Source organism: Pseudomonas sp. UBA6753, assembly GCF_002453565.1.
GTDB lineage: Bacteria > Pseudomonadota > Gammaproteobacteria > Pseudomonadales > Pseudomonadaceae > Aquipseudomonas > Aquipseudomonas putida_Z.
The window spans coordinates 284,844-398,890 of the sequence record NZ_DKHD01000032.1; the positions used below are offsets into that span (position 1 = coordinate 284,844).

Annotated in this window: 107 protein-coding genes and 1 other RNA gene (2 of these 108 cut by a window edge); 40 read left to right on the plus strand and 68 right to left on the minus strand. The window is 63.5% G+C overall.

The window, feature by feature from the left end; genetic code table 11:
- Positions 1-247, plus strand: the 3' portion of a protein-coding gene (locus tag B2790_RS12985) for a cob(I)yrinic acid a,c-diamide adenosyltransferase (RefSeq protein ID WP_286918958.1). 320 nt of this gene lie to the left of the window's left edge; 247 of the gene's 567 nt are visible here — the last part of the coding sequence; the start codon falls outside the window, past its left edge; its stop codon occupies positions 245-247.
- Between the two features lie 146 nt (positions 248-393).
- Here B2790_RS12985 and B2790_RS12990 read toward each other — a convergent pair whose 3' ends face one another.
- From B2790_RS12990 to secA, 4 genes are all read right to left on the minus strand, one after another.
- Positions 394-1,338, minus strand: coding sequence for a Nudix family hydrolase (locus B2790_RS12990; RefSeq protein ID WP_286918959.1), 945 nt, complete (start codon positions 1,336-1,338; stop codon positions 394-396).
- The gene (locus B2790_RS12995; protein WP_025340541.1) at positions 1,335-1,967 is read right to left on the minus strand and encodes a glutathione S-transferase family protein; all 633 of its coding nucleotides are present in this window, start codon (positions 1,965-1,967) and stop codon (positions 1,335-1,337) included. The genes B2790_RS12990 and B2790_RS12995 overlap by 4 nt, the downstream gene beginning before the upstream one ends.
- Positions 1,968-2,110: 143 nt before the next feature.
- The gene (argJ, locus tag B2790_RS13000; protein WP_023662147.1) at positions 2,111-3,328 is read right to left on the minus strand and encodes a bifunctional glutamate N-acetyltransferase/amino-acid acetyltransferase ArgJ; all 1,218 of its coding nucleotides are present in this window, start codon (positions 3,326-3,328) and stop codon (positions 2,111-2,113) included.
- Between the two features lie 173 nt (positions 3,329-3,501).
- Positions 3,502-6,237 (minus strand): preprotein translocase subunit SecA, encoded by a 2,736-nt coding sequence (gene secA, locus B2790_RS13005; RefSeq protein ID WP_075046258.1) that lies wholly within the window; start codon positions 6,235-6,237, stop codon positions 3,502-3,504.
- A gap of 392 nt (positions 6,238-6,629) precedes the next feature.
- On the opposite strand from secA, the gene B2790_RS13010 reads away from it, so the two are divergent.
- Positions 6,630-7,085 (plus strand): DUF721 domain-containing protein, encoded by a 456-nt coding sequence (locus tag B2790_RS13010; protein ID WP_085614293.1) that lies wholly within the window; start codon positions 6,630-6,632, stop codon positions 7,083-7,085.
- A gap of 190 nt (positions 7,086-7,275) precedes the next feature.
- Here B2790_RS13010 and lpxC read toward each other — a convergent pair whose 3' ends face one another.
- From lpxC to rsmI, 18 genes are all read right to left on the minus strand, one after another.
- The gene (lpxC, locus tag B2790_RS13015) at positions 7,276-8,187 is read right to left on the minus strand and encodes a UDP-3-O-acyl-N-acetylglucosamine deacetylase (protein WP_003260771.1); all 912 of its coding nucleotides are present in this window, start codon (positions 8,185-8,187) and stop codon (positions 7,276-7,278) included.
- A gap of 112 nt (positions 8,188-8,299) precedes the next feature.
- On the minus strand, positions 8,300-9,496 hold the full coding sequence (gene ftsZ / locus B2790_RS13020) for a cell division protein FtsZ (RefSeq protein WP_003260772.1): 1,197 nt from the start codon (positions 9,494-9,496) through the stop codon (positions 8,300-8,302).
- 55 nt (positions 9,497-9,551) lie between these two features.
- Entirely contained in the window at positions 9,552-10,808 is a 1,257-nt protein-coding gene (gene ftsA, locus B2790_RS13025; protein ID WP_051098537.1) for a cell division protein FtsA, read from the minus strand.
- Between the two features lie 14 nt (positions 10,809-10,822).
- Positions 10,823-11,692 (minus strand): cell division protein FtsQ/DivIB, encoded by an 870-nt coding sequence (locus tag B2790_RS13030; protein WP_025340544.1) that lies wholly within the window; start codon positions 11,690-11,692, stop codon positions 10,823-10,825.
- 5 nt (positions 11,693-11,697) lie between these two features.
- On the minus strand, positions 11,698-12,654 hold the full coding sequence (locus B2790_RS13035) for a D-alanine--D-alanine ligase (RefSeq protein WP_015271707.1): 957 nt from the start codon (positions 12,652-12,654) through the stop codon (positions 11,698-11,700).
- Complete coding sequence (murC, locus tag B2790_RS13040; protein ID WP_013974110.1) at positions 12,651-14,099, minus strand: UDP-N-acetylmuramate--L-alanine ligase; 1,449 nt, start codon at positions 14,097-14,099, stop codon at positions 12,651-12,653. The genes B2790_RS13035 and murC overlap by 4 nt, the downstream gene beginning before the upstream one ends.
- Positions 14,092-15,171, minus strand: a complete 1,080-nt coding sequence (gene murG, locus B2790_RS13045; RefSeq protein ID WP_286918960.1) for an undecaprenyldiphospho-muramoylpentapeptide beta-N-acetylglucosaminyltransferase — start codon at positions 15,169-15,171, stop codon at positions 14,092-14,094. The genes murC and murG overlap by 8 nt, the downstream gene beginning before the upstream one ends.
- A complete protein-coding gene (gene ftsW / locus B2790_RS13050) occupies positions 15,161-16,375 on the minus strand; it encodes a putative lipid II flippase FtsW (RefSeq protein WP_414708587.1) in 1,215 nt (404 codons plus the stop codon). Before ftsW ends, murG begins: the two co-directional genes overlap by 11 nt.
- Complete coding sequence (gene murD, locus B2790_RS13055; protein WP_039613069.1) at positions 16,372-17,718, minus strand: UDP-N-acetylmuramoyl-L-alanine--D-glutamate ligase; 1,347 nt, start codon at positions 17,716-17,718, stop codon at positions 16,372-16,374. Before murD ends, ftsW begins: the two co-directional genes overlap by 4 nt.
- A 6-nt stretch (positions 17,719-17,724) precedes the next feature.
- A complete protein-coding gene (gene mraY / locus B2790_RS13060) occupies positions 17,725-18,807 on the minus strand; it encodes a phospho-N-acetylmuramoyl-pentapeptide-transferase (protein ID WP_025340548.1) in 1,083 nt (360 codons plus the stop codon).
- On the minus strand, positions 18,807-20,174 hold the full coding sequence (locus B2790_RS13065) for a UDP-N-acetylmuramoyl-tripeptide--D-alanyl-D-alanine ligase (protein WP_075046265.1): 1,368 nt from the start codon (positions 20,172-20,174) through the stop codon (positions 18,807-18,809). The genes mraY and B2790_RS13065 overlap by 1 nt, the downstream gene beginning before the upstream one ends.
- Positions 20,167-21,657 (minus strand): UDP-N-acetylmuramoyl-L-alanyl-D-glutamate--2,6-diaminopimelate ligase, encoded by a 1,491-nt coding sequence (locus B2790_RS13070; RefSeq protein ID WP_286918961.1) that lies wholly within the window; start codon positions 21,655-21,657, stop codon positions 20,167-20,169. The genes B2790_RS13065 and B2790_RS13070 overlap by 8 nt, the downstream gene beginning before the upstream one ends.
- Complete coding sequence (locus tag B2790_RS13075) at positions 21,654-23,396, minus strand: peptidoglycan D,D-transpeptidase FtsI family protein (protein ID WP_162276789.1); 1,743 nt, start codon at positions 23,394-23,396, stop codon at positions 21,654-21,656. Before B2790_RS13075 ends, B2790_RS13070 begins: the two co-directional genes overlap by 4 nt.
- Positions 23,396-23,689, minus strand: a complete 294-nt coding sequence (gene ftsL / locus B2790_RS13080) for a cell division protein FtsL (protein WP_025340552.1) — start codon at positions 23,687-23,689, stop codon at positions 23,396-23,398. Before ftsL ends, B2790_RS13075 begins: the two co-directional genes overlap by 1 nt.
- Complete coding sequence (rsmH, locus tag B2790_RS13085) at positions 23,686-24,633, minus strand: 16S rRNA (cytosine(1402)-N(4))-methyltransferase RsmH (protein ID WP_025340553.1); 948 nt, start codon at positions 24,631-24,633, stop codon at positions 23,686-23,688. Before rsmH ends, ftsL begins: the two co-directional genes overlap by 4 nt.
- Positions 24,630-25,085: a division/cell wall cluster transcriptional repressor MraZ gene (gene mraZ / locus B2790_RS13090; protein WP_004575120.1), complete on the minus strand. Its 456-nt coding sequence runs from the start codon at positions 25,083-25,085 to the stop codon at positions 24,630-24,632. Before mraZ ends, rsmH begins: the two co-directional genes overlap by 4 nt.
- 308 nt (positions 25,086-25,393) lie before the next feature.
- An RNA gene (rnpB, locus tag B2790_RS13095) (RNase P RNA component class A) lies at positions 25,394-25,753 on the minus strand.
- A gap of 67 nt (positions 25,754-25,820) precedes the next feature.
- Positions 25,821-26,696, minus strand: a complete 876-nt coding sequence (rsmI, locus tag B2790_RS13100) for a 16S rRNA (cytidine(1402)-2'-O)-methyltransferase (RefSeq protein ID WP_043935900.1) — start codon at positions 26,694-26,696, stop codon at positions 25,821-25,823.
- A gap of 186 nt (positions 26,697-26,882) precedes the next feature.
- Between rsmI and B2790_RS13105 the strand changes: the two genes are divergently transcribed.
- From B2790_RS13105 to B2790_RS13125, 5 genes are all read left to right on the plus strand, one after another.
- On the plus strand, positions 26,883-28,700 hold the full coding sequence (locus B2790_RS13105; RefSeq protein ID WP_025340555.1) for a penicillin-binding protein activator: 1,818 nt from the start codon (positions 26,883-26,885) through the stop codon (positions 28,698-28,700).
- Entirely contained in the window at positions 28,700-29,071 is a 372-nt protein-coding gene (locus B2790_RS13110; protein WP_085664411.1) for a YraN family protein, read from the plus strand. Before B2790_RS13105 ends, B2790_RS13110 begins: the two co-directional genes overlap by 1 nt.
- 86 nt (positions 29,072-29,157) lie before the next feature.
- Complete coding sequence (locus B2790_RS13115) at positions 29,158-29,751, plus strand: phosphoheptose isomerase (RefSeq protein WP_012274070.1); 594 nt, start codon at positions 29,158-29,160, stop codon at positions 29,749-29,751.
- Positions 29,748-30,326 (plus strand): BON domain-containing protein, encoded by a 579-nt coding sequence (locus B2790_RS13120; RefSeq protein ID WP_015271720.1) that lies wholly within the window; start codon positions 29,748-29,750, stop codon positions 30,324-30,326. Before B2790_RS13115 ends, B2790_RS13120 begins: the two co-directional genes overlap by 4 nt.
- Positions 30,327-30,468: 142 nt before the next feature.
- Positions 30,469-30,687, plus strand: a complete 219-nt coding sequence (locus B2790_RS13125; RefSeq protein WP_025340556.1) for a YgdI/YgdR family lipoprotein — start codon at positions 30,469-30,471, stop codon at positions 30,685-30,687.
- A 48-nt stretch (positions 30,688-30,735) separates the two neighbouring features.
- Here B2790_RS13125 and B2790_RS13130 read toward each other — a convergent pair whose 3' ends face one another.
- The 7 genes from B2790_RS13130 to rplM form a co-directional block, all read right to left on the minus strand.
- Positions 30,736-31,167, minus strand: coding sequence for a ClpXP protease specificity-enhancing factor (locus tag B2790_RS13130; protein ID WP_084785265.1), 432 nt, complete (start codon positions 31,165-31,167; stop codon positions 30,736-30,738).
- Between the two features lie 10 nt (positions 31,168-31,177).
- Positions 31,178-31,801, minus strand: coding sequence for a glutathione S-transferase N-terminal domain-containing protein (locus B2790_RS13135; RefSeq protein ID WP_137162367.1), 624 nt, complete (start codon positions 31,799-31,801; stop codon positions 31,178-31,180).
- A 117-nt stretch (positions 31,802-31,918) separates the two neighbouring features.
- Entirely contained in the window at positions 31,919-32,698 is a 780-nt protein-coding gene (locus tag B2790_RS13140; protein WP_137162368.1) for a cytochrome c1, read from the minus strand.
- Complete coding sequence (locus B2790_RS13145) at positions 32,698-33,909, minus strand: cytochrome b (protein WP_025340560.1); 1,212 nt, start codon at positions 33,907-33,909, stop codon at positions 32,698-32,700. Before B2790_RS13145 ends, B2790_RS13140 begins: the two co-directional genes overlap by 1 nt.
- Positions 33,909-34,502: a ubiquinol-cytochrome c reductase iron-sulfur subunit gene (petA, locus tag B2790_RS13150; RefSeq protein ID WP_015271723.1), complete on the minus strand. Its 594-nt coding sequence runs from the start codon at positions 34,500-34,502 to the stop codon at positions 33,909-33,911. Before petA ends, B2790_RS13145 begins: the two co-directional genes overlap by 1 nt.
- A gap of 263 nt (positions 34,503-34,765) precedes the next feature.
- The gene (gene rpsI / locus B2790_RS13155) at positions 34,766-35,158 is read right to left on the minus strand and encodes a 30S ribosomal protein S9 (RefSeq protein ID WP_003260797.1); all 393 of its coding nucleotides are present in this window, start codon (positions 35,156-35,158) and stop codon (positions 34,766-34,768) included.
- Between the two features lie 14 nt (positions 35,159-35,172).
- The gene (gene rplM / locus B2790_RS13160; protein ID WP_003260798.1) at positions 35,173-35,601 is read right to left on the minus strand and encodes a 50S ribosomal protein L13; all 429 of its coding nucleotides are present in this window, start codon (positions 35,599-35,601) and stop codon (positions 35,173-35,175) included.
- Positions 35,602-35,858: 257 nt separating this feature from the next.
- On the opposite strand from rplM, the gene B2790_RS13165 reads away from it, so the two are divergent.
- On the plus strand, positions 35,859-36,899 hold the full coding sequence (locus tag B2790_RS13165; protein WP_286918962.1) for an NADP(H)-dependent aldo-keto reductase: 1,041 nt from the start codon (positions 35,859-35,861) through the stop codon (positions 36,897-36,899).
- A gap of 274 nt (positions 36,900-37,173) precedes the next feature.
- On the plus strand, positions 37,174-38,094 hold the full coding sequence (locus tag B2790_RS13170) for a GlxA family transcriptional regulator (protein WP_075047039.1): 921 nt from the start codon (positions 37,174-37,176) through the stop codon (positions 38,092-38,094).
- Positions 38,095-38,226: 132 nt separating this feature from the next.
- Here the strand turns inward: B2790_RS13170 and zapE are convergent, their stop codons facing one another.
- The 3 genes from zapE to B2790_RS13185 form a co-directional block, all read right to left on the minus strand.
- Positions 38,227-39,321, minus strand: coding sequence for a cell division protein ZapE (gene zapE, locus B2790_RS13175; protein WP_025340562.1), 1,095 nt, complete (start codon positions 39,319-39,321; stop codon positions 38,227-38,229).
- Between the two features lie 166 nt (positions 39,322-39,487).
- Complete coding sequence (locus tag B2790_RS13180; protein ID WP_025340563.1) at positions 39,488-40,837, minus strand: tryptophan--tRNA ligase; 1,350 nt, start codon at positions 40,835-40,837, stop codon at positions 39,488-39,490.
- Positions 40,838-40,862: 25 nt separating this feature from the next.
- On the minus strand, positions 40,863-41,498 hold the full coding sequence (locus tag B2790_RS13185; protein WP_286918963.1) for an alpha/beta hydrolase: 636 nt from the start codon (positions 41,496-41,498) through the stop codon (positions 40,863-40,865).
- A 135-nt stretch (positions 41,499-41,633) separates the two neighbouring features.
- Between B2790_RS13185 and B2790_RS13190 the strand changes: the two genes are divergently transcribed.
- On the plus strand, positions 41,634-42,071 hold the full coding sequence (locus tag B2790_RS13190; protein ID WP_025340565.1) for a YhcB family protein: 438 nt from the start codon (positions 41,634-41,636) through the stop codon (positions 42,069-42,071).
- A 162-nt stretch (positions 42,072-42,233) separates the two neighbouring features.
- Here B2790_RS13190 and B2790_RS13195 read toward each other — a convergent pair whose 3' ends face one another.
- On the minus strand, positions 42,234-43,430 hold the full coding sequence (locus tag B2790_RS13195; protein ID WP_286918964.1) for a methionine gamma-lyase: 1,197 nt from the start codon (positions 43,428-43,430) through the stop codon (positions 42,234-42,236).
- A gap of 127 nt (positions 43,431-43,557) precedes the next feature.
- Here B2790_RS13195 and B2790_RS13200 point away from each other — a divergent pair, with 127 nt between their 5' ends.
- Positions 43,558-44,037 (plus strand): Lrp/AsnC family transcriptional regulator, encoded by a 480-nt coding sequence (locus B2790_RS13200; RefSeq protein ID WP_016498026.1) that lies wholly within the window; start codon positions 43,558-43,560, stop codon positions 44,035-44,037.
- Between the two features lie 256 nt (positions 44,038-44,293).
- Here B2790_RS13200 and cysN read toward each other — a convergent pair whose 3' ends face one another.
- The 3 genes from cysN to B2790_RS13215 all read right to left on the minus strand — a co-directional run bounded on the left by cysN (position 44,294) and on the right by B2790_RS13215 (position 48,112).
- On the minus strand, positions 44,294-46,195 hold the full coding sequence (cysN, locus tag B2790_RS13205; protein WP_025340568.1) for a sulfate adenylyltransferase subunit CysN: 1,902 nt from the start codon (positions 46,193-46,195) through the stop codon (positions 44,294-44,296).
- 15 nt (positions 46,196-46,210) lie between these two features.
- Entirely contained in the window at positions 46,211-47,128 is a 918-nt protein-coding gene (gene cysD, locus B2790_RS13210; RefSeq protein WP_013974136.1) for a sulfate adenylyltransferase subunit CysD, read from the minus strand.
- 225 nt (positions 47,129-47,353) lie between these two features.
- Positions 47,354-48,112, minus strand: a complete 759-nt coding sequence (locus B2790_RS13215) for a Nif3-like dinuclear metal center hexameric protein (protein ID WP_137162375.1) — start codon at positions 48,110-48,112, stop codon at positions 47,354-47,356.
- A gap of 168 nt (positions 48,113-48,280) precedes the next feature.
- On the opposite strand from B2790_RS13215, the gene algW reads away from it, so the two are divergent.
- The gene (gene algW, locus B2790_RS13220) at positions 48,281-49,441 is read left to right on the plus strand and encodes a Do family serine endopeptidase AlgW (RefSeq protein WP_286918965.1); all 1,161 of its coding nucleotides are present in this window, start codon (positions 48,281-48,283) and stop codon (positions 49,439-49,441) included.
- A 120-nt stretch (positions 49,442-49,561) separates the two neighbouring features.
- Here the strand turns inward: algW and B2790_RS13225 are convergent, their stop codons facing one another.
- From B2790_RS13225 to B2790_RS13240, 4 genes are all read right to left on the minus strand, one after another.
- Complete coding sequence (locus tag B2790_RS13225; RefSeq protein ID WP_003251792.1) at positions 49,562-50,326, minus strand: amino acid ABC transporter ATP-binding protein; 765 nt, start codon at positions 50,324-50,326, stop codon at positions 49,562-49,564.
- Between the two features lie 10 nt (positions 50,327-50,336).
- Positions 50,337-51,434 (minus strand): amino acid ABC transporter permease, encoded by a 1,098-nt coding sequence (locus B2790_RS13230; protein ID WP_025340571.1) that lies wholly within the window; start codon positions 51,432-51,434, stop codon positions 50,337-50,339.
- 10 nt (positions 51,435-51,444) lie between these two features.
- The gene (locus tag B2790_RS13235; protein ID WP_085692186.1) at positions 51,445-52,623 is read right to left on the minus strand and encodes an amino acid ABC transporter permease; all 1,179 of its coding nucleotides are present in this window, start codon (positions 52,621-52,623) and stop codon (positions 51,445-51,447) included.
- A 67-nt stretch (positions 52,624-52,690) separates the two neighbouring features.
- Complete coding sequence (locus B2790_RS13240; protein WP_085614304.1) at positions 52,691-53,719, minus strand: amino acid ABC transporter substrate-binding protein; 1,029 nt, start codon at positions 53,717-53,719, stop codon at positions 52,691-52,693.
- Between the two features lie 331 nt (positions 53,720-54,050).
- Between B2790_RS13240 and B2790_RS13245 the strand changes: the two genes are divergently transcribed.
- On the plus strand, positions 54,051-54,707 hold the full coding sequence (locus tag B2790_RS13245; RefSeq protein ID WP_046616497.1) for an alpha/beta hydrolase: 657 nt from the start codon (positions 54,051-54,053) through the stop codon (positions 54,705-54,707).
- Positions 54,708-54,808: 101 nt separating this feature from the next.
- Positions 54,809-56,272 carry an ATP-dependent RNA helicase RhlB gene (rhlB, locus tag B2790_RS13250; RefSeq protein WP_025340574.1) on the plus strand — a complete coding sequence of 488 codons (1,464 nt, stop codon included), beginning with the start codon at positions 54,809-54,811 and terminating at the stop codon, positions 56,270-56,272.
- A gap of 128 nt (positions 56,273-56,400) precedes the next feature.
- Here rhlB and moaE read toward each other — a convergent pair whose 3' ends face one another.
- From moaE to B2790_RS13275, 5 genes are all read right to left on the minus strand, one after another.
- A complete protein-coding gene (gene moaE, locus B2790_RS13255; RefSeq protein WP_013974144.1) occupies positions 56,401-56,847 on the minus strand; it encodes a molybdopterin synthase catalytic subunit MoaE in 447 nt (148 codons plus the stop codon).
- Between the two features lie 2 nt (positions 56,848-56,849).
- Positions 56,850-57,095 carry a molybdopterin converting factor subunit 1 gene (gene moaD / locus B2790_RS13260; protein ID WP_025340576.1) on the minus strand — a complete coding sequence of 82 codons (246 nt, stop codon included), beginning with the start codon at positions 57,093-57,095 and terminating at the stop codon, positions 56,850-56,852.
- Positions 57,095-57,565 carry a cyclic pyranopterin monophosphate synthase MoaC gene (gene moaC / locus B2790_RS13265; RefSeq protein WP_286918966.1) on the minus strand — a complete coding sequence of 157 codons (471 nt, stop codon included), beginning with the start codon at positions 57,563-57,565 and terminating at the stop codon, positions 57,095-57,097. Before moaC ends, moaD begins: the two co-directional genes overlap by 1 nt.
- A 116-nt stretch (positions 57,566-57,681) precedes the next feature.
- Positions 57,682-59,076, minus strand: coding sequence for a PhoH family protein (locus B2790_RS13270; protein ID WP_013974146.1), 1,395 nt, complete (start codon positions 59,074-59,076; stop codon positions 57,682-57,684).
- Between the two features lie 308 nt (positions 59,077-59,384).
- Positions 59,385-60,512: a polysaccharide deacetylase family protein gene (locus B2790_RS13275; protein WP_274120361.1), complete on the minus strand. Its 1,128-nt coding sequence runs from the start codon at positions 60,510-60,512 to the stop codon at positions 59,385-59,387.
- Between the two features lie 137 nt (positions 60,513-60,649).
- Here B2790_RS13275 and yaaA point away from each other — a divergent pair, with 137 nt between their 5' ends.
- The 13 genes from yaaA (at position 60,650) to B2790_RS13340 (ending at position 78,525) form a co-directional block, all read left to right on the plus strand.
- Entirely contained in the window at positions 60,650-61,429 is a 780-nt protein-coding gene (gene yaaA, locus B2790_RS13280) for a peroxide stress protein YaaA (RefSeq protein WP_274120360.1), read from the plus strand.
- 865 nt (positions 61,430-62,294) lie between these two features.
- Positions 62,295-63,611 (plus strand): nucleotide sugar dehydrogenase, encoded by a 1,317-nt coding sequence (locus B2790_RS13285; protein ID WP_085592165.1) that lies wholly within the window; start codon positions 62,295-62,297, stop codon positions 63,609-63,611.
- 73 nt (positions 63,612-63,684) lie between these two features.
- Complete coding sequence (locus tag B2790_RS13290; protein ID WP_084785351.1) at positions 63,685-65,166, plus strand: glycosyltransferase family 2 protein; 1,482 nt, start codon at positions 63,685-63,687, stop codon at positions 65,164-65,166.
- Between the two features lie 36 nt (positions 65,167-65,202).
- Complete coding sequence (locus B2790_RS13295; protein ID WP_025340581.1) at positions 65,203-66,369, plus strand: alginate biosynthesis protein Alg44; 1,167 nt, start codon at positions 65,203-65,205, stop codon at positions 66,367-66,369.
- Between the two features lie 165 nt (positions 66,370-66,534).
- The gene (gene algK / locus B2790_RS13300; protein ID WP_286919003.1) at positions 66,535-67,914 is read left to right on the plus strand and encodes an alginate biosynthesis TPR repeat lipoprotein AlgK; all 1,380 of its coding nucleotides are present in this window, start codon (positions 66,535-66,537) and stop codon (positions 67,912-67,914) included.
- Positions 67,911-69,389, plus strand: coding sequence for an alginate export family protein (locus tag B2790_RS13305; RefSeq protein ID WP_274078288.1), 1,479 nt, complete (start codon positions 67,911-67,913; stop codon positions 69,387-69,389). The genes algK and B2790_RS13305 overlap by 4 nt, the downstream gene beginning before the upstream one ends.
- A gap of 22 nt (positions 69,390-69,411) precedes the next feature.
- Positions 69,412-70,971 (plus strand): mannuronan 5-epimerase AlgG, encoded by a 1,560-nt coding sequence (gene algG, locus B2790_RS13310; protein WP_075046287.1) that lies wholly within the window; start codon positions 69,412-69,414, stop codon positions 70,969-70,971.
- Positions 70,972-70,984: 13 nt separating this feature from the next.
- A complete protein-coding gene (locus B2790_RS13315; RefSeq protein WP_025340584.1) occupies positions 70,985-72,427 on the plus strand; it encodes an alginate O-acetyltransferase in 1,443 nt (480 codons plus the stop codon).
- Between the two features lie 7 nt (positions 72,428-72,434).
- Positions 72,435-73,538 (plus strand): mannuronate-specific alginate lyase, encoded by a 1,104-nt coding sequence (locus B2790_RS13320; RefSeq protein WP_025340585.1) that lies wholly within the window; start codon positions 72,435-72,437, stop codon positions 73,536-73,538.
- A 207-nt stretch (positions 73,539-73,745) separates the two neighbouring features.
- Positions 73,746-75,203: an MBOAT family O-acyltransferase gene (locus tag B2790_RS13325; protein WP_286918967.1), complete on the plus strand. Its 1,458-nt coding sequence runs from the start codon at positions 73,746-73,748 to the stop codon at positions 75,201-75,203.
- 10 nt (positions 75,204-75,213) lie between these two features.
- Positions 75,214-76,371, plus strand: a complete 1,158-nt coding sequence (locus tag B2790_RS13330; protein WP_025340586.1) for an alginate O-acetyltransferase — start codon at positions 75,214-75,216, stop codon at positions 76,369-76,371.
- A gap of 16 nt (positions 76,372-76,387) precedes the next feature.
- Complete coding sequence (locus tag B2790_RS13335; RefSeq protein WP_046617046.1) at positions 76,388-77,035, plus strand: alginate O-acetyltransferase AlgF; 648 nt, start codon at positions 76,388-76,390, stop codon at positions 77,033-77,035.
- A gap of 35 nt (positions 77,036-77,070) precedes the next feature.
- On the plus strand, positions 77,071-78,525 hold the full coding sequence (locus B2790_RS13340; protein ID WP_075046291.1) for a mannose-1-phosphate guanylyltransferase/mannose-6-phosphate isomerase: 1,455 nt from the start codon (positions 77,071-77,073) through the stop codon (positions 78,523-78,525).
- 81 nt (positions 78,526-78,606) lie between these two features.
- Here the strand turns inward: B2790_RS13340 and B2790_RS13345 are convergent, their stop codons facing one another.
- Positions 78,607-79,764, minus strand: coding sequence for a hypothetical protein (locus B2790_RS13345; RefSeq protein ID WP_286918968.1), 1,158 nt, complete (start codon positions 79,762-79,764; stop codon positions 78,607-78,609).
- A gap of 227 nt (positions 79,765-79,991) precedes the next feature.
- On the opposite strand from B2790_RS13345, the gene B2790_RS13350 reads away from it, so the two are divergent.
- Both B2790_RS13350 and B2790_RS13355 read left to right on the plus strand, forming a co-directional pair.
- On the plus strand, positions 79,992-80,456 hold the full coding sequence (locus B2790_RS13350) for a hypothetical protein (RefSeq protein ID WP_015271749.1): 465 nt from the start codon (positions 79,992-79,994) through the stop codon (positions 80,454-80,456).
- Between the two features lie 151 nt (positions 80,457-80,607).
- Positions 80,608-81,420, plus strand: a complete 813-nt coding sequence (locus B2790_RS13355; protein WP_286918969.1) for an SDR family oxidoreductase — start codon at positions 80,608-80,610, stop codon at positions 81,418-81,420.
- A 129-nt stretch (positions 81,421-81,549) separates the two neighbouring features.
- Here the strand turns inward: B2790_RS13355 and B2790_RS13360 are convergent, their stop codons facing one another.
- The 5 genes from B2790_RS13360 to B2790_RS13380 all read right to left on the minus strand — a co-directional run bounded on the left by B2790_RS13360 (position 81,550) and on the right by B2790_RS13380 (position 87,696).
- Entirely contained in the window at positions 81,550-82,344 is a 795-nt protein-coding gene (locus B2790_RS13360) for an SDR family NAD(P)-dependent oxidoreductase (RefSeq protein WP_031692690.1), read from the minus strand.
- A gap of 123 nt (positions 82,345-82,467) precedes the next feature.
- Complete coding sequence (locus tag B2790_RS13365) at positions 82,468-83,919, minus strand: efflux transporter outer membrane subunit (RefSeq protein ID WP_286918970.1); 1,452 nt, start codon at positions 83,917-83,919, stop codon at positions 82,468-82,470.
- Positions 83,916-84,977, minus strand: coding sequence for an HlyD family secretion protein (locus tag B2790_RS13370; RefSeq protein WP_137162380.1), 1,062 nt, complete (start codon positions 84,975-84,977; stop codon positions 83,916-83,918). The genes B2790_RS13365 and B2790_RS13370 overlap by 4 nt, the downstream gene beginning before the upstream one ends.
- 27 nt (positions 84,978-85,004) lie before the next feature.
- Positions 85,005-86,546 (minus strand): MFS transporter, encoded by a 1,542-nt coding sequence (locus B2790_RS13375; RefSeq protein WP_286918971.1) that lies wholly within the window; start codon positions 86,544-86,546, stop codon positions 85,005-85,007.
- Positions 86,547-86,787: 241 nt separating this feature from the next.
- Positions 86,788-87,696, minus strand: coding sequence for a LysR family transcriptional regulator (locus B2790_RS13380; protein ID WP_015271755.1), 909 nt, complete (start codon positions 87,694-87,696; stop codon positions 86,788-86,790).
- Positions 87,697-87,968: 272 nt separating this feature from the next.
- On the opposite strand from B2790_RS13380, the gene B2790_RS13385 reads away from it, so the two are divergent.
- The gene (locus tag B2790_RS13385; protein ID WP_286918972.1) at positions 87,969-88,418 is read left to right on the plus strand and encodes a universal stress protein; all 450 of its coding nucleotides are present in this window, start codon (positions 87,969-87,971) and stop codon (positions 88,416-88,418) included.
- On the opposite strand, the gene B2790_RS13390 is transcribed toward B2790_RS13385, so the two are convergent.
- From B2790_RS13390 to B2790_RS13410, 5 genes are all read right to left on the minus strand, one after another.
- Positions 88,415-89,074: an Abi family protein gene (locus tag B2790_RS13390; protein ID WP_286918973.1), complete on the minus strand. Its 660-nt coding sequence runs from the start codon at positions 89,072-89,074 to the stop codon at positions 88,415-88,417. The two genes, B2790_RS13385 and B2790_RS13390, sit on opposite strands and share 4 nt — an antisense overlap.
- 269 nt (positions 89,075-89,343) lie before the next feature.
- Complete coding sequence (locus B2790_RS13395; protein WP_013974168.1) at positions 89,344-90,204, minus strand: HlyD family secretion protein; 861 nt, start codon at positions 90,202-90,204, stop codon at positions 89,344-89,346.
- A 10-nt stretch (positions 90,205-90,214) separates the two neighbouring features.
- Entirely contained in the window at positions 90,215-90,415 is a 201-nt protein-coding gene (locus B2790_RS13400) for a DUF1656 domain-containing protein (protein ID WP_008097766.1), read from the minus strand.
- Between the two features lie 4 nt (positions 90,416-90,419).
- Positions 90,420-92,597, minus strand: coding sequence for an FUSC family protein (locus B2790_RS13405; protein ID WP_025340597.1), 2,178 nt, complete (start codon positions 92,595-92,597; stop codon positions 90,420-90,422).
- Entirely contained in the window at positions 92,594-94,123 is a 1,530-nt protein-coding gene (locus tag B2790_RS13410) for an efflux transporter outer membrane subunit (RefSeq protein WP_286918974.1), read from the minus strand. The genes B2790_RS13405 and B2790_RS13410 overlap by 4 nt, the downstream gene beginning before the upstream one ends.
- Positions 94,124-94,314: 191 nt before the next feature.
- Between B2790_RS13410 and B2790_RS13415 the strand changes: the two genes are divergently transcribed.
- Positions 94,315-95,262: a LysR family transcriptional regulator gene (locus B2790_RS13415; protein ID WP_013974172.1), complete on the plus strand. Its 948-nt coding sequence runs from the start codon at positions 94,315-94,317 to the stop codon at positions 95,260-95,262.
- A 177-nt stretch (positions 95,263-95,439) separates the two neighbouring features.
- Positions 95,440-96,414, plus strand: coding sequence for a 2-hydroxyacid dehydrogenase (locus B2790_RS13420; protein WP_085664426.1), 975 nt, complete (start codon positions 95,440-95,442; stop codon positions 96,412-96,414).
- Positions 96,415-96,548: 134 nt separating this feature from the next.
- Here the strand turns inward: B2790_RS13420 and B2790_RS13425 are convergent, their stop codons facing one another.
- Entirely contained in the window at positions 96,549-97,451 is a 903-nt protein-coding gene (locus tag B2790_RS13425) for a DMT family transporter (RefSeq protein WP_286918975.1), read from the minus strand.
- Positions 97,452-97,724: 273 nt separating this feature from the next.
- Here B2790_RS13425 and B2790_RS13430 point away from each other — a divergent pair, with 273 nt between their 5' ends.
- The gene (locus tag B2790_RS13430; RefSeq protein ID WP_085614320.1) at positions 97,725-98,600 is read left to right on the plus strand and encodes a helix-turn-helix domain-containing protein; all 876 of its coding nucleotides are present in this window, start codon (positions 97,725-97,727) and stop codon (positions 98,598-98,600) included.
- A 117-nt stretch (positions 98,601-98,717) separates the two neighbouring features.
- On the opposite strand, the gene B2790_RS13435 is transcribed toward B2790_RS13430, so the two are convergent.
- From B2790_RS13435 to B2790_RS13460, 6 genes are all read right to left on the minus strand, one after another.
- Positions 98,718-101,108: a TonB-dependent siderophore receptor gene (locus B2790_RS13435; protein ID WP_286918976.1), complete on the minus strand. Its 2,391-nt coding sequence runs from the start codon at positions 101,106-101,108 to the stop codon at positions 98,718-98,720.
- A gap of 218 nt (positions 101,109-101,326) precedes the next feature.
- A complete protein-coding gene (locus B2790_RS13440) occupies positions 101,327-102,310 on the minus strand; it encodes a FecR family protein (protein WP_286918977.1) in 984 nt (327 codons plus the stop codon).
- Positions 102,307-102,882 carry an RNA polymerase sigma factor gene (locus B2790_RS13445; protein WP_274079116.1) on the minus strand — a complete coding sequence of 192 codons (576 nt, stop codon included), beginning with the start codon at positions 102,880-102,882 and terminating at the stop codon, positions 102,307-102,309. The genes B2790_RS13440 and B2790_RS13445 overlap by 4 nt, the downstream gene beginning before the upstream one ends.
- A gap of 4 nt (positions 102,883-102,886) precedes the next feature.
- Complete coding sequence (locus B2790_RS13450; RefSeq protein WP_075046307.1) at positions 102,887-103,213, minus strand: DUF3325 domain-containing protein; 327 nt, start codon at positions 103,211-103,213, stop codon at positions 102,887-102,889.
- Positions 103,213-104,790 (minus strand): PepSY-associated TM helix domain-containing protein, encoded by a 1,578-nt coding sequence (locus tag B2790_RS13455; RefSeq protein WP_274079115.1) that lies wholly within the window; start codon positions 104,788-104,790, stop codon positions 103,213-103,215. Before B2790_RS13455 ends, B2790_RS13450 begins: the two co-directional genes overlap by 1 nt.
- Positions 104,787-105,092 carry a DUF3649 domain-containing protein gene (locus B2790_RS13460; RefSeq protein WP_274079114.1) on the minus strand — a complete coding sequence of 102 codons (306 nt, stop codon included), beginning with the start codon at positions 105,090-105,092 and terminating at the stop codon, positions 104,787-104,789. The genes B2790_RS13455 and B2790_RS13460 overlap by 4 nt, the downstream gene beginning before the upstream one ends.
- A 232-nt stretch (positions 105,093-105,324) precedes the next feature.
- Between B2790_RS13460 and B2790_RS13465 the strand changes: the two genes are divergently transcribed.
- Positions 105,325-105,672, plus strand: a complete 348-nt coding sequence (locus tag B2790_RS13465; protein ID WP_170032556.1) for an HPF/RaiA family ribosome-associated protein — start codon at positions 105,325-105,327, stop codon at positions 105,670-105,672.
- 120 nt (positions 105,673-105,792) lie between these two features.
- On the plus strand, positions 105,793-106,083 hold the full coding sequence (locus tag B2790_RS13470) for a DUF3509 domain-containing protein (RefSeq protein ID WP_025340607.1): 291 nt from the start codon (positions 105,793-105,795) through the stop codon (positions 106,081-106,083).
- Between the two features lie 3 nt (positions 106,084-106,086).
- Here B2790_RS13470 and B2790_RS13475 read toward each other — a convergent pair whose 3' ends face one another.
- A complete protein-coding gene (locus B2790_RS13475; RefSeq protein WP_025340608.1) occupies positions 106,087-106,557 on the minus strand; it encodes a phosphate-starvation-inducible protein PsiE in 471 nt (156 codons plus the stop codon).
- Positions 106,558-107,006: 449 nt separating this feature from the next.
- Here B2790_RS13475 and B2790_RS13480 point away from each other — a divergent pair, with 449 nt between their 5' ends.
- The 3 genes from B2790_RS13480 (at position 107,007) to B2790_RS13490 (ending at position 108,043) form a co-directional block, all read left to right on the plus strand.
- The gene (locus B2790_RS13480; protein WP_274079113.1) at positions 107,007-107,249 is read left to right on the plus strand and encodes a hypothetical protein; all 243 of its coding nucleotides are present in this window, start codon (positions 107,007-107,009) and stop codon (positions 107,247-107,249) included.
- Between the two features lie 156 nt (positions 107,250-107,405).
- Entirely contained in the window at positions 107,406-107,669 is a 264-nt protein-coding gene (locus B2790_RS13485; protein ID WP_019473937.1) for a DUF3077 domain-containing protein, read from the plus strand.
- A gap of 110 nt (positions 107,670-107,779) precedes the next feature.
- Complete coding sequence (locus B2790_RS13490) at positions 107,780-108,043, plus strand: YebG family protein (protein ID WP_003260692.1); 264 nt, start codon at positions 107,780-107,782, stop codon at positions 108,041-108,043.
- 194 nt (positions 108,044-108,237) lie between these two features.
- On the opposite strand, the gene B2790_RS13495 is transcribed toward B2790_RS13490, so the two are convergent.
- Positions 108,238-109,257: a Leu/Phe/Val dehydrogenase gene (locus B2790_RS13495; protein ID WP_274079112.1), complete on the minus strand. Its 1,020-nt coding sequence runs from the start codon at positions 109,255-109,257 to the stop codon at positions 108,238-108,240.
- A gap of 124 nt (positions 109,258-109,381) precedes the next feature.
- On the opposite strand from B2790_RS13495, the gene B2790_RS13500 reads away from it, so the two are divergent.
- Positions 109,382-110,188: a SirB1 family protein gene (locus B2790_RS13500; RefSeq protein WP_075046348.1), complete on the plus strand. Its 807-nt coding sequence runs from the start codon at positions 109,382-109,384 to the stop codon at positions 110,186-110,188.
- Here B2790_RS13500 and maiA read toward each other — a convergent pair.
- From maiA to hmgA, 3 genes are read right to left on the minus strand one after another with little or no spacing between them, the layout of a single operon-like run.
- A complete protein-coding gene (gene maiA / locus B2790_RS13505; protein ID WP_286918978.1) occupies positions 110,182-110,814 on the minus strand; it encodes a maleylacetoacetate isomerase in 633 nt (210 codons plus the stop codon). The two genes, B2790_RS13500 and maiA, sit on opposite strands and share 7 nt — an antisense overlap.
- A gap of 12 nt (positions 110,815-110,826) precedes the next feature.
- Positions 110,827-112,119, minus strand: a complete 1,293-nt coding sequence (fahA, locus tag B2790_RS13510) for a fumarylacetoacetase (protein WP_286918979.1) — start codon at positions 112,117-112,119, stop codon at positions 110,827-110,829.
- Positions 112,120-112,122: 3 nt separating this feature from the next.
- A complete protein-coding gene (hmgA, locus tag B2790_RS13515; RefSeq protein ID WP_075046350.1) occupies positions 112,123-113,424 on the minus strand; it encodes a homogentisate 1,2-dioxygenase in 1,302 nt (433 codons plus the stop codon).
- 174 nt (positions 113,425-113,598) lie between these two features.
- Here hmgA and B2790_RS13520 point away from each other — a divergent pair, with 174 nt between their 5' ends.
- Positions 113,599-114,047: the 5' portion of an IclR family transcriptional regulator gene (locus B2790_RS13520; RefSeq protein ID WP_063913376.1), read on the plus strand. The gene runs 334 nt beyond the window's last position; the window shows 449 of its 783 coding nt (coding positions 1-449); its start codon is at positions 113,599-113,601; its stop codon lies off the right edge, out of view.

Consider the following 114,047-nt stretch of genomic DNA (forward strand, 5'->3'; position numbering starts at 1 on the left):
GCCGTTGAAGAACTTCATCTTGCCCAGTGGCTCGGCGCTGGTGGCGCAGGCGCATGTGTGCCGGAGCCTGGCGCGCAGTGCGGAGCGGCGGTGCCAGCAGCTGAATGCGCTGGAGCCGTTGGCGGGGGTTGGGTTGGCGTATATCAACCGGCTTTCGGATCTGCTGTTCGTGGCGGCGCGGATCATTGGGCGGCGGCAGGGGGTGGCTGAGGTTTTGTGGCAGCCAGCACCAAAGCCGGAGGTTTGAGATTGCCGGGGCTGCTGCGCAGCCCTTCGCGGGCTTGCCCNNTGCCCGCTCCCACAGGTACGGTACAGGTTTCAGGGTTTGGGAGTTCCCTGTGGGAGCGGGCAAGCCCGCGAATGGGCCGCAAAGCGGCCCCAATTACAGGCGACTCAGACCTCGGGCCAGAACGCCCGGATCCCGGCCACACCCTGTGCCCCCGCTTCCCAGGCCTGCTCACGCTCACCCGGCCCTACCCCACCCAGCAGGTAGACCGGCTTGTTGAACCCGGCAATCAACCGCTGTGCCTCGTCCCACCCCAGCGGCACCGCCTCAGGGTGAGTCCGGGTCGCCTGCACCGGCGACAAGGTGACGAAGTCCACGCCCATCTGCTCCGCCAGCGCCAGCTCTTCGGCACTGTGGCAGGACGCCGCCAGCCAGCGCTCCTTGGGGAACGGCCGGCCGTTGGCGGCATACTTGCGCAGTTGTGCAGCCGTCAGGTGCCAACCCGCGGCTGGGAAGTCACCCAGCCACTCCAGCGGCCCCTTGAGCATCAGCTGCGCCTTGCCCGCGCACAGGCCGACCGCATCCACCGCCACATCGCGGTACTTGGGGTCGTACATGTCCGGGGCACGCAACTGGATCAGGCGAATGCCGCTGGCCACCGCCTTCTGGATGCCCTTGAGCATCTGCGGCACTTCCAGGCCATCGGGGGTGATCAGGTACTGGTCCGGCAGGCGCGCGGCTGCAACGATCGGTTTATTGGCCTCGGGGAATTCGTACTGGGGCAAATCACGTGGGGCAACCCATTCCAGCGGCTGACCCTCGGCGCCATGCGGCTCGCCGGTGAACGCCTCGACTTCGCGCACATCCAGCAGCACCTGCTTGTCCGGGTAGTCGTGGCTGACCTTGATCAGCGCGCGCGAACGGCTTACCTCGATGCCCAGCTCCTCGCGCAGCTCGCGGGTCAGCGCCGCCTCGACGCCCTCACCCTCTTCCACCTTGCCGCCCGGGAATTCCCACAGGCCGCCCTGGTGCTGGGTATCGGCACGCCGTGCGATCAGAATGCGGCCGTCAGTACCACGAATGACAGCGGCTACAACATGAATCCGTTTCACCCTTCACGCTCCGCCAGGCCAGCCTGCTGCCAGGCCTGGAAGGCCGGCCAATGGTAAATGGTTTCGATATAGGCCGCCGCCTCCGCAGGCACTTCCACGCGGTAGGTGCGCAGGCGTACGGCCACCGGGGCAAAGAAGGCATCGGCCAGGCTTGGCTTGCCGAACAGGAACGGGCCGCTGTCCTTGGCCACCAGGCGGCATTCGGACCACAGTGCAACGATACGGTCGATATCGATTTGAACCTCCAGCGGCACGCTGTCCAGCGCCTGGTCGCGCGACAGGTCGAACGGCATGGCACCGCGCAGTGCGAAGAAGCCGCTGTGCATCTGCGCACAGGCCGAACGGGCCTGGGCCCGGGCCGCCACGTCGGCAGGCCACAGCTGGGCGTCGGGGTGGCGTTCGTTGAGGTATTCGGCAATGGCCAGCGAATCGGCGATCACACCGTGCTCGGTCTTGAGCAGCGGTACCTTGCCGGTAGCAGAGAAGGCGAGGATGCGCTGACGGGTGTCAGGCTGGTTGAGTTTGATCAGTGTTTCTTCGTAAGGCACGCCAGCCAGCTCGAGGGCCAGGGCGCCACGCAGCGACCAGGAGGAATACAGCTTGTCGCCGATGATCAGGTGATAGCTCATGGTTCGGCTCCATCGTTTGGGAATTTTGGGGCTGCTCTGCAGCCCTTTCGCGACACAAGGCCGCTCCCACATGGGGCGATGTACGCAGGTCCTTGTGGGAGCGGCCTTGTGTCGCGATGGGCCGCAACGCGGCCCCAATTACATCAGGTACGGTACTCGGCGTTGATCTTCACGTACTCGTGGGACAGGTCGGTGGTCCAGATGGTTTCGCTGCACTGGCCACGGCCCAGCTCGATACGGATGGTGATCTCTTCCTGGGCCATTACCTTGGCGCCCTGGTCTTCGGTGTAGCTCGGGCTGCGGCCGCCTTTGCTGGCAATGCACACGCTGTCCAGGTACACATCGATCAGGCTCACATCCAGCTCCGGTACACCGGCACGGCCAACGGCGGCGAGGATACGGCCCCAGTTGGGGTCGGAAGCGAACAGCGCAGTCTTGATCAGCGGCGAGTGGGCCACGGCGTAGCCGACGTCCAGGCACTCCTGGTGGTTGCCACCGCCGTTGACCTGCACGGTAACGAACTTGGTGGCGCCTTCGCCGTCACGGACGATGGCCTGAGCCACTTCCATGCACACTTCGAACACCGCCTTCTTCAGCGCTTCGAACAATGCGCCGCTGGCTTCGGTGACTTCCGGCAGGTTGGCCTTGCCGGTGGCGATCAGCATGCAGCAGTCGTTGGTCGAGGTGTCGCCATCGATGGTGATGCGGTTGAACGACTTGTTGGCACCGTCCAGCATCAGGTCCTTGAGTACCGCCGGGGCAACCTTGGCGTCGGTGGCGATGTAGCCGAGCATGGTAGCCATGTTCGGGCGAATCATGCCTGCACCCTTGCTGATGCCGGTGACGGTAACGGTCACGCCATCGTGCTGGAACTGGCGGCTGGCACCCTTGGGCAGGGTGTCGGTGGTCATGATGCCGGTGGCGGCTTCGGCCCAGTGGTTTTCCGACAGGTTGTCGAGGGCGGCCTGCAGCGCGCCTTCGATCTTCTCGACCGGCAGCGGCTCGCCGATTACGCCGGTGGAGAACGGCAGTACCGACTCGGCCGGTACGCCGGCCAGCTCGGCCAGCTTGGCGCAGGTGCGTTCGGCGGCGGCCAGGCCTGGCGCGCCGGTGCCGGCGTTGGCGTTACCGGTGTTGGTCAGCAGGTAGCGCACGGTGCCCTGCACACGCTGCTTGGACAGGATCACCGGCGCTGCGCAGAAGGCGTTGAGGGTGAACACGCCAGCCACGCTGGAGCCTTCGGCGCAGCGCATGACCACCACATCCTTGCGCCCCGGGCGCTTGATGCCGGCAGAAGCGATGCCGAGTTCAAAACCCGGAACCGGGTGCAGGGTGGGCAAAGGACCAAGACCAACAGCCATTAGAGCGCTCCTAGAAAATACGGTTGATATCGAAAAACGGGGCCGCTTCGCGCCCCATCGCGACACAAGGCCGCTCCCACATAGGACGGCGCAGCGTTGCGGCTGTGCGCTATCCCTGTGGGAGCGGCCTTGTGTCGCGATAGGGCCGCACCGCGGCCCCAATTCAGGTCAGATCACTCGATCTGCCCGTGGCAATGCTTGAACTTCTTGCCCGAACCACACCAGCACGGCTCGTTGCGGCCCAGCTTCTGCTCGTTGCGCACCGGTGCCGAGGCAACGGCCACTTCGGCGCCCTCCTCGTTCAGTTGCTCGCTTTCCAAGCCCGGGGCAGCGGCATGCTGGAACTGCATGCGGCTGGCCAGTTCCTCGGCCTCGCGGCGCAGGCGGGCCTCCTCTTCGACCGGGTCTTCGCGGCGTACCTGAACGTGCGACAGCACACGGATGGTGTCGCGCTTGATCGACTCGAGCAGCTCCTGGAACAGGCTGAAGGATTCGCGCTTGTACTCCTGCTTCGGGTTCTTCTGCGCATAACCACGCAGGTGGATACCGTGACGCAGGTGGTCCATGGTCGACAGGTGGTCTTTCCACAGGTCATCCAGCACGCGCAGCAGGATCTGCTTCTCGAAGGTACGCAGGGCTTCGATACCGGCCTGGTCTTCCTTCTCGGTGTACGCGGTGGTGATTTCGTTCAGCAGCTTCTCGCGCAGGGTCTCTTCGTAGAGGTGATCGTCCTCGTCGAGCCACTGCTGGATCGGCAGCTTCATGGCGAAATCGCTTGCAAGCGAAGCTTCCAGACCGGCCACGTCCCACTGCTCTGGCAGCGACTGCGGCGGAATGTGCTGGCTGATGGTAGCGTCCAGTACTTCCTTGCGGAATTCGACGATGGTGTCGCCAATGTTCTCGGCGGCCAGCAGGCTGTTGCGCATGTGGTAGATCACCTTGCGCTGCTCGTTGGCCACGTCGTCGTATTCCAGCAACTGCTTGCGGATGTCGAAGTTGCGGCCTTCGACCTTGCGCTGGGCCTTCTCGATGGCGTTGGTGACCATGCGGTGCTCGATGGCCTCGCCGGACTGCATGCCCAGCGCCTTCATGAAGTTCTTCACCCGGTCAGAGGCGAAGATACGCATCAGGCTGTCTTCCAGCGACAGGTAGAAGCGGCTGGAGCCCGGGTCGCCCTGACGGCCGGAACGGCCACGCAGCTGGTTGTCGATACGGCGCGATTCGTGGCGCTCGGAAGCGATCACGTGCAGGCCACCCGTCTCGATCACCTGCTGGTGACGCTTCTGCCAGTCGGCCTTGATCTGGGCGATCTGCTCGGCGGTCGGGTTTTCCAGGGCAGCCACTTCGGCTTCCCAGTTACCGCCCAGCAGGATGTCGGTACCACGGCCGGCCATGTTGGTGGCGATGGTCAGGGCACCTGGCGCACCGGCTTGCGCGATGATCTCGGCTTCCTTCTCGTGGTACTTGGCGTTGAGCACCTTGTGGTCGATACCTTCCTTCTTCAGGAGGTTGGACATGTGCTCGGAGGTTTCGATGGTCGCAGTACCCACCAGCACCGGGCGGCCCTGCTTCATGCTTTCCTTGATGTCGGCGATGATCGCGGCGTATTTCTCGTCGGCGGTCAGGTACACCAGGTCGTTGAAGTCTTTACGCGCCAACGGCTTGTTCGGCGGAATGACCATCACGTTGAGCCCGTAGATCGACTGGAACTCGAACGCTTCGGTGTCGGCGGTACCGGTCATGCCGGACAGCTTGGTGTACAGGCGGAAGTAGTTCTGGAAGGTGGTCGAAGCCAGGGTCTGGCTCTCGGCCTGAATGTTCAGGTTCTCTTTGGCTTCGATGGCCTGGTGCAGGCCTTCGGACAGACGACGGCCCGGCATGGTACGGCCGGTGTGCTCGTCGATCAGCAGGACCTGGCCGTCCTGGACGATGTATTCGATGTTGCGGTGGAACAGCTTGTGCGCGCGCAGGCCGGCGTAGACGTGGGTCAGCAGGCTCAGGTTATGCGCCGAGTACAGGCTCTCGCCCTCGGCCAGCAGGCCGGACTGGGTGAGCATCTCTTCGATGAATTGGTGACCGGCTTCGTTCAGCTCGACCTGACGGCTCTTCTCGTCGATGGTGAAGTGGCCTTCCTGGGTGACCTGGCCTTCGACCTCTTCGATGTGCTGGGTAAGGCGCGGGATCAGACGGTTGATCTCGATGTACAGCTTGGAGCTGTCCTCGGCCTGACCGGAGATGATCAGCGGGGTACGCGCTTCGTCGATGAGGATGGAGTCGACTTCGTCGATCACGGCGAAGTTCAGTTCACGCTGGAACTTCTCGTCCTGGCTGAACGCCATGTTGTCGCGCAGGTAGTCGAAACCGAATTCGTTGTTGGTGCCGTAGGTGATGTCGGACGCGTAGGCGGCGCGCTTTTCTTCCGGCGGCTGGAAGGCCGAGACGATGCCGACCGACAGGCCGAGGAACTCGTAAAGCGGGCGCATCCAGTTGGCGTCGCGGCGGGCCAGGTAGTCGTTGACGGTAACCACGTGCACGCCCTTGCCGGACAATGCGTTGAGGTACACGGCCAGGGTACCGACCAAGGTCTTGCCTTCACCGGTACGCATTTCTGCGATCATGCCCTCGTGCAGGGTCATGCCACCGATCAGCTGCACGTCGAAGTGGCGCATGCCCATCACGCGCTTGCCGGCCTCACGGGCCACGGCGAAGGCTTCAGGCAGCAACTGGTCCAGTGTCTCGCCTTTGGCCAGGCGCTCCTTGAACTCTGCGGTCTTGCCCCGCAGTTGCTCGTCGGAGAGGGCCACCATCTTCTCTTCGAGAGCATTGACGATGTTCACCGTCTTGAGCATGCGTTTGACTTCACGCTCGTTCTTGCTTCCAAAAAGTTTCTTTAACAAAGGCGCAAACATATCGGCAGGATCTTCCACACGTAGGGATGGAGGGCGGCCCCATGAGTCGCCCGTGCAGCCCTGAGGCCGCATGCGAACGAGCATTCTACCCGGAAACGATGGTGAGGAAAGTGGTGGATTTCCACGATGCTTGTACAGCGTTTTGGCGGGGGCTTGTTTTAGATAGGGGCATTTTCCCTGAGTTCAAGGTTCGGGAAGATGAAACGTATCGAGAATGAGTCTTGTCTTTGGTTGCCTGCACGGGCCTCTTCGCGGGCTTGCCCGCTCCCACAGGATCACCACAGGTCTCAAGTGTTGCGAAATACCTGTGGGAGCGGGCAAGCCCGCGAAGAGGCCGGTGCAGGCTACAAGAGGTGTTAAACTGCCGATCTTGTAACCTCATGCACATACCCATGGCCTACAAACCCTCCCCCGCCCAGCCGCCCTCGGCCCTGCTCCGCCAGGTCCGCCCGCTGCGCCTGCTGCTGAACCAGGCCGAACGCCTGGAGCACCTGCAGCGCCTGCTGGAAAGCCAGCTGCAACCAGCCGCCCGCGAGCACTGCCATGTGGCGTCGTGGCGCGATGGCACATTGTTGCTGGTGGTAACCGACGGCCACTGGGCAACCCGCCTGCGCTATCAGCAGAAACGCCTGATGTCGGCATTACAGGCCATGGAGGCATTCGCCAATCTCAGGCGCATCCTGTACAAGGTCCAGCCCCCGCTGGTGCCAGCCAAGCGTGGTGGCCATGCTGCGGAACTGTCCAATAACGCAGCCGAGAGCCTGCGCGATACCGCCGAGGGCATCACTGACCCCAAGCTGCGCGCAGCGCTGGAAAGGCTGGCAGCTCACGCCCAGGACAAGCGCTGACACCTTCAGGACTGCTGCGCAGTCCATTCGCGGGCACGCCCGCTCCCACAGGGTGCCCACTGCCTCTGGAGCGGCGCAGGACCTGTGGGAGCGGGCGTGCCCGCGAATGGCCGGACCTGCCCGGCAACATGCGTCAGCCATAAAAAAGGCCACCCGAAGGTGGCCTTAATGAACTAGAGAGTGTTCGAACTTACACGGCCGCAACAGGGCGCATGTACGAGATCGGTGCCGTGCTGGCATCTTCGAAGGTGACCACTTCCCAGGCATCGGTTTCGGCAATCAGCTTGCGCAACAGCTGGTTGTTCAGCGCGTGGCCGGACTTGTAGCCCTTGAACTCGCCGATCAGGCTGTTGCCCAGCAGGTAAAGGTCGCCAATGGCGTCGAGGATCTTGTGCTTGACGAATTCGTCATCGGAACGAAGGCCGTCTTCGTTGAGCACACCGGTCTCGTCGACCACGATGGCGTTCTCGACACTGCCACCCAGCGCAAGGTTGTGCTTGCGCAGGTACTCGATGTCACGCATGAAACCGAAGGTACGGGCGCGGCTGACTTCCTTCACGAACGAGGTGCTGGAGAAGTCGACGACCGCACTCTGGGTCTGGCCCTTGAGGACCGGATGATCGAAGTCGATCTCGAAGCTCACCTTGAAACCGTCGAAAGGCAGGAAAGTGGCGCGCTTGTCGCCCTCTTCCACGGTTACCTCACGCAGGATGCGGATGAACTTCTTGGCTGCGTCCTGTTCTTCCAGGCCGGCAGACTGAATCAGAAATACAAAGGGTCCGGCGCTGCCATCCATGATCGGCACTTCCGAGGCGGAGAGCTCGACGTAGGCGTTATCGATGCCCAGGCCCGCCATGGCGGAGAGCAGGTGCTCGACCGTATCGACCTTGACGTCACCGTTGACCAGCGTCGTCGACATGGTTGTCTCGCCGACGTTGGCCGCGCGCGCCGGGATTTCGACCACAGGGTCGAGGTCGGCGCGGCGGAAGACGATGCCGGTGTCAACAGGTGCAGGCTTGAGGGTCAGGTAAACCTTCTCCCCGGAGTGCAGACCGACACCTGTGGCACGGATGGTATTCTTCAGGGTGCGTTGTTTAATCATGGCATTGGCCGCTTCAGCGCAAATTGCGAACAGGTATCAACAAAGGCTGGGGATGATAACAGACCCAACCTTTGATGAATACCAATCACCTTTATACCCCTGATAAATTCCATTAATCAGCCTGACGACGCAGGAATGCCGGGATATCGAGGTAGTCCAGGTCATCCTGAGGGTTCAGTTTAGCGGCTGCAGCAGCACCTGCATGGGCCTGGTTGCGCATTACGGTCGGGCGCTCCAGGTCACGGTAGTTGACCGCAGGCTGCTCCTGGCGAACCGGCGCCGGGTTGGAAGCCTCGTACACCTGCTGGGCAGTCTGCAGGGTATTGTCGACCACCTTCACAGGCTTCTCGATGCGCGCGCCCAGGCCGGTGGCCACTACGGTCACGTGCAGCTCGTCACGCATGTCCGGGTCGATCACGGTACCGACCTTGACCATGGCGTGGTCGGAGGCGAAGGCTTCGATGATGCTACCCACGTCGGAGTACTCACCCAGCGACAGGTCAGGGCCTGCGGTGATGTTCACCAGGATGCCGCGGGCGCCCTGCAGGTTGACGTCTTCCAGCAGCGGGTTGCGGATCGCTGCCTCGGTGGCTTCACGCGCACGGTTCGGGCCGCTGGCGCAGCCAGTACCCATCATGGCCATGCCCATTTCACCCATCACGGTACGCACGTCGGCGAAGTCGACGTTGATCATGCCCGGGCGCTTGATGATATCGGAGATACCGCGCACGGCACCGGCCAGTACGTCGTCGGCCTTGGCGAAGGCGGACAGCAGGCTGGCATCCTTGCCCAGGATGGTCAGCAGCTTCTCGTTGGGGATGGTGATCAACGAGTCGACGCTTTCGGCCAGCATGCGGATGCCTTCATCGGCGATCTGCATGCGCTTGCGGCCTTCGAACGGGAACGGACGGGTCACCACGGCAACGGTGAGAATGCCCATTTCCTTGGCCACTTCGGCGATGATCGGCGCTGCACCGGTACCGGTACCGCCGCCCATGCCAGTGGTGATGAACACCATGTTGGTGCCCTGCAGCACTTCAGCGATGCGCTCACGGTCTTCCAGCGCGGCCTGGCGGCCGACTTCCGGATTGGCACCGGCACCCAGGCCCTTGGTCACGCCAGTGCCCAATTGCAGGATGGTGCGCGCGCCGATGTTCTTCAGCGCCTGGGCATCGGTGTTGGCGCAGATGAATTCCACGCCTTCGATGCTGCTCTTGACCATGTGGTTGACGGCGTTGCCGCCACCACCGCCAACACCGATCACTTTGATGACCGGGCTTTGCGGGACGTTGTCTACGAGCTCGAACATTTTCCCTCTCCTTACAGTTCTCTAGTTGTCGCGCCTACCACTACTGCTTTGAAACTTAGAAATTGCCCTGGACCCAGCGCTTGAAGCGTTCAAGCACTGGAGCCTTCGGTTCATCGCCATAGCTGTTGCTGCTGCTGTTACCGGTCAGGGGCAGGTCTTCGGTCTGCTTCTGCAGGCCGTAGGTGAGCAAGCCCACGCCGGTGGAATAGATCGGGTTGCGAACCACGTCGCTGAGCCCCCGAACGCTGTGCGGCACGCCCAGGCGTACCGGCATGTGGAAGATTTCCTCGGCCAGTTCCACGGCGCCTTCCATCTTGGCGGTGCCGCCGGTGAGGACGATGCCGGCCGGCACCAGGTCCTCGTAGCCGCTGCGGCGCAGTTCGGCCTGGATCAGGGTGAAGAGCTCGTCGTAACGTGGCTCCACCACCTCGGCCAGGGCCTGGCGCGACAGTTCGCGCGGTGGGCGATCACCCACGCTTGGCACCTTGATGGTCTCGCCAGCGCCAGCCAGTTTGGCCAGGGCGCAGGCGTAGCGGATCTTGATTTCTTCGGCGTACTGGGTCGGGGTACGCAGGGCCATGGCGATGTCGTTGGTCACCTGGTCGCCGGCAATCGGGATCACCGCGGTGTGACGGATCGCGCCCTCGGTGAAAATGGCGATGTCGGTGGTGCCACCACCGATGTCCACCAGGCACACGCCCAGCTCTTTTTCATCGTCGGTCAGCACCGAGTAGGCCGAGGCCAGCTGCTCGAGGATGATGTCGTCGATTTCCAGGCCGCAGCGGCGTACGCATTTTTCGATGTTCTGCGCCGCGTTGACCGCGCAGGTGACCACGTGGACCTTGGCTTCCAGACGTACGCCAGACATGCCCAGCGGCTCGCGCACGCCCTCCTGGTTGTCGATCACGTAGTCCTGCGGCAGGGTGTGCAGCACGCGCTGGTCAGCCGGGATGGCAACGGCCTGGGCGGCGTCGAGTACGCGCTCCAGGTCGGCCAGGCTGACCTCGCGGTCGCGGATGGCGACGATGCCGTGGGAGTTCAGGCTGCGGATGTGGTTGCCGGCTACGCCGACGAAGGCCGAGTGGATGCGGCAGCCGGCCATCAGCTGCGCTTCTTCCACCGCGCGCTGGATCGACTGCACGGTGGACTCGATGTTCACCACCACGCCTTTTTTCAGGCCGCGGGACGGATGGGTACCGATCCCGACGATTTCCAGGGTGCCGTCCTCGCCCACTTCACCCACCAGCGCCACCACCTTGGAGGTGCCGATGTCCAGCCCGACGATCATTTTGCCGCTATGCGCGTTTGCCATGGTCCTGCCTCTCTCTAATTCTTCGCAACGGCGGGTTGGGCCGTCGTCGGTGCAATCGGTTCCCGCCAACCAACGGCAAGTCCGTTGGAGTAACGCAGATCAATGCGGGCGATAGTGCTGATCTGGTCTTTGAGTGTCTTGTCGTAAATGGCAATGAAACGGCGCATCTTCTCCACCAGATGGTCGCGCCCCAGCAGCAGCTCGATGCCTGGCCCGGCGCTGCTCGCGCCCGTGGTCAGGAACCAGCTGCCTCGCTCGCGCAGCTCCAGGCGAGCGATGGAAAAGCCCAGGGGGCGCAGCATCTGGCTCAATACCTGATACTGCTGCATCACTTGTTGCTGAGCACGCTGCGGCCCGGCCAGCTGCGGCAGGTGCTCGTAGTTGGCCAGTTCGCGCGGGGTGAAAGCCTGGCCCTGGTTGTTGAGCAAGGCTTCGTCACCCCAGCGCGCCACCGGCAACTGTTCTTCCAGGCGGATCACCACCTCGTCGGGCCACACCCGGCGCACTTCGGCGTGGGCGATCCACGGCATCTGCTCGAGCTCTGCGCGCATCGCCGGCAGGTCGACACTGAAGAAGCTCGCTGCCACGTAGGGCGCGATACGCTGCTGCACCGACTGCTGGCTGATGTAGCTGAGGTCGCCCTGCACGTCGATCTTGGTGATCGGCCGGTCGGCGTAGGGCATCAGGCGAATGGCGCCCTCGTAGGCGCCAAACCCGGCCGCCACCAGCAGCACCGGCCACAGCAGGCGCTTGAGACCACCCAGGCTTGGCCGCGGCAGGCGCGCCGATACGGGCTCGTCGGCCACCAGCCGGCTGGCACCACGCGGCACCGGCTTGCTACGGCCGGTAACGGGTTGCTGCTGACGTATCATCGCGCCTTGCATGGTTGTTAACCTCGCGTCGCCACGCTTTCGGCCAGGATCGCCAGCACCAGTTGCTGGAAGTCCAGGCCGGCCGCGCGGGCCGCCATGGGCACCAGGCTATGGTCGGTCATGCCGGGTGCGGTGTTGACTTCGAGCAGCCAGAACCGGCCCTGCTCGTCCTGCATCACGTCCAGCCGCCCCCAGCCTTCGATGCCGATGGCATCGCAGGCGCGCGCGGTCAGGTCGATCAGTTCTTGTTCCTTGACGCTGTCCAGGCCGCACGGAATGCGGTACTGGGTATCGTTGGCGATGTACTTGGCGTCGTAGTCGTAGAACACGTGCGGCGTACCCAGGGCGATCGGCGGCAGCACCTGGCCGCGCAATACCGCAACGGTGAACTCCGGCCCGTGGATCCACTGCTCCACCAGTACCTGGGAATCGTATCGGGCGGCATCCTGCCAGGCGGCGACCAGTTCCTGGGCGCTGTTCACCTTGGCCATGCCGATGCTGGAACCTTCATGGGCGGGTTTGACGATAAGCGGGAAGCCCAGTTCCGTACTGGCCTGCAAACAATCGCTTTCGCTCGCCAGCACCGCGTGGCGCGGGGTAGGAATACCCAGGCTCTGCCACACCTGCTTGGTGCGCAGCTTGTCCATGGCCAGTGCCGAGGCAAGGATGCCACTACCGGTGTAGGGGATGCCCAGGCACTCGAGCAGGCCTTGCATGCTGCCGTCTTCACCGCCACGGCCGTGGAGGATGATGAAAGCGCGGTCGATCTTCTCGCTTTGCAGGCGGTCGAGCAGGTCGTCACCCACGTCGATGGCGACCACGTCGACACCGGCGGTGGTCAGCGCGTCGATCACTGCGGCACCGGACTTGAGCGACACTTCGCGCTCGGCGCTCTTGCCGCCGTACAGCACCGCGACGCGGCCGAACGCCTTGACGTCCAGGGTCGAGTGCAGTTTGTCGTAGGCGCTGGTCATTTCGACTTCTCCTGCTTGGCGCCAGCGAACAGCGGGCTTTTCATCAATTGAGGGGCCAGGCCGCCGACATCACCGGCACCCTGGCAGATCAGGATGTCGCCAGCGCGCAGCAGTGGCTTGACCAGCGGCGCCAGGTCGACGCCACGCTCGATGTAGATCGGGTCCAGCTTGCCGCGCTGGCGGATGCTGTGGCACAGCTGGCGGCTGTCGGCGCCGGGGATCGGCTCTTCGCCGGCCGGGTAGACCTCCATCAGCAGCAGCACGTTGGCATCGCCCAGCACCTGGACGAAATCGTCGTACAGGTCGCGGGTACGGCTGTAGCGGTGCGGCTGGTAGACGATCACCAGGCGACGGCTTGGCCAACCGCCGCGCACGGCCTGGATCACCGCAGCCACTTCGGTCGGGTGGTGGCCGTAGTCGTCGACCAGCATCACGCTGCCGCCTTCGACCGGCAGTTCGCCGTACACCTGGAAGCGGCGGCCGACGCCCTGGAAGCCGGACAGGCCCTGGACGATGGCTTCGTCAGTGATGCCTTCGTCGGTAGCGATGGCGATGGTGGCCAAGGCGTTGAGCACGTTGTGGTTGCCGGGCATGTTCACCGACACCTCCAGCGGCTCGCGGTCGCGACGCAGCACGGTGAAGTGGGTCTGCATGCCCATCTGGCGCACGTTGATGGCGCGGATGTCGGCCTCGTCGCTGAAGCCATAGGTCACGGTCGGGCGCTTGACCTGTGGCAGGATCTCGCGCACTACCGGGTCGTCCAGGCACATCACGGCCAGGCCGTAGAACGGCAGGTTGTGCAGGAACTCGACGAAGGTTTTCTTCAGTTTGTTGAAGTCACCTTCGTAGGTCGCCATGTGGTCGGCGTCGATGTTGGTGACCACGGCAACCATTGGCTGCAAGTGCAGGAAGCTGGCATCGCTCTCGTCCGCTTCGGCGATCAGGTAGCGGCTGGTACCGAGTTGGGCATTGGTACCGGCAGCGGTCAGGCGGCCACCGATGACGAAGGTCGGGTCCAGGCCGCCAGCGGCGAACACCGAGGCCAGCAGGCTGGTGGTGGTGGTCTTGCCGTGGGTGCCGGCAACGGCCACGCCATGGCGATAGCGCATCAGCTCGGCGAGCATCTCGGCACGCGGCACCACCGGAATGCGCCGCTCGAGGGCGGTGGCGACTTCCGGGTTGGCCGGGTTGATGGCGCTGGACACCACCAGCACATCGGCGGTGGCGGCGTTCTCGGCGCGGTGGCCGACGAAGATCTCGGCGCCGAACGATTCCAGGCGTTCGGTAACCGGCGAGGCCTTCAGGTCGGAACCGGACACTTCATAGCCCAGGTTCAGCAACACTTCGGCAATGCCGCACATGCCCACGCCGCCGATACCGACGAAGTGGATACGGCGGATACGGCCCATCTTCGGCTGGGGCATGGCTTTCTGGCTCTCAACCATGGGCCACCTCCAGGCAGATATCGACCACGGTGCTGGTTGCGGCAGGTTTGGCCAGGCGCCGTGCGGTGCCTGCCATGACGTTGAGTTTCTCGGGTTGCATCAGCACCTCGTTCAGGCGTTCAGCGAGCTGCGCTGCGCCAGTTGTCGCTTGTGGCATCAGGAAGGCTGCGCCTTCCCGGGCCAGATATTGGGCGTTGTGGGTCTGGTGGTCGTCGATCGCGTGGGGCAATGGCACCAGCATCGAAGGCAGGCCCGCTGCCGCCAGCTCGCTGACGGTCAGGGCGCCGGCCCGGCACACCACAATGTCGGCCCAGCCATAGGCTTGGGCCATGTCCTTGATGAAGGGCTCTACCTGAGCCTCGACGCCCGCCTCGTGATAACGCTCGGCGGTGATCGGCGCGTGTTGCTTGCCGGCCTGGTGGAATACCTCTGGCCGAAGCGCAGGGGGTACTTCGGACAGGGCCTTAGGCAACAATTTGTTCAATGGTTCCGAACCCAGGCTGCCGCCCATCACCAGCAGGCGCGCACGGCGCTCGGCCAGGGGCGCGCGCAGGGCGTCCATGAACAGTTCCGGGCGCACCGGGTTGCCGGTGGTGCGCAGTTTGTCGCTGGCGGCGAAGGTGGCCGGGAAGGCTTCGCAAACACGCGCAGCCAGCGGCAGCAGCAGGCGGTTGGTGGTACCGGCGCGGGCATTCTGCTCGTGGATCACCAGCGGTACGCCGCACAGGCGTGCGGCCACGCCGCCGGGGCCGGTCACATAACCACCGAAGCCGACCACGCATACCGGCTTGAGCTCACGCACAATACGCCGCGCCTGCAGCACGGCCTTGACCAGGGTGAACGGCGCCTTGAGCAACGACAGCTTGCTCTTGCCGCGCAGGCCACTGACCTGGATCAGGTGCAGCGGCAGGCCGGCCTGGGGCACCAGTTCGTTCTCGATGCCACGCGGGGTGCCCAGCCAGTGCACGCTGTAGCCGCGCGCCTGGAATTCACGGGCGCAGGCCAGGGCCGGGAACACGTGGCCCCCGGTGCCGCCCGCCATGATCAGTACGTTCTTGCCGTCAGCGGCCATGATTGGTCTCCTCGGCAAAATCGCTTTCGCTGAATTCGTGCTCCTCACTGCCCAGGTGCGTGCGGCTTTCCCACTCGATACGCAGCAACAGGCCCACACAGGCACAGCAGATCACCAGCGAACTGCCCCCGTAGCTGAGGAACGGCAGGGTCAGGCCCTTGGTCGGCAGCAGGCCGACGTTCACACCGATGTTGATCAGGAACTGGCCGATCCACAGGAAGGCCAGGCCGAAGGCAACATAAGCGGCAAAGAACTGCTTGGCTTTTTCCGCCCACAGACCGATATACAGGGCACGTACAGTCACGAATACGAACAGCGCGATAGTCAGCAGCGAGCCGACCACGCCGAGCTCTTCGGCCAGTACCGAGAACACGAAGTCAGTGTGCGCTTCAGGCAGGTAGAACTGCTTCTGCACGCTGTTGCCCAGGCCAACGCCCAGCCACTCGCCACGGCCGAAGGCAATCAGCGCCTGGGTCAACTGGTAGCCCGAGCCGAACTGGTCGGACCACGGGTCGGTAAAGGTAATCAGGCGCGCCATCCGGTAAGGCTGCGCCTGTACCAGGACGAACACCGCGACCACCGCCAACACCACCATCAGGCTGAAGCGGAACAGCCCCACCCCGCCGAGGAACAGCATGGCCGCCGCCGCGCCCATCATCACCACGGTGGCGCCGAAGTCCGGCTCCATCAGCAGCAGGGCAGCCATGGGCAGCAGCACGATGAACGGTTTGAAGAAGCCCATCCAGGTTTCGCGTACCTCGGTCTGCCGGCGCACCAGGTAGCCGGCCAGGTAGACGACCACGAACACCTTGGCAATTTCCGAAGGCTGCACGTTGAAGAAGCTGAAGCCGATCCAGCGCATGGAGCCGTTCACTTCGCGGCCGATACCCGGCACCAGCACCAGTACCAGCAGGCCGAAGGCACCCAGCAGCATCATGAAGCCCATGCGCTGCCAGGTGGCGACCGGTACCAGCATGGTGGCGCCACAGGCGACCAGGCCGAGGAACACGTACACCAGGTGGCGGAACATGTGGTAAAGCGGGTTGCCCGACTGCACCGCAGCCACTTCCGAGGACGCCGAGGTGATCATCACCAGGCCCAGGCCCAGCAATGCCAGGCAGCCGGCGAGCATCGCGAAGTCCAGGTCGATGCCACGGCCGCTGATCAGCGGCGACGGATAGGGCTTGAGGATGCCGAAAATCATGCAAGGCCTCCCGCTGCCTGGGCGAACAGGCGCCCGCGTTCTTCGAAGTTCTTGAACATGTCGAGGCTGGCGCACGCCGGCGACAGCAGCACGGCATCACCCGCCTGGGCCAGTTCGGCGCATTGCTGCACGGCGTCGTCGAGGGTCTTCACGCGGACCAGTTGCACGCCATCGCCCAGGGCTTCGGCCAGGCGCTCGGCATCACGGCCAAGCAGTACCACGGCGCGGCAGAAGCGCTTGACCGGCTCGCGCAGCGCGGCGAAGTCGGCGCCCTTGCCATCGCCACCGGCGATCAGCACCAGCTTGCCTTCGATGTCGGCACCCAGGCCTTCGATGGCGGCCAGGGCAGCACCGACGTTGGTGGCCTTGGAATCGTCGTACCAGTTAACGCCATTGCGCTCGCGCACCCATTGGCAACGGTGGGCCAGGCCGCCGAACTCGCGCAGTGCCTCGAGCATCGGTTCGAACGGCAGGCCGGCAGCATGCCCCAGGGCCAGTGCCGCCAGGGCGTTGCTCTGGTTGTGGGCGCCGCGAATCTTCAGCTCACGCGCCGGCATCAGCGCCTGGAACTCGAACGCCAGGTATTTCTCGCCGTCCACTTCGCGCAGGCCGAAGGCCTTGAAGTCCGGCTGGTTGAGGCCGAAGGTCCAGCATGGGCGACCTTCCACCGGCAGCGGTCGGCTCAGGGCGTCCTGGCGGTTGACCACGACCTGGCGGGCACCACGGAAGATCCGGTGCTTGGCCAGGTGATAGGCCGGCAGGCCGCTGTAGCGGTCCATGTGGTCTTCGCTGATGTTCAGCACGGTGGCCACTTCGGCGTTGAGCTGGTCGGTGGTTTCCAGCTGGAAGCTGGACAGTTCCAGCACGTACAGCTCGACGTCATCGGCCAGCAGGTCCAGCGCCGGGGTACCGAGGTTGCCGCCCACCGCCACGCGCTTGCCCGCCTTGGCGGCCATTTCGCCAACCAGGGTGGTGACGGTGCTCTTGGCGTTGGAGCCGCTGATGGCAATGATCGGGGCCTTGGCGTGGCGGGCGAACAGTTCGATGTCACCGGACAGCTTCACGCCACGCGCGGCCGCCTGCTGCAGGGCCGGGGTGGCCAGGGCCAGGCCGGGGCTGACGTACAGCTCGTTGGCGCGGCACAGGAAGTCCACGTCCAGTTCACCACAGCGCACTTCCACCTGCGGGTAATCACGGCGCAGGGTGTCCAGTTCCGGCGGTTGCTCGCGGGTGTCGGCGACCGCAAAGGCAATGCCCCGGCTCGCCAGGAAGCGAACCAGGGACATGCCGCTCTTGCCGAGGCCGACAACGATGCGGAATTGGTCGGAAGCGATCAGGGACACGCTCATCTACCTCAGTTTCAGGGTTGCAAGGCCGACCAGCACCAGGATCACGGTGATGATCCAGAAGCGGACGATCACCCGTGGCTCTGGCCAGCCCTTGAGTTCAAAGTGGTGGTGGATCGGCGCCATGCGGAACACGCGCTTGCCGGTAAGCTTGAAGGAGGCAACCTGGATCACCACCGACAGGGTTTCCATGACGAACACGCCGCCCATGATGAACAGCACGATTTCCTGGCGGACGATCACGGCGATGGTGCCCAGCGCGGCGCCCAGCGCCAGCGCGCCGACGTCACCCATGAATACCTGCGCCGGGTAGGTGTTGAACCACAGGAAGCCCAGGCCGGCACCGATCAGCGCGCCGCAGAACACGATCAGCTCGCCCGAGCCCGGCACATAGGGGATCAGCAGGTATTCGGCGAACTTCACGTTGCCCGACAGGTAGCAGAAGATGCCCAGGGCACCGCCGACCATCACCGTCGGCATGATCGCCAGGCCGTCGAGGCCGTCGGTGAGGTTGACCGCGTTGCTCGAACCGACAATGACGAAGTAGGTCAGCACGACGAAGCCGATGCCCAGCGGAATGGTGACATCCTTGATGAACGGCAGGATCAGCGTGGTTTCGACGCTGGTCGGCGCGGTCTTGTACAGGAAGATGGCTGCAGCCAGGCCGAACACCGACTGCCAGAAGTACTTCCAGCGGCTTGGCAGGCCACGCGAGTTCTTTTCGATCACCTTGCGGTAGTCGTCGACCCAGCCGATGGCACCGAATGCCAGGGTAACGATCAGCACCACCCACACGTAGCGGTTGGTCAGGTCGGCCCACAGCAGGGTGCTGACGGCAATCGCGGACAGGATCAGCGCCCCACCCATGGTCGGGGTGCCGGACTTGGACAGGTGCGATTGCGGGCCGTCGTTACGCACGGCCTGGCCGATCTGGCGGATTTGCAGGGTACGGATCATCCACGGCCCCAGCCACAGCGCCAGGGACAACGCGGTCAGCACACCCAGAATCCCGCGCAGGGACAGGTACTGGAAGACCGCGAAGCCTTTGTGGAACTGTTGCAGATACTCGGCCAACAGCAGCAGCATTAATGTTTCTCCCCGCTGGCACCGCACAATGCCGCCACGACGTTTTCCATCGCAGCGCTGCGCGAGCCCTTGATCAAGATTGTGGTGTCGCTGGCATTCTCGGCGCCAACCGCGTCGATCAGCTCAGCTTGAGTAGCGAAATGGCGGCCATTGGCGCCGAACGCCTTGACCGCGTGTGTCATGTTGGAACCCACTGCGTACAGGGCGTCGACCTTGCCACGCGCGTAGTCACCCACCTGACGGTGGCCTTCTTCCGCCCATTGCCCCAGTTCGCCGATATCTCCAAGCACCAGGACGGTGCGTCCGGAAAAGCCGGCGAGTATATCAATGGCCGCGCACATGGAGGTGGGATTTGCGTTGTAACTGTCGTCGATCACGCGCACACCGTTCGGCGCGATCTGCGCCACGGTACGGCCCTTGACCGGCTGCACGGCAGCCAGGCCGGCGGCGATGCCGCTCAGGCTCAGACCAACGGCATGGGCAGCGGCGGCGGCGGCCAGGGCATTGCTGACGTTGTGCTCACCAAGCACATTGAGTTGCACGTCTACCACGTCACCAGCGCCGTGCAGCTTGAACGACGGGCAACCACGGGCATCGCGACCGATGTCCGTGGCATGGAAATCGGCCTTTGCATTGCTGCGGGCAAAGCTGAAGACCTTGTGCGCGCCGGCGCGTGCCTTCCAGATATCAAAGGCCTTGTCGTCCAGGTTGAGGATGGCGATGCCGCCCTCGCCCAGGCCTTCGAGGATCTCGCCCTTGGCTTCGACGATCTTTTCCGGGCCGCCGAACTCGCCAACGTGGGCGGTACCGGCGTTGTTGATGATGACCACCTGGGGCTGGGTCAGGCCGACGGTGTAGCGGATCTCGCCAATGCGCGAGGCGCCCAGTTCGATCACCGCGGCACTGTGCTCGGGAGCGATCTCCAGCAGGGTCAGCGGCGCGCCGAGGTCGTTGTTCAGGTTGCCGCGGGTGGCGTGCACCAGGCCACGGGTGCGCAGGATGCTGGCGAGCATCTCCTTGACCGTGGTCTTGCCGCTGGAACCGGTGATGGCCACCACCGGCTTGTCGAAGGCAGCACGGTTCAGCGCGCCAAGCTGGCCGAGGGCCAGGCGGCAATCGGCGACCAGCAGCTGCGGCAGGTCGACATCGGCTACTTCCCGCTCGACCAGGGCCGCGACAGCGCCTTTGGCCTTCACATCGGCCAGGTAGTCGTGGCCATCGAAGCGCGGGCCGGCCAGGGCGACGAACAGTTGCCCGGCGCCAACACTGCGGCTGTCGATGCTGACGCCGGTGAAGGTGGCGTCGGCACCGATTTGTTGACCACTCAGTGCTGTGGTCAGCTGGCTGAGTGACATCGGCTTAAGCATGTGGAGCCTCCCAGGCTGCAAGTGCCTTTTCGGCCTCGATCAAATCGGAGAAATCATGGCGCTCGCCATTGATCTCCTGGTAATCCTCGTGCCCCTTGCCGGCCAGCACGATCACATCGTCGGTAGCGGCAGTGGCGATCAGGTGTGCGATGGCTTCGCCACGACCGGCAACGAACTCGACCCCGGCAGGTTTGGCGAAACCCGGGCGGATGTCGTCAAAGATGCGCAGCGGGTCTTCAGTACGCGGGTTGTCGTCGGTGACCAGCACGCGGTCGGCCAGGCGCTCGGCCACTTCGGCCATCAACGGACGCTTGCCGCGGTCTCGGTCGCCGCCGCAGCCGAACAGGCACAGCAGCTTGCCGTGCGCATGCGGGCGCAGGGCTTCGAGCACTTTCTCCAGGGCGTCCGGGGTGTGTGCGTAGTCGACCACCACCAGCGGCTTGTCGCCCCCACCCAGGCGCTGCATGCGGCCGATCGGCCCCTGCAGCTGCGGGGTGACCTTGAGGATTTCGTCCAGCGCGTAGTCCAGCGCCAACAGGGTCGCCACGGCGGCGAGCATGTTGCTCAGGTTGAAGCGGCCCAGCAACTTGCTGCTCAGGGTACGTTCGCCCTGGGCGGTGACCAGGGTGGCGCGCACGCCATCGTCATTGAACATGGCTTCGCGGCAGAACAACGAGGCCTCCGGGTTCTCCAGGCTGTAGCTGAGCAACCGGGTCTCGATATGGTCGACACTCGGGCGGCGGGCAAAATCGGCGGCCAGGCGACGGCCGAAGTCGTCATCCAGGTTGACCACCTGGCAGCGCAGGCTCGGCCAGGCGAACAGCTTGGCCTTGGCGGCCTCGTAGGCCTCCATGCTGCCGTGGTAGTCCAGGTGGTCGCGGGACAGGTTGGTCATGACCGCGATGTCGAATTCCAGCGCGGCGACCCGGCCCTGCTCCAGGGCGTGGGAGGAAACCTCCATGGCCACGGCCTTGGCGCCACCTTTCTTGAGGTCGTTGAGGGTCGACTGTACGGCGATCGGGTCGGGCGTGGTCAGGCGGCCACTCTGCAGCTCACCATAGAAGCCGGTACCCAGGGTGCCGATCAGGCCGCAACGCTGACCAAGCAAGTCCAGCGCCTGGGCCACCAGCTGGGTGACGCTGGTCTTGCCGTTGGTACCGGTCACGCCCACCAGGTTCAGCTGGCGGCTCGGTTCGCCATAGAAGCGCCCTGCGATATCCGAAAGCTGGGCGATCAGGCCCTTGACCGGGATGAGCGGCACGTCGGTCAGTGGCAGAACGCTCGTGCCCTGTTCTTCATAGGCCACAGCAGCAGCGCCACGCGCCAGGGCATCGGCGATATGCTCGCGGCCATCGACCTTGGCGCCCGGCACGGCCAGGAACAGGTCGCCCGGGCGCACATTGCGGCTGTCCAGGGTCAGTTCACGGATCAGCGGGTCGCGGCTGGCGTGAGCGAAAAGCTTGCTCAATGGCATTGTCATCATCCACGCCCTCCCTTGGCGGTTGCTGCTGCATTGACTTGCGATTGTTCGACGGGTGCTGGTGGCGGCAGGTTGTCTGGCGGCACGTTCATCAGGCGCAGGGTGCCGGACATGACCTTGCTGAACACCGGCGCCGAAACCAGGCCGCCGAAGTAGCCGCCCTTGCCTGGTTCGTCGATGACCACGACGATGGCGTAGCGCGGGTCGCTCATCGGCCCGAAGCCGGCGAACAGCGAGCGGTAGGCGTTTTCGGTGTAGCCCTTGGAGCCCACGGTGGCTTTACGCGCGGTACCGGACTTGCCGGCCACGTGGTAGAACGGCACTTGGGCGCGGAACACGCCGCGCGGTGCTTCGATCACCTGCTGCAGCATGCCCTGGACGGTTTCGGCGGTTTCCTTCGGAATGGCCTGCACGGCTTCCGGGGCCTTGTCGACCTTGAGGATCGACAGCGGCACCATCTTGCCGTCGTTGGCCAGCGCCGCGTAGGCATGCACCAGCTGCAGGGCGGTGACCGACACGCCATAGCCATAGGACAGGGTCGCGGTCTCTGCCTTGCGCCACTCGCGGTGGTTGGGCAGGTTGCCGACGCGCTCGCCGGGGAAGCCAAGGCCGGTGTACTGGCCCAGGCCGACCTGGGACATGACCCGGTAGATGGCCTCGCCGCCGATGTCGAAGGCGATCTTGCTCATGCCAACGTTACTGGAGTTGATCAGAATGCCGGTCAGGTCGAGGATCGGGCCTTCGCTCCTGGACACGTCCTTGATGGTGTAGCGGCCGATCTGCAGGCTGCCCGGGTACACCTCGACCTTGTCGGTCGGCTTCCAGCGGCCACTTTCCAGTGCCGCGCTCATGGAGATCGGCTTGACCGTGGAACCTGGCTCGAACACGTCGATGATCGCGCGGTTACGCATGGCGGCCGGGAACATGCTGCGTCGGTTGTTGGGGTTGTAGGTCGGCTGGTTGACCATGGCCAGGACCTCACCGGTCTTGACGTCCATGATCACCAGGCTGCCGGCCTTGGCGTCCTGTTCGGCAATGGCGTTGCGCAGCTCGCGGGTAGCCAGGTACTGCAGGCGCAGGTCTATCGACAACGCCAAGGTCTTCCCGGCCTTGGCGTTCTTGGTTACCTGGATGTCCTTGATCAGCCGGCCGCGCCGGTCTTTGATCACCTGCCGCTTGCCGGGTACGCCGGCCAGCCACTCGTCATAGGCCAGTTCTACCCCTTCGCGACCGTGGTCGTCGAGGTCGGTGAAGCCGACCATGTGCGCGGTGACATCACCGGCCGGGTAGAAGCGGCGGAATTCTTCCAGGCCGTACACGCCTGGCACTTTCAGGTCGAGTACATGCTGGCCCTGCTCCGGGGTAAGGCCGCGGACCAGATAGATGAACTCTTTGCTGGCCTGCTGGGTCAGGCGCTCGGTCAGCTGCTGCGGGTTCTGCCCCAGCGCTGCCGCCAGCTGTGGCCAGCGGTCCTTGGAGGCCTGCATTTCCTTGGGGTTGGCCCACAGGGTGGTGACCGGGGTACTGACCGCCAGCGGTTCACCGTTACGGTCGGTGATCAGGCCGCGGTGAGCCGGGATAGGGATGTGACGCAGGCTGCGCGCATCGCCCTGGCCCTTGAGGAAGTCACGGTCGACCACCTGCAGGTCGATGATGCGCCAGCAGATGGCACCGACCATCAGCGCCAGCAAGCCGATCACCACACGGAAGCGCCATGGGTAGAGTGCGCCTTCGAGCTTCATCATGGCGCCACCATCCGTACTTCGTCAGCCGAAGGTACGCGCATCTTCAGTTGCTCGGAAGCCAGGTTTTCGATGCGGCTGGCGGCGGTCCAGGTGCTTTGCTCGAGGATCAGCCGGCCCCACTCGGCCTGGGCCTTGTCGCGTTCGTTCAACTCGCCGTACAGGGTGTTGAGCAACTGACGGTTCCAGTGCGCGCTGTAGGACACGGCGATGGCCGAAATCAGCACGGCAACGAACAGCAGAAGCATCAGGAAGCTTCCGCCTGGCAAGGGTTTGGCAAACAGCCTGCTCACCGCAGCTTCTCCGCCACCCGCATCACGGCGCTGCGCGCCCGCGGGTTGGCCTTGAGCTCGGCTTCGGAGGCGAACTGGGCCTTGCCGATGAGCTTGATTTTCGGCTCGAAGGCCTTGTGCTGAACCGGCAGGTTACGTGGCAGGTTGTCGGCCTCGCCCTTGACCAGCTTGCGCATGAACAGCTTGACGATACGGTCTTCCAGCGAGTGGAAACTGATGACTGCCAGGCGCCCGCCAACTTCCAGCGCTTCGAGCGCTGCCTCAAGACCGGTCTCTAGGTCGCCCAGTTCGTTGTTGACGTGGATACGCAGGCCCTGGAAGGCACGGGTAGCCGGGTTCTTGCCCTTTTCCCAAGCCGGGTTGGCCACCTTGAGCACTTCCGCCAGGTCGGCGGTACGGGTGAACGGCTGCTTTTCGCGGCGCTCCACCACAGCACGCGCCATGCGCCCGGCAAAGCGCTCCTCGCCGTATTCCTTGAATACGCGGGCGATCTCTTCCACCGGCGCAGTGGCGATGAACTCGGCGGCGCTGATGCCCTGGTCCGGGTTCATGCGCATGTCCAGCGGGCCATCATTGAGGAAGCTGAAGCCACGCTCGGGGTCATCCAGCTGCGGCGAGGAAACGCCCAGGTCGAGCAATACGCCACTGACCTTGCCATCCAGGCCGCGCTCGGCCACTTCCGCGCCCAGCTCGGCAAAGCTGCGCTGCACAATGACAAAGCGGCCGTCTTCGGCCGCCAGCGCTTGCCCCGTGGCAATCGCCTGTGGATCTTTGTCGAAACCCAGCAGCCGCCCTTGCGGCCCGAGCTTGCTGAGAATCAGCCGGCTGTGCCCGCCACGGCCGAAAGTGCCGTCCAGATAGCAACCGTCGGCGCGCAAGGCCAATGCCTCGACAGCTTCGTCGAGCAGGACGGTAATGTGGTTGAAGCCGCTATCTATGGTCACAGGATCAGGTCACGCAATTCGTCGGGCATGGCGCCCGGTTGTTGAATAGCTGCAAGGTCGGCTGCCGAAACCGCGTTCCAGGCATCTTCATCCCACAGCTGGAATTTGTTCAGTTGCCCCACCAGCATCGCCTTCTTGTCGAGTTTGGCGTACTCACGCAGACGGGGCGGCACCAGGAAACGCCCGCTGCCATCGAGCTCCAGGTCAACCGCATTACCGATCAGCAAACGCTGCAGGCGGCGGTTTTCCTCACGCAACGATGGCAAGGCACGCAACTTGGCTTCTATCTGTTCCCACTCATCGAGGGGATAAACACACAAGCAGGGGTCAACGGCGTCGATGGTCACGATCAGCTGACCATTGCAACGCGAATCGAGCTCGTCACGGTACCGGCTCGGCATGGCGAGACGGCCCTTGGCATCGAGGCTGACGGCGTTGGCTCCGCGGAACACGGCTGCGATTCCCCACAATGTTAGCTTTTTTGTGCCAGAAAACCCACTTCATCCCACTTTCTGCCACTTGCGCACACTATAGGAATCCGCCCGCAGCACCGTCAAGGCACGTTCGGAAGGAAAAGCCTTACAGGACCGAGATTTAGCGCAATAAAGGAATGCGGAAGGACTACCGAGGAGAAAAAAACACGAGAAAAATCAAACCCACGCAGGCGAATGGAGTTCGAAGTTAAAGTGATTTATTAAGAGTAAGATTTTTTCGGTATTACCAGAGGGCATCTGCTATCGAATAAAGCAGGGAGGGAAAGGTGGAGAGTCGATCTGTAAGCCGGGTTTTGTCGAGGACAGTCATTCCTCTACGACGGCCATCGCTGGACGCCTCTAGCAACCTACCCGGTTCCGACGCGGGCCACGCCTGATGGAACCCTATTTGGTCTTGCTCCGAGTGGGGTTTACCTAGCCACGAACTGTTGCCAGCCGTGCGGTGCGCTCTTACCGCACCTTTTCACCCTTACCGGCACCGAAGTGCTTAGGCGGTTATTTTCTGTGGCACTTTCCGTAGGCTCGCGCCTCCCAGGCGTTACCTGGCACTCTGCCCTATGGAGCCCGGACTTTCCTCCCCCTGCTGTTGCGGAACAAAAGCAGGCAGCGACTGTCCGATCGACTCTCCGCCGCCAAGATTAACGGCACGCGCGCCCGAGAACAAGCAATACCGACATCTATATCAATTTGCCACTACTCGGCTTTCTGCTTTTCCAGGGCCAGTTGGTACAGCAGGTTCTTGCGCACCCCGGTAATTTCCGCGGCCAGTGCCGCCGCCCGCTTGAGTGGCAACTCGGCCAGCAGCAGGTCGAGCACCCGCTGCGCCTCGGCACTGATCGCCTGCTCGCCCTCCGGCGCACTCCAGCCACCGACCAGCACCACGCACTCACCGCGCTGCTGGTTGCTGTCGCCGGCAACGAACGCGCGCAGCTCGGCCAGGGGCAGGCCCTTGAGGGTCTCGAAGGTCTTGGTCAGCTCGCGCGCCAAAAGCGCCGGGCGCTCGCCACCGAACACCGCCTCCATGTCCTCGAGGCATTCCAGGATACGGTGCGGGGCCTCATAGAAGATCAGCGTGCGCGGCTCTTCCTTTACCTGCTCCAGGCGCGCCCGACGCCCCGCTGCCTTGGCCGGCAGGAAGCCTTCGAAGATGAAGCGGTCCGAAGGCAGGCCGGCCGCCGACAGCGCGGCGATCAGAGCGCAGGCGCCCGGCACCGGCACCACGTTCACACCCGCAGCGCGCGCCTGGCGCACCAGGTGGTACCCCGGATCGGAAATCAGCGGCGTGCCGGCATCGGAGACCAACGCCACATTCTCACCCGCCAGCAGCTTGGTGAGAAAACGCCCGCCCTCGTCACGCTCGTTGTGCTCATGACAGGCCGCCAGCGGCGTGTCGATGCCGAAGTGCTGCAGCAGGCGGATCGAATGACGGGTATCTTCCGCCGCGATCAGGGCCACGTCCGCCAGCACCTTCAGCGCCCGGGCGCTCATGTCGTCAAGGTTGCCGATGGGGGTTGCGACCACATACAGCGTCCCCACGGTGGATTTCGAAGCCCCTGCCACATCAGTCACTGCGCACACCTGTCGTTCGGATCAAAGGCGCCATTGTAGCCCGAGCGCCTGCAACAGGGCGCAAAGAACTTCGCCGACGACCGATGGCAGGCCTCCTATAGTGAAGGATCGACACGGCAACATCGCGCCCCGGCCAGCGCTTGGGTACAATTGCCGGCCACCTTGATCGAGTAACAGGACCTTTACATGATCGCTTGCCTGCGGCTGTTCACAGCCCTCTGCCTTGCTGCCTTGCTGGCAGCCTGCGCCAGCTCGCCCTCATCCAGCCTGGGCGAACTGCCACGCACCCCGGACGCCAGCATCGAGCAACTGCTCGAGAAGGCTGCTTCCAGCAAGTCCGCGGAAGACGCCGCCCTGCTGCGCCTGAGCGCAGCCGACCTGGCCTACAAGCAGAAGGATTTCCCACGCGCCGCACGCATCCTCGAGCAGGTGCCGCTGGACACGCTCAAGCCGGCGCAGCAAGTGTTCGCCAGCACCCTCGGTGCCGAGCTGGCCATGAGCCGCAACCAGCCCAAGGCCGCCCTGACCGCCCTGGCCCACCCGAGCCTGCAGCGCGTCGCCGAACTGCCGGAAGAACAGCAAGCGCGCACCTACAGCGTACACGCGGCCGCCCTCGAAGCCGATGGCCAGGCCCTGGCCGCCGCGCAACAGCGCGTGCTGCTGGCCCCGCTGCTCAGCGGCCAGGCCGCCAGCGCCAACAATGACGCCATCTGGGCACTGGTCGCCTCGCTGCCGGCAGAGCAACTGCAGCAGCCTGGCAACGACCAGACCCTGGCGGGCTGGACCAGCCTGGCCTTCGCGGTAAAAAGCGCCGGCACCCTGGAACAGCAGCAAGCGGCTATCGACGCCTGGGTCAAACAGCACCCGGACCACCCGGCTGCCCAGCAACTGCCGCTGGCACTGACCAAGCTCAAGGAGCTGGCCAGCCAGCCGCTGACCAAGATTGCCCTGCTGCTGCCTCAGGAAGGCCCGCTGGCCGGTGTTGCCCGCGCCCTGCGTGACGGCTTCATGGCTGCGCACTTCCAGGCCCAGCAAGCCGGCCAGCAGGCGCCAGCCGTGCAGGTATTCGACAGCTCGCGCATCGGTTCGCTCGACGACTTCTATCGCCAGGCCCAGGCCGCAGGCGTACAGCTGGTCATCGGCCCGCTGGAAAAACCGCTGGTCAAGCAACTGGCTGCCAAGCCACAACTGCCGATCACCACCCTGGCCCTGAACTACGCCGACGCCGGCCAGAAGGCGCCGCCGCAGCTGTTCCAGTTCGGCCTGGCTGCCGAAGACGAAGCCCGTGAAGTGGCCCGCCGCGCCCGCGCCGATGGAATGGTCCGCGCCGTGGCCCTGGTGCCGAGCGGCGAATGGGGCGACCGCGTGCTTGCCGCCTTCCGCCAGGACTGGGAAGGCAACGGTGGCACCCTGCTCGCCGCCGAGCGCATCGCCCAGCCGGTCGCACTGGCCCAGCAGATTGCCGACCTGTTCCAGCTGCGCCAGAGCGAAGGCCGCGCCAAGAGCCTGCAGAGCACGGTAGGCGGCAGCATCGCCGCGCAGCCGTCGCGCCGCCAGGACATCGACTTCATCTTCCTCGCCTCGACCCCGCAACAGGCCCAGCAGATCAAGCCGACCCTGAACTTCCAGTACGCCGGTGACGTACCGGTCTACGCCACCTCGAACCTGTACAGCGCCAGTGGTGACGTCAACCAGTACAACGACATGAACGGCATCCGCTTCTGCGAAACCCCGTGGCTGCTCGATACCAGCAACAGCCTGCGCCAGCAGGTCGTGCAGCAATGGCCGCAAGCCGCCGGCAGCCTGGGCCGCCTGTATGCCATGGGCGTCGACGCCTACAGCCTGGCGCCGCGCCTGGGCCAACTGAAAGCGCTGCCGGACAACCGCGTACTGGGCCTTTCGGGCAGCCTGAGCATGAACGCCAACCAGCGTGTCGAGCGCCAGCTGCCTTGGGCCGAGTTCGTCGGCGGCCAGGTCCAGCGCCTGCCAGACACCGCCCGCTGATGGCAGCAGCGTCGCCCACCAGCGCCGGGCAGGCAGCGGAAACCCAAGCCCTTGAATACCTTCAAGGGCAGGGCCTGCACCTGCTGGCGCGCAACTGGCGATGCAAAGGCGGTGAGCTTGATCTGGTCATGCTCGACGCCGATACAGTAGTATTCGTCGAAGTCCGCTACCGGTTGCACGCGGGCTTCGGTGGCGCCCTCGGCAGTATCGACGGGCGCAAGCAGAAACGGTTGGTGCTCGCCGCCAGCCTGTTCCTGCAGAAGGAGCCCCACTGGGGCAACCACCCCTGCCGCTTCGACGTAGTCGCCCTGCAGGGCAGCCACCATGCAGGCAGACCGCTTCAATGGCTGAAAAACGCCTTCGAATGCTGAACCCACTCCGATTTTTTTGCTCTATGTTTCGCGGGCTGGTCGTTGTTGCGCGTAGCAAAGGCCACCGCCCCACTTAAGGTCACCAGATGGACATGCAATCCCGAATTCGCCGGCTGTTCCAGGCCAGCATCGATACCAAGCAACAGGCAATGGACATCCTGGCACCGCACATCGAGCAGGCCAGCCTGGTCATGGTCAATGCACTGCTCAACGAGGGCAAGATGCTCGCCTGCGGCAACGGCGGCTCGGCCGGCGATGCCCAGCACTTTTCCTCGGAGCTGCTCAACCGCTTCGAGCGCGAACGCCCGAGCCTGCCGGCCATCGCGCTGACCACCGACAGCTCGACCCTGACCTCGATCGCCAACGACTACAGCTACAACGAAGTCTTTTCCAAGCAGATCCGCGCGCTGGGCCAGCCCGGTGACGTTCTGCTGGCGATCTCCACCAGCGGCAACTCGGCCAACGTGATCCAGGCGATCCAGGCCGCACATGACCGCGAAATGATTGTCGTAGCATTGACGGGTCGCGATGGCGGCGGCATGGCTTCGTTGCTGCTGCCCGAAGACGTGGAAATCCGCGTACCTTCGACGGTTACCGCGCGCATCCAGGAAGTCCACCTGCTGGCGATCCACTGCCTGTGTGATCTGATCGACAGCCAACTGTTCGGGAGTGAAGAATGACCCCTATGCGCCTCGGCCTTATGGCCCTGACCCTGTGCCTGAGCGTCACTGGTTGCAGCTCGGTACTGACCTCTACCCGCAATTCGCCGATCGAGGACGATCGCGGCACGCGCACCATCGGCAGCAAGATCGACGATTCGCTGATCGAAACCAAGGCCTCGGTCAACATCGCCAAGGCCAGCCCTGACCTGGACAAAGGTTCGCACATCGTTGTCAGCAGCTACAACGGCATCGTCCTGCTGGCCGGCCAGACCCCGCGCGCCGACCTCAAGAGCCTTGCCGAGCAGACTGCCAGCCAGGTACAGCGGGTCAAGAAAGTACACAACGAGCTGCAGGTGATGCAGCCCTCCTCCATCCTGGCGCGCAACAACGACGCCTGGCTGACCACCAAGATCAAGACCCAGATGCTGACCGACAATGCCGTGCCCAGCTCGCGCATCAAGGTGATTACCGAGAACGGCATCGTCTACCTGCTCGGCCTGGTGACCCAGCAGGAGGCCAACTCGGCCACTGCCGTGGTACAGGGCGTTTCGGGTGTGCAGAAGATCGTCAAGCTGTTCGAGTACATCGACTGATTCATCAGCCTGTACCGGCCTCTTCGCGGGCTTGCCCGCTCCCACAGGGTTTAGCGTATCCCTGTGGGAGCGGGCAAGCCCGCGAAGAGGCCGGTACAGGCAAGCACAACACCTGTCTTTTCAGAAATCCAGGAAACACCGCATGAAAAAGCTTCTGCTGCCTGCCCTGCTGTTCGGCACTTTCGCCACCTTGGCCGGCTGCTCCACACCAAGCCTGATCACCCTCAACGATGGTCGTGAAATCCAGGCCGTCGACGTACCGGAATTCGACCGCGACGCCGGCTTCTACGAGTTCCAGCAACTCGACGGCAAGCGTACCCGCATCAACAAGGACCAGGTACGCACCATCAGCGACCTGTAAGTCAGGACTGGTAAAGAAAAAGGCGATCCGGTTGGATCGCCTTTTTTGTTACTTGACCACTTTCAGGCTTGGCCGGCCAGTCGGGCGTGGCGGCTGGCCACCACCTTCTGGTGGGCCATTGTCATCCGGCTGTACATCATCATCTTCCGGCTCATCGTCATCCATCACGGGCGGCTCCAGCTCGAAGACCATACCCTGGCCATTTTCGCGGGCATAGATACCCAGGATGGCGCCAACCGGCACGTACAGCGAGTGAGCCACGCCACCGAAGCGGCCCTCGAAGCTGACCGCGTCGTTGTCCATGTGCAGGCTGCGCACGGCACTTGGCGAGATGTTCAACACGATCTGGCCATCACTGGCGAAACCTTGCGGCACCTGCACCGCCGGGAATTCGGCATTGACCAGCATATGGGGCGTGCAATCGTTGTCGACGATCCACTCGTACAGTGCTCGAACCAGATAGGGGCGACTGGAGTTCATCAACGGCTCCTTAAAGCTTGCGCATTTCACGTTCTACAGAGGACAGGCTCGCCTGGAAAGGCTCGCGGGCGAACTGCCGCTCCATGTAATCCAGCAGCGGCTTGGCTTGCCGCGGCAACTCGATACCCAACACCGGCAGACGCCAGAGGATGGGCAGTAGACAACAATCGACCAGGCTTTGCTCCTCACTCATGAAGCAGGCGTACTCGCCGAACAGCGGCGAGACCCCGGTCAGGCTCTCACGCAACGCCTTGCGCGCTTCGGCTCGGTCAGCCTCGCTGCTGCGCGGATCGAGCACGGTATCGGCCAGGGAGCACCAGTCGCGCTGGATGCGATGCATCAGCAAGCGACTGTTCCCCCGCGCAACCGGGTACACCGGCATCAGCGGCGGATGTGGATAACGCTCCTCGAGGTATTCCATCACCACGGACGATTCATACAGCGCCAGGTCACGGTCGACCAGGGTCGGCACGCTGCCGTAAGGGTTCACCTCGGCCAGCTTGGGCGGCAGGCGACTGGGGTCGACATCGATGACCTGCACGCTGATACCCTTCTCGGCCAGCACGAGGCGTACCCGATGAGAATAGTGATCAGCGGGGTCGGAATAGCAGGCTAACCTGTTGGTTGCGCCCATGTAGCGCCTCCTCGCACGGGATGCTTGTGAAACTGTAAATGAAAACGCGCCCGTGGTGACCTGGCAGATCTGCCAGGCCACCACGGGCGCGTTCAACAACCAGAAACTACTGCGTGATCAGTGCACGTCCTTCCAGTATTCACGCTTGAGCAAGTAGGCGAATACGAAGAAGAAAGCCAGGTACAGCAACACGTAGGTACCGATGCGCTGGCTTTCCAGTTTGACCGGGTTGGCCGAATAGGCCAGGAAGGTCACCAGGTTCTTGACCTTCTCGTCGAACTGCTCGGTCGTCAGGGTACCGGAATTCGGCGTAATGGTCAGCTGGTCGCAGGCTTCATGGGTGATCGGGGCGCCGGTCAACGGGTCGAATTGCTTCTTGCCATCGGTCACGGTCTGCACCTGTTTGCAGCCGACGTACTGGTTGCCCTGCAGGCCAACCAGCACGTTTGGCATGCCGACGTTCGGGAACACCTTGTTGTTCACCCCATAAGGCCGCGACGGGTCCTCATAGAAGCTGCGCAGGTAGGTGTACAGCCAGTCGGTGCCACGCACCCGCGCCACCAGGGTCAGGTCTGGCGGTGCGGCGCCGAACCAGGTCTTGGCGTCACTGGGCTTCATGCCGATCTGCATGTGGTCACCGATCTTGGCACCGGTGAACACCAGCTTCTCGAGCATCAGCTCGTGGGGGATGCCAAGGTCATCGGCCACCCGCTCGTAACGCTGGAACTTGGCACTGTGGCAACCCATGCAATAGTTGGCAAAGGTACGCGCACCGTCCTGCATGGCGGCCTTGTCGCTCAGGTCGATGTCGACCTTGTCCAGCTCCAGGCCAGTTTCGGCCGCGAAGGAAAAGGCAGGCATCACTGCCAGCAAAAATACTGCAATCAACTTTTTCATCAGCCAGTCACCCTTTCCGGAACCGGTTTGGTCTTCTCGAGCCTTGTGTAGAACGGCATCAGCAGGAAGTAGGCGAAGTACAACACCGTGCACACCTGCGACAGCAAGGTACGCCCAGGTGTCGGCGCCAGTACGCCCAGCACGCCGAGGATGACGAAGGCCACGCAGAACACCAGCAGGAAGAGCTTGCTGATCCAGCCCTTGTAGCGCATGGAGCGCACCGGGCTGCGGTCGAGCCAGGGCAGTACGAACAGCACGGCAATGGCCGCACCCATGGCGATGACGCCCATCAGTTTGTCAGGCACCGCACGCAGGATCGCGTAGAACGGCGTGAAGTACCACACAGGCGCAATGTGCTCGGGGGTCTTGAAGGCGTTCGCTTGCTCGAAGTTAGGTTTCTCCAGGAAGTAACCGCCCATTTCCGGGAAGAAGAACACCACGGCGCAGAACACGAACAGGAACACCACCACGCCGACAATGTCCTTGACGGTGTAGTACGGGTGGAACGGGATACCATCCAGCGGGATACCGTTCTCGTCCTTTTTCTTCTTGATGTCGACGCCATCGGGGTTGTTCGAACCCACTTCGTGAAGGGCGAGGATGTGCAGCACCACCAGGCCGAGAATCACGATCGGCAGGGCGACCACGTGCAGGGCGAAGAAGCGGTTCAGGGTGATACCCGAGATCAGGTAGTCACCGCGGATCCACTGGGTGAGGTCGCCACCGATCACCGGAATGGCACCGAACAGCGAGATGATCACCTGGGCACCCCAATACGACATCTGGCCCCACGGCAGCAGGTAGCCCATGAAGGCTTCGGCCATCAGCGCCAGGTAGATCAGCATGCCGAACAGCCACACCAGTTCACGCGGCTTCTGGTAGGAGCCGTAGAGCAGGCCGCGGAACATGTGCAGGTAGACCACGATGAAGAACGCCGATGCACCGGTGGAGTGCAGGTAGCGCAGGATCCAGCCGTATTCCACGTCACGCATGATGTACTCGACCGAGGCGAACGCCTCTTCCGCCGAGGGCGTGAAGCTCATGGTCAGCCACACACCGGTGACGATCTGGTTGACCAGCACCAGCAGCGCCAGGGAGCCGAAGAAGTACAGGAAGTTGAAGTTCTTGGGCGCGTAATACTTGCTCAGGTGGTCTTCCCACATCTTGGTGGCGGGGAAGCGAGCATCAATCCAGTCCATGAACTTGCTCATCATGCGTTCTCCTGGTCAACGCCGATGACGACGATCTCGTCCGACTCGTAAGAGTGCGGTGGCACGGGCAGGTTGAGAGGTGCCGGCTGCGACTTGTAGACACGGCCGGCCAGGTCGTAGTGGGAGCCGTGGCACGGGCAGAAATAGCCACCGACCCATTTCGGGCCAAGGTCGGCGGGTGCGACTTCCGGACGGAAGGTGGGCGAGCAGCCCAGGTGTGTGCACAGGCCGACAAGGATGAGGATTTCCGGCTTGATCGAACGAACCTGCGGGTCGACGTAGGTGGGCTGTACCGAGGCCTTGGACTCGGGGTCAGCCAGGTCACCGACGACCTTTTTCAGGTTACCGAGGATCTCGTCCGTTCGCCGAACGATGAACACCGGCTGGCCACGCCACTCGGCCACCATCTGCTGCCCGGCCTCGACCTTGGCGATATTGACCTTCACCGGTGCACCGGCGGCTTTCGCCTTGGCACTGGGAAACCATGACCCCACGAACGGTACCGCAGCCCCCACTGCCCCCGCTGCCCCGACTACAGATGTCGCGGCTACGAGGAAGCGGCGCCGGCCTGCGTTGACGCCGTCATTGCTCATTCAGTCCTCTCCCATCAGCTTGCTTGGCCAGTTGGACCTGGCCTGTACTTAGGTAATGTCTGTGGCACTAAAAATTGGCCGCCATGGTAAGAAACAAATCCACACACTGACAAGGTGATTACCCGGGGAACAGGCTACAACCCTCGCTTTGCTTGATCTGCGTCTATGCGGCAAGTCGTCACCGACATGCTGACAGGTTAGTTCAAGACATAAAAAAAGCCCGGTTCCAAGGAACCGGGCTTTTTTCGACTGCCGAAGCGGTATTAACGCTTGGAGTACTGAGGACGCTTACGCGCTTTACGCAGACCCACTTTCTTACGCTCGACTTCACGAGCGTCGCGGGTGACGTAGCCAGCACGACGCAGAGCGCCACGCAGGGTTTCGTCGTATTCCATCAGAGCGCGGGTGATACCGTGACGGATCGCACCGGCTTGACCGCTGACACCACCACCGGAAACGGTGACGTAGATGTCGAACTTCTCGACGGTTTCGGTCAGCTCGAGCGGCTGACGAACAACCATGCGAGCGGTTTCGCGACCGAAGAACACGTCCAGAGAACGGTTGTTGATGGAAATGTTACCAGTACCCGGACGCAGGAATACGCGAGCGGTTGCGGTCTTGCGACGGCCAGTGCCGTAGTTTTGAGTCGCCGACATAATGAACTATCCCGTTAGATCTTCAGTTCTTGAGGCTGCTGAGCAGTGTGTGGGTGAGCAGCACCCGCGTACACTTTCAGCTTGCGGTACATGTCGCGACCCAGCGGGTTCTTCGGCAGCATGCCTTTGACCGCAGTTTCGATAACACGCTCAGGGGCCTTGGCGATCAACTTCTCGAAGTTGATTTCCTTGATACCGCCCGGGAAACCGGAGTGGGAGTAGTACATCTTGTCGGAAGACTTGGCACCAGTCACACGAACCTGCTCGGCGTTGATGACGACGATGTAGTCGCCGGTGTCAACGTGAGGGGTGTATTCTGGTTTGTGTTTGCCACGCAGACGGCTAGCGATTTCGGTAGCCAGACGACCCAGGGTCTGGCCAGCGGCGTCGACTACGAACCACTCGCGCTTTACTGTTTCCGGTTTAGCAGTAAAAGTTTTCATTCTCTAAAGCCTCAGAGGCCGCCCAGCGAAAAATAGACGGCGAATCTTACTGGATAGTGCACAGCTTGCCAAGGGCAAGCGCGCAGCCGAACGCTGACGCTTTTGGGGGCTCGGGTCAGGCACGCCAATGTTCGACGGGGTTCTTCCTGCGTGGTGGTGCATCACTTCCGCCACACGGAGAGGGGCCGAATTATCCAGATTGCGCGAAAAATTTCAACCTGCTTTGATGGGCTTCTTTGTCAAGGAGTGTCTACCCGATGGAATACCGCCAGCTCGGCCGTACCGACCTCAATGTCAGCGCCCTGTGCCTGGGCACCATGACCTGGGGCGAGCAGAACGTCCAGGCCGAGGCCTTCGAGCAGATTGGCCGGGCCAAGGCCGCCGGGGTCAACTTCATCGACACCGCCGAGATGTACCCGGTGCCGCCCCGCCCCGAAACCTACGCCGCCACCGAGCGCATCATCGGCAACTGGTTCCGCGCCAATGGCGATCGTGACGACTGGGTGCTGGCCAGCAAGGTCGCCGGCCCCGGCAACGGCATCAGCCACATCCGCGACGGCCAGCTCAAGCACAACCGCCAGCACATCGTCGCCGCGCTGGACGAGAGCCTCAAGCGCCTGCAGACCGACCGCATCGACCTGTACCAGCTGCACTGGCCCGAGCGCAGCACCAACTTCTTCGGCAAGCTGGGCTACCAGCACCTGCCACAGGACCACTTCACCCCGCTGGAAGAAACCCTCGAAGTGCTCGACGAGCAGGTGCGCGCAGGCAAGATCCGCCACGTCGGCCTGTCCAACGAAACGCCGTGGGGCACCATGAAGTTCCTGCAACTGGCCGAAAGCCGCGGCTGGCCGCGAGCGGTGTCGATCCAGAACCCGTACAACCTGCTCAACCGCAGCTTCGAGGTGGGCCTGGCGGAAGTGGCCATCCGCGAGCAGTGCGGCCTGCTGGCCTATTCGCCGCTGGCGTTCGGCATGCTTTCCGGCAAATACGAGAACGGCGCACGCCCGGAAAACGCACGCCTGACCCTGTTCAGCCGCTTTGCCCGCTACTCCAACCCACAGACCGTGGCGGCCTGCAGCCGCTATGTGCAGCTGGCCCGCGAGCACGGCCTGGACCCGGCACAGATGGCCCTGGCGTTCGTCACCCGGCAGCCGTTCGTGACCAGCAACATCATTGGCGCGACCAGCCTCGAGCAGCTGGACAGCAACCTTGCCAGCCTCGAGCTGAGCCTGAGTGATGAACTGCTGGCGGCGATCGAGGCGATTCACCAGGAGCAACCGAACCCGGCGCCTTGAGCCGGACCCTGTGCTGGTTTCTTCGCGGGCTTGCCCGCTCCCACAGGACCTCACTGCCCCTCAGGCCTGTGGGGTACCTGTGGGAGCGGGCAAGCCCGCGAAGAAACCAGCGCGGTGTAGCAGGCTAGACACAATCGCCAAAAAATAAGACGATCCAGCCGGTGATTGACCACTCTACCCTATAAGAACAATGACAATGATGTTTACCCAACCCTCCGCGTCGCTGCGGCGCGTCAGCATCCTGGCCATTGACAAGGTGTTCGCTTCGACCTTGATGCAGGCCAAGGATTTCTTCCACCTCGCCAGCTTGCGCTACAGCAAGCAGCTGGGCCTGGGCCTTCAGCCCATGTTCGAGATCCGTCTGGTGAGCCCGGACGGCCAGCCCGTGGACAGCTTCAGCAATGTGCAGCTGCCGGTCGAAGGCGGCCTGGACGACGCCGATGTGATCATCCTCCCGGCCTTCTGGGACGACTTCGACAACCTGCTGCAACGTTATCCACAGGTGCTGCCGTGGCTGCGTGAACAGCATGCCCGTGGCGCTGTGCTGTGCGCCGAGGCCAGTGGCGTGTTCTGGCTGGCCGAGTCCGGCCTGCTTGACGGCAAGGAAGCGACCACCTACTGGCGCTTCTTCAACAGCTTTGCCGAACGGTTCCCGAAGATCCGGCTGAATCAGGACAAGCACCTGACCGACGCCGACAACCTGTACTGCGCCGGCGGCACCACCTCGGCCTGCGACCTGTACATCTACCTGATCGAACGCTTCTGTGGCGCCAACGTGGCCCGCGCCGTGTCCCGCGACATCCTCTACGAGGTGCAGCGCAACTACACTCCCGGGCGCATGGGCTTTGGCGGGCAGAAGCTGCACCAGGACCTGATCATCCTGCAGATCCAGCACTGGCTGGAAGAACACTTCGCCGACAAGTTCCGCTTCGAGGACGTGGCTCGCAACCACGGCATGAGCATTCGCAATTTCATGCGCCGCTTCCAGGGCGCGACGGGTGACAAGCCGCTGCACTACCTGCAACGGCTACGGATCGAGACGGCCAAGGGGTTGTTGTCGAGTACGCGCAAGAGCATCAAGACCATCAGCTATGAGGTCGGATATGACGATGCCAGTTTCTTTGCGCGGCTGTTCCGTCAGCACACCGAGTTGTCGCCGAACCAGTATCGGCAGCAGTTCATGCAGGAGGCTTGAGGCCAATGGGGCTGCTCTGCAGCCCATCGCAGGCAAGCCAGCTCCCACAGGTATTGCATAAGTCTCAAGGGCTGCGCTAAACCTGTGGGAGCTGGCTTGCCTGCGATGGGCCGCAAAGCGGCCCCGGCAATTTCAAGGCTTGTGCGCCCGCGCCAGAAACTCGTGCGACTGCATCTCCAGCAAGCGGCTCAGGGTACGCTGGAACTCGAAGGCCAGGCGCCCACCGGTATACAGGTCCTTCAGCTCCACCTCGGCCGAGATGATCAGCTTGACGTTGCGGTCATAGAACTCATCCACCATGTTGATGAAGCGGCGGGCGATGTCGTCGGTGGTGACACCCATCTGCTCCACGTTGCTCAACAGCACGGCATGGAAGATCTTGCCCAGTTCGATGTAGTCGTTCTGGCTGCGGGGGCCGTCGCACAGGGCGCGGAAGTCGAACCAGGCCACGTCATCACAGGTAAGCAGGGCATTGATCGGGCGATTCTCGATCATCAGCACGTCGTTCTCGACCGCCTGGGTGCATTCAGGGGTCAGCGCCTTGAAGCTGGCACGCAGGCTCTGGTGCGCCGCCTCATCGAGCGGGTAGTGGTACAGCTCGGCCTGCTCCAGGTGACGCAGGCGGTAGTCGACCCCGCTGTCGACGTTCACCACCTCGGTGTACTGCTTGATCATGGCGATGGCGGGCAGGAAGCGCGCGCGCTGCAAGCCGTCCTTGTACAGGCCGTCCGGCACGATGTTGGAAGTAGCCACCAGCGATACGCCGTTCTTGAACAACTCTTCCATCAGGGTGCCGAGGATCATCGCGTCGGTAATGTCCGATACGAAGAATTCGTCGAAACAGATGACCTTGGCTTCTTCACTGAAGCGCTTGGCAATGATGGTCAGCGGGTTCTTCTCGCCCTTGAGGGTTTTCATTTCCTCGTGCACACGCTTCATGAAGCGGTGGAAGTGCGTGCGCATCTTCTGCTTGAACGGCAGCGCCTCGAAGAAGGTATCGACCAGGTAGGTCTTGCCGCGCCCTACCCCACCCCAGAAGTACAGGCCCTTGACCGGGGTCTGCTCCTTCTTGCCGAACAGCTTGCCGAACACGCCCGGCTTGTTGTTCTGCGCATGTACCAGGTCGTCGTACAGGCGCTGCAGGTGACGCACCGCAGTTTCCTGCGCCGCGTCATGGAAGAAGTCGGGACGTTTCAGATCTGCTTGATATCGTTCTAGGGGCGTCATGATTCGTTAGCGAGGCAACAAAAAACGGGCCGTCACTGTAGCGACAGGCCCGCTTAATGGCAATCAGTCTGTGGGAGCGGGCGTGCCCGCGAACACCGGCAAAGCCGGTGCCATGCAACGCGGCGCCTGTTTCGCGGGCACGCCCGCTCCCACAGTTTCACCATCTTCAGTCCGGTTGAGGCGCAAGCGCTGCACGCAGGCTTTCAATGGCCGAATCACGGGCTTCGGCGCTGTCGAACTGCGGCCCGTCGGCAACCTGTTCGCCGTTCAGCCACAGGCCGAAGCCCAGGCCTTCGACGCGCACATCCGCCTCGCCACCTTGCTGCAGCTGCTTGCTCACGGCGCCGGCGCTCTTGCCGTCGGCGAAGCTGCGCGACAGCAGCAGTTGTTCGCCGTCAGCGGCCAGCAGGCGGAAGCGGAAGCTGCCGTCTTCATCGCGGAAGCTGACGAAACGCGCGCTCTTGGCGGCCTTCTTCTTCACTTCGGTGCTGGCCTGCACGCTGCTGCGGAACGAACGCAGGCCAACGGCCTCGCGCAGTTGCTCGAGGAATGGCGTAGCGATCTTGCGAGCCTTGGCGGCACCGGCCAGCAGGATGTCTTCCAGGTCCGCCGGGCGGGCGATCAGCTGGTGGTAGTACTCGCGCTTCTCGGCCAGCTGGCCGTCCAGCAGCTGGAACAGGCGCTGCTTGGCCTCGCCCCAGCCCAGGCCCTGCAGCAGCTCTTCACGGAACTCGGCACACTGCGCCGGCGTCGAGAAGGCCTGGAACAGGGTGAACAGGTGCGCGTTGTCCGGGTCTTTCGCTTCGCCAGGCGCACGCGAGTCGGTGACAATGCGCGAGATGGCGTCTTTCATCTCCTTGGCGCTGGTGAACAGCGGGATGGTGTTGTCGTAGCTCTTGGACATCTTGCGCCCGTCCAGGCCCGGCAAGGTCGCCACGCTCTCCTCGATCACCGCTTCCGGCAGGGCGAAGAAGTCCTTGCCCTGGCCGAACAGGTGGTTGAAGCGTTGGCCGATGTCGCGGGCCATTTCCACGTGCTGGATCTGGTCACGGCCGACCGGCACCTTGTTGGCGTTGAACATCAGGATGTCCGCGGCCATCAGCACCGGGTAGCTGTACAGGCCCATGGTCACGCCGGCATCCGGGTCTTCGCCGTTTTCCAGGTTCTTGTCCACCGAGGCCTTGTAGGCGTGCGCGCGGTTGAGCAGGCCCTTGGCGCTGACGCAGGTCAGCAGCCAGGTCAGCTCGGGGATTTCCGGGATATCGGACTGGCGGTAGAAGGTCACCTTGTCCGGATCGAGGCCACCGGCCAGCCAGGTGGCGGCGATTTCCAGGCGCGAACGCTGGATGCGCAGCGGGTCGTCGCACTTGATAAGGGCGTGGTAGTCGGCCAGAAAGTAGAACGAGTCGACACCGGGCTGCTGGCTGGCACGGATCGCCGGGCGGATGGCGCCGGCGTAGTTGCCCAGGTGCGGAGTGCCGGTGGTGGTGATACCGGTAAGAATGCGCGTGGTCATGGGTGTTCGCTTATTCAGGCTTGGCTCAGTTCGAAAGGCGCGGCAGCAGCAGATCCTTCAGATCGGTCAGCTTGCCATGGAAGAAGTGTCCGCATTCTGCCACTTTCAGCAGCTCATGGGGGCGCGACAGGCTGTCGGACCATTCGTAAACCAGCTGCGGGGCGACGACTTCGTCGGCGTCCGGCTGCACCACGGTGATCGGGCAGCGCTGCGGCAGCGGGAAATCCGCCGTCAGGCGCATGACCGCCGGGGCGATCATGAACAGCTGCTGCAGCTCTAATCCAGTGGCCTCGAGGCGGCCGGCCAGGCTGGTGGCGACGAAGCCGCCGAACGAAAAGCCCATCAGCACCAGCGGCAGGCCCAGATGCTTTTCGCGCAGCCAGGCCGCAGCGGCCTCGGCATCGGCCACCTCGCCAGCGCCCATGTCATGGGTGCCGGCGCTCTGCCCGACGCCACGGTAGTTGAACCGCAAGGTCACGTAGCCGGCGTCGCGGGCGGTGCGCTGCAGGGTCGAGACCACCTTGTTGAGCATGGTGCCACCCTGGACCGGGTTGGGGTGGCAGATCAGCACCGCGCCACGTGCATTGGCCACGTCCAGGTACAAGGCTTCCAGCTGGCCGCTGGGGCCATCGATGAACAAGGGGGTTTCGCGGACAAGCAAGGCACTACTCCGTGACCTCGGGAGGGGTCGATTCGTCTAGGTGAGGAATTCTGTTCTGATTTGCGATCGCTCGCGGTATACAGCGCAGGTCTGAGCCGTTAACGTAAAGCAAAGCCGTTTATAGAGGAAGGACTCGTGGAACTCTCGCTCCTTGTTTGGTTGTTGCCAACCCTGGCCCTGGTCATTGGTGTGGTGGTTGGTTTCGTCGTGGCCCGCCTGCTGCCTAATGCCGCGCCTAGCAGCACGCAGCGTCAGCTGGATGATATCCAGAAGCGTTTCGACAGCTACCAGAACGAAGTGGTCACCCACTTCAATAGCACTGCCGTGCTGGTCAAGAAGCTGACCCAGAGCTATCAGGACGTCCAGGATCACCTGGCCGACGGCGCCAATACCCTGGCCCTCGACGACGTGACCCGTCAGCGCCTGCTGGCCGCCCTGCATTCCGAAGGCAGCCAGGGCCCACGTGACCGCCTGACCCCGCCGAAGGACACTGCCGAAGTACCGCGCGACTACGCGCCGAAAGCGCCGAACTCGCCGGGCATGCTTGACGAGAGCTACGGGCTCAAGCGCTGATCTGCCGAACATGAAAAAGGCCTCGCAAGAGGCCTTTTTTGTGGGCTGGATTCACTGGCCTCTTCGCGGGCTCCCCCGCTCCCACAGGTACACCACAGCATTTGAAATTTGTGGAATACCTGTGGGAGCGGGCATGCCCGCGAAGAGGCCGGCCCAGGCAACCTAGCTGCAAGCCTGCAATGCCTGCTCGACATCCGCCAGCAGGTCCTCCACATCCTCCAGCCCCACCGACAGGCGCACCAGCCCCTCCGATATCCCGTGATGCGCCCGTTCCTTCGCGGTATAGCTGGAGTGCGTCATGCTCGCCGGATGCTGCGCCAGCGACTCGGCATCACCCAGGCTCACCGCACGGGCAAACAGTTGCAGGGCATTCATGAACCTGCGCCCGGCCTCGATACCCCCCTTGAGCTCGAAGGCGATCATCCCGCCCGGCAAACGCATCTGCCGCTGCGCCAGCTCGTACTGGGCGAACGACGGCAACCCCGGGTAATGAATCAACTCCACCTGCGGCTGCCGGGCCAGAAACTCCGCGACCTGCAGGGCATTGGCGCAATGGCGGTCCATACGCAAGGCGAGGGTCTTGATCCCGCGCATCAGCAGCGCCGCATCATGGGGCGACAGCACCGCCCCGGTCATGTCCTTCAGCCCTTCCAGGCGAATGCGGTCAACCAGCGCCTTGCGCCCCACCACCAGCCCGGCAGTGATATCACCGTGGCCACTGAGGTACTTGGTCGCCGAATGCACCACCAGGTCCGCCCCCAGCTCCAGCGGCCGCTGCAGGTAGGGCGTACAGTAGGTGTTGTCGACCACCACATGCACATCATGCCCGCGCGCCGCCTCGGCCACCGCGGCGATATCCACCAGCTGCATGTTGGGGTTGGCCGGTGTTTCGAAGTAGATCATCCGCGTTTTGCTGTTGATCGCCGCTTTCAGGGCCTTGCCGTCGTTCAGGTCGACATGGCGGATCTTCACCCCGAATTCGCCAATGCCATGGTGCAGGAAAGCAAAGGTGCAGCCGTACAAAGTACGCCCGACGATCAGCTCATCGCCGGGGCGCAGCAGGGTCCAGATCGTCGAGGTGATGGCCCCCATGCCCGACGCCAATGCCAACCCCGCCTCGCCGCCCTCCAGCGAGGCCATGCGCTGTTCCAGCAGGGCCAGGGTAGGGTTGGAGATGCGGCTGTAGAAATGCCCCGGCTCCTCCCCGGCGAAGCAGGCAGCGCCGTATTCCACGGTGGGGAAGGCATAGGTAGCGGTCTGGTACACCGGCGGCACCAGGGCGCCACCGTGGGAAAGCGGATCGTAGCCATGGTGAATGGCCCGCGTGGAAAAACCGGTGTTGTTATGGGAGTCGCGCATGGCAACAGCCTCTTGTGGTTTGCTATAAGCTTATGCCACCGAGCTGCCCGATTTTTTCCAAAATGGCCCACGCATCCGTGTGCTCGTTGGAACAAAAACAATAATTACCGGACCAGGAGGGCAAAACATGCCTTCAAGCCTCGACCGCACCGACCGCGCCTTGCTCGCTGCCCTGCAGGACAACGCCCGCCTCACCGTTGCCGAACTTGCCGACCAGGTAGCGCTGACCACCTCGCCATGCTGGCGGCGGGTCAAGTTGCTGGAGGACAACGGCTACATCACCGGCTACCAGGCCATCCTCTCGCCCAAGTCGCTGGGGTTTGGCGTGACCGCGTTCGTCAGCATCATGATGGACTCGCACACCAAGGACATGGCGCTGGCGTTCGAGCAGCGGCTGATGGAAATTCCCGAGATTGTCGCCTGCCACAACATCTCCGGGCGCTACGACTTCTTGCTGGAGATCCTGGCGCGGGATCTGGAGTCGTTTGGCGAGTTCACCCGGGAAGTGCTGCAGCGGTTGCCGGGGGTGAAGGAGATCTACTCGAGTTTTTCCTACAAGGCAGTGAAGGAGCGGCGGGTGATACCGGTATCGGAAAAACACATCTGAACGACATGCACAGTCCATGCGGGAACAACTGCCTTGCTCAAAATCCAAAGCTCACGCAATCCTTTGTGGGAGCGGCCTTGTGTCGCGAAAGGGCTGCGCAGCAGCCCCAGCAATTTGTGCATCAGTGCTGAGACCCGGGGGCTGCTGTGCAGCCCTTTCGCGACACAAGGCCGCTCCCACAGGAGACCCGCGCATGTATGGCGGGCATAGAAACAAAAAACCCCGCCGAAGCGGGGTTTTTCTTGCAGCCTGGCGCTTAGATCGCACCGCGCTGACGCAGCACGTCCAGCACCTGTTTCACGCCCTCGTCCACGCTGGTGGCCTGGGTGTCGATCACAAGGTCGGCGTCCAGCGGCACATCGTACGGGAAGCTTTCGCCCGGGATGTTGTCGCCACCTGCAGCGTACAAGCCTTGCGGGTCACGCTCACGGCAGGCCAGCGGCGAGGCCTGGACGTAAACGGTTACCAGGCGCTCCTTGCCGATCAACGCCTTGGCCTGTTCGCGGCCTTCGGCATCCGGGGCCACGAACGCGGCCAGGGTCAGCAGGCCGGCTTCGTTGAACTGGCGCGCCACGTGGGCGGCGCGGCGCCAGTTTTCGGTACGGCCAGCGCGGTCCTGTGGCAGGCCCTTGTTCAGGTCGTGGCGCAGGTTCTGGCCGTCGAGCACGTACACCGCACGGCCCATGTCGAACAGCTTGCGCTCCACGGCGTAGGCCAGGGTGCTCTTGCCAGCGCCGGACAGGCCACTGAACAGCACGGTCGCAGGCTGCTGGCCGAAGCGCAGGGCGCGCTCTTCGGTGGCCACATGGCACAGCTTGCCATGATGGCCGGTGCTGCCGTGCGGCAGGACTGGCGGGGCGATGATCATGCCGGCGCCGACGGTGCCGTTGGTCAGGCGGTCGATGACGATGAACGCACCGGTGGTGCGGTTGCTGTCGTAACCGTCCAGGGCGATCGAAGCGTCCAGGGACACCTTGACGCGGCCGATCTCGTTCAGCTGCAGCGCGCTGGCAGCGCCCTGCTCCAGGGTGTTCACATCGACCTTGTGGGTGATGCTGGCAATCGAGCCCGGCACGTAGCTGGTGGCGCGCTTGATGTCGTATTTCTTGCCCGGGAGCATCGGCTCCTCGGCCATCCACACCAGCATGGCGTCGAACTGGTCGGTGACCGGCGGGACGTTGTCGGCATGCACCAGCAGGTCGCCACGGGAGATGTCGATCTCGTCTTCCATGGTCAGGGTCACGGCCTGGCCAGGGCCTGCGTTTTCCAGCTCGCCTTCGTAGGTGACGATGGACTTGACGCGGCTGCTCTTGCCCGATGGCAGCACGACGATTTCGTCGCCCTTGTGCACCACGCCGCTGGCGATGGTGCCGGCGAAGCCACGGAAGTTCAGGTTCGGACGGTTGACGTACTGCACCGGGAAGCGCAGGTCGGTGAAGTTGCGGTCGGCCGACACTTCTACGGTTTCGAGGATTTCCATCAGCGTCGGGCCGGCGTACCACGGCGAACGCTCGCTGTGGTTGACCACGTTGTCGCCCTTGAGCGCCGACATCGGCACGAAATGCAGGCTGCTCGGGGTCAGGTTGATGGCTTCGGCGAACTTCAGGTAATCGGCCTTGATCGACTCGAAGACGCCCTGATCGAAGCCCTTGAGGTCCATCTTGTTGACCGCGACGACGATGTGCTTGATGCCCAGCAACGAGGCAATATAGCTGTGGCGGCGGGTCTGGGTCTGCACGCCGTAGCGGGCGTCGACCAGGATGATCGCCAGGTCGCAGGTGGACGCGCCGGTAGCCATGTTGCGGGTGTACTGCTCGTGGCCCGGGGTGTCGGCAATGATGAACTTGCGCTTGGCGGTGGAGAAGTAGCGGTAGGCGACATCGATGGTGATGCCCTGCTCGCGCTCGGCCTGCAGGCCGTCGACCAGCAGTGCCAGGTCGACTTCCTCGCCGGTGGTGCCGACTTTCTTCGAATCACGGGTGATGGCCTCGAGGTGGTCCTCGTAGATCATCTTCGAGTCGTGCAGCAGGCGCCCGATCAGGGTGCTCTTGCCGTCGTCGACGTTGCCGCAGGTCAGGAAGCGCAGCAGTTCCTTGCGCTCGTGCTGGGCCAGGTAGGCGAGGATGTCCTCGCTGATCAGATCAGATTGGTGCGACATGGAGTAACCCTGAAATTAGAAGTAGCCTTGGCGTTTCTTGTCTTCCATGGAACCGGCGCCATCGTGGTCGATGACACGGCCCTGGCGTTCGGACGTACGGGTCAGGAGCATTTCCTGGATGATGTCCGTCAGGGTCTCGGCTTCCGACTCGACAGCACCCGTCAACGGGTAGCAGCCGAGGGTACGGAAACGCACCTTCTTCTTGACGATGCGCGCTTTCTCTTCATCGGTGAGATGTTCGAGGATGCGCTCGTCGTCGATCATGATCAGGGTGCCGTTCTTCTCGATGACTTCACGCTCGGCGGCGAAGTACAGCGGCACGATCGGGATGCCTTCGAGGTAGATGTACTGCCAGATGTCCAGCTCGGTCCAGTTCGACAGCGGGAAGACGCGGATCGACTCGCCCTTGTTGACCTTGCCGTTGTACACGTTCCACAGTTCCGGGCGCTGGTTCTTCGGATCCCAGCGGTGCTTGCTGTCACGGAACGAGTACACGCGCTCCTTGGCCCGCGATTTCTCTTCGTCGCGGCGCGCACCACCGAAGGCGGCGTCGAAACCATGCTTGTCCAGCGCCTGCTTCAGGCCCTGGGTCTTCATGATGTCGGTGTGCTTGGAGCTGCCATGGGTGAACGGGTTGATGCCCTGCGCCACACCCTCGGGGTTGACGTGGGTGATCAGCTCCAGGCCCATTTCCTCGACCATCTTGTCGCGGAAGCTGTACATCTCCTGGAATTTCCACTGGGTGTCGACGTGCATCACCGGGAACGGCAGCTTGCCCGGGAAGAAGGCCTTGCGCGCCAGGTGCAGCATCACGGCGGAATCCTTGCCGATCGAGTACAGCATCACCGGGTTGTCGAACTCGGCGGCCACCTCGCGGATGATGTGGATGCTCTCCGCCTCCAGCTGTTTCAAGTGCGTCAGTTTGTCGACCATGGCTACTCACGAAAAACGATCTTATGGACGGCCTGCGGGCCGTGTTCGAGCGAGCCACTTTATCACAGCGGCTGCTTCTATTTAGGAGGCTGGCTAGATCGAAAAAGTCTAACGATATGACTGGGGGTTTGGGCTGGAATTGGGGCAGCTCTGCGGCCCTTCGCGGGCACGCCCGCTCCCACAGGTGCAGCGGAGTCCTTGTGGGAGCGGGCGCGCCCGCGAATATCAGATAGGGTTCGGGCAATCGATGAACAGGTGCTCCACGGCAAAGCGCCGCGCCAGGTAATCACCCAGCGCCTGTACCCCATACCGCTCGGTGGCATGGTGCCCGGCGGCAATGAAGCTGACGCCATTCTCGCGGGCACTATGGTAGGTCTGCTCCGACGCCTCACCGGTCAGGTACAGGTCCACCCCGGCCGCGATCGCCGTGTCGATGTAGCCCTGCCCGCCCCCGGTGCACCAGCCGACCCGGCGGATCATCTGCTCACCTTCGACCAGCAAAGGCTCACGCCCCAGCACCTCCCGCACCCGCCGGGCGAAGTCGCGGGCGGTCATCGGCTCGGCCAGCGAGCCGACCATGCCGACTACCTTGGGGTTCTCCGGGTCCAGCGGCCCTTCGACAGTAATGTCCAGCTGCCGCGCCAGTTGCACGTTGTTGCCCACCTCCGGGTGCACATCCAGCGGCAGGTGGAACGCCAGCAGGCTGATGTCGTTGTTCAACAGGGTCTTCAGCCGGCGCTGCCGGATACCGGTGACGCACGGGTTCTCGCCCTTCCAGAAGTAGCCATGGTGCACCAGCACCAGGTCGGCCTCGGCCTCGACCGCCGCATCCAGCAGCGCCTGGCTGGCGGTAACGCCGCTGACGATGCGGCTGACCTGCGGCCGGCCTTCGACCTGCAGGCCGTTGGGGCAATAATCCTGGATCTTCGCGCTGCCCAGGTAACGCTCGGCTTCCTCGACCAGGGTGTTCAGAGCGACGGCCATGAAAATCTCCTCGAAATCTGCGTTTTTCTCGGGCACAACGCCTATGCAACGCCCGTATAATGCCGGCCATTATGGGCCGTCGCCGGCACTGGGGGAACCGGTGTATGATCGCGCGCGCTCATGCCCCATCGCACGGTCACCGTCCCCGGCCCTTTCCAGGATTCATTCATGCTCAAGGCTTTGCGTTATTTTGGCTGGCCCCTGCTTACCGGCGTACTGATCGCCATGCTGATCATCCAGCGCTTTCCGGAATGGGTCGGCCTGCCCAGTCAGGACGTCAACCTGCAACAGGCGCCGCAGACCTCGCGGATCATGCAGGGCCCGGTATCCTACGCGGACGCCGTGACCCTGGCCGCCCCGACGGTGGTCAACCTGTACACCACCAAGGTGGTGAACAAGAGCGCCCACCCGTTGTTCGAAGACCCGCAGTTCCGCCGCTTCTTCGGCGACAACCTGCCCAAGCAGCGCCGCTGGGAGTCGAGCCTGGGCTCGGCGGTGATCATGAGCCCCGAGGGCTACCTGCTGACCAACAACCACGTCACCAGCGGTGCCGACCAGATCGTCGTGGCCCTGAAGGATGGCCGCGAGACCCTGGCCCGGGTGATCGGCAGCGACCCGGAAACCGACCTGGCGGTGCTGAAGATCGACCTGAAGAGCCTGCCGGCGATCACCATCGGCCGCTCCGACAACATTCACATCGGCGACGTGTCGCTGGCTATCGGCAACCCGTTCGGGGTCGGCCAGACCGTGACCATGGGCATCATCAGCGCCACTGGCCGCAACCAGCTGGGCCTGAACAACTACGAAGACTTCATCCAGACCGACGCCGCAATCAACCCGGGCAACTCCGGCGGTGCGCTGGTAGATGCCAACGGCAACCTGATCGGCATCAACACGGCGATCTTCTCCAAATCCGGCGGTTCACAGGGCATCGGCTTCGCCATCCCGGTGAAACTGGCACTGGAGGTGATGAAGTCGATCATCGAGCACGGCCAGGTGATCCGTGGCTGGCTGGGCATCGAAGTACAGCCGCTGAGCCAGGAACTGGCCGAATCGTACGGCATGAAGGACCGCCCGGGCATCGTGGTGGCGGGTATCTTCCGCGAAGGGCCGGCGGCAAAGGCCGGGTTGCAGCTGGGTGACGTGATCCTGAGCATCAACGGCGAGCCGGCCGGTGACGGGCGCAAGTCGATGAACCAGGTGGCGCGGATCAAGCCCAACGAGAAGATCACCATCGAGGTGATGCGCAATGGGCAGCAGTTGAAGCTGATCGCCGAGGTGGGGCTGCGGCCGCCACCGGCGCCGGCAGTCGCCAAGGAAGAGAAGTAAAATACGGGGCCGCTTTGCGGCTCTTCGCGGGCACGCCCGCTCCCACAGTGATAACACCGGCCTCAAGCCCTGTGCAGTACCTGTGGGAGCGGGCGTGCCCGCGAAGGGGCCCCTACAGCATCAATGCAGGATCTGGCTCAGGAACAACTTGGTTCGGTCACTGCGTGGCCGGTCGAAGAAGTCATCCGGCGCCGCCTGCTCGACGATCTCGCCCTTGTCCATGAAGATCACCCGGTTCGCCACGGTCCGGGCAAAGCCCATCTCGTGGGTCACGCAGAGCATGGTCATGCCATCCTCGGCCAGGCCCACCATGGTATCGAGCACTTCCTTGACCATTTCCGGGTCCAGCGCCGAGGTCGGTTCGTCGAACAGCATGATCTTCGGCTTCATGCACAAGGCGCGGGCAATCGCCACACGCTGCTGCTGGCCACCGGACAACTGCCCCGGGTACTTGTGCGCCTGCTCCGGAATACGCACCCGCTCCAGGTAGTGCATGGCGATTTCCTCGGCCTTGCGCCGCGGCATCTTGCGCACCCACATCGGCGCCAGGGTGCAGTTTTCCAGGATGCTCAGGTGCGGGAACAGGTTGAAGTGCTGGAACACCATGCCCACTTCGCGGCGGATGGCCTCGATCTGCTTGAGGTCGTTGGTCAGCTCCACACCATCGACCACGATGCGCCCCTGCTGGTGCTCTTCCAGGCGGTTGAGGCAACGGATGGTAGTGGACTTGCCCGAGCCGGACGGCCCGCACAGCACGATGCGCTCGCCCTGGCGCACGTTCAGGTTGATGTCCTTGAGCACATGGAACTGGCCGTACCACTTGTTCACGCCCTGCATCTGGATGATGCCTTCGGGGCCGGCAGGCTGCTTGATCGCTTCACTCATTTCGAAACTCCTAACGCTTGTGGCCAGTGTCCAGCTTGCGCTCCAGGTGCATGGAGTAGCGGGACATACCGAAACAGAAAATCCAGAACACCAGGGCGGCGAACACGTAGCCCTCGGTAGCCATGCCCAGCCAGGCCGGGTCGGCGGCGGCTTGCTTGACGCTGTTCAGCAGGTCGAACAGGCCGATGATGATCACCAGGCTGGTGTCCTTGAACAGGGCAATGAAGGTGTTGACGATGCCGGGAATCACCAGCTTGAGCGCCTGCGGCAGAATCACCAGGCCCATCGCCCGCCAGTAGCCCAGGCCCATTGCAGCGGCAGCTTCGTACTGGCCCTTGGGGATGGCCTGCAGGCCACCACGCACCACCTCGGCGATGTACGCCGACTGGAACAGGATCACGCCGATCATCGCCCGCAGCAGCTTGTCGAAGCTCATGCCCTCAGGCAGGAACAACGGCAGCATCACCGATGACATGAACAGCACGGTGATCAGTGGCACGCCGCGCCAGAACTCGATGAAGGTCACGCACACCACCTTCACCGCCGGCATCTTCGAGCGCCGCCCCAGGGCCAGCAGGATGCCCAGCGGCAATGCGCCGACAATGCCCACGGTGGCGATCACCAGGGTCAGCATCAGCCCGCCCCACTGGCTTGTCGGCACGTTTTCCAGGCCCAGCACGCCCCCGTGCAGCAGGGCGTAGGCCAGCAGCGGGTACAGCACCAGGAAGCCCAGGCCGTAGAAGGCCTTGCGCGGGAAACGCTTGATGAACAGCGGCGCGGCGCCAAGCACGGCAAGCCACACGGTCAGGTCCACGCGCCAGCGCAACTCGGCCGGGTAGTAGCCATACATGAACTGGCCGAAGCGCTGCTGCACGAACACCCAGCAGGCGCCCTCCTTGGTGCAGTCGGCGCGGGTGGTGCCGACCCAGTTGGCGTCAAGCAACGCCCACTGCAGCAACGGTGGCACGATCAGCCACACCAGGTAGATGGCGAACAGGGTCAGCAGCGTGTTGAGCCAGCTGGAGAACAGATTGGCACGCATCCATGCGAGCACGCCGACGGTTTTCACCGGTGGCGGCATGTCGGGTTTGAAAACATGGGCATTCACGGGCGTATCCTCACCGCTCGATCAGCGCAATGCGCTTGTTGTACCAGTTCATCAGCAGCGAAATGCTGATGCTGATGGCGAGATAGACACTCATGGTGATGGCGATCACCTCGATTGCCTGGCCGGTCTGGTTGAGCACGGTACCGGCGAACAGCGAGACCATCTCCGGGTAGCCGATACCGGCCGCCAGCGACGAGTTCTTCGCCAGGTTCAGGTACTGGCTGGTCAGCGGCGGAATGATCACCCGCAGTGCCTGGGGGATGATCACCTTGCGCAGGGTCGGCCCCTCGCGCAGGCCCAGCGAGCGCGCGGCCTCGGTCTGGCCATGGCTGACCGAACGGATACCGGAGCGCACGATCTCGGCGATGAACGCAGCGGTGTAGATGGTCAACGCCAGGGTCAGCGCCAGCAGCTCGGGGATCAGTACCCAGCCACCGACGAAGTTGAATCCTTTCAATTGCGGCACTTCCCAGTGCACCGGGCTGCCGAACAGCAGTGCACAAACGCCCGGAATGGCGATGAACAGCGCCAGCCCCACCCAGAACTTGTGGAACGGCACGCCGGTCTCGTCGAAGCGCTTGTTGGCAAAGCGCACCATCGCCACGATGGCCAGCAGCGCCAGGGCCAGGGCCACGACAAACGGCCAGAAGCCTTCGGCCATGGACGCGCCGGGCATGTTCAGGCCACGGTTGCTGATGAAGAAGGTGTCGTCGATATTGATGCTGCCCCGCGGTCCCGGCAGGGTCAGGAACACGGCAAAGTACCAGAACAGGATCTGCAACAACGGCGGAATGTTGCGGAAGGTTTCCACATACACGGTCGCCAGCTTGTTGATCATCCAGTTCGGCGACAACCGCGCCACACCGATGATGAAGCCGAGGATGGTCGCCAGCACCACGCCGATGAAGGTCACCAGCAGGGTGTTGAGCAGGCCGATGACGAACACTCGGGCATAGCTGTCGGATTCCACGTAGGGGATCAGATGCTGGGCGATGCCGAAGCCGGCACTGCGGTCGAGGAAGTCGAAGCCCGAGGTGATGCCCCGGTGTTGCAGGTTGGTTTGCGTGTTGTGGAACAGATACCAGCCCAGACCGACCACGAAGACTATCGTGAGAATCTGGAACAGCCACGCGCGCACACGCGGATCGTTAAGGGACAAGCCCTTGGGTGCGCCGATTTGATTTTGCATGAAGTGCCCCGGACAGTAGGGATTCGAACAGCCTGCGGCGGCGGGATGCCGCCGCAGGGTGCAGCCATCAGCGCACAGGTGGCGCGTACTGGATGCCGCCGTTGTTCCACAGGGCGTTCATGCCACGGTCGATCTTCAGGTCGGTGCCTTGGCCCAGGTTCTTCTCGAACACTTCGCCATAGTTGCCGACTTGCTTGACGATCTGCACTACCCAGTCCTTGGGCAGCTTGAGGTCCTTGCCGTACTCGCCGTCCGCACCCAGCAGGCGGGCGACGTCCGGGTTCTTGGTGCCTTTGGCCTCGGCCTCGACGTTCTTCGAGGTGATGCCCGCCTCTTCGGCGTTGAGCATGGCGAACAGGGTCCACTTGACGATGCTGAACCACTCCTCGTCGCCTTTGCGCACCACTGGGCCCAGCGGTTCCTTGGAGATGGTTTCCGGCAGTACCACGTAGTCGGTCGGCGCGGCCAGCTTGGAGCGCTGGGCGAACAGCTGCGACTTGTCCGAGGTCAGCACGTCGCAACGGCCGGACTCCAGCGACTTGGCGCTTTCGTCGGAGGTGTCGAAGGTGATCGGGGTATATTTCAGGCCATTGGCGCGGAAGAAGTCCGACACGTTCAGCTCAGTGGTGGTACCCGCCTGGATGCAGATGGTCGCGCCATCGAGCTCCTTGGCGCTGGAAACACCCAGCTTCTTGTTGACCAGGAAACCGACCCCGTCATAGTAGGTAACACCGGCGAATACCAGGCCCATGCCAGCATCACGCGAGCTGGTCCAGGTGGTGTTGCGCGACAGCACATCGACTTCGCCCGACTGCAGGGCGGTGAAGCGTTCCTTGGCGTTGAGCTGGCTGAACTTGACCTTGCTGGCGTCGCCAAACACGGCGGCGGCCACGGCGCGGCACACGTCGGCGTCGATACCAACGATCTTGCCCTGCGCATCAGGTACCGAGAAGCCTGGAAGACCGTCGCTCACGCCACACTGGACGAAGCCCTTCTTCTTTACCGCATCGAGGGTGGCGCCGGCCTGGGCGTTGCTCACGGCGCCCAGCGCGGCGGCAGCGGTCAGGACTGCCAGGGTGGTTTTCAACATCTTCATTCACAACCTCCAAATCGCTCTTGTTGTATCGAGCCGGAATTGCACCGCACCCTTTTGAGGCGTATCCGACCCGTATTGGCTTGTTATTGGGTCAATGGCGCAATGGACTGTTCTGTGACAGCCTTCGCGTGCAAAGGGTGTTACCGTCACGGCCTGCCCTTTGCATCATTGGTTGAATTGCAAAGCGCGTACCAGAATTTACGGCTGTAGCGTTTAAGCGCTCGTCAAGTAGGGAAAGTTGTATCGTTGCGACATTCTTTTTCCGACAATCATTTCCAGCGCCTTCTTTTCACGCACGCCATAACAAGACCCGCACACTTTCGGAGCAGTCATGACCAACCCGCTGATTCTCGAACCGCAGAAAACCGCCGATGCCTGTGTGATCTGGTTGCACGGCCTGGGTGCCGACCGTTACGACTTCCTACCAGTGGCCGAATTCATGCAGGAGCGCCTGCTCAGCACCCGTTTCGTCATGCCCCAGGCTCCAACCCGCCCGGTAACCATCAACGGCGGCTACGCCATGCCCAGCTGGTACGACATCAAGGCCATGACCCCGGCCCGTGCCATCGACGAGGCGCAGCTGGAAGAATCGGCCGAGCAGCTCATTGCCCTGATCAAGGCCGAGCAGGCCAAAGGCATCAGCCTGTCGCGGATCTTCCTGGCCGGTTTCTCCCAGGGCGGCGCGGTGGTGCTGCACACTGCCTATATAAAGTGGCAAGAAGCGCTGGGTGGCGTGATCGCCCTGTCCACCTACGCCCCAACCTTCAACGACCAGCATCAGTTGAGCGCCTGCCAGCAACGCACGCCGGCCCTGTGCCTGCACGGCGTGCATGACCCGGTGGTGATCCCTGCCATGGGCCGCACCGCCTTCGAGTACCTGAATACCTGGGGCGTCGCCGCTCGCTGGCACGAATACCCGATGGAACATGAAGTGGTGGTGGAAGAGTTGAGCGACATCCACGACTGGCTGAGCAAGCAATTGCAATAAGCCAGGGCCGCCTGTAGTTGTAAGGCTATTCCACTACGCCGCGCCTGAATCTTGCTTTACACTGCCCGGCGTACATTCCTTAACCAGTTGACGAGACGATCGTGCTCAAGGCACTCAAGAAAATTTTCGGCAAGGGAGACGCCGCGCCACAGGCCGTCGCTCCTGCTGCCAGCGTGACGCTGCCTGCGCCCGCACCCGCCAGCGAGGCCCAGCCTGCGGCAAAACCGGCCGCCCCACGCGCCACCCCAGCGCCACAGGCCGAACAGCCTGCCGCCGTTACGCCAGCCGCCGACAAGCCGGCCAAGGACAAACCGCGTCGCGAGCGCAAGCCCAAGCCGCAGGCCAGCCTGTGGAAACCGGAAGACTTCGTGGTCGAGCCGCAGGAAGGCAAGACCCGCTTCCACGACTTCAAGCTGTCCAACGAGGTGATGCACGCCATCCACGACCTGGGCTTCCCGTACTGCACGCCGATCCAGGCACAGGTGCTGGGTTACACCCTGCGTGGCCAGGACGCCATCGGCCGCGCCCAGACCGGTACCGGCAAGACTGCGGCGTTCCTGATCTCGATCATTTCCCAGCTACAGCAGACGCCGCCGCCGAAGGAACGCTACATGGGCGAGCCACGCGCACTGATCATCGCGCCAACACGCGAGCTGGTGGTGCAGATCGCCAAGGATGCCATCGCCCTGACCAAGTACACCGGCCTGAACGTGATGAGCTTCGTCGGCGGCATGGACTTCGACAAGCAGCTCAAGGCCCTGGAAGCGCGCCATTGCGACATCCTGGTGGCCACTCCGGGCCGCCTGCTGGACTTCAACCAGCGCGGCGAGGTGCACCTGGACATGGTCGAGGTGATGGTGCTGGACGAAGCCGACCGCATGCTCGACATGGGTTTCATCCCCCAGGTGCGCCAGATCATTCGCCAGACGCCGCCGAAAAGCGAGCGCCAGACCCTGCTGTTCTCCGCCACCTTCACCGACGACGTGATGAACCTGGCCAAGCAATGGACCACCAACCCGGCCATCGTCGAGATCGAGCCGGAGAACGTTGCCAGCGAAACGGTGGAGCAGCACGTCTATGCGGTGGCCGGCAGCGACAAGTACAAGCTGCTGTACAACCTGGTGACCCAGAACAAGTGGGAACGGGTGATGGTGTTCGCCAACCGCAAGGACGAAGTGCGGCGCATCGAGGAAAAACTCGTGCGCGACGGCATCAATGCCGCGCAGTTGTCGGGCGACGTGCCGCAGCACAAGCGTATCCGTACCCTGGAGAACTTCCGCGAAGGGCGCATCACCGTGCTGGTGGCCACCGACGTGGCGGGGCGTGGCATTCACATCGATGGCATCAGCCACGTGATCAACTTCACCCTGCCGGAAGACCCGGACGACTATGTGCACCGCATTGGCCGGACAGGCCGTGCGGGCACCAGTGGTGTGTCGATCAGCTTTGCCGGTGAGGATGACTCGTACCAGCTGCCCGCGATCGAAGAGCTGCTGGGGCGCAAGATCAAGTGTGAAATGCCACCGGATGAGCTGCTGAAGCCGGTGCCGCGCAAGCATCACTGATTGGTGTTGGATTCTTCGCGGGCTTGCCCGCTCCCACAGGTGCTCCACAGGTTTCGGAAACTGTGGAGCACCTGTGGGAGCGGGCAAGCCCGCGAACCGGGGCAAAGCCCCGGCCATCAATACCCTGTCTACCAGCGCTCGGCGGCATCCTGGTCACTCTGCTTCCCTTCCACCCACCGTGCCCCTTCCTGGGTATTTTCCTTCTTCCAGAACGGCGCCCGGGTCTTCAGGTAGTCCATGATGAAGTTGCAGGCATCGAACGCCGCCTGCCGATGGGCACTGGCCACACCGACGAACACGATCGGTTCGCCCGGTTCCAGCGCACCGATGCGGTGCAGCACCTCCACCTTGAGCAACGGCCAGCGCTGCTCGGCCTCGACCACGATCTTGGCCAGGGCCTTTTCGGTCATGCCCGGATAGTGCTCGAGGAACATCCCCGCCACTTCGCGGCCATCGTTGAAATCCCGCACGTAGCCGACAAAACCGACCACCGCGCCCACGCCGACATTTGCCGCGTGCATGGCATTGGTCTCGGCCCCCGGGTCGAACGCGCCCTCCTGTACTCGCACAGCCATGTTCAGCCTCCGGTCACCGGCGGGAAGAATGCCACTTCATCGCCCTCTTCCAGCGGCTCATCGAGCTTGCACAGTTCTTCGTTGCGCGCACACATCAGGTTCTGCTCGGCCAGCACTTCGTACTGCCCACCCTTGGCCACCAGGGCCTGGCGTACATCGTCGAGCACCGTGAACGCGCCCTCCACCCGCTCGGCATCCACGCCCAGCAGTTCGCGGTAACGCGCGAAGTACATCACCTTGACCTTCATCACGCCTCCACCTTGTAGTGGCCGCTCTTGCCGCCGAGTTTTTCCAGCAGGCGCACCTGCTCGATGACCATACCTTTATCCACAGCCTTGCACATGTCATAGATCGTCAGCGCGGCAACGCTGGCGGCAGTCAGCGCCTCCATCTCCACGCCGGTCTGCCCGGCCAGCTTGCAGCGGGCGAAGATACGCACGGCGTCCTGCCCCTCGGCGCTGAGCTCGACCTTGACGCTGGTCAGCATCAACGGGTGGCACAGCGGGATCAGGTCGCTGGTCTTCTTCGCCGCCTGGATCCCGGCAATGCGCGCCACGGCGAACACGTCGCCCTTGGGGTGTTCACCGTCGACGATCATCTGCAAGGTCTGTGGCAACATGCGCACCCGCGCCTCGGCGGTGGCCTCGCGCTCGGTCACGGCCTTTTCAGTGACGTCGACCATGTTGGCCCGCCCCTGGGAATCAAGATGTGTCAGCACTGCTCTGCTCCTGTGAAGGGAACTTGCAGTGTAAACCTGTGAGTCAGGTTTGAGCAGAGGGGTGCGTCAACCGTGCCCGCGAAAAGGCCGGGCGGCGAACCGCCCGGCGGAGAGGGTTACAGATGCGACTCGGCGTACTCGGCCAGCACCGAGCGTGGCACGCCCTGCAGGGTGATGTGCACGCCATGGGGGAAGTCCTTGAAGCGCTCGGTCAGGTAGGTCAGGCCCGAGCTGGTCGCGGACAGGTAGGGGGTGTCGATCTGCGCCAGGTTGCCCAGGCAGACCACCTTGGACCCGGAGCCGGCACGGGTGATGATGGTTTTCATCTGGTGCGGCGTCAGGTTCTGGCACTCGTCGATCAGGATCAGGCTCTGCTGGAAGCTACGGCCACGGATGTAGTTAAGCGACTTGAACTGCAACGGCACGCGCTCGAGGATGTACTCGACGCTGCCATGGGTGCTCTCGTCATCCATGTGCAAGGCTTCGAGGTTGTCGGTGATGGCGCCCAGCCAGGGTTCCATCTTCTCGGCCTCGGTACCCGGCAGGAAGCCGATCTCCTGGTCCAGCCCCTGCACGCTGCGGGTGGCGATGATGCGCCGGTAGCGCTTGCTGACCATGGTCTGTTCGATGGCCGCGGCCAGGGCCAGGATGGTCTTGCCGGAACCGGCGGCGCCGGTCAGGTTGACCAGGTGGATATCCGGGTCGAGCAGGGCGAACAGCGCCAGGCTCTGGTGGATGTCACGCGGCTTCAGGCCCCAGGCTTCCTGGTGCAGCAGCGGTTCCTGGTGCAGGTCGAGCAATAGCAGCTCATCGTTGCGGATACCCTTGATCCAGCCGACGAAGCCCTGTTCATCGATGATGAACTCGTTGACGTGAACAGCCGGCAGGTTGTCGATCAATTGCACGCGGTGCCAGGTGCGGCCACGCTCCTGGCGGGTATCGACCTTGCTCACCCGGTCCCAGAACGAGCCGGTGACCGAATGGTAGCCCTTGGACAGCAAGGACACGTCATCGACCAGCTGGTCGGTGCTGTAGTCCTCGGCCGCGATGCCACAGGCACGCGCCTTCAGGCGCATGTTGATGTCTTTGGTAACCAGCACAACGTCCAGGTCGGTGCGCCGGGCCCGTACTTCGAGCAACTGGTTGATGATGATGTTGTCGTTGAGGTTTTCCGGCAGCAGCTTGTTCGGCTCGTTGCGCGGAGTCATCAGGATGGACAGGAAGCCCTTGGGCCCGCTCTTGCCACGCTGGATAGGCACGCCCTGCTCGACATCGCTGGGCGAGGCGTCACCAAGGGTCTGGTCGATCAGCCGAATGGCCTGGCGGCATTCGGCGGCGATGGTCTGTTTGCCGGTCTTGAGCTTGTCGAGTTCCTCCAGCACCGTCATCGGGATGGCGACATGGTGCTCCTCGAAGTTCAGTAACGCGTTGGGGTCGTGAATCAGGACGTTGGTATCGAGCACATACAGGATAGGCTTGCTGGAGGAAGGGTTGCGTCCTTGGTCATCCATACTCGGTCACCTTATGTCGAAGCCACACGGCGTGGTCTGTTACGCCGCAGAGTGACTGCCGCTGTCCCCGTATCCGCGTTGTTACGGGCGGGAAGCGAACCTGGCTAGGTGGGCCTGGATGACGCCACCTGTGCTGCAGGTATCGGCTGTCTGGTTTCTTCATACCGCAAAAATGATGACTAAAAAAAGTCTTTTTACGTGCAGGTGAAGTTTATTTTTCCAAATGACGAACAGGGGTTGGCGAGGGGGCGCGTGAGGACTACAGTCAAAAATCAGGCTGGCATTGCTGAGGGGCGCTTTGCGGCCCCCTACCCCCTCAAGCCATAAGCTTGGCAATCTTCCCAACCAATCCCGCTCTGCGCCGTATTGCGCAACAACCACTCCACCGCCGGCTGCGCCTTGGGCAGGCTGTCATGGAACTGGATCACCCCCTTGCGCCACAGCAGCATCAAGGTCAACACCCGCTGGGCAGAGGCCTCGGCGCTCAGTGCGCCATCATCCTGGGCATCGATGTCCCACAACGATACCTGCAACTGCTGGCTGGCCATGAACGCCTCGCCATCGGCCCGACGCTGCCCGTAAGGCGGGCGAAACAACGGCACATACTGCTCCGGCAGGTCGGCCTGCACCCGCGCCTGGCTACGCCGCAGCGAGTCCTGCCAGCCTGTCCACTGCGCATGGGAGCGGTACTCCCAACCCTGGATCCCCACGCACTGCCCGCCATAGAGCTGGCGCAAGGCATCTGCCGCCCCGGCGTCGCGGCGTTGCTGCAGGCGGTTGCCGAGCACGAAGAACGTGCCTTCAAGCTTTTGCCGGCGCAGGTAATCAGCCAGCAGGTCGGTACTGCCGCCATCCGGCCCGGGCCCGCCGACGAAGGTCAGCAGGAACATGCGGTCGTTCAGTTCATCCCCATTGCGCTCGCGTGAGGACAGCCGCTCCACCTCGCTGCTGGTCTGCGGCAGCAACGCCGCCTTGCGCAGTTGTTCGTCCAGGTAACGCACATGGAACTGGTGGCTCGGCTCGATCCAATCGGTGTAGAAAGTGCCGACATCGGCAGCGAACGTCGCCGCTTGCGTACGCAACTCCGCCATCGACGTCACCGGGTAGCAGAACGACGCATCCTGCTCGCAACTGCGCTGCGCCTGTTGATAACCTTCCCACAACCGCTGCCACATGCGCGCCCGCACCAGGCGCACCTTCTGCAGGTTGACTTGACGTAGCCCCAAGCGTGCCGCCAGCGCCGCGTCGTCCAGCAGTTCGCTTTCGTGCAGCACCTGGGCGAACGAGAAGATCTCGGCCCGCGAGGCCACATCGAACAACGCCGGGCTGTCCAGCTGTTCGGGCCACAGGCTGCGGTCCAGGCTCACCTGGGGTGAAGGGGCGGCTTGCACGGCCAGGCTCAGCAGAGCGGCCAGCAAGGCAGAGGCAATACGCACGGTTGAAGGCTCCGTAACGGCGAAACGCGCACTATAGCCTCTGCACCGGCCATGGTCTGTGACTATCGTCGCCATAGTTTGGACTTGCACCGCCCAGCCCGTAGAATTCCCGGCCAACGATGCCAGGAGCCGACCCGATGCTGACGGTGATTTCCCCCGCCAAGACCCTCGACTACGACACCCCGCCGGTGACCGAGCGTTTCACCCTGCCCCAGTACCTGGACGACTCCCAGGAGCTGATCCAGCAGCTGCGCGACCTGTCGCCGGCGCAGATCAGCGAACTGATGCACCTGTCCGACAAGCTCGCCGGCCTGAATGCCGCGCGCTTCGGCAGCTGGACCCCGGACTTCACCCCGGCCAATGCCAAGCAGGCGCTGCTGGCGTTCAAAGGTGACGTGTATACCGGCCTCGACGCCGAAAGCCTGGGCGAGGACGACTTGAGCTACGCACAGCAGCACTTGCGCATGCTTTCGGGCCTGTATGGCCTGCTGCGCCCGCTCGACCTGATGCAACCCTACCGTCTGGAAATGGGCACCAAGCTGGCCAACGCCCGCGGCAAGGACCTGTACGCCTTCTGGGGCACGCGCATCAGTGAATGGCTGAACCAGGCCCTGGCCGAACAGGGCGATGACGTGCTGCTGAACCTGGCCAGCAACGAGTATTTCAGTGCGGTGAAACGCAGCGCGCTGAAGGCCCAGGTGATCAACGTCGACTTCAAGGACCTGAAGAACGGCCAGTACAAGATCATCAGCTTCTACGCCAAGAAAGCCCGCGGCATGATGAGCCGCTTCGTCATCCAGCAGCGCATCAGCGACCCGGAGCAGCTCAAGCAGTTCGATGTGCAGGGGTACTACTATAGTGCCGAACAGTCGAAGCCGGACCACCTGGTGTTCCTGCGGGATCATCCCACCGAGTAAGCCTGTAGCACCGTTTTCGCGGGCACGCCCGCTCCCACAGGTATGCCACTGAATTCAAGGTCAGTGACCAACCTGTGGGAGCGGGCGTGCCCGCGAATGGGCAAAAACATTTCTCCCCGCCTTTGCCCTGCAACAGGGCACACTTCATATCGCCATCACGCCACAAATCCGACGCCAAAAAATCGACAAGCCGCGACTTATAGACAAACGCCATAAGACCGTTCGTAGCTTTTTTGACGAATTTTTCAAAATATTTTTCGATGCTGGCATAAAAATATCTCGCAACAGTTTCGCCCTTTATATATCGGGGCAAAACACCCGTGTGCTATCAGATTGAAATTGTCTGCCACTGAAAAAATATTTAGAAATCTTTCATCCACGCCGAACCCACCCCGGAACTTCTGCTACGACGAATCGCTCATAGTGCCGTAACGATTTTCCTGCCCCCGGGCTGTGAGAGATGACTTACAGATGACAACGGCAGGTATCCACTACCAGCCCCAACAACTTCGACAGGTATGACGGGCAACCCCCGAAGACCCTGTCCATGCAGGAGAGACGCGTCCCTTTCAATTCGTCCTAGTGGTTGATTTCAAAGGATTTTTCCACTTGAAAAAACAAGCACAGCAAAGCGCCACGTAGCGCCTTGCAATAAAGACGGCTGCATTCCAGGGCACGTTTTTTAATTAATGGCTTTTTACTGCCACATTTGAGTGCATAACTTTTTGCGCTCCGGATTTATTTTGCCTGCGCTCGGCGAAGTGTGCATTTCGCCATGGATCCGTGCGCCCGAAAACTGTTGTTAATCAACCCAGTCCGGCTCTCCCCGGAGGTGCCGACGTGATAAACACATGAGGTGATAGCGATGCGTATCAGCATCTTTGGTTTGGGTTATGTGGGTGCGGTCTGTGCAGGCTGCCTGACGGCGCGAGGCCATGAAGTGATCGGTGTGGACGTGTCCAGCACCAAGATCGACCTGATCAATCAGGGCAAGTCGCCCATCGTCGAACCTGGCCTGGAAGCACTGCTGCAACAGGGCATCGCCAACGGCCGCCTGCGCGGTACTACCGATTTCGCCGAAGCCATCCGTGCCAGCGACGTATCGATGATCTGCGTGGGTACCCCAAGCAAGAAGAACGGCGACCTGGGCCTCGAGTACATCGAGTCGGTGTGCCGCGAAATCGGCTACGTGCTGCGTGACAGCGAGCGCCGCCACACCATCGTGGTACGCAGCACCGTGCTGCCGGGCACCGTGAAGAACGTGGTGATCCCGATCCTCGAAGACTGCTCGGGCAAGAAAGCCGGCGTCGACTTCGGCGTTGCGGTCAACCCGGAATTCCTGCGTGAAAGCACCGCGATCAAGGACTACGACCAGCCACCGATGACCGTCATCGGCGAACTGGACACCGCCAGCGGCGACATCCTGCAGGCCCTGTACGAAGAGCTCGACGCCCCGATCATCCGCAAGCCGATCGAAGTGGCCGAGATGATCAAGTACACCTGCAACGTGTGGCACGCCACCAAGGTCACCTTCGCCAACGAGATCGGCAACATTGCCAAGGCCGTAGGCGTGGATGGCCGTGACGTGATGGACGTGGTCTGCCAGGACAAAGTGCTGAACCTGTCCCAGTACTACATGCGCCCTGGCTTCGCGTTCGGCGGCTCGTGCCTGCCCAAGGACGTACGCGCCCTCACCTATCGCGCCGCCAGCCTCGATGTACGCGCACCGCTGCTCGACTCGCTGATGCGCAGCAACGAATCGCAGGTGCAGAACGCCTTCGAGCTGATCGAAGCCCACGACAAGCGCAAGGTCGCCCTGCTCGGCCTGAGCTTCAAGGCCGGCACCGACGACCTGCGTGAAAGCCCGCTGGTGGAACTGGCCGAACGCCTGATCGGCAAGGGCTACCAGCTGGACATCTACGACGAGAACGTCCAGTACGCCCGCGTCCACGGCGCCAACAAGGACTACATCGAGTCGAAGATCCCGCACGTGTCGTCGCTGCTCAACGCCGACTTCCAGAAGGTGATCGACAACGCCGACATCATCGTCCTGGGCAACCGTGACGAGCAGTTCCGTGCACTGGCCCAGCAAGCGCCGGCCGGCAAGCACGTGATCGACCTGGTCGGCTTCATGAGCAAACCGACCTGCGCCACCAGCCGTACCGAAGGCATCTGCTGGTAAGTGCTGGCCGGGCAGCGGGGGCCTCCCCACCCCCGCTGCCCACCTTTTCCCGAATTCTCGACGGATGCTGAACATGCAAAGGATCCAGACAGTGCTGTTGCAGTGCGCCGGTTGGCTGCTCTACATGAGTCTGCTCATGCTGATCGCCCTGGCCCTGCCAGCCGATATCTTCGACTCGCAGTCGAAGCACTTCATCTTCCTGGTCGGCGCAGTCGGCATCTGGCGCTATTCCATGGGCGCCACCCATTTCATCCGCGGCATGATCTTCCTCTACGGTGTGTACCCGCACCTGCGCCGCAAGGTGCAGAAGATGGGCAAGGACGCCGACCCGTCCCACGTGTACCTGATGGTGACCAGCTTCCGCATCGAAGCACTCACCACCGCCCAGGTGTACAGCTCGGTGATCCGCGAGGCGATCAACTGTGGCTTCCCCACCACCGTGGTCTGCTCGCTGGTGGAGATGTCGGACGAACTGCTGGTGAAAAGCCTGTGGGCCAAATACAACCCGCCAGCCCACGTGAAGCTGGACATCGTGCGCATCGCCGGTACCGGCAAGCGCGACGGCCTGGCCTACGGTTTCCGTGCGATTTCGCGCATGCTGCCGGACGAGAACGCCGTGGTGGCGGTGATCGACGGCGACACCGTGCTGGGCGATGGCGTGGTACGCAAGACCGTGCCGTGGTTCAAGCTGTTCCCCAATGTCGGCGGCTTGACCACCAACGAGTTCTGCGAAGTGCGTGGCGGCTACATCATGAGCGAGTGGCACAAGCTGCGCTTTGCCCAGCGCCACATCAACATGTGCTCGATGGCCCTGTCCAAGCGCGTGCTGACCATGACCGGGCGCATGTCGATGTTCCGCGCCAGCGTGGTGACCAACCCCGAGTTCATCGCCGACGTCGAAAGCGACTCGCTGATGCACTGGCGCCTGGGCCGCTTCAAGTTCCTCACCGGTGACGACAAGTCCAGCTGGTTCAGCCTGATGCGCCTGGGCTACGACACCTTCTACGTGCCGGACGCCGCCATCAACACGGTCGAGCACCCGCCGGAGAAGAGCTTCCTCAAGGCCAGCCGCAAGCTGATGTACCGCTGGTACGGCAACAACCTGCGGCAGAACTCCCGCGCGCTTGGCCTGGGCCTGCGCCGCCTGGGGCTGTTCACCAGCATCGTGCTGTTCGACCAGCGCGTGTCGATGTGGACCAGCCTGCTGGGCCTGACCGTGGCGGTGATCGCCAGCCTCAAGTTCGGCCTGGGCTTCCTGCTGGTGTACCTGCTGTGGATCGGCATCACCCGCCTGATCCTCACCATCATGCTGCTGTGCTCCGGCCACAACGTAGGCCCGGCCTACCCGCTGATTCTCTATTACAACCAGATCATCGGCGCGCTGATGAAGATCTACGTGTTCTTCCGCCTCGACAAGCAGTCCTGGACGCGTCAGCCCACTGCCCTCAAGCGTGACCTCGCCAGCTTTCAACAATGGTTCAACACCTGGTCCTCGCGGACCATGACCTTCTCGGCTGCCAGCATCTTCGTTGCTGTGCTGTTCATGGTCGTGTGAGCCCAACCCGGATCGGAACTAACAGGAACAAACCACATGAATACCGCCGTGAACGTCAACGTCGTGCATGAGTCCGAAGCCCAGCGCCAGCATGCCCGGGTACGCATCCCCGCCAAGCTGCGGTTCCTCGACCCTCAGCGCCAGGCCCACGATGTGAAGGTCGACGACCTCTCCGCCGGTGGCCTGAGCTTCCACACCAAGCAACCACTGTCGGTTGGCGACGTGCTCCGCGGGCGGCTGCAGTTCACGGTCGACAACCTCGGCCTGTCGATGGACATCGAGTTCCAGGTGCGCTCCTACAACCCGGGCAGTGGCCGTACCGGCGCCCAGTTCCAGAACCTCGAGCCCCGCGATATCGCCACGCTGCGCCACATCATCACCTCGCACCTGTCGGGTGAGCTGATCACTGCCGGCGATGTGCTCAGCACCTTGCAGCGCGACAACTTCACCAAGGCGCGCAAGCAGAAGGACGGCGGTGCCGGCCTTAGCGCCTTCGGCCGCCTCAAGGCGGTCACCGTCACCCTCGGCGTGTTCGTGGTCGGTGTCGCCGCCTTCGGTTTCATCGCCAAGTCGCTGTACGGCATGTACTTCGTCAGCCATGCCGAAGCCGGCGTGGTCGCGGTACCCACCACCAACGTCACCATGCCGCGCGACGGCACCGTGAACAGCCTGGTCGAAAGCGGTGGGCAGATCGCCAAGGGCGCGCCACTGGCCAGCTTCACCACCAGCATGCTGGACATGCTCAAGGGCAACCTGGAAGACGCACAGCTGGAGCCGGCGAAGATCGAGGAACTGTTCGGCAAGCAGCTGTCCGGCACCCTCACCAGCCCGTGTGATTGCGTGGTTGCCCGCCAGCTCGTGGACAACGGCCAGTACGCCGCCAAGGGCCAGCCGATCTTCCAGCTGATCCCGCGCACCACCAACCCGATGATCGAGGCGCGCTTCACCTACCGCCAGTTCGACGAGGTCAAGCCAGGTACCCGGGTCAACTTCCAGGTAGCCGGCGAAGACGAAGTACGCACCGGCCAGATCGTCAGCAGCGCCAGCCTCAACAGCGAAGACCTGGCCGCCGACATCCGCGTGCAGATCAAGCCCGACAGCGCCCTGCCCGCCGAACTCGCCGGTCGCCCGGCTTCGGTCAACAGCGACCGTGGCCCATCGCTGAACTGGCTGATCGACAAAGCCATGGCCCGTGGGCTGTAAGAGGACAAGCCTATGACTAGCAGACAACCCGATACCTGTGGGAGCTGGCTTGCCGGCGATCGAGTGCGCAGCACTCGCCCAGCAGATGTATCGCCTGCACTGGCCAATCGCCGGCAAGCCAGCTCCCACAGAGTTCGTGTGAACCTTGGTTTGTGTGGCCTGGCCATGGCCATCGCCCTGGCCGGCTGTGCGGGCCTGCCCGACCAGCGCCTGGCCAACGAAGCCATGAAGCGCGGTGACACGGCACTGGCCGAGCGCAACTACAAGGCGCTGGCCGACCTGGGCTACAGCGAAGCGCAAGTGGGCCTGGCCGACATCAAGGTCGCCACCCGCGATCCGGCGAAAATCAAGGAAGCCGAGGCCACCTACCGTGCCGCGGCCGCCATTTCGCCGCGTGCCCAGGCGCGCCTTGGCCGCCTGCTGGTGTCCAAGCCCGACAGCACCCAGGCCGAGCGCGAAGAAGCCGAAACCCTGCTCAAGCAAGCCGCCAAGCAGGGCGAAAGCAACACCCTGATCCCGCTGGCAATGCTCTACCTGAGCTACCCGCAGAGCTTCCCCAAGGTCAACGCGCAGCAGCAGATCGACCAGTGGCGCGCCGCCGGCAACCCGGAAGCGGGCCTGGCCCAGGTGCTGCTGTACCGCACCCAGGGCACCTACGACCAGCACCTGGGCGAAGTGGAGAAAATTTGCAAGGCCGCGCTGAACACCACCGACATCTGCTACGTCGAACTGGCCACCGTGTACCAGAAGCGCGGCCAGGCCGACCAGCAGGCTGCCCTGCTCGGCCAGCTCAAGGCTGCCTACGCCCGTGGCGCAGTACCGGCCACCCGGGTCGACAGCGTTGCCCGGGTACTGGCTGACCGCAGCCTCGGCCAGACCGACGAGAAAACCGCCAAGGACCTGCTCGAGCAGGTAGCCCCGGCCAACCCGGCGTCCTGGGTCAGCCTGGCGCAACTGATGTACGACTTCCCCGAGCTGGGCGATACCGACCAGCTGATGGCCTACATCGACAAGGGCCGCGAAGCCGAACAGCCACGCGCCGAACTGTTGCTGGGCCGCCTGTACTACGAAGGCAAGACCGTGCCTGCGGACGCGGCCAAAGCCGAACAACACCTGCAGGCTGCCGCCGACGCCGGCGAAGTCAGCGCCCATTACTACCTGGGCCAGCTGTACCGCCGCGGCTACCTGGGCAACGTCGAGCCACAAAAGGCCGTCGACCACCTGCTGGCCGCCGCCCGTGGTGGGCAGAACAGCGCCGACTATGCCCTGGCCCAGCTGTTCAGCGAAGGCCACGGCATTCGCCCGCAACCGGGCAACGCCTGGGTATTCGCCCAGCTGGCCCAGGCCAACCCGTCGCCGCAGTCCGCTGAATTGCTGCAGCAACTCGACCAGCAACTTACGCCTGACCAGCGCAGCCAGGCCCAGCAACTGCTGGCACAAGAAAAGCAGGCGCGCGGCAGCATGAGCCAGGGCGCCAACAGCACCCTGGCCATCGAAGCCCTGCAAGACGACGAAAAAGAAGTAACCGGTGAGGACTCGCTATGACGCTCAATCCCTTCGTGAAAGCTGGCATCGGCCTGAGCTTCGCCCTGCTGTGGTCCTGCCCGACCCTGGCGGAAATGACCGCTGAAAAGAACTTCGGCCTGGATGTGAAAATCACCGGCCAGTCGGAAGACGACCGTGACCTGGGCACCCGCTCCGGCGGCGACGTCAACGGCCTCGGTCTTGATCTGCGCCCTTGGGTATATGGCGAGCGTGGCAACTGGAGCGCCTATGCCATGGGCCAGGCCGTCACCGCGACCGACACCATCGAAACCGACACCCTGCGCCAGAACGACGACGGCACCACCACCGATACCGCCGCCGATGGCCGTGAGCAGGACAAGAGCTACCTGGCCATGCGCGAATTCTGGGTCGGCTACAGCGGCCTGACCGCCTACCCTGGCGAGCAGCTGCGTTTCGGTCGCCAGCGCCTGCGCAGCGACGATGGCATGTGGCGTGACACCAACATCGAAGCGCTGAACTGGACCTTCGACACCACCCTGCTCAAGGCCGATCTGGGCGTGGCCCAACGCTTCAGCGAATACCGCACCGACCTCACCGAGCTGGCCCCGGAAGACAAGGACCGCACGCACCTCTACGGCAACGTCGCCACGCAGTGGACCCCTGGCCACTGGGTCGGCGTACGCGCCCACCACACCCACGACGGCGGCAGCCTGAAGAACCCGGGCGAAACCGTCGATGCGCTGGACAAGACCCGCACCGGCGACCTCACCTGGCTGGGCCTGGAAGCCAACAGCGACGCCTACAACTGGCGCAACGACCACACCGTCAACTACTGGGGCAGCGTCACCTGGCTGACCGGTGATCGCGACACCCTCAGCAGCCAGGTCGTCGGTGACGACACCGTGGCCACCGGCAAGCAGAGCGGTGATGTCAACGCCTGGGCCACCGACCTCGGCATCCGCCTGCGCCTCGACCCGCAATGGCAGGTCGGTGCGGCCTATGCCCGTGGCAGCGGCGGTGGTGGCGACGACGGTTCGAGCAACTACGAGCAGACCGGCCTCGAGAGCAACCGCTCCAACTACACCGGTACCCGTTCGCGCGTGCACCGCTTCGGTGAAGCCTTCCGTGGCGAGCTGGGCAACCTGCAGGCGGCCACCCTGTTCGCCTCCTGGCAGCTGCGCGACGACTACGACGCCAGCTTCATCTACCACAAGTTCTGGCGTGTCGATGGCAACCAGAACATCGGTTCCAGCGGCATCAACGCAGTGGTCAACGACAACGGTGTGAACCGCCCGCTGGTCGACGGCGAAAAAGACCTTGGCCAGGAAATGGACGTGGTCGTGACCAAGTACTTCAAGCAAGGCCTGCTGCCGGCTTCGATGAGCCAGGCCATCGACGAGCCATCTGCCCTGGTGCGCCTGCGTGCTGGCGTGTTCAAGCCGGGCGATGCCTACGGCAAGGAAGCGGACTCGTACATGCACCGCGCCTTCGTCGATGTGATCTGGCGCTTCTGAGGCCGGTAGAGGACTTACCGTTATGAACCTTCACCCGCACTTACGTCACAGCCTGTTGGCCAGCGCCTTGCTGCTGGCCAGCGGCCTGGTGGCTGCCGCAGAGCCCCAGGTGATCGCCAAGGAACTGCAGCAGGCCAAGACCTACACGGTCTCCAGCGCGCCGATCGAGCCGCTGCACATGGACCCGCCGAAGCTGCCCGACCTGACCGGCTACACCGCCGAAGCGGTGCAGAAGAAAATCGACCGCCGCCAAAAGGGCAAGGTCAGCCTGCGCCGCATGTTCCAGGAGGATACCCTCAAGGAATTCGTCGGCGGCGACAACAAGGCGGCCGAGTGGGTCCAGCGCCAGCATGGCATTCCGCAGGCGATCTTCGTCGATGACGGCCATGTCGACCTGGTCGAGCTGAGCAAGAAGGTACCCAAGCAGTACCTCAGCGAAGTCGAGCCGGGTGTGTACCTGGCGCGCCTGCCGATCGTGGTCGGGCAGAAGGGCATCCTCGAGATCGATGGCAAGGTCAAGCAACTGCGCCTGTCCCAGGAAGGCGGTTCGTTCCTGGTCAACGACGGCAAGCTGTTCGTCACCGACACCCAGGTGACCGGCTGGCGGGAAAAGGAAAACGGCCCGGCGACCTTCCGCTCGCCCAAGGAATTCCGCCCGTTCCTGCTGTCGTGGGGCGGCACCGAGACCTACATCGTCAATACGAAAATGGCCAGCTTCGGCTACGCCAAGTCCAAGTCGTACGGCGTGAGCATCTCGCAGTACACGCCGAACATGGCCAAGCGCATGGGCCGCCCGGAACCCACCGGCTGGATCATCGGCTCTGAGTTCAGCGACATGTGGTACGGCTTCTACTGCTACGAGACCCAGGACTTCGTGGTCAAGGACAGCACCTACCGCGACAACATCGTCTACGGCATCGACCCGCACGACCGCTCGCACCGGCTGATCATCGCCGGCAACACGGTGTACGGCACCAAGAAGAAGCACGGCATCATCGTTTCGCGTGAGGTAAACGACAGCTGGATCATCAACAACAAGAGCTTCGACAACAAGCTCTCGGGCGTGGTGATCGACCGTAACAGCGTCAACAACCTGATTGCCTACAACGAGATCTACCGCAACCACACCGACGGCATCACCCTGTACGAAAGTGGCGACAACCTGATCTGGGGCAACAAGCTGATCAACAACCGCCGCCACGGCATCCGCGTGCGTAACAGCGTGAACATCCGCCTGTACGAAAACGTCGCCATGGCCAACGGCCTGGTCGGCGTGTACGGCCACATCAAGGACCTGTCCAACACCGACCGCGACATCGCCCTCGACCCGTTCGACACCAAGGTGTCGCTGATCCTGGTCGGTGGCGAACTGGCGGCCAACGGCTCCGGGCCACTGTCGATCGACTCGCCGCTGTCGGTCGAGCTGTACAAGGTGTCCATGCTCGCCCCGCGCAAGGCCAGCGGCATCAGCCTCAACGGCGTACTGGGCGAACGCCAGGACGAAATCCTCGACCTGCTGGTACGCCAGCAAAAGGCTGTGCTGATCGACCCGGTCGAACGCCAGACCGAAATGATCGATTAAGGAAGCCCAGACCATGACTCCACATCTGATGAAACTGCTGGGCCTGTCCGCCGCCCTTCTGGCTATCAGCCAGGGCGTGCGCGCCGAAGACGTCAAGGCCCCCACCTTCAGCGCCGAGCCTTGCTGCCAGCTGTGCCCTGAAGCGCATGACGCCAGCCGCTACACCACCCGTTACCAGCAGAACTTCACCACGCTGGTGCAGGCCCAGGGCGACTGGCTGTTCCGTACCCGCGAAGACCTGCGCACCGAGTTCAATACCACCCCGGCCGGCTACAAGCGCCTGCAGCAAGTGCACGACGCGTTCAAGAAGCGCGGCGTGGAACTGGTGGTGGTGTACCAGCCGACCCGTGGCCTGGTGAACCGCAACATGCTCAACCCGGCGGAAAAGGCTGCCTTCGACTACCAGAAGGCCCTGGGCAACTACCAGGCCATGCTCAAGCGCTTTGCCAGCATGGGCTACAACGTGCCCGACCTGTCGCCGCTGACCAACGAACAGCTGGCCGCTGCCGACCAGGGCAAGGACTTCTACTTCCGTGGCGACCAGCACTGGACGCCTTACGGCGCCGAGCGCGCGGCCAAGATCGTGGCCGATACCGTGCACAAGATGCCGGCTTTCGAAGGCATCCCGCGCAAGGAATTCGAAACGAAAAAGTCCGGGCGCATGGGCAAGACCGGCACCCTGCATAACGTGGCCGGCCAGCTGTGCGGCACCAGCTACGCCGTCCAGTACATGGACCAGTTCGCCACCGAGCCGAAAGGCTCCACCGGCGGCGGCGACGACCTGTTCGGTGACGGCGGCAACGCGCAGATCACCCTGGTCGGCACCAGCCACAGTGGCAAGAACTACAACTTCTCCGGCTTCCTCGAGCAGTACATCGGTGCCGACGTGCTCAACGTGGCCTTCCCTGGCGGTGGCCTGGAAGGTTCGATGATCCAGTACCTGGGTAGCGAGGAATTCCAGAAGAACCCGCCGAAGATCCTGATCTGGGAGTTCTCCCCGCTGTATCGCCTGGACCAGGAAACCATCTGGCGGCAAATCCTTGGCCTGCTCGACGACGGCTGCGATGACCGCCCGGCCCTGATGAGCGCCAGCGCCACCCTCAAACCCGGCAAGAACGAGCTGATGGTCAACGGCAAGGGCGGCGTGATCAAAGACCTGATCAACCGCAACATGCAGATGGACGTCAAGTTCGAAGACCCGTCGGTGAAGGTGCTGCAGGCCACCCTCTGGTACCTCAACGGCCGCCACGAGGACATCAAGCTGGAAAAACCGGAAACCTCCGACACCGACGGCCGCTTCGTCTTCCAGATGCGCGAAGACGAGGACTGGGCCAGCCAGAGCCTGCTGGCGTTCGAGGTGCAGGGGCCGGAAAGCGGTACCCAGAAGGTCGAAGCCAAGCTCTGCAAACGCAACAACTTCGCCGTGCCCGCGCAGACCGCGCAGGCCGGCCAGTGAGGCGACCATGATCCCGTTCAAGCGAATTTCCCGCCCCGCCCTGCTTGCCCTGGCGTTGTGCGGCGGTGCCGCGCACGCCGCGCTGGTACCGCCCCAGGGTTACTACGAGGGGATCGAAAAGCTCAAGACCGGCGACGGCAACTTCCGCTGCGAGGCTGCCCCCAAGCCATACACCGGTGCCCTGCAGTTCCGCAGCAAGTACGAAGGCTCGGACAAGGCACGGGCAACGCTCAATGCCGACTCGGAAAAGGCCTTTCGCAAGTCCACCGAAGACATCACCACCCTTGAGAAAGGCGTGAGCAAGATGATCGGCCAGTACATGCGTGACGGGCGCCCGGCGCAGCTCGACTGCACCCTGGCCTGGCTGGGCGACTGGGCTCGCGCCGATGCGCTGATGTCCACCGACTACAACCACACCGGCAAGTCGATGCGCAAATGGGCGCTGGGCAGCATGAGCGGTTCGTGGCTGCGCCTGAAGTTCTCCAATTCGCAGCCGCTGGCCGCGCACCAGGCCGAGGCCGAGCTGATCGAAAAATGGTTCGCCCGCCTGGCCGAGCAGACCGTGCGCGACTGGAGCGACCTGCCACTGGAGAAGATCAACAACCACAGCTACTGGGCTGCCTGGGCGGTAATGGCCAGCGCCGTGGCCACCGACCGTCGCGACCTGTTCGACTGGGCCGTGAAGGAATACCGGGTTGGCGCCAACCAGGTCGACGAGCAGGGCTTCCTGCCCAACGAACTGAAGCGCAAGCAACGCGCCCTGGCCTACCACAACTACGCCCTGCCGCCGCTGGCGATGATCGCCAGCTTCGCCCAGGTCAATGGCGTGGATGTGCGCGGCGAGAACAACAACGCCCTGCAGCGCCTGGCGCAGCGGGTGCTGAACGGGTCGAAGGACCCCAGCGAGTTCAAGGCCCGCAATGGCGAGAAACAGGACATGAAAGACCTGAAGATCGACAGCAAGTACTCGTGGATGGAGCCCTACTGCAGCCTGTATGCGTGCAGTGGCGACACCCTGCAACGCAAGCGCGGTATGCAGCCGTTCAACAGCTTCCGGCTGGGCGGCGACCTGACCCGGGTCTATGACCCGAGCGCAGAGAGCAAGAAGTAACACACCCCAATGTGGGGGTGGCACCTGTGGGAGCCGGCTTGCCGGCGATGGGCTGCGTAGCAGCCCCTGTCTACCGCTGGGCAAGGCTTCGCCTTGCATCGCCGGCAAGCCAGCTCCCACAGAGGTACTAGGTTGCCTTCCAGTCTTGCACTGGGGGGTTTGGGGGGCGCTTTGCCCCGGATGCTGTGAACAAAAAGGAGAACCGGGATGGTCTTCTCGTCCAACGTGTTCCTGTTCCTGTTCTTGCCGATCTTCCTCGGCCTGTACTACTTGAGCGGGCAACGTTATCGCAACCTGCTGCTGCTGGTCGCCAGCTACATCTTCTACGCCTGGTGGCGGGTGGACTTCCTGGCCCTGTTCGCCGGGGTCACCCTGTGGAACTACTGGATCGGCCTGAAAGTCGGCGCAGCCGGTGTGCGCACCAAGCCCGCGCAGCGCTGGCTGCTGCTCGGCGTCGGTGTCGACCTGGCGATCCTCGGCTACTTCAAGTACGCCAACTTCGGCGTCGACAGCCTCAACGCGATCATCTCCTCGTTCGGCCTGGAGCCGTTCATCCTCACCCACGTGCTGCTGCCGATCGGTATCTCGTTCTACATCTTCGAGTCGATCAGCTACATCATCGACGTGTACCGCGGCGACACCCCGGCCACCCGCAACCTGATCGACTTCGCGGCGTTCGTGGCGATCTTCCCGCACCTGATCGCCGGCCCCGTGCTGCGCTTCAAGGACCTGGTCGACCAGTTCAACAACCGCACCCACACCCTGGACAAGTTCTCCGAAGGCTGCACCCGCTTCATGCAGGGCTTCATCAAGAAAGTGTTCATCGCCGATACCCTGGCGGTAGTGGCCGACCACTGCTTCGCCCTGCAGAACCCGACCACCGGCGATGCCTGGCTCGGCGCCCTGGCCTACACCGCGCAGCTGTACTTCGACTTCAGCGGCTACAGCGACATGGCCATCGGCCTGGGCCTGATGATGGGCTTCCGCTTCATGAAAAACTTCAAGCAGCCGTACATCAGCCAGTCGATCACCGAGTTCTGGCGGCGCTGGCACATCAGCCTGTCGACCTGGCTGCGCGACTACCTGTACATCACCCTTGGCGGTAACCGCAAAGGCACCTTCAACACCTACCGCAACCTGTTCCTGACCATGCTGCTGGGCGGCCTGTGGCATGGCGCCAACTTCACCTACATCATCTGGGGCGCCTGGCACGGCATGTGGCTGGCCATCGAGCGCGCGCTGGGCATCGACACCAACCCGCAGCGTTTCAACCCGGTGAAGTGGGCATTCACCTTCCTGCTGGTGGTGGTCGGCTGGGTGATCTTCCGTGCCGAGAACCTGGAGGTGGCCGGTCGCATGTACGGCGCCATGTTCAGCTTCGGCGACTGGCAGCTGTCGGAACTCAACCGTGCCCAGCTCACCGGCCTGCAGGTAGCCACCCTGGTGGTCGCCTACATCACCCTGGCGTTCTTCGGCCTGCGCGACTTCTACCGCAACGCCAGGCCAACGCCCAAGGCCACCCCGGTGGAGGTCAACAGCGACGGTTCGATCGGCCTGGACTGGACCCGGGTGATGACCCGCGCCCTGGTGCTGCTGCTGTTCGTGGCCTCGATCCTCAAGCTTTCGGCGCAGAGCTACTCGCCGTTCCTTTACTTCCAGTTCTGAGGTTGATGACATGACCCGGACATTACGCATTACCTATTCGCTGTCGTTCCTCGGCCTGCTGGTGGGCATGGGCGTCTGGTCCACCGGTGGCCTGCAAAGCTTCCAGCGTACCGAGCAGATGACCCTGCTCAACGGCAAGCTGGCCAAAGCCGCCGAGACCCACTATGACGAGCAGTTCCCGATCAAGCGCCTGGGCACCAACCTTTGGGCGGCGATGGACTTCAAGCTGTTCAACGAAGGCCGCCCCGGCGTGGTGCTGGGCCGCGACCAGTGGCTGTTCAGTGACGAAGAGTTCAAGCCCACCGCCGGTGCCGAGCAGCTGATGCAGGAAAACCTGGCGCTGATCCGTGGCGTGCGCGACACACTGCAGCAGCACGGCAGCCAGCTGGTGCTGGCGATCGTGCCGGCCAAGGCGCGGGTGTACGCCGAGTACCTGGGCAAGGAACTGCCGACCAGCCTGCATGACGACCTGTACAACCAGTTCCATGCCCAGGCACGCCAGGCCAACGTGTTCGCCCCGGACCTGATGGCACCCATGGAGCAGGCCAAGGCCCGCGGCCAGGTGTTCCTGCGCACCGACACCCACTGGACGCCGATGGGCGCCGAAGTGGCGGCGCAGGCACTGGCCGAAGCGGTCAACCGCCAGAGCCTGCTCAACGGCGACCCGCAGGCGTTCATCACCGAAGCCGGCAGCACCGCGCCATACAAGGGCGACCTGACCAACTTCCTGCCACTGGACCCGCTGTTCAGCAACCTGCTGCCAGCCCCGGACAACCTGCAGCAACGCACCACTCGCCCGGTCGAGGCCGAAGGTGAAGCCGGTGACGCACTGTTCGCCGACACGCAGATCCCGGTTGCACTGGTGGGCACCAGCTACAGCGCCAACCCGCACTGGAACTTCCTCGGCGCGCTGCAGCAGGCCCTGCGCAGCGACGTGGCCAACTACGCCGAAGACGGCCATGGCCCGCTACTGCCGATGCTCAAGTACCTGCAAAGCGATGCCTTCAAGAACGCCGCACCCCAGGTGGTGGTGTGGGAATTCCCCGAACGTTATCTGCCAATGAAGAACGACCTCAGCAGCTTCGATCCACAGTGGATCGCCCAGCTGAAGAACACCCGTAAATCCGAAGAAAACCTGGCTTTGTCGTCCACCCGGACTAACCACTAATCAGAGGAACATACATATGACTACCAAGACTTCCATTGCCAAAGCCCTCACCCTCGCAGCCGGCCTGTCCCTGGCCTCCATGCAGGCCTTCGCCGGTGCCGACGCCGCGCTGTATGGCCCGAGCGCGCCGAAAGGCTCGACCTTCGTGCGCCTTTACAACGCTTCCAGCGCACCGGCGGCAGCTTCGGTCGGCAACACCCAGATCAAACAGGTTGGTGCTCAGGGCAGCAGTGACTTCAGCTTCCTGCCAGGGGGGGACTACACCGCCCAGGTCGGCGGCAAGAGCGTGCCGGTCAAGCTGGCTGCGGACAAGTACTACACCCTGGTCAACAGCGCCAGCGGCAACCCGCAGCTGATCGAAGAGCCGCCGTTCAAGAACAAGCAGAAAGCCCTGGTTCGCGTGCAGAACCTGAGTGACCAGCAACTGACCCTGAAGACCGCCGACGGCAAGACCGAAGTGGTCAAGCCGGTGGCCGCCAACGGCCGTGGCGAACGCGAAATCAACCCGGTCAAGGTCAACCTGGCGCTGTACCAAGGAGACAAGAAAGTGGGTGACGTCAAACCCGTCGCCCTGGAGCGCGGCGAAGCCGCAGTGCTGTACGTAACGGGTTCCGGCAACGCCTTGTCGCCGGTGTGGGTAACTCGCCCCGTGGCTAGCAACTGATTCCCCTGCCTCTCAACGACTATTGGAGAAACATGATGATCCCGGTAATTCTTTCTGGTGGTAGCGGTTCCCGTCTGTGGCCTCTGTCGCGCAAGCAGTTCCCCAAGCAGTTCCTGGCCCTGACCAGTGAACACACCCTGTTCCAGCAAACCCTCGAGCGCCTGGTGTTCGAAGGCATGGACACACCGATCGTGGTCTGCAACAAGGACCACAAGTTCATCGTCCAGGAGCAACTGGCCGCGCTGAAGCTGGAAACCCAAGGCATCCTGATGGAACCGTTCGGCCGCAACACCGCGCCGGCCGTAGCCATGGCTGCCATGAAACTGGTCAACGAAGGCCGCGACGAGCTGATGCTGGTGCTGCCCGCCGACCACGTGATCGATGACCAGAAGGCCCTGCAACGCGCCCTGGCCCTGGCCACCGTGGCCGCCGAGCGTGGCGAGATGGTGCTGTTCGGCGTGCCGGCGACCAAGCCGGAAACCGGTTACGGCTACATCCGTTCCAGCCAGGACGCCCTGCTGCCTGAAGGCGTGGCGCGCGTGGCGCAGTTTGTCGAGAAGCCCGACGAAAAACGCGCCGCCGAGTTCGTCCAGGCCGGCGGTTACTTCTGGAACAGCGGCATGTTCCTGTTCCGTGCCAGCCGCTTCCTCGAAGAGCTGAAGAAGCACGACGGCGACATCTACGACACCTGCGTGCTGGCCTTGGAGCGCAGCCAGGAAGACGGTGATGTGCTGAGCATCGACGAAGCCACCTTTGCCTGCTGCCCGGACAACTCCATCGACTACGCGGTGATGGAAAAGACCCAGCGCGCCTGCGTGGTGCCGATGTCGGCCGGCTGGAGCGACGTGGGCTGCTGGTCGTCGCTGTGGGAAGTGCACGAGAAGGACGACAACGGCAACGTCACCAAGGGCGACGTGGTGGTGCAGGACAGCCACAACTGCATGATCCACGGCAACGGCAAGCTGGTGTCGGTGATCGGCCTGGAGAACATCGTGGTGGTCGAGACCAAGGACGCCATGATGATTGCCCACAAGGACAAGGTCCAGGGCGTCAAGCAGATGGTCAAGACCCTCGACGAGCAGGGCCGCAGCGAAACCCAGAACCACTTGGAAGTGTATCGCCCGTGGGGCTCGTACGACTCGGTGGACATGGGCGGCCGCTTCCAGGTCAAGCACATCACCGTCAAGCCGGGCGCCAGCCTGTCGCTGCAGATGCACCACCACCGTGCCGAGCACTGGATCGTGGTGTCCGGCACCGCCGAGGTGACCTGTGACGAGAACGTGTTCCTGCTGACCGAGAACCAGTCCACCTACATCCCGATCGCCTCGGTGCACCGCCTGCGCAACCCGGGCAAGATCCCGCTGGAGATCATCGAAGTACAGTCCGGCAGCTACCTGGGCGAGGATGACATCGAGCGCTTCGAGGATGTGTACGGGCGTACCTCTACACCGATCGAGCGTGGTGTCTCGGTGAAGACCATCGCGCAGTAAAAGTGGCATCCCAGCCATTGCACCAGGCAATGGCTGGGAACCACCCAGGCCAGGGCTGCCCGAGCCCTGCTCAGCTGTGATCTACTCGATCCGGTGACGCAAGAGATAACGGCCACCCAATACTTCCACAATCTTGGAGCCTTCATATTCCCTTATGGTCAACGATACGGGATCCATGTATTTCACGGGCATGTTCAACCAACCGCCCTGGCCGAAAGACAGGTCTCGTTTACCAGCGGCATCGTATCGAATGATCCCACCCGTCGCTTCAACACCCCATATACCGATGAGAATGCCGTCGCCGTCTTGGACCAGGTGAAAAACCTTGGCCGCTCCAACTTCCAAAAATACTGGCTTACCATCGTTATAACTTTCATCTATTCTGCCATCCCGATGCAGACGATAGATGAACTTTGGAAACAGCTCATGTCCTCCACTGCCAGCCACATACAGATAATCGTCGACCTGTAACATCGGCTCCATTACCAGATTGGTGAGCTCATGATCTGGGAGCTTCATGAAATGGACTTCACCATCGCCACCGAAATCTCGCAACAATTTACCTTCGCTATCGATGGCTCTCACCCATCCACGGCCATAGCCTCCAAGGTTGAAAACACCACTCATCAAGAAACCTTCATGCTTACCGGCACTCATGTAAGGCATGATATTCATTGTCTGATATTCGTAACTTGACTTGGGAAAACTTCTCAGCACCCCATTCTCGTTGAATGCTGGGTCCAATTCACCTGTCAACTCAAATTGAGCCATCCCACGAGATACAAGTTGTCGATGCTTACCGTCCGGTAACTGCGGGGATTGATTGACACTCGAGCCGACAATTTCGGTCTGGACCGCCTGAGGTATCGGCACAACTTTTACACCGTTATCCCCGAAGCCCGGATCCAACGCCCCGGTATCGGCGTCAAGTTTGCAGATCAGAAAATTACTATAATTACCAGCTTCACCCGCCAGGCAGGACAGCATGACCACATTTTCTTGCAGACTGAAAGAAAATTTAGTACCAAAACGATCAGGGTTTGGGAATTTCACTACCCCTTGCTCGCCGAAGGATATATCCAGACTTCCTCGATCATCATACCGCAGCACACAAATTTCCCGCTGCGATGATGCTGCCACATAATAATAACCATCTGGCAACCTTGCCGCCCCGTACCAAACTGCCCCCTCAGGAATAGCGAATTCAATCTCAGTCCAGTTTTCGCGAATATTTTCCATTTCTTCCACTCCGATTATAGATACATACAGATTGAAACTAATCAATAATCGAGAAGTTGTAACCTATCAAAAATACCAGGTAACACCTGAATCAATATCCCTACCCAGGGTCATAACCCATCAAACTCTCCTGCTGGCTGATTGATCTAGACGAATCAGGTTTTTGAAGCTTTGTTATTTTGGGCTACGATGGTCTGACCCCGCGCAACCAAGGTCTGCCCGCTTTCATGATCATCGGTGCCTTCCTCATCCTCACCTGGCTGGTGCTGCTGTTGCGCTACCCGGCCAAGGCCCTGCCGATCTCGCTGGCTGCCGTTTGTGGCCTGGGCCTGGTGGCCCTGTTCGTCGTCTGGCAGGACACCCGCGAAACCTCGCAACTGGCCCGCCTGGACCTGCGCCTGACCTACGCTCCCGAACACTGCCCCGCCGACCGGGCCCTGCAGGTGCGCATGAAGAACGGCAACGACGTGCCGCTGACCGAGCTGCGCTGGCGAGTGGCGGCTTACGCGCCGGGCGATACCGTGAACCTGGCGGAGAACACCTACAACGCCCCGCGCTATCGTGGGCCGGGTGAGCTGCAGCCAGGGGCCGAGTGGAAGGACTGCTTGCCCCTGCCGCCACTGCGCTCCGGGTACCGGCCGCAGACCCTGGAGTTTCGTGCAGAGCATCTGCAAGGTACGTTTGCCAACTAATGTATCGCCTGTGCCGGCCCTTTCGCGGGCTTGCCCGCTCCCACAGGTACTGCACAGTACTCAAGAGCTGTGGAGTACCTGTGGGAGCGGGCAAGCCCGCGAAAGGGCCGGCACAGGCAACATCAACTTCCCCTGACAACAGGCCCCAACCATGCCCACCGTCCTGATCACCGGTTGTTCCAGCGGCATCGGCCGCGCCCTGGCCGACGCCTTCCGCGATGCCGGCCACCACGTCTGGGCTACCGCCCGCAAACCTGAGGATGTCGAGCAACTGAACGCCGCCGGCTTCACCGCCCGGCAACTTGATGTGAACGACAGCGAGGCACTGGGCCGCCTGGCCGAGGAACTGGAAAACCTCGATATCCTGATCAACAACGCCGGCTACGGCGCCATGGGCCCGCTGCTCGATGGCGGTGTGGATGCCCTGCGTCAGCAGTTCGAAACCAACGTGTTCGCCGTGGTCGGCGTTACCCGCGCATTGTTCCCACAGCTACGCCGCTCACGGGGCCTGGTGGTGAACATCGGCAGCGTATCAGGCGTGCTGGTCACGCCGTTCGCCGGCGCCTACTGCGCCTCGAAAGCAGCCGTGCATGCCCTGAGCGATGCCTTGCGCCTGGAACTGGCGCCGTTTGGTGTGCAGGTAATGGAAGTGCAGCCAGGGGCGATTGCCTCGCAGTTCGCCAGCAATGCCCAGCGCCAGGCCGAGCAGGTGCTGGCGACGGATTCGGCGTGGTGGCCGTTGCGCGAGCATGTGCAGGCACGGGCGCGGGCTTCGCAGGACAAGCCGACCTCGGCGGCGGTGTTTGCCCAGGGCGTGTTGGCTGCGGTCGGGAAGTCGCCGGTGCCAGCGGTGGTGCGGTTGGGGAACGGCAGTACGGCATTGCCGTTGATGGCCCGGTTACTGCCGCGGCGGGTGCTGGATTGGGCGTTGCGCAAGCGGTTTGGCCTACTGCGCCCGCTCTGATTGTTTGGTTGCCTGTACCGGCCTCTTCGCGGGCTTGCCCGCTCCCACAGGGATAGTGTGATCCCGAAGATTGCACTGTACCTGTGGGAGCGGGCAAGCCCGCGAAGAGGCCGGTACAGGCAAAACAGATCAGGCAATGGAACGCAGCACCCCACCATCCACCCGCAAGGCAGCCCCGGTAGTGGCACTGGCCTGCATCGATGCCAGGTACACCACCATGTTCGCCACCTCCTCCACCGTCGCCAGCCGCTTGATCAGCGAGGTCGGCCGGTGCTCAGCCAGGAAGTTGGCTTCCAGCTCTTCAGTCGATACCCCCTGCTCCTCGGCCAGCTTGGCAAAGAAGTCGCCCACACCTTCCGAACGCGTAGGCCCCGGCAGCACCGAATTCACCGTCACCCCGGTGCCGGCCAGGGTCTCGGCCAGCCCGCGCGACACCGCCAGCAACGCAGTCTTGGTCATGCCGTAATGAATCATCTCGGTCGGGATCTGCAGCGCCGACTCACTGGACAGGAACACCACCCGCCCCCATTTGCGCTCGGCCATGCCTTGGGCATAGTGGCGCGACAGGCGAACGGCGCTGAGCACATTGACGTCGAAGAAACGCTGCCAGTCCTCATCCGCGATCTCGAAGAACGGCTTGGGCTCGAAGATGCCCAGGTTGTTGACCAGGATGTCGGTGTGCGGCACCTGGTTGAACAACTTCTGCGCACCGGCCTGGGTGCCCAGGTCGGCAGCGATGCCGATGATGCGCGCCTGCGGCAGGCGTTCGCGCACAACTTTGAGGGCTTCGTCGACCCGGGCCTGGGTGCGACCGTTGAGGACCACTTCGGCCCCCGCCTCGGCCAGGCCGATGGCGATGGCCAGGCCGATGCCCGCGGTGGAGCCGCTGACGATGGCGCGCTTGCCGTTCAGGGAAATGTGCATCTGTGCCTCCTCATCTGTCTGGGAAATCGCTGGGGCTGCTCAGCAGCCCTTCGCGGGCACGCCCGCTCCTACAGGTTTAACTGTGGGAGCGGGCATGCCCGCGAAGGGCCGCTGGGCGGCCCCCTATGCCTTCTTCACAGGCTGCTCATCAAACGCCTGCCAGCCACCACCCAGGGCCTTGTAAAGCCCCACCAGCGCCTGCGACACCGCCGCCGAACTGTCGATCCACTGCTCCTCGCTGGCCAGCAATGCCCCCTGCACCGTCAGCACATTGAGAAAGTCCACCGCCCCTTCCACATACTGGCGCTGGGCAGTTTCCAGGGCGATGCGGTTCTGCCGCACCGCCTCGGCCAGGTGGTCGCGGCGCAGCTGGCTGGCGTTGTACAGGCGTAGCACATCGTCGATTTCATGCCAGGCACCCAGCACCACCTTGCGGTAGTTCAGCGCCGCTTCCTGCTGCTGCGCCTCGCGCAGTTCCAGGGTGCCCTTGAGCCGGCCACCCTCGAAGATCGGCAGCGACAGCTGTGGCCCGAAGGCGAACCGGCGTGAATCCCAGGCGCCGAAATCGGACAGCTGCATGGCCTGGAACCCGACACTGCCCGACAGCCGGATGCTGGGGTAGAAGTCGGCCTTGGCCACGCCAATGCTTGCAGTGGCAGCATGCAGGCGGGCCTCGGCCTGGCGAATGTCCGGGCGGCGTTCGGCCAGTTCGGACGGCAGGCCAATGGCGAACTTCTGCTGCGGCGCAGGCAGTTCGCCGCCCTGCAGCAACTCGGCCTGCAGGCTGCGTGGCGGTTCGGCGGCGAGCAGGCTGAGAGCGTTGATCAGGTCATCGCGCCGCGCTTCCAGGCTTGGCAGGCGCGACTCGATCGAGGCGACCTGGGCACTGGCCTGGGCCACATCCAGGCGCGTGGCGACACCTTCAGCCTGGCGGTTTTCGGACAACTTCAGGCTGTGCTGGGCGACCTTGAGGTTGTCGCGGGTCACGTCGATGGTGTGCTGCACGGCGCGCAGCTGGATGTAGTTGCCGGCGGTTTCCGAAAGCAATGCCAGCAGCACGCCGCGGCGGTCGTTCTCGGCCACTTCGACCGTGGCATCGGCAGCCTCGACCTGGCGCCGCACACGGCCCCACAGGTCCAGCTCCCAACCGGCCACCAAGTCGCCCTGCCAGAGGTTGAAGGCTTCCTTGCCCGCCTTGCCGGACGGGTCACTCAGGCCTTCGGCACTGTTGCGCGAGCGGCTGTAGCCAGCGTTCACGTCCACCGACGGTACTTGGTCGGCAGCCACGGTGCTGCGCAGGGCGCGGCTTTGCAGCAGGCGGGCACTGGCCATCTGCAGGTCGAGGTTGCGCTCGGCAACGCGCTGGATCAAGGCACTCAGGCGGGCGTCGTGGAAGCTCTCCCACCAGCGCAGTTCCAGCGGTTCGGCCTGCGGCTGGCTGGCCGCCGCCTCGCCTTGCAGCGGCGCCCACTGTTGCGGGGCCTGGCTGTCAGGGCGCTGGAAGTCCGGGCCCAGGGTGCAGCCAGCCATCAATACGGCCAGCAGCAACGGGCTCAAGCGTAATGCCGGTTTCATCGTGCGCTTACCTCTTTGCCGTCCAGCTTGTCGCCACGGGTGTCGATGGTCGCTTCCACCGACATGCCCACGCGCAGGCGGGCAAGCAGCGGCTGGCCGTCATCGAAAACGATCTTCACCGGGATGCGCTGCACCACCTTGGTGAAGTTGCCGGTAGCGTTGTCCGGCTTGACCGCGGCGAAGGTCACGCCGGTGGCCGGGGCGATGCTTTCCACATGGCCTTGCAGCTTCTCACCGGCAAAGGTGTCGACGCTGATGCTCACGGCCTGGCCAGGCTGTACGTGGGTCAGCTGGGTTTCCTGGAAGTTGCCGACCACGTAGGCCTGCTGCAACGGCACCACCGACAGCAGGCGGGCGCCCGGGTTGACGTAGGCACCGACACGCAAGGCGCGCTCGCCGACCATGCCGTCCACCGGCGCGGTGATGCGGGTGTAGGACAGATCGAGCTGGGCCTTTTCCAGCCCTGCCTCGGCCCGCTTCAGCTGGCCGTCGGCACTGGCTACCTGCGCGGTAAGGATATCCACCTGCTTGCGCGCCGCTACCAGCGCCGCCTGGGCATTGGCCAGGCGTGCGCGGGCCTGGTCGACCCCGCTGCGCGCCTGCTGGGCGTTCTGCACGGTGCCGGCGCCCTGCTCGGCCAGGCGGCTGTAGCGGTTGACCTCATGGTCGGCGAACGCAGCTTCGGCCTGGGCAGCTTTCACTGCGGCCTCAGCCTGGGCAATCAGCGACGACTGGCGCTCGAGGGTGGCACGGGCATCGGCGCTTTGCGCCTGGGCCACCAGCAACTGCGCCTGCGCGGCATCCAGCGCGGCCTGGTAGTCACGGGCATCGATGGTCGCCAGCAACTGGCCGGCCTTGACCTGCTGGTTGTCCTCCACCAACACCTCCTTGATGAAGCCGGCGATCTTGGGCGCGACCACGGTGTAGTCGGCGATCACATAGGCGTCATTGGTGCTCTGGCGGTGGTCACTGCCGAACATCCAGGGGCCAGCGATGCCGGCCAGGACGGCCACGGCAAGCACCGAGCCGATGAACAGGGTTTTGCGGTTGTTGGTCATTTCAGTGTTCTCGAATTCATCCAGGGTTCAGGCCACCGCGCGCGGCGGATAGACCCGGGTAGGCACGAAAGGAATCAGGCAGATCAGGGCCACGGCAATGCAGGCCATGACCAGGTAGAGGTCGGCCGAGGTCAGCACCAGCGCCTGGTCGTGGATGCGCCTGGCAAGGCCGGCTGCGTTACCGTCGACCAGCGGGGCGTTGCCCAGGCTGTCCACCAGGTGGTTGGAATGGAAGTGCCGGCGCAGGGTGCCAAGGGCGTCCAGCAGGCCACCGGCGATCACCGCGGCCAGGCCCTTGACGGTGTTGAACCAGCTGGAGGCGAACGGGCCTTCCTGCGGGGTCATGCCGTTGGTGGACAGCATCAGCAGCGGCAGCACTGCCATTGGCTGGCCGAACACCTGCAGCAGGTAGAACGGGTAGAAGTCGCCACGGATCCACTCGCTGGTCAGCAGGCTGCTGCCGACACAGGACGCCGCCAGCATCGCCAGGCCGATGCCCAGCACCCAACGGCAGTCCACCGCGCGGATGTTGCACAGCGCCGCCGTCAGCGGCAGGGCGATCAACTGCGGCATGGCCACCAGCATCATCAGCGGGCTGGTCTGCGCCGGGCGGTAGCCCTGGATCTGCGCCAGGTAGGCCGACGGAATGCTGCCAACGCCCGAGAGCACGATCAGCACACCGGCCAGGGTCACCAGGGCGAAACTCAGGTTGCGCCGTGACAGCATGCGCAACTGGAAGAACGGCAGCGGCTCGGACCATTCGTTGTACATGAACAGCACCAGCAACAGCAGGCCACCGCCGAACAGCCAGCAGATCAGCGGCGAATCGAACCAGCCCCAGCGGTCACCCAGCGACAGGCCCAGCACGATGCAGCTGATGGCGGGCAAGCCGAGCAGCACACCGCGCCAGTCGAACTGCTTGAAGCGCTCCAGGCGCAGCGGGTCCTGCGGCAGGCCCCAACCGACGCAGAACATGGCCAGCGCCGAGGGCAGGATGATCTGCCAGAACGCCCACTGCCAACCGACGTATTCGGTCCACAGCCCTGCCAGCGGCGTGCCGAGGTTGGGGCCGAAGGTGGCAGTGAGGGCATAGCAGGCCAGGCCATAGACCTTGATGCCCGGTGGCAGGAAGCGCAGGGCCACGCTCATCAACATCGGCGGCAAGGCGCCAGAGGCGAAGCCCTGGAGCACACGCAGCAGCATCAGGCTGTGCAGGTTGGGGGCGAACGGTTGCAGCAGGCCGAGCACGGCGAACAGGCCGATGGCGCACATGGTGAAGCGCCGCAGCGAGAACGTGGTGGCCAGCCATGGCGCGAAGGCCATGGCCGAGACCGAGGCAGCGCTGTAGACCGCCAGCAGCCAGGCGCCTTCGTCGGCACCGATACCCATGGCCCCACGGATATCGGCCAGGGAGATCTTGGTCACCGACTCGTTGAGGCCCGCGCACAACACGGCCAGCAGCACACCGAACAGCCCGACCACTACCTGCAGGCCGAACGCAGTCTGCGCAGGCGCGGCCGGCGCGGGGGCGGCGGCAATCGCGGCAGACGGGGCGGACAGGGAACTCATGGGCAGACATCTCCAGCAACAAATTTGCGACTGGAGCAAGTCTAAGAAGGTCGAATGCTGACGAAAACTGACTTATCGGTAGGTTTATGTTGCGTCAGGCGCAATCCACTTTGAAACCGAGTCGCCTGCTTCGCGGGCGCGCCCGCTCCCACAGAAAAATCACAGGGCCTGAGGGCTGTGGTGTACCTGTGGGAGCGGCGGTGCGGCGGTCCGACATGCCCGCGAAGAAGCCAACCCGGAATCAAGGGTCGACACTGCAGCAAGCCTTCAGGGTCTGCCGCAGCCACCGATGTGCCGGGTCATTGTGAAACCGGGGGTGCCATGCCTGCAGCACGGTCACTCGCTCCAGCGGGACCGGGATCTCGAACGAGCGCAGCGGCAGCCCGAGCTTGTGCACGCTGTTGAGGATGTTGGCCGGCATCGGCAGGATCAGGTCGGAATCCGGCAGCGAGAACAGCGCCGAGTGAAAACTCGGGGTAATCAGCGCCACCCGCCGCTGCACCTTGAAGTTGGCCAGTTCCACATCGATCGGCCCATTGGCACGGCCACGGCGGGACACGCTGATCTGTGGATAACTGGCAAAACTGTGCGCCGTGATCGGCTGCTCGAAAATCGGGTGGTCGCGCCGCGCCAGGCCCACGTAGTAGGTCTGGAACAGGCTCTGCACCTTGATCTCCGGCCCCAGGTCCACGGTCGAGCTGATGATCAGGTCGGTCCGCCCGTCGCGCAGCACGCTGTCATCATCGCCGCCGGGGCTTTCCGGCACGAAGCGCAGCACCGTGCGCGGTGCCTGCTCGTGCATGCGCCGCAGCAGCTGGGCGCCGTAGAGGGCGATGAACAGGTCGTTGGTGCGGATGTTGAAGGCCCGGTCAAGCTTGGGCAGGTCGACCTCGTCGCCACTGCGGAACACCTCGCCGGCCTGCTCCACCAACGCCGCCACCTGCTCGCGCAGGGCCAGCGCCCGCGGTGTCGGCACCAGGCCGCGACCGGCGCGCACCAGGATCGGGTCACCCAACGCATCGCGGATACGCCCCAGGGTCCGGCTCATCGCCGCCGGGCTCAGGTTCATGCGCTGTGCCGCGCCGACCACGCTGCCCTCGTCGAGCAGGGCATCGAGGGCGACGAGCAGGTTCATGTCCGGGAGTTGCATGGCCGTTTTCCGTTACAGCTGTGGGGGATGGCGATGGTAGCAGGTTGCTGGATTGCACCAGACGCAATGCGCTCGTGCGTGGTGGGGCATTTATTCACTGGCAGTGTTCGGCCTTAAATGAAGCATTGGCAGGTCTGGCCCTTTCGCGGGCACGCCCGCTCCCACAGGAACCCCACAATGCTCGAGTGATGTGCGGTACCTGTGGGAGCGGGCATGCCCGCGAAAGGGCCGCCCCTGCAGATACATCATCCAGCTTTTGCCAAGGACCCCACATGCCCAGCCCCGTCCTGATCGCCATCGACGCCTCCCCTGCATCCACTGCCCTGCTCACCCTTGCCCGCCACTACTGCCGCCCCGGCGAACACGAACTGCATGTGCTGCTGGCCATCGACTCTACCTTCGCCGTCCACGACCAACCCGCGCCTTACACCGCAGAAGAACTGGAAGAATACCCCGCCGCCTGCGAAGAGCAGCACCAGGCCGACCAGGCCGTGGCCGAGGCGGTGCGCGAGTTGCAGCAAGCCGGCTTCGCCAGCCGGGGCTGCATGGTGGCCGGGCAGCCGGTCGAGGCGATCGTGGCCAAGGCGCAGGAACTGAATTGTGAACTGATCATCATGGGCCACCGCCACCTGTCGCGGCTGGGGCGGATGCTGGACCCGTCGATCAGCGCGAAGGTGATTGATCGGGTGAAGGTACCAGTATTGGTGGGGGCTGCTGGTTAGCAGTCACAGGCGGTGCAGCAAACCCAGTTTGACCATGCTTCGGAAAAACCATCATAGCGGGTAAGCCAAGGTTTCAACTCCGGGCTTACCCAACCAATAACTTCCAGGCAGAGCAGATGCCGTTGCCGAATATCGGGTTCCAACCAGAGCAAGGCATCGTGGTGAGCTGCTCGATTGCGTAGATCCCGAATCAGATTCAATACCTTTGAAATTTCATTTCTTTGGCGCCTTTTCTTCGGGCACCGGGGGAAGGCAAGGCGTAACTCCTTCCAGAACGCCTGCTCGTGCCTGGTGTTCAGCAGGGAGACCCAAAAACCAAAGCTAAGATCAGAAATGATTTTGTCAGGTGTTGCGGCATGGCGCTTCACCTTGATCGATGCCTTGGCCTTCTCGATTTCCGACCTGTCGACAGCAGTGAGTGACTCCGCCACCTCCCACCAATCGGCTCGCCCGTACTTGAGCCGCAAAGCCTGATGCATGGCGTTGCGCAGGCTGACTTCCAATACGTGCAGGCACGGGTAGATTGCTTGCCCAAGCAGCATGTTATGGGCATACGCAGTAGCGGCGGCGGTTTTACGAGGGTTGATGGCGTATCGAGCAAGGCGAGGCTTGGAAAAAGCCTGCTCAAGAAATTGGCTCCAGTCCCGGTTTGTCAAACTCGTCCTTCCTGTATTAGCATTCGCGATGCAGCCCTATGTCGCCCTCTCCCAGAAGACCTGATGGTCATGCTGGTGATGACGCTAGGTACGTATCAATGGCCCCGCATTGCGGGGCCATTCCTTTCCCGACTCACTGCCAGAGCAAGCTGCAGGCGACTCGAAAACGGCATTGTGCAGCGCGAACTACAGGCGACTCATGACATCCGCTTCCTACCCTCGTGTAGTCCTTTTCCTGAAGACGCCAAAAAGTCCAACCTAAGCTGTGATCATCCCTCGCTCGGCTTCACCACCACCGTACAGGTCGTCCCCGCCGCCAGCAAAAACCCGTCCGGCACTTCATCGATATGAATGCGCACCGGCACCCGCTGCGCCAGCCGCACCCAGTTGAAGGTCGGGTTCACATCGGCGATCAACTCGCGGCTCTGTGGGTTGTCGCGGTCGTAGATGCCGCGGGCGATGCTCTCCACGTGGCCCTTGATGCGCTCGCCGCTCATCATCTGCAACTCGGCCTGGTCCCCCACCTTCACATGCGGCAGCTTGGTCTCCTCGAAGAACCCGTATACCCAGAACGAGTTCTCGTCGACCACCGCCATCACCGCTTCACCGGTACGCGCATAGTCACCCTTGTGGATATTCAAGTTGGTCACGTAGCCGTCCACCGTGGCCACGATATGCGTGCGCTTGAGGTTCAGTTCGGCGGCTGCCAGTTCGGCAAGGGCCTGCTGGTAGTCCGCCTGGGCGGAGTTGGCGATGTTGCTGGCGTCGTCGCGGTTTTCCTTGGAGATCACCAGGTTGTCCATGTCGGCACGGCGCTTGGCGTTGACCTTGCGCATCTCCCAGGTGGCCTTGCGCGATGCAACCTGCGCCTTGGCCTGGTCGACCGCCAGTTGGTAATGCTCGGGGTCGATCTGGATCAACAGGTCGCCCTTCTTCACCCGCTGGTTGTCCTTGACCGGCACATCCACCACATAGCCAGGCACGTCGGCGGCGACGTTGATGATGTCGGCACGCACACGGCCGTCGCGGGTCCATGGCGTGGTCATGTAGTGCAGCCACAACTGGCGACCGATCACCACGGCAGCGGCAAGCACCAACAAGGTGGCGATCAGGCTGAAGAACTTTTTCATCGAAGGATTCTCACCAGTAGAGCGACAGCGCCAAAGCGCCGAACAGGCAGACGAACAGGCTCAGGCGCAGCAGCGCCGGGTGCCAGAAGAAGCGGTAGCCATCATGGCTGGCAATGAACCGGTCCAGGCCCCAGGCCAGGCCCAGGGCGAACAGGAACATCAAGGTCATGGTGGGCATGTACACGCCATGGAAAGCGATTTCACGGGGCATGGTTTCACGGAGCATCGTGCAGTCCTTTCGCCGGTGCCAACGGCGACTGTGGGTCGAGCAGGGAAGAACGGATGAAGTGCAGGTAGCTTTGCGCGCGGCGCAGCACCGAAGTGTCGAAGTGGCGGGCGAAGGGCTCGTCGGTGGCCTGCACGCGGGCGATGGCATGGTCCACCGCCACCAGCGCGCGTTCGTGGTTGCTGGCGCTGGGCTGCAGGAACAGCCGAGCCAGGGCACGGCCCATCACGCGGATCGCCTGGCGCCAGGGCTGCGACTCGGCGTAGGCCGGGTGCACCGGCGCACGGGCCTGTTCCTTGCGCAGCTCGATGATGGCGTGGCCGATTTCCAGCACGGTGAACATCCAGCCCATCAACTGGCTCTGTACCTGCGGCTTGCCGGCTGCCAGGCCGTAGGCCTGGTGCAGCAGGTCACGGGTGCGGCTTTCGAAGGCCGTGCCGATGCCGCGCAGGCGGCCGCTGATGGCGAACAGCACCTGCTCGCGCAGTTCCTGCTCCAGGCGGCTCCACAGCCAGCGGCTGTTGGGCGGCAGGATGATCGCACCGGCAGCGGCACAGACGAACATGCCGATGACCATGCCGATGTAGTCGTTGATGAAGGTGTATGGGTCATACACGGTGAGGTTGTTCGGCACCGAACCGATGGCGAAGAACACCAGCAGGCCGATGCCGTAGCCGGCATAGGCCGGCCGTGACGAGAGGAACGCGCCCAGCACGAACACCGGTGCCAGGACCATGCACAGCAGCGGGAAACCGTCGATCCAGGGGAACACGAAGAAGGTTTCGAAGAAGCCGACGAAGGCACCAATCGCCGTGCCGCAGGCCATCTGGAACGACATGCGCTTGGGGTTCGGCGAGGCTGCCGACAGGCCCACGGTGACGGTGGCGATCAGGGTCATCATGGCGCCGCTGGGCCAGTCGCTGAACAGCCAGTAGCTGCCCAGCAGCAACAGCACCGCCGAGGCGCGCACACCGGCGGCCAACGATACCAGCCAGCTGGTCTGCGCCACGTAGGGCTCATCCCACTGCTCGCGTTCGTGCCGGTGCGCAGCCAGCGAGGCGTGGGTTTCGGCGTAGCCGTACATCTCGTCGACGAAGCGGTAGAGCAGCTCGAAGGCGGTGTGGAAGTCGAGCAGGTCGGACTCGCTCGGCTCGGTTGCCAGGTACTCGGCGCGCAGGCCGCGCACCTGTGCCTGCAAGCCTTCCTTGTAGGCGGCCAGCTCCAGGGTCAGGCGTAGCGCATCGGCGTCGGTCAGCGCCCGGCCCACGTAGGGCTGCAACAGCTCCACCAGGGTGTTCAGGCCTGGCTCGATGGCGCCGACGATCTGCAGCGGGCCGCGGGCGCGCAGGCGCTCCAGCAACCGGTGCAGGGCATTGAAGCGTGTGGTGATGGCCATGAACTCGCTGTTCATGCGCACCAGGCGACCAGAGCGCCGGCGCATGTGCGGGTCTTCGAAGGCGGTGACGTTGCGCAGGCTCTCGAGCCCCACTGCTTCAGCGACGAAGCGCACGTTGCTGCTCTCGAAGCGGTCCCGCTGGCTTTCGCCGCGCAGGGCCTCGACCACCACCCCGGCGAACACGCCAAAGCGCTGGTACAGGGCGTTGCGCATGGCGGCACTGGCCGACTGCGGCAGGATCGCGGCGCTGACGAAGGTCGATACCAGGATGCCCAGGGCAATTTCCAGCACCCGCCATACCGCCGCCATGAACGCCTGGTCAGGGTGCTCCAGCACCGGCAGGCCGATCATCGCCGCGGTGTAGCCGGCCAGCACGAAACCATAGGCGCGGAAGGTGCGATAGCGCATGGCACCGGCCGAGCACAGGCCTACCCACAGGGCCAGGCTGGGCAGGAACAGCTCGGTGTTCTGCGGGAATATGGCGATCAGCGCCACCATCATCGCCGAGCCGGCCAGGGTGCCGAGCACCCGGTAGAAGCTCTTGGCGAACACATGCCCGCTTTGCGGCTGCATGACGATGAACACGGTGATCATCGCCGTGCGCGGTTGCGGCAACTCCAGGCGCATGGCCAGCCACAGGGTGATGAACGCAGCGGCCAGCACCTTGAAGATGTACACCCAGGTCACCCCGTCGGTGCGCGCCCAGGCAAAGAAGCCCCGGCGCCATTCCAGGCTCTGCAGCCAGCGCACGGGCAAACTGGAAGTGCTCATTCGGCGTTATCCGGCTTCTTGTCGAAAATGGCCAGGGTGGCCGGGGTTTTCGGTACGGCCTGGCGCTCCTCTTTCGGCACATCCTGACCAGCCTGCAAGCCACCGCCCAGGGCGGTGACCAACTCGGCATGGGCAATCAGGCGGGCAGCCTGCACCTGCTGTTGCACCTGCTGCTGGCGGAACAGCAAGGTCTGGGCGTTGAGCACGTTCAGGTAGTCGGTAAGGCCACGCTGGAAGGCGACCATGGCGATGTCGTAGGTTTTCTGCGCGGCCGCGACCGACTCGGCGGCGAAGTGCGACTGCTCCTTCATCGACTCACGGCGGATCAGCTGGTCGGAGATGTTCTTCAGCGCACCGACCACGGTCTGGTTGTAGCGTGCCACGGCCACGTCATAGCCCGCCGAGGCCACGCCCAGCTGCGAGCGCAGGCGGCCACCGTCGAAGATAGGCAGGCTGATGGCCGGGCCGACGTTGTAGTTGAACTTGCGCCCGGTGAGGAACTCCAGCGGGCCACCGCCGGTTGCCATGAAGCCAAGGCTGCCGACCAGGTCGACGTTGGGGAAGAAGCCGGCATGGGCGACATCGATGCCCCGCGCCTGGGCGGCCACCTGCCAACGGCTGGCGACCACGTCGGGGCGCTGGCCGACCAGTTCGGCCGGCAGGTTCGACGGCAGCTTCAGCGGCGCGGCCAGGGCCAGGCTCGGGCGCTGCAACTGCGCGCCCTCCCCCGGGCCCTTGCCGGCCAGGGCGGCCAGCTGGTTGCGGGCCAGGGCAATTTCTTCATCCAGGCTGTCGAGCTGGCGGTGGGTTTCCGGCAACGGCGCTTCGGCCTGGCTGACTTCGAAGTGAGTGCCGATGCCGGCATCCAGGCGGCGCTTGGCCAAGGCCAGGATCTGCTCCTGCTGTTCCAGCTCGGCCTTGACGATATCGCGCTGGGCGAAGTGCAGGCTCAGCTGGATGTAGGCGCGCACCACGTTGTTCTGCAGCTCCAGTTGCGCCTGGCGGGCTTCGGCCACGCTCATGTGCGCCTGGTCCACGGCCTGCTCGCTGGCGTTGCGTTCGCGGCCCCACAGGTCAAGTGCATAGCTGAAGCCAATGGCGGCGTTGTTGTCCCAGGTATTGGCGCCGGACAGCGCGCCCGGGCCGTAGAACTGGTCTTCAGGCCAGTTGTGGCGCTTGAGCGTGGCCTGGCCGTTGGCCTGGAGTTTTTCCGCCGACTCGACCACGCCAGCCATGGCCTTGGCTTCGCGTACCCGCGCCGCAGCCATGGCCAGGCTCGGGCTGCCGGCCACGGCCAGGGCAACCCAGCGGTCCAGCTGTGGGTCGCCATAGGCGTGCCACCACTGCTGGTCGGGCCAGTGGGCGTCGGTCGCGGCTTCGCGTATGGCCGCGTCGGTGGTCAGGGTGTTGGCTTGCAGCGTCTTGCTTTGCGGGGCAATGCCCCAGGTTCCGATACAGCCGCTCAAGGTGAGGGCAAGGGCACAGGCACTGAACGCATTGAGCGTTCTGATGATGCGACGCGGCACAGCTGCGATTTCCCGAGGAAGAGGTAAAGGGGCCGGGCAATTCTAGGGGGCGGCAGCACTGGCGATAAGCGTGGATTCCTGCGAATCTTTGTTACCAAAACAGCGATAATCCGCCTTTGGTCGAAGGCAACTTTTCATCTCTTTTACGTTACTTCGTGACACAATTTTGTCCTCTACATCGAGAGTGACCCATGGACACCCTGCAAAACATGCGTGCTTTCAGTTGCGTAGCCCAACTCGGCAGCTTTACCGCTGCCGCCGGGCAACTGGATACGACCACCGCGAACGTGTCGCGGGCAGTCTCCAACCTGGAAGCCCATCTGCAAACAAGGCTGCTCAATCGCACCACCCGCCGCATTGCGCTGACCGAAGCCGGCAAGCGCTACCTGATGCGTTGCGAACAGATTCTTACCTATGTCGAAGAAGCCGAGGCCGAGGCCAGCGACGCCCATGCCCGCCCGGCCGGGCAGTTGAAGGTGCACTCGATGACCGGGGTCGGTCAGCACTTCGTGGTCGACGCCATCGCCCGCTACCGCGAATCGCACCCGGACGTGACCTTCGACCTGACCATGGCCAACCGCGTGCCCGACCTGCTCGACGAGGGCTATGACGTGTCCATCGTGCTGGCCACCGAACTGCCCGACTCGGGGTTCGTGTCCCAGCGCCTGGGCATCACCTACAGCATCGTCTGCGCCTCGCCCGCCTACATCGCCCGCCACGGCGTTGCACACAAGCCTGCCGACCTGCTCAAGCACGCCTGCCTGCGCATGGTCAGCCCGGTGATCCCGTTGGAGAAATGGCTGTTCGACGGGCCGGAAGGCCAGGAGATGGTCAACATCACCAGCTCGCCGTTCATGGTCAATACTGCCGATGCCATGAAGACCGCCATCCGCAGCGGCATGGGCGTGGGCGTGCTGCCGATCTATTCGGCCATCGACGGCCTGCGCGATGGCAGCCTGGTACGGGTGCTGCCCGAGTACCGGCTGCAGGAGCTGAACCTGTACGCCATCTACCCGTCGCGGCAGTACCTGGATGCCAAGATCAAGACCTGGGTCGAGTACCTGCGCAACTCGCTGCCGGAGATTCTGGCAGCCCATGAGGCGGACCTGAAAACCCATCAGGTGATGATCGCCAACTAAAAAGCTGCTGCATTGCGGGGGCGGACAATGGTAGGTTGCTAACCATTGTCAGGCCATTCGCGGGCACGCCCGCTCCCACAGGTAATGCACAGGCCTTCAATCTGTGCGGTACCTGTGGGAGCGGGCGTGCCCGCGAAGAAGCCCCCACCGTCCCACGCCTTGCAGAGAAGTTGCCCGATGAAAAAGACCGTCCTGGCCTTCAGCCGTATCACCCCGGCCATGGCCGAACGCCTGCAGCAAGACTTCAACGTGATCGTGCCGAACCCCAAGCTCGGCGACATCAATGCCCAGTTCAACGAAGCCCTGCCCGAGGCCCATGGCCTGATCGGTGTTGGCCGCAAGCTCGGCCGGGCGCAACTCGAAGGGGCGGCCAGGCTGGAGGTGGTATCCAGCGTGTCGGTCGGCTACGACAACTACGACCTGGACTACTTCAACGAACGCGGCATCGCCCTGACCAACACCCCCGACGTGCTGACCGAAAGCACCGCCGACCTGGGCTTCTCGCTGATCATGGGCTGCGCCCGCCGCACCGCCGAGCTGGATGCCTGGACCAAGGCCGGCAACTGGCAAGCTACCGTGGGCCCGGCCCACTTCGGCAGCGATGTGCACGGCAAGACCCTGGGCATCGTCGGCATGGGCAACATCGGTGCCGCCATTGCCCGTCGCGGCCGGTTCGGTTTCAACATGCCGGTCATCTATTCCGGCAACAGCCGCAAGAGCGCGCTGGAGCAAGAGCTGGGCGCGCAGTTCCGCAGCCTGGAGCAACTGCTGGCCGAAGCCGACTTTGTCTGCATCGTGGTGCCGTTGTCCGATGCCACCCGCAAGCTGATCGGTGCGCGTGAGTTGCAACTGATGAAGCCGAGCGCGTTCCTGATCAACATCGCCCGCGGGCCGGTGGTGGACGAGGCTGCGCTGATCGAGGCACTGCAGAACGGCACCATTCGCGGTGCGGGCCTGGACGTGTACGAGAAAGAGCCGCTGAGCGATTCGCCGCTGTTCAAGCTGCCCAATGCCCTGACCTTGCCGCACGTTGGCTCGGCCACTGCCGAAACCCGCGAGGCCATGGCCAACCGGGCAATCGACAACCTGCGCGCGGCGCTGCTGGGTGAGCGGCCGCGGGATCTGGTAAATCCGCAGGTGTGGAAAGGCTGATAGCCCCCTGCTCCCTGCCCTGGCCCTTTCGCGGGCTCGCCCGCTCCCACAGGTACACCACCGCCCTAAATGCCTGTGCAGTACTTGTGGGAGCGGGCGAGCCCGCGAAAGGGCCGGCACAGGCAACCCATCACCTATTTGGCCACCACAACACCCTCAGCCACCCTGGCCTTGGGCTTGCGAAACACCAGCACATTCCCCGCCATCACCGCCACCAACCCCAACAAGGCCGGTGCTGTCCACTGATACCCCTCGGCCACCGCCGACACATTCAGCGCCACCAAGGGGAACAGCACCGTGCAGTACGCTGCCCGCTCCGGCCCCATGCGCCCGACCAGGGTCAGGTAGGCGGTAAAGGCAATCACCGAGCCCGGCACCACCAGGTACAGCAACGAGCCGATGTACCGCACGTTCCACTCCATGCTGAATGGCACGCCGCTGGCCACGCAGAACACCGCCAGCATCACCGCCCCGTAGACCATGCCCCAGGCATTGGTGGTCATGGGTTTGAGCCCGGCCTTCTGCTGCATGCTCGACAGCATGTTGCCGGCCGAGAAGCAAAGCGTGCCGAGCAGGGCCAGGCCAAGGCCGTACAGGGTTTCGCGGCTGGCCGCGTGGTGGGACAGCTCGGGCCAGAACAGCAGCCCCAGGCCAAGTAGCCCCAAGGCGCCGCCGCCGAGCACGTTGCTGGCGATCTTCTGGCCGAAGAAGATCCGCGCGTTGAGTGCATTCCACAGGGTGGCGGTGGAGAACACCACGGCGATCAGGCCGCTGGCAATACACTGGCTGGCGCTGAGGAAGCAGATGAAGTTGACGCAGAACAGGCACAGGCCCTGGGCCAGACAGATCTGGTGGCCACGCCGGTTCATCGGTTGCAGGCGGCGGGTGAGCAGCAGGAAGGCGAACAGGATCAGCCCGGCCAGGGCGAAGCGGTATACGATCGAGACCGGAATGGCGACCACGCCCAGCTGGAGTTTCAGGGCGATCCAGGTGGTGCCCCAGATCAGGACGGTTAGCAAGTAGAGTGACAGGTTCATCGGTGGTACTCCTCAGGCGATCGACCATGCATCCCGGGGCCGCGATGCGGCCCATCGCCGGCAAGCCAGCTCCCACAAGTACAGCGCCAAGCTCGAGGCTGGCGCGGTCCCTGTAGGAGCTGGCTTGCCTGCGATCGAGGGCGCAGCCCTCGCCGAGGCCTCCAGTTTCATCCGGGGGCCCCTCCCCGGCTTGCACAAACTTGCGCATTTGTCCTGCGGGTAGCTGTAAGCCTGCCCAAGGCGCAGTAGGATGGCTGGCAAGAGGAACCGCCCATGACGCCACTCACCCAACTGCAAGTGTTCAACGCCATGCACGCCTCGCCCCACGCCCGGCTGGAGCTGAGCGCGCACCTGGGCGACGGGCTGGCGGCGGCGTTGTGGAGCAACCGCGACGATGCCCGCGACTACCAGGCACCGAGCCATCACACCCTGTCGTGCTACATCGCCGACGGCACCGGCACCTTTCGCCGCCAGCGCCCCGGCGACAAAGGGGCGCCCGACAAGCTGTGCGTGATGCCGGCCGGGCAGGAATCGAACTGGGTGGTCAATGGCGCAATCCGCCTGGCGCACCTGTATGTCAGCGAGGCGCAATTCGCCCTGGGCTGCGTGCGCCTGCTCGACCGTGAACCGCGTGAGCTGCAACTGCAGGAGGCGACCTTTCTCGATGACCCGCAGCAGGCCAAGCGCTTTCGCCAACTGATAACCCTGGACTGGGATGAACCTGGCGAGCGCTTGCTGGCCAGCAGCCTGGCGCACGAGATCGTCGACCATGCGCTGCTCAACCAGGTCGGGCTGCGCCAGGGCCTGCGGCTGAAAGGCGGGCTGGCACCGAGCCTGCGCCGGCAAATGGTCGACTACATCGAAGCGCACCTCGACCAGCCCATCACCCTGGGTGAACTGGCCTTGCGCTGCAACCTGTCCGAATACCACTTTGCGCGCATGTTCCGCGCCAGTTTCGGGCTGCCGCCGCACCAGTACCTGCTGGCCCGGCGGCTGCATCGGGCCTGCCAACTATTGCGGCTGGGGTTGATGCCTTTGGGGGAGATTGCCCTGTTGTGCGGGTTTGCCAGTGCCAGCCATTTCAGCAACCGGTTCCGCCAGGCGGTCGGTGCAACGCCCGGAGAATACCGTAGTGCTTTCTGTTCATGATATTGGGGCCGCTTTGCGGCCCTTCGCGGGCATGCCCGCTCCCACAGTGACCGAGGCGCTGCCCATACTTGTGGGAGCGGGCATGCCCGCGAAGGGCTGCAAAGCAGCCCCAAATGCCTAGAACTCGAAGGTACTGGACAAGCTCACCTGCCGCGCATCGCCAATGGCCACAAAGTACTGGTTCACCGCCGAGCTGTAGTAAACCTTGTCGAACAGGTTCTTCACGTTCAGTTGCAACAGCACCTTGTGCTCGTCGAGCCTGGTCTCGTAGCTGGCAAAGGCATCGGCCACGGTATAGGACGGCAGGTCGAAGGTGTTGGTCGGGTTGCCAGCGCGCTCGCCCACGTACCGTGCCCCCGCGCCAACGCGCAGGCGATCGCCGCCGAACAGGCTGCCATAGTCATACACCGCCGACAGCGAACCACTGTGGCGGGCCACGTTCTGCAGGCGGTTGCCCTTGAGGTCCGGGTCCTTGGTCACTTGCGCATCGGTGAAGGCGTAGCTGCCGATCAGGCTCCATCGCTCGCTCAACTGACCAGTCAGGTCCAGCTCGACACCCCGTGAGCTGACCTCTCCAGCATTGCTGTACACCGTTTCGCGCGTACTGGTATCAAAGTTGGAAACCAGCACGTTGCGCTTGGTGATGTCGAACAACGCCAGGGTTCCGGTAAGGCGGCCTGGCATGTCGAGCTTGGCGCCCAGCTCCCACGATTTGCCCTCCTCCGGCGCCACCGACGAGTCAAGCACCACATTGCCGACCAGCGGCGCGATGGTGGAGTTGGGCTTGAACGACTCGCTATAGCTGCCATAAAACGACAGCTGCTCGTCCACCTTGTAGACGATACCTGCATGCGGCACCCACGCCTGGCCATTGATGTCGGTGTTGGCCTTGAACGGGCGGCCGCGGCCGGCGTATTGGTCGAACTGCTGGAAGCGCGCACCGGCCACCAGGATCCAGTGATCATCCAGGTGCAGCGCGTCCTGCACGAACAACGCGTCGGTGCGTAGCTTGTCGGTCTGGTCGCTGTCACTGGCTTTGACGGTGGTGCCCTCCACTTCCTGCCCGTAGATCGGGTTCATGTAGCTGAAGGTAGATTGGGCGCTCTGCCGGATCAGGTCCCCACGAAAGACCTTGCGGTCTTCATGATCGACACCGAACAGCAGGTCGTTCTGCATCCCGGCCAGTTCCACATTGCCGGCCAGGCTCAGGGTGGCGAACTGGTCACGGCTCATGGCGTTGTGGGTGCCGTCGATGCTGCGCGACAGCGTGCCGCTTTTTTCATTCACGCCGGTCACCCGCACCTGGCTGGCATCATAGGTTTCGCGGTTGAAGCTGTAGCCGAAGTGCAGCTTCCAGTCATCGGCCAGTTGGTGGTCGACTTCCAGTCGGTACAGGTCGGAACGCCCCTCCATGTCGTTGAAGGGCTCGTCCAGGCGCCGCGTGGCTGGGATATCCAGCGGGTGGCCGTTGTTGCCGAACGCCGTGCCACGGTCGAAGGGGTAGAGAAATTCGCGATGCTCGTAGGCCAGTACCACCTGGGTGTCTTCGCCCAGCCAGGCCAGCGACGGCGCTACCAGCGATTCGCGGTGCACGCCGTAGTTGCGCCAGTAGTCCTCATCTTCGTGGTCGACGATCAGCCGATAGGCGAAGTTGCTGTCGCCCAGCGCGCCGGTGCTGTCGAACCCGCCACCGCTGCCGTTCTTACCGCTGCCGTAGGTCGACCCGCGCACGGTCAGGGCGTTGTACTGCTCGAGTTGCGGGCGCTTGCTGACCACGTTGATGACCCCGCCCGGGTCCTGGATACCGTACAGCAGCGAGGCCGGGCCCTTGAGCACTTCGACCCGCTCGGTGCTGGCGTTGAGGCTGCGGCCCTGCACGATGGGCATGCCATCGCGCATGATCGAGCCGTCGCGGTTGTCGCCGAAGCCGCGCTTCATCACCGTGTCGGAGGTGCCACCGAAATTGTTGCCCTGGGTGATGCCGCTGACATTGGCCAGGGCGTCATCGAGGTTGCGCGGGGCCTGGTCACGGATGACCTGGGCCGGCACCACGTTGATGGCTTGGGGGATGTCCTGGCTAGGGCCCTGCCCGCGCATGATCGAGGCGGTAGCCGGGGGCTGGTAGCTGTAGTCGTCCAGTTGCGAGGTCACGGTGATGGCCTGCAGGTTGAGGGCGCCGGAGGTGTCCACTGCTTCGAGGGTGAGCGTGCGTGCATCGACGCGGCGCCAGGCCAGCCCGGTAGAGCCCAGCAGCTGTTGCAGGGCCTGTTCGGCGCTGAACCTGCCGTTCAGCGCCGGCGCCTGCACGCCAGGCAGTTCCAGGGTGTAGACCACGCTCTGGCCGGTGGTGCGGCTGAAGGCGCCAAGTGCCTGGGCAAGGGGTTGCGCTGGCTGGGCGAAGGTGTACGCCTGCTGTTGCTCGGCGGCGCAGGCCAGGGGGGCGACAGCGAATACCGGGAGCACGGAAAGGCCGAGCCAGAGAGAGACGCAACGCGGGGTGAACTTCATGGACGCTGACCTGTGAGAGGGATATGACTGCGAATGAATCGCACTTCCACTCATTACACGGATGCCACGTCCTGTTACCTCACCCGTTGCCTGAAAAATTTTTTGCCTGTGCTGGCCTCTTCGCGGGCTTGCCCGCTCCTACAGGGACTGCACAAGTTTCGAATCCGGTGCAGTACCTGTGGGAGCGGGCAAGCCCGCGAAGAGGCCGGCACAGGCAGCTACCGGATGACAGTCAACCGCCCCAGCACTGTCTGCCGCGAAAAGCCCATCACCTTGCCCAGCGAATCCAGCGCCAGCAACGGCTCGGCCACGGGGAAACTGCCACTGACCTTGCGTTGCCCCAACTCATCATCGAGCAGCAGGATGCGCCCCGGGTAATAACGCCCCAGGTCCTCGACCACCTGCGCCAGCGGCACCTGGTAGTAATTCAGCCAGCCCTGGCGCCAGGCCAGGCGGTTGTCGCTGTCCACCGTCAGGGTGTCGCCGACTCGGCCGGCAGCGTAAGCCGCCTGCTGGTTGGCCGTCAGTTCACGCGCTGCGGCGCCCGATGCCGGGCTCACCGCCACGCGCCCGCTGCGTACCGTGACCTGGGCGCCCTCGCCCTGCTCGCGCACTTCGAACTGAGTGCCAAGCACGCGCACCTCGCCGCCGGCAGCTTCCACCACGAACGGCGCGCCGGTATGCGTGACCTGGAAGAACGCCGCGCCATGCAACAACCGCACGCGGCGCTCGCCCTGCACAAAATCGACTGCAATCGCGCTCCCCGCATCCAGCGTCACCTGCGACTGGTCGGCCAAGGTCACCTGGCTAACTTGACCAGCACTGCTGTAGTCGGCCTGCAGGTCCTGAAGCCACAGGCCCGGGTGCCAACCACCGGCAACGCCCACGGCCAGCACCAGGCACGCAGCCACCGCCAGCGCCGCGACCCGCTGCCGCCAGGGGTGCCTGGCCGGTGGCCTGGCCATCGCATCCAGGTAACGTTGCAGGCTTGCCTGTTCTTCAGCGGCCAGGCGCGCCGCCGGGGCGGCGCTGTTCTGCCACAGCGCCTGGGCCTGGGCGTAGGCCTCACGGTGCCCAGGGTCGGCCAGCAGCCAGCGCTTGAACGCCGCGCCCTCGGCCTGCGCAGGTTGCTCGTTGATGCGGCTGAGCCATTGCAGTGCAGCCCGGGACTGCGCCTCGGTGATCGGCGGTAAACGGCTCATCGACGGGCACTCCCTGGCCGGCGCGGGGTGGACGCGGGCTCGGCAACACTCGCCTTGCACGCTTCGAGGGCGCGCATCATATGCTTTTCCACAGCACTCTGGGACAGTTGCATGGCCTTGGCGATCTCGCCGTACTTGCAGCCGTGGATACGGTTGAGCAGGAAGATCTGCCGGGTGCGCTCGGGCAAGGCGCGCAAGGCAGCGTCGATGCGCTGCAAGTCGTGATCGATCTCCACAGCCTGTTCCGGGGCCTGGGCCATGGCCGCCTCATCCAGCGGCAGCACAGCTTCGGCCACGCGCTCGCGGCAGCCTTCGCTGCGCAGGTGGTCGATGGCCAGGTTGCCGGCGCAACGCAGCAGATAGGTGTCCAGCGCCTCGACCTTGACCTCGGGGCGACGCCAGAAGCGCAGGAACAGTTCCTGGACCAGGTCCGATGCCGTGGCCCGGCAGCCGACCCGGCGGCTCACCAGGGCCTCCATGCGGGCCCGCTGGGCCTGGAACACCTGGACGAAGCGCGCACGCCCGCCGCCGCTTTCGGCACCCGCCTCGATCATGTCGCCCGGCTCGCTCACCTGATCACTCGGCGAACACGGCCAGCAACGGGCCCAGCACCACGCTGGCGGCGGCCAGGCCCAGCAACAGGCGGGGCTGGTATGGCAGGCCGAACACCCACAGGGTCACCCCGGCCATCATCACTGCAGTCCACTCCACCAGGCCATGGGCCCAGCCCCGCAGGTGCACGCTGAGCACCAGTGACAGCACCAGCAACAGCCAGCCGGCACTTCGCAACAGGCCCAATTGCCCGGGGCGCGGCTTGCGCCCGAGCAGGTCGACGAAGTGCTTCTCCATGGCCAGGCACAGGGCAGCGAAGCCGGCGTAAGCGATCAGTGCATTACCCAGCATCAGCTCGCCTCCGCCGTTTCAGCGCTCGGCTTCTTTGCTGCACGCAGGGCCCGCTTGGCCACAGGTTTCGGGCTGTGCAACATCTTGCCGGCCAGCCAGGCCAGGAACAGGCCGGAGCCCAGCGCTGTCAGGTCGAAGCCGGCCATCGCCCAGTCACCTGCCGGCAGCGAATGGTTCAGGCCCTGGCCGGTGGTCAGGCCGTTGAGCAGCGGCAGCAAGGCGAAGGCCAGCGCGCCCAGTGCCAGTTGCTCGCCCCATGCCCGCCGCCCACTGCGCAGCACGGCGTGCACCAGCGATAGGCCCCAGGCGGTGAAGAAGGCGTTGACCTCCCAATCGGCCCGGCCTTCGACACCCATCGGGATCAGGCGGTTGGCCCAGAAGAAGCCCGCCACGGCCAGCAACAGGCCGCTCATGCTGGCGATATTGAGCACCTCGACCAGGCGCAGTTCGCCCGGCAGGCGTTCGCTCCTGGCATGCTTGAGCTGACGCTTGCCCAGCCACATCACCAGCCCGGTGCCGATTACCGCGGTACCGGCCACGCCAAAGAAGAAGTACAGCCAGCGCAGCCAGGGCCCGGCGAAATTGCCCATGTGCAGACCGGCAAAGCTGAAGGCGGTCATCATCGCCCCGCTCTCCGGCTTGCCCTGGCTCAACAGCGCACCGCTGGCGCCATCGAAGGTCCAGTTGGCGCTACGCCGATAGGCCACATGGTCGGCCGCGGACTGGGTGAAGGTAACGCGGGCATTGCTGTCGCCGGCATTTTCCACCTGGATACGGCCGATACGCGCGCCTGGTTGCAGGTCCTGCACCTTGGCGTACAGGCTCGGCAACGGTACCAGCGGCGCGGCCACATGGGCCGCCTTGGGCGCATCGTTACGGCCGAACAGGTCGTTGAAGTACTTGCCGGTGTCATTGCCGTAGCTGGCCATGATGCCTGCCGGCATCACCATGTACATGAACAGCACCAGGCTGCTGTAGCTGATCATCAGGTGGAACGGCAGCACCAGCACGCCAATGGCGTTGTGCCCGTCCAGCCAGGAGCGCTGGCCCTTGCCAGGTCGGAAGGTGAAGAACTCCTTGAAGATCTTCTTGTGGGTGATGATGCCGGTGACCAGCCCCAACAGCATGATGAAGGCGCAGAACGTCGACAGCCAGCGGCCGAAGGGGTATGGCATCTGCAGCTGGAAGTGAAAGCGGTAGAAGAACTCGCCACCGCGACTGTCGCGTGCCTCCACCGGCTGGCCGGTCTGGGTATCGAGGGTCCTGGTGACGAAGCCGCGTGGCCCGCCATTGGGGTCGCGATAACCCACGCTCAAGGCAGCCTCGCGTGCGTTGGGCATGCGGATCAGCCAGGTGCCCGAATGCCCGGCGTTGTCCTGCAGGTACTGCTGGGCTATCTCCAGGCTATGGGTCGGGTCCAGATCATGGCTGCGCACTTCTGGCTGCGACCAGTGGGTGATTTCTTCCTTGAAATACGACAGCGTGCCGGTGAGGAAGATGGCAAACAACAGCCAGCCGAAGATCAGGCCGGTCCAGGTGTGCAGCCAGGCCATGGCTTGGCGGAAGCCTTCTTTCATGGGGTTTTCATCCAGTAGGCCAACCCGCTGATCACACCCAGCAGCATGCTTGGCGCCAGCACGCCCAGCCAGGCGCGCAAAGCGCTGCGGCAGGCGAAGCACCAGATGAACGCCAGCAGGTAGAAGACGAATGACAGCAGCAGGCCTGTGAGCGTGGCATCAACCTGTGGCAGCGGCGCTAGCAGGGTAATGCAGACGCTGGCCACGGACGCCAGCAGGTAGCCGCCCAGCAGCGCGGCCAGGCTGCGTGAAGTTACGGCCAGGCGATAGTTGAGCGAGAGACCGGCAGTTTTGCGCGTCATGGCGAAGGCCCGGGCGTTTTCGGGCCTGCAATAATAATGATTTCAATTCTCATAAGCAAAGGCCGAGCGATGAGCCGCCTGCTGCCTTGAATGCAACAAGAAATTTATTTTCAAAAAGGGCTTGAATTCGTTTCGCCGTTGCCTGACCTTAGAGTCAAGAGGCGCAGAAATTCCAAGGGTCTCAAAGGGCTAGGCGCGTCTCCATGCGAGCAAGCTGAATAAGGATTGAATCATGCAAATCCAGGTCAACAGCAGCAACCATTTCGAAGGCAACGCCCGGCTCGACCAGTGGGTCCGCAGCACACTGCAGAACTCGCTGGAACGTTACGAAGACGACCTCACCCGCATCGAGGTTCACCTGCGCGACGAGAACGGCGCCAAGCCCGGACCGCATGACAAACGCTGCCAGATGGAGGCTCGCCCCAAAGGTCACCAACCGATTTCCGTGACCCACACCGCCACTTCGCTGGACCAGGCGGTCGATGGTGCCGCCACCAAGCTCAACCACGCGCTGGAACACTTCTACGGCAAGCTGCGCAGCAAGCGCGGAGCCCTGGAACTGAATGACCCGGACGCCTGATCGGCAATGCAAACGCCCGGCCTGATGCCGGGCGTTTTCGTTTGTATCGATCGATGGCGCTGAACCAACAGGTAATTTACCCGGTCAACTTCTGCACTCATTCACCGCAGAAGCATGACCATGAACAACCCATTCGAACGAATCAGTGCTGCATTCGCCCCCGAATACCGGGTCAACCTGAGCATTGCAAACCTCGACGGCAGCATCATGCTGACCCTGTCCGACGACGCTGGCGTGGTCGCCAAGCGCCTCATCACCCAGGCCCAGCGCAATGACCCGGTACGCCTGCAGCGGGTGATCGACAGCATCCGCCTGGGCCTGGCCATCGAACACAGCCAGAACCCTCTGCAGGTGCTGGCCGCGCTGACCCGTGACGCCCGCCACGAGCCGCGCCACTTCATCGCCAACTGAGGGCTACTTGCCCTCCTCCACTTCCTTGCCGTTGGCATCCAGCACCTTGGTCGAGGGGTAGCGGTACGAGGCGTAGCGCACCACCAGGATCGCGAACGCCAGCAACAGGATGCCACCGCACACGTACAACAGCCCTACGTCCGGCGCCTTGTGGTGCGAGACGTCGCCGATCAGCAGGCGGGTCAGCGCGGTGATGGCCACGTACAGCAGGAAGCGGATCGGCATGTGGTTGGTCTTGAAGTAGATACCGACCATCGCCCCCAGCTCCAGGTAGATGAACAGCAGCAGGATGTCATCGACACTGACCCCGCCCTTGCCGAGCATGTCCAGGAACGTCATCACTGCCGCATAGGCGGTGATCGCGCCAATACCGAACAGCGCCAGGTAATGGAATGCCTCGACGCACAGGTTGCCCAGCGAGTCGGCCGAGCCGTGCAGGCCCTTGCGCAGCTTTTCTGCCCATTTGATGTTCACGATGTTCCATTCCCCGATACGTCTTGAAGGATGATGCGTCACCGGCGTGACGCTTGTGCCATGCAGTTAAAAGGCCAGGCCCCTGCCTTGGAAGGCGACCGATTGCCGCAAGGCACCTTCAGGCGTGGCAAGTTGCCAGAAACACGACCATGCGCTGGGGAAAAATCAGATTTAACCCCTTCCTTGTAGGGCATTTCCCAAAGATACTCCCTGCCATTGTGGTGTTCGGGGATGAGCACTAGTCTCGGATCGTCGCTGCCAAACAGCGACCGGCTTTGACAGGCCGCCCTGAACTAACCACATGGCTTTGCCTTTATGGCAGCTGTCATGGGGCACCTCGTGTGCGCCGGCTTTTGGTTCTGTTCACCGGTCTGTCAACCCATGCACAGCTGCCGCCTTCCTGTTTGACAGCAGGAGGCGGTGGCCCCAACTTTGAACAGGCCTTAATCATGCTGAAAGTAGTCCCCGACCCACCCCACACACCCCATTCCCTTGAAGACACCCTGATCCAGGCTACGGACTATGCGCTGTGCGCTGCGACCGTTGTGCATCAGGCCATGCTGCTGCAGCCCAAGTCGCCGGCGTCGGTTTTGATGATGACGTCGATGCATGAACTGGAGACGCTGCGGGCTTTGCTGGAGTCGGCATTGATTCAGGTGCAGATGCCCACTGGGCCCAGGACTTTGCACTAGGGCCTAAGCAATGTGTTGCCTGTTCTGGCCTCTTCGCGGGCACGCCCGCTCCCACAGGATCTTCACAGTACTCAAGACTTGTACAGTACCTGTGGGAGCGGGCGTGCCCGCGAAAGGGCCAGAGCAAGCAGTCGAGAACTTTCAGGGGATTCAACAATGACCACAGAAGACACCCAGTTCACCGTCGGCAAAACCACCTTCTACCAGGGCGAAAACGGCACCCACCCACTGTTCCGCATCGAGCCCGGCATCCCCTGCCGCGATGCCCGCGAGCAGTCCTCAGAATTGATGGGCTATGTACGCGAACTGACCATCACCGGCCTGATGGACGAGAAACCGATGATGATCTGGGCTGCGCACTACTTGAGCGCGATGGCCAAGGCGCTGATGGATGATGCTGAGTTGGGCATGAAGCAGTAAGCCCTCTGCACCACGCTACAATTTCTGCTTGCGAAGCAATCAACATTGCCATTACTGTATATAGATACAGTAAATCGAAACGCAACCAGCAAAAGGCATAGAGGTGATGAATGGCCGTCGAAGTGGTGTACCGCAGCAGCCGCGACCCGGAGCGCTTGTTCATGGATAAGGCCGAAGCAGACCGTCACGACAAGATGCTCGAACTGGCCGAGCGCCTGGCCGAAGTACTGCACAAGGCAGTGCCCTCGCTGAGCGAGAAACAGGTCGAGGAAGCCGGTATCTACATGGCCAAGAACCGCGATGTGTTCGCCCGGGCGTTCAAGAGCCAGCCGGATGCGCTGGCCGAGTTGCTCGAAGCGCCAGCGGCCGAGTAATTGCCTGCACTGGCCGCTTCTGCAAGGATTGCGCATGGCTCGAGGTTCAGCGCGGTCAAGGTGGATGGCACGGGCTGCGCCCGTGTTCGCGGGCACGCCCGCTCCCACACGGACCGCGCAGGTTTTCAGGGTTTTGGGTATTCCTGTGGGAGCGGGCGTGCCCGCGAAGAGGCCAGCAAAGCCGGTATCGCCCCTCAGCCGTAGAGCAACCGCTCTGCCAACATCTGCGCCACCCGCGCCGGCGAGCGCTTCTCTGCCTGTGCATGGCCAAACACTTCGGTCAGCCTTGCAGGTATCAGCGCCAGGTGCGCAGTGATGGTGCCCAGGTCTTCGCCACGATGGGTAAGTGCAACGTAGATCAACCCACCGGCATTGATCACGTAATCGGGCGCATACAGTATCCCGCGCGACTCCAGCTGGTCGGCTACCTGCAAGGTGGTCAGCTGGTTGTTCGCCGCCCCCGCCACTGCCGCGCAACGCAACTGCATCACGCTCTGCCCGTTCAACACAGGGCCCACGCCGCAAGGGGCAAAGATGTCGCAAGGGGTGCTGATCAATGCATCATTGGTCACCGGCTTGGCATCGAACTGATCCATCGCCAGCCGCACGCGTCCCGGGTCCAGGTCGCTGACCAACAGTTCTGCGCCCACCGCATGCAATTGCTCCGCTAGTGCATAACCGACATTGCCCAGCCCTTGCACCGCCACCCGTAAGCCTTTCAAATCGTCGCTACCCAGCCGAAACGAGGTAGTGGCCCGGATGCCAGCGAACACCCCCATCGCCGCATGCGGTGAGGGGTCACCCGAGGCCGTGGTACTGGTCACATGGGGTGTGCTCTGGGCAATGCAGTCCATGTCCAGGGTCGAGGTGCCGCTGTCCACGGCGATGATGAAGCGCCCTTGCAAGGTGTCGATGAAGCGGCCAAAGGCCTCGAACAGCGCGGCGCGGTTTTCCACATGCGGGTTGCGCATGATCACCGCCTTGCCGCCCCCCAGTGGCAGGCCGGCCAGCGCCGCCTTGTAGCTCATGCCCTGGGCCAGGCGAATGGCGTCGGTCATGGCGCTTTCATCATCGGCATAAGGCAGGTAGCGGCAACCGCCCATGGCCGGGCCCAACTGCTCGCTGTGAATAGCCACCACGGCCTTCAGGCCGGTGGGCGGGTGGGTGAACAAGTGCAGCGACTGGGTACGGGTGCTTTGCATCAGCGCGAACATCGACAGGCTCCCCTACGAGGTGCTCCTTCCAGTATAGGCATGGCCCTTGGGCTGGCGCCGCCGCCGGACCACTGGACGAAACCGCGCGCCGCGGCTAATACTCAAGCGTGTGTGGAGAAGCCCCATGAAGCCACGTCAAGCCTGCCTGGCCTGCCTGGAACGCGAGCCCGTCGCCCTGCTGGAAGCCGCATTATGGATTGCCGCCGAGCACGACCGCAGCGTCGAGCCCGCGGCCAGCCTTGCCAAGCTGCATGACCTGCAGCGTGAGATCAGCGCCAACCTGCCGATGCTGCCGCTGTGCGAACTGGCCCAGCCACTGCTGCGCCAACTCAATGCCCTGGGCTTCCAGCAGGATGAATACCACCCGCTGCGCCCGCAAGCCGCGATGATGGACAAGGTGCTGCAGCGCCGCCGTGGCCAACCGCTGACCCTGGCCATCCTCGCCCTGGAACTGGCCCGGCGCCTGTCCATCCCCCTTGAGGGCGTAGGCTTCCCTGGCCATTTCCTGCTGCGCGTGCCAGGTGCCGATCACCTGCTCGACCCCTGTGGTGGCCGGCGCCTGTACCCCAATGATTGCCGTGAGCTGCTGGCTCGCCAGTTTGGCCCGCATGTAGCGCTGACCGCCGAGCACATGCGCAGTGCCAGCCCGCTGCAGATGCTGCAACGCCTGTCACGCAACCTGCGCCAGTTGCACATCAGCAACGACGACCACCTGGCGGCGCTCATCGATGCCGAGCGGGTCATGCAACTGGGCCCGGTGCAGGTCAGCGACTATGTGACGCGCGCCTCGCTCTACCAGCACCTGGATTGCCCACAGGCCGAGCGCTTCGACCTGGAGCATGCGTTACTGCTGACGGAGGACCCGGTCCAGCGCCTGAAACTGTCCGAGCGTATCGGCAAGCTTCCGGCGGCGAACCGTTCCATTCACTGAGCCGGGCTGTCCGGCTGCTGTGCTGGGTGGGCCTGGGCAAACGCCGGGTGCTCCGCCGCCAGGGCGGCAACCCGCAGGATGCGCGGGAAGCTGTCGAGGTCGATGTTGAAGCGTTCGGCCGCGTACAACTGCGGGATCAGGTAGACATCCGCCAGGCCCGGCTCATCACCGAAGCAGAAGCCGTGATCGCCTATCAGCTGCTCCACTGCCGCCAGCCCCTGGCTGATCCAGTGGCCGATCCACTGGTTGACCTGGCTCTCGTCCTGGCCAGCCTGGCGCAGCCGGTTGAGCACGCTGACGTTGTGCAGCGGGTGGATGTCGCAGCCGATGATCGCCGCCACGCCCCGTACCTTGGCGCGCGCCTCGGCCGCAGCAGGCAGCAGGGCGGGCTGTGGATAAACCTCTTCCAGATACTCGATGATCGCCGGCGACTGCACCAGCAGCTCGCCGCCATCGGTGCGCAAGGCCGGCACGCGGCCCTGCGGGTTGACCGCGACATAGTCCGCACCGCGCTGCTCACCCTGCAACAGGTTGACCGGCAGGGACTGGTAGGCCAGCCCCTTCAGTGCCAGGGCAATGCGCACCCGGTAGGACGAGGTGGAACGGTAATAGGTGTACAGCTCCATGCCCGTGCCTCCTCAGTTGGCCGCGATGACCGTGCCGCGGCATTCGCCGAAACCAATGCTGGCCACGCCATCACGCACGCAGCGGGCACGCAGGATGATCTCGTCGCCGTCTTCGAGGAACTTGCGCACCTCGCCACTGGCCAGTTCCACCGGGTGCTTGCCGCCTTCGGTGATCTCCAGCAGGCTGCCGAACGAACCTGGCGTGGCGCCCGACAGCGTGCCCGAACCGAACAGGTCGCCCGGTTGCAGCTGGCAGCCGTTGACGCTGTGGTGCGCGACCAGCTGCGCCACGGTCCAGTACATGCTGCGGGTGTTGCTCAGGGTCAGGCGGTACGGGGCAAGGCCCTGCTCGCGCATGCGCTCGGTGAGCAGCAGCACCTCGAGTTCGATATCAAATGCACCGGCGGCCTGGTCGCGCTTGTCCAGCAGGTACGACAGTGGCTGCGGGTCGCCTTCCGGGCGTGCCGGCTGGGCACAACGGAACGGCTCCAGCGCTTCGGCGGTAACCACCCAGGGCGAGATGGTGGTGATGAAACTCTTGGACAGGAACGGCCCCAGCGGCTGGTATTCCCAGGCCTGGATATCGCGCGCCGACCAGTCGTTGAGCAGGCACAAGCCGGCCACGTGCTCGGCGGCATCGCCTACCGGGATCGCCTGGCCCATGTCGTTGCCCTGGCCGATCCAGATACCCAGCTCCAGCTCGTAGTCCAGGCGCGCGCAGGGGCCGAAGCTTGGCTCGGTGTGCCCGGCCGGCAGGGTCTGGCCCTTGGGCCGGCGCACATCAGTGCCGGACGGGCGGATGGTCGAGGCGCGGCCGTGGTAACCGATCGGCACGTACTTGTAGTTGGGCAGCAGCGGGTTGTCGGGGCGGAACAGCTTGCCGACGTTCTTGGCGTGCTCGATGCCCACGTAGAAGTCGGTGTAGTCGCCGATCTGCGCCGGGACATGCAGCTGGCAGGCGTTGGCCGGGTACAGGGCGGCCTGCAGTGCCGCCTGGTGTTCGCTGTGTTCGCCCAGCAGCACCAGCAGGCGCTCGCGCAGGGCGACGCGGGCATTGCGGCCGAGGGCGAAGAATGCGTTCAAGGCCCCACCACGGGTGGCCTCGACAGCGGCCTTGGCGGCACCGTCGAACAGGCCGGCGGCCAGCACCGCCTCCAGGTCGAGGATCGCGTCGCCAATTGCCACGCCACAGCGCTTGGCTTCACCCGGCCGGCTGAAGATGCCCAACGGCAGGTTCTGCAGCGGGAAGTCGCTGTGCCCGTTGGCGTGCTCGACCCAGCTACGGGCGATGGCGGTCTGGTTCATGGGTTATCTCCGGTTCGGGTTGAAGGTGCTCGGCAAGGTGGCCCAGCAACTATCGTAGTCGGCCTGCAACTGCGGGCATTCAAGGGCTTGCAGGCTCGGTCGCAGCACCTGGCTGGTCTCGAACATGAAGGCCATGGTGTTGTCGATCTTGTGCGGCGCCAGGTCGGCGGCAATAGCCTTTTCGCAGGTTTCGGCGTCGGGGCCGTGGGCGCTCATCACTCCGTGCAGCGAGGCACCGCCCGGCAGGAAGCCCTCGGCCTTGGCGTCGTAGGCACCGTTGATCAGGCCCATGAACTCGTTCATCAGGTTGCGGTGGAACCATGGTGGACGGAAGGTGTTCTCGGCCACCATCCAGCGTGGCGGGAAGATCACGAAGTCCATGTTGGCCAGGCCATGCACGCTGGTCGGCGAGGTAAGCACGGTGAAGATCGATGGATCCGGGTGGTCGAAGCTGACCGTACCGATGGTGTTGAAGCGGCGCAGGTCGTACTTGTACGGCACGTTGCTGCCGTGCCAGGCGACCACATCCAGTGGCGAGTGCTGCAGTTCGCAGGCCCAATGTTCGCCCAGGAACTTCTGCACCAGCTGCACCGGGCCATCGGCCTCTTCGTAGTGCGCCACCGGGGTGAGGAAGTCGCGCGGGTTGGCCAGGCCGTTGCTGCCGATCGGGCCCAGGTCCGGGATGCGCAGCGGCGCGCCGTGGTTTTCGGCGATGTAGCCGCGGGCCTCGCCGTCGAGCAGTTCGACGCGGAACTTCATGCCACGCGGGATTACCGCGATTTCCAGCGGCTCGACTTCCATCACCCCCAGTTCGGTGGCAATGCGCAGGCGGCCCTGTTGCGGCACCAGCAGCAGTTCACCGTCGGCGTTGAAGAACACCCGCTCCATCGACCGGTTGGCGCGGTAGATGTAGATGCTCACGCCGGCCGGTTTTTCCGCAGCGGCGTTGGCCACCATGGGCAGCCAGCCCTCGATGAAATCGGTCGGTTCGACGGGGATCGGCTGGGGGTTCCAGCGCAGGCGGTTGGGGGTGATGGCCCCCAGCGGGCCGGTCAGCGGCTGACGCGCCAGGCGTTCGAAACGCGGGTGCAAGGCAGACGGACGAATACGATACAGCCAGGTGCGGCGCAGCTCGCTGCGGGTCATGGTAAACGCCGTGCCCGAGAGCAGCTCGGCATACAGACCATAGGGCGCCTTCTGCGGCGAGTTCTGCCCGACCGGCAAGGCCCCTGGCAGCGCTTCGCTGGCAAACTCGTTGCCGAAGCCGCTGAGGTAGTGAAGGTCGGGTGACGTATCGCGATTCATCGATGCCTCCGGGCTCTGGCCGAGCCGTTGCTGGCAGCTGGCTGCTGGCCCGGGGCGGGGTGGCAGCGCGTCTGCATTGTTTTTATCGTAATCAGATTACGAATAACGTAATTTGCTACGGGCAATGCGTCAAGCTATAAAGGCGCGACTCGACGAATCCGGAAGAAGATGTCCATGGCCAAAGCCAGCTCCCCCGCCGACAACGGCAAGCAGAAAGTCCGCTCGGCAGAGGTCGGCACCGACATCCTCAAGGCCCTTGCCGAGCTCTCCCCGTCCACCTCCCTGTCGCGCCTCGCGGAACATGTGCAGATGCCGGCGAGCAAGGTGCACCGTTACCTGCAGGCATTGATCGCCAGCGGTTTTGCCGAGCAGGATGCGGCCACCAACCATTACGGCCTGGGGCGCGAGGCACTGCGGGTGGGGCTGGCGGCGCTGGGCAGCATCGATGTACTGAAGATTGCCGCGCTGCCGTTGTCGCAGCTGCGCGATGAACTGAACGAAAGCTGCTTCGTTGCCGTATGGGGCAACCAGGGCGCGACAGTGGTCAGCATCGAGCCGGCGGTACGCGCGGTCACCGTGGTAACGCAGATCGGCTCGGTACTGCCGCTGCTCACGTCGTCCAC

Bases quoted from the DNA above. Each gene is read 5' to 3' on its own strand.
- B2790_RS12995 (WP_025340541.1), bottom strand. From the start codon at position 1,967: ATGAGCTATCACCTGATCATCGGCGACAAGCTGTATTCCTCCTGGTCG.
- argJ (WP_023662147.1), bottom strand. From the start codon at position 3,328: ATGGCTGTTGGTCTTGGTCCTTTGCCCACCCTGCACCCGGTTCCGGGT.
- secA (WP_075046258.1), bottom strand. From the start codon at position 6,237: ATGTTTGCGCCTTTGTTAAAGAAACTTTTTGGAAGCAAGAACGAGCGT.
- B2790_RS13010 (WP_085614293.1), top strand. From the start codon at position 6,630: ATGGCCTACAAACCCTCCCCCGCCCAGCCGCCCTCGGCCCTGCTCCGC.
- lpxC (WP_003260771.1), bottom strand. From the start codon at position 8,187: ATGATTAAACAACGCACCCTGAAGAATACCATCCGTGCCACAGGTGTC.
- ftsZ (WP_003260772.1), bottom strand. From the start codon at position 9,496: ATGTTCGAGCTCGTAGACAACGTCCCGCAAAGCCCGGTCATCAAAGTG.
- ftsA (WP_051098537.1), bottom strand. From the start codon at position 10,808: ATGGCAAACGCGCATAGCGGCAAAATGATCGTCGGGCTGGACATCGGC.
- B2790_RS13030 (WP_025340544.1), bottom strand. From the start codon at position 11,692: ATGCAAGGCGCGATGATACGTCAGCAGCAACCCGTTACCGGCCGTAGC.
- B2790_RS13035 (WP_015271707.1), bottom strand. From the start codon at position 12,654: ATGACCAGCGCCTACGACAAACTGCACTCGACCCTGGACGTCAAGGCG.
- murC (WP_013974110.1), bottom strand. From the start codon at position 14,099: ATGGTTGAGAGCCAGAAAGCCATGCCCCAGCCGAAGATGGGCCGTATC.
- murG (WP_286918960.1), bottom strand. From the start codon at position 15,171: ATGGCCGCTGACGGCAAGAACGTACTGATCATGGCGGGCGGCACCGGG.
- ftsW (WP_414708587.1), bottom strand. From the start codon at position 16,375: ATGATTTTCGGCATCCTCAAGCCCTATCCGTCGCCGCTGATCAGCGGC.
- mraY (WP_025340548.1), bottom strand. From the start codon at position 18,807: ATGCTGCTGCTGTTGGCCGAGTATCTGCAACAGTTCCACAAAGGCTTC.
- B2790_RS13065 (WP_075046265.1), bottom strand. From the start codon at position 20,174: ATGCTTAAGCCGATGTCACTCAGCCAGCTGACCACAGCACTGAGTGGT.
- B2790_RS13070 (WP_286918961.1), bottom strand. From the start codon at position 21,657: ATGATGACAATGCCATTGAGCAAGCTTTTCGCTCACGCCAGCCGCGAC.
- B2790_RS13075 (WP_162276789.1), bottom strand. From the start codon at position 23,396: ATGAAGCTCGAAGGCGCACTCTACCCATGGCGCTTCCGTGTGGTGATC.
- B2790_RS13105 (WP_025340555.1), top strand. From the start codon at position 26,883: ATGATCGCTTGCCTGCGGCTGTTCACAGCCCTCTGCCTTGCTGCCTTG.
- B2790_RS13110 (WP_085664411.1), top strand. From the start codon at position 28,700: ATGGCAGCAGCGTCGCCCACCAGCGCCGGGCAGGCAGCGGAAACCCAA.
- B2790_RS13115 (WP_012274070.1), top strand. From the start codon at position 29,158: ATGGACATGCAATCCCGAATTCGCCGGCTGTTCCAGGCCAGCATCGAT.
- B2790_RS13120 (WP_015271720.1), top strand. From the start codon at position 29,748: ATGACCCCTATGCGCCTCGGCCTTATGGCCCTGACCCTGTGCCTGAGC.
- B2790_RS13125 (WP_025340556.1), top strand. From the start codon at position 30,469: ATGAAAAAGCTTCTGCTGCCTGCCCTGCTGTTCGGCACTTTCGCCACC.
- B2790_RS13130 (WP_084785265.1), bottom strand. From the start codon at position 31,167: ATGAACTCCAGTCGCCCCTATCTGGTTCGAGCACTGTACGAGTGGATC.
- B2790_RS13135 (WP_137162367.1), bottom strand. From the start codon at position 31,801: ATGGGCGCAACCAACAGGTTAGCCTGCTATTCCGACCCCGCTGATCAC.
- B2790_RS13140 (WP_137162368.1), bottom strand. From the start codon at position 32,698: ATGAAAAAGTTGATTGCAGTATTTTTGCTGGCAGTGATGCCTGCCTTT.
- B2790_RS13145 (WP_025340560.1), bottom strand. From the start codon at position 33,909: ATGAGCAAGTTCATGGACTGGATTGATGCTCGCTTCCCCGCCACCAAG.
- petA (WP_015271723.1), bottom strand. From the start codon at position 34,502: ATGAGCAATGACGGCGTCAACGCAGGCCGGCGCCGCTTCCTCGTAGCC.
- rpsI (WP_003260797.1), bottom strand. From the start codon at position 35,158: ATGTCGGCGACTCAAAACTACGGCACTGGCCGTCGCAAGACCGCAACC.
- rplM (WP_003260798.1), bottom strand. From the start codon at position 35,601: ATGAAAACTTTTACTGCTAAACCGGAAACAGTAAAGCGCGAGTGGTTC.
- B2790_RS13165 (WP_286918962.1), top strand. From the start codon at position 35,859: ATGGAATACCGCCAGCTCGGCCGTACCGACCTCAATGTCAGCGCCCTG.
- B2790_RS13170 (WP_075047039.1), top strand. From the start codon at position 37,174: ATGCAGGCCAAGGATTTCTTCCACCTCGCCAGCTTGCGCTACAGCAAG.
- zapE (WP_025340562.1), bottom strand. From the start codon at position 39,321: ATGACGCCCCTAGAACGATATCAAGCAGATCTGAAACGTCCCGACTTC.
- B2790_RS13180 (WP_025340563.1), bottom strand. From the start codon at position 40,837: ATGACCACGCGCATTCTTACCGGTATCACCACCACCGGCACTCCGCAC.
- B2790_RS13195 (WP_286918964.1), bottom strand. From the start codon at position 43,430: ATGCGCGACTCCCATAACAACACCGGTTTTTCCACGCGGGCCATTCAC.
- B2790_RS13200 (WP_016498026.1), top strand. From the start codon at position 43,558: ATGCCTTCAAGCCTCGACCGCACCGACCGCGCCTTGCTCGCTGCCCTG.
- cysN (WP_025340568.1), bottom strand. From the start codon at position 46,195: ATGTCGCACCAATCTGATCTGATCAGCGAGGACATCCTCGCCTACCTG.
- cysD (WP_013974136.1), bottom strand. From the start codon at position 47,128: ATGGTCGACAAACTGACGCACTTGAAACAGCTGGAGGCGGAGAGCATC.
- B2790_RS13215 (WP_137162375.1), bottom strand. From the start codon at position 48,112: ATGGCCGTCGCTCTGAACACCCTGGTCGAGGAAGCCGAGCGTTACCTG.
- algW (WP_286918965.1), top strand. From the start codon at position 48,281: ATGCTCAAGGCTTTGCGTTATTTTGGCTGGCCCCTGCTTACCGGCGTA.
- B2790_RS13225 (WP_003251792.1), bottom strand. From the start codon at position 50,326: ATGAGTGAAGCGATCAAGCAGCCTGCCGGCCCCGAAGGCATCATCCAG.
- B2790_RS13235 (WP_085692186.1), bottom strand. From the start codon at position 52,623: ATGCAAAATCAAATCGGCGCACCCAAGGGCTTGTCCCTTAACGATCCG.
- B2790_RS13240 (WP_085614304.1), bottom strand. From the start codon at position 53,719: ATGAAGATGTTGAAAACCACCCTGGCAGTCCTGACCGCTGCCGCCGCG.
- B2790_RS13245 (WP_046616497.1), top strand. From the start codon at position 54,051: ATGACCAACCCGCTGATTCTCGAACCGCAGAAAACCGCCGATGCCTGT.
- moaE (WP_013974144.1), bottom strand. From the start codon at position 56,847: ATGGCTGTGCGAGTACAGGAGGGCGCGTTCGACCCGGGGGCCGAGACC.
- moaD (WP_025340576.1), bottom strand. From the start codon at position 57,095: ATGAAGGTCAAGGTGATGTACTTCGCGCGTTACCGCGAACTGCTGGGC.
- B2790_RS13270 (WP_013974146.1), bottom strand. From the start codon at position 59,076: ATGGATGACCAAGGACGCAACCCTTCCTCCAGCAAGCCTATCCTGTAT.
- yaaA (WP_274120360.1), top strand. From the start codon at position 60,650: ATGCTGACGGTGATTTCCCCCGCCAAGACCCTCGACTACGACACCCCG.
- B2790_RS13285 (WP_085592165.1), top strand. From the start codon at position 62,295: ATGCGTATCAGCATCTTTGGTTTGGGTTATGTGGGTGCGGTCTGTGCA.
- B2790_RS13290 (WP_084785351.1), top strand. From the start codon at position 63,685: ATGCAAAGGATCCAGACAGTGCTGTTGCAGTGCGCCGGTTGGCTGCTC.
- B2790_RS13295 (WP_025340581.1), top strand. From the start codon at position 65,203: ATGAATACCGCCGTGAACGTCAACGTCGTGCATGAGTCCGAAGCCCAG.
- algK (WP_286919003.1), top strand. From the start codon at position 66,535: ATGGCCATCGCCCTGGCCGGCTGTGCGGGCCTGCCCGACCAGCGCCTG.
- B2790_RS13305 (WP_274078288.1), top strand. From the start codon at position 67,911: ATGACGCTCAATCCCTTCGTGAAAGCTGGCATCGGCCTGAGCTTCGCC.
- algG (WP_075046287.1), top strand. From the start codon at position 69,412: ATGAACCTTCACCCGCACTTACGTCACAGCCTGTTGGCCAGCGCCTTG.
- B2790_RS13315 (WP_025340584.1), top strand. From the start codon at position 70,985: ATGACTCCACATCTGATGAAACTGCTGGGCCTGTCCGCCGCCCTTCTG.
- B2790_RS13320 (WP_025340585.1), top strand. From the start codon at position 72,435: ATGATCCCGTTCAAGCGAATTTCCCGCCCCGCCCTGCTTGCCCTGGCG.
- B2790_RS13325 (WP_286918967.1), top strand. From the start codon at position 73,746: ATGGTCTTCTCGTCCAACGTGTTCCTGTTCCTGTTCTTGCCGATCTTC.
- B2790_RS13330 (WP_025340586.1), top strand. From the start codon at position 75,214: ATGACCCGGACATTACGCATTACCTATTCGCTGTCGTTCCTCGGCCTG.
- B2790_RS13335 (WP_046617046.1), top strand. From the start codon at position 76,388: ATGACTACCAAGACTTCCATTGCCAAAGCCCTCACCCTCGCAGCCGGC.
- B2790_RS13340 (WP_075046291.1), top strand. From the start codon at position 77,071: ATGATCCCGGTAATTCTTTCTGGTGGTAGCGGTTCCCGTCTGTGGCCT.
- B2790_RS13345 (WP_286918968.1), bottom strand. From the start codon at position 79,764: ATGGAAAATATTCGCGAAAACTGGACTGAGATTGAATTCGCTATTCCT.
- B2790_RS13350 (WP_015271749.1), top strand. From the start codon at position 79,992: ATGATCATCGGTGCCTTCCTCATCCTCACCTGGCTGGTGCTGCTGTTG.
- B2790_RS13355 (WP_286918969.1), top strand. From the start codon at position 80,608: ATGCCCACCGTCCTGATCACCGGTTGTTCCAGCGGCATCGGCCGCGCC.
- B2790_RS13360 (WP_031692690.1), bottom strand. From the start codon at position 82,344: ATGCACATTTCCCTGAACGGCAAGCGCGCCATCGTCAGCGGCTCCACC.
- B2790_RS13365 (WP_286918970.1), bottom strand. From the start codon at position 83,919: ATGAAACCGGCATTACGCTTGAGCCCGTTGCTGCTGGCCGTATTGATG.
- B2790_RS13370 (WP_137162380.1), bottom strand. From the start codon at position 84,977: ATGACCAACAACCGCAAAACCCTGTTCATCGGCTCGGTGCTTGCCGTG.
- B2790_RS13375 (WP_286918971.1), bottom strand. From the start codon at position 86,546: ATGAGTTCCCTGTCCGCCCCGTCTGCCGCGATTGCCGCCGCCCCCGCG.
- B2790_RS13380 (WP_015271755.1), bottom strand. From the start codon at position 87,696: ATGCAACTCCCGGACATGAACCTGCTCGTCGCCCTCGATGCCCTGCTC.
- B2790_RS13385 (WP_286918972.1), top strand. From the start codon at position 87,969: ATGCCCAGCCCCGTCCTGATCGCCATCGACGCCTCCCCTGCATCCACT.
- B2790_RS13395 (WP_013974168.1), bottom strand. From the start codon at position 90,204: ATGAAAAAGTTCTTCAGCCTGATCGCCACCTTGTTGGTGCTTGCCGCT.
- B2790_RS13400 (WP_008097766.1), bottom strand. From the start codon at position 90,415: ATGCCCCGTGAAATCGCTTTCCATGGCGTGTACATGCCCACCATGACC.
- B2790_RS13405 (WP_025340597.1), bottom strand. From the start codon at position 92,597: ATGAGCACTTCCAGTTTGCCCGTGCGCTGGCTGCAGAGCCTGGAATGG.
- B2790_RS13415 (WP_013974172.1), top strand. From the start codon at position 94,315: ATGGACACCCTGCAAAACATGCGTGCTTTCAGTTGCGTAGCCCAACTC.
- B2790_RS13420 (WP_085664426.1), top strand. From the start codon at position 95,440: ATGAAAAAGACCGTCCTGGCCTTCAGCCGTATCACCCCGGCCATGGCC.
- B2790_RS13425 (WP_286918975.1), bottom strand. From the start codon at position 97,451: ATGAACCTGTCACTCTACTTGCTAACCGTCCTGATCTGGGGCACCACC.
- B2790_RS13430 (WP_085614320.1), top strand. From the start codon at position 97,725: ATGACGCCACTCACCCAACTGCAAGTGTTCAACGCCATGCACGCCTCG.
- B2790_RS13435 (WP_286918976.1), bottom strand. From the start codon at position 101,108: ATGAAGTTCACCCCGCGTTGCGTCTCTCTCTGGCTCGGCCTTTCCGTG.
- B2790_RS13440 (WP_286918977.1), bottom strand. From the start codon at position 102,310: ATGAGCCGTTTACCGCCGATCACCGAGGCGCAGTCCCGGGCTGCACTG.
- B2790_RS13450 (WP_075046307.1), bottom strand. From the start codon at position 103,213: ATGCTGGGTAATGCACTGATCGCTTACGCCGGCTTCGCTGCCCTGTGC.
- B2790_RS13455 (WP_274079115.1), bottom strand. From the start codon at position 104,790: ATGAAAGAAGGCTTCCGCCAAGCCATGGCCTGGCTGCACACCTGGACC.
- B2790_RS13460 (WP_274079114.1), bottom strand. From the start codon at position 105,092: ATGACGCGCAAAACTGCCGGTCTCTCGCTCAACTATCGCCTGGCCGTA.
- B2790_RS13465 (WP_170032556.1), top strand. From the start codon at position 105,325: ATGCAAATCCAGGTCAACAGCAGCAACCATTTCGAAGGCAACGCCCGG.
- B2790_RS13470 (WP_025340607.1), top strand. From the start codon at position 105,793: ATGAACAACCCATTCGAACGAATCAGTGCTGCATTCGCCCCCGAATAC.
- B2790_RS13480 (WP_274079113.1), top strand. From the start codon at position 107,007: ATGCTGAAAGTAGTCCCCGACCCACCCCACACACCCCATTCCCTTGAA.
- B2790_RS13485 (WP_019473937.1), top strand. From the start codon at position 107,406: ATGACCACAGAAGACACCCAGTTCACCGTCGGCAAAACCACCTTCTAC.
- B2790_RS13490 (WP_003260692.1), top strand. From the start codon at position 107,780: ATGGCCGTCGAAGTGGTGTACCGCAGCAGCCGCGACCCGGAGCGCTTG.
- B2790_RS13495 (WP_274079112.1), bottom strand. From the start codon at position 109,257: ATGTTCGCGCTGATGCAAAGCACCCGTACCCAGTCGCTGCACTTGTTC.
- B2790_RS13500 (WP_075046348.1), top strand. From the start codon at position 109,382: ATGAAGCCACGTCAAGCCTGCCTGGCCTGCCTGGAACGCGAGCCCGTC.
- maiA (WP_286918978.1), bottom strand. From the start codon at position 110,814: ATGGAGCTGTACACCTATTACCGTTCCACCTCGTCCTACCGGGTGCGC.
- fahA (WP_286918979.1), bottom strand. From the start codon at position 112,119: ATGAACCAGACCGCCATCGCCCGTAGCTGGGTCGAGCACGCCAACGGG.
- hmgA (WP_075046350.1), bottom strand. From the start codon at position 113,424: ATGAATCGCGATACGTCACCCGACCTTCACTACCTCAGCGGCTTCGGC.